A 115343-nucleotide genomic window follows, 5' to 3' on the forward strand; every position below is an offset into this window, starting at 1 on the left:
ATAGCCTTATCCCTATCCTCAATCGCATCAACCTCGAGGTGAGAGAGGAAAGAATCAGACGACGAGACAATCTGATTAAGGTAAAACTGTCGCGCATCAGAAGGGTCAGTCGACGGGTCCCAAATCTCGGTAATGATGCGCTCAATATCCACCCAGCCACCATTGTCCCGGGCAGAATCACCATAAGCATGCACCAGACCGCGGTAGAGCGAATCGTGGTCAGCTAAGTCAGTATCCGACGGGGCTTCACGATGGTCCACAAGAATCGTGCTGCGCTTCAACCGGCCCTGATTCTCTAACTCCACCGCCTGAAACGTCTTCTCCGCCACCGAGCCAGAGCCAGGACGGAAAGCATTCGGCGTCTCAATCGAATGCCCACCAACCTTACCAAGGTTACGACGCAAAGTATCCGCCAACGCTACGCCACCATTAGACTTCGTCCACGCCTCCGTCTGGTCCAGCGCCGCCCACACCGGCCGGCCACCTTCCTTCGATAGAGCACCAGAGGTGATGAACTCAATGCGGCCGCGGGGCAGTGCGATAAACGTCTCCATAGGGTCAATGTCGTAGTTATCTATGACCGGCCCATCGCGCAGCATCTCCAACAGCGGCCCATACGCGTTCTTTGACTGGTCCTCATTCACGGCGGCAAACTGTACGCGAGGAGTAACAAACTCCGACCACGGCACACCGACCGGCTGCCCCGCGGCATCCCACCCGCCGAAGCACACCGGCCCTAGAGCTTCGAGAGCACCAATTGCACCCATCAGTGGCGACTTACCGGAGCCTTTAGGGCGGGAGAAAATGCCACGTGTGTATAGGCGCTGCCCGGTCTCTGGGTCGAGTCGGTAGTAGTGGATGAGGAAGTTTGCTTGGTCAGGGGTGAGGATAAGCGGCTGGTATTCGGCGCAGTCTGGCTGGGCAAGGTTTTCTTCTATCCACGCCAGGCATTCCCAGCCGAGCGAGGGGAATTCTCCGGGCTCTCGGGGCTTGAATGGCATAGGGTTAGTCCACCGCCTTCAGGCTACGGTAGCGGCCGCGTACGTCTGCTGCAGCGCGGGAGGCGCGGCGCTTGTCTTCAGCTTCGTCTGCGGTTGCCATGGTGATGCGGTGGCGGGCAAGACTGTCAGGCGTAATGCCGTATTGGGCGAGCTGTAGGCGACGTTCTGGGCCTACTTTAGTGTCTCCGCGGTTGTAGGCATCGTCAAGAATCATGGTGCGTGCTAAATCGAGCCACTGAGTTTCTTGGAGGCCTTGAGTCTTCAATGGCGGGAATTCAGACAAGGTGTCCCAGAAGCGGAGAGTTTGGTTTGTCCAGGGCTCGTCTGTGGCCGGGTTGGTAGGACCGTAGATGTCGGTGAGTTTAGGCTGCGGTACGAAAGTGACAACGATTTCTCGTTGTTCGATGTTTTGTTGGTTCCTTCTCGCACGTGATTTTGGATTCTTCGGTGCGGGACCGCGTCCTGCCATTACTTCCCCCAAATTATTCGGCTATTTTTAGATGTCTAGTTCTATTATAGTGTGCTATACTTCTTGGTGGCAGCTGCCGTTCGGGGGAGATGACTCCGGGTCGATTTTCGGCTCGGAGCCATTTTTATGTCTTGGGGAAGTTACTGGTGGAAGCGGTTTTGACGTATTGTTTTGGGGGCAAAAACGGCCATGCAATTCCACGACATGCGGGACAGTAAACGACTGTAAACCACCGTATTCCACGGTATAGGCCAAAACGAAAAAACCCCCTCCCACCAGCATATTCGCCGGTAGAAGGGGGTTTCTCAAAAGTGCCCCCAGCAGGATTCGAACCCGCGACACATGGGGTAGAAACCCACTGCTCTAATCCACTGAGCTATGGGGGCTTATGACCCACTCATAGTAGCCCACGACGGCGGGGAAACCTAAGCCAGGGTGCGCTGCGGGGCGCGCAGGATGTCTACCAAGTCTTGGGCGGCAGCGGTCAGCTCGCGATCCGTGCGGTAGGCCACGATGGCGTAGTAGTGCGGCAGCTCATCGGAAATTGGGCGGTTGATAATGCCCTGTGGCTGCACAGCAGGTGCGCAATTGGGCACGATACTTACGCCTAGGCCGCTGGAGACCATGGGAATGGCGCTATTGAGGCTGGCTACCTCCTGGGTCCTTTCTGGCTTGAGGCCAGGGCGGCTATTCCACAGGTCGCTATAGAATTCTGCTAGCTCAGGAAGCTCGCGGCTGCGCGGCGGAATGAGCCAGGTTTCGCCGCGCAGGTCCGCGAGCGAGACGGGAGACTCAAGCCCTGCAAGGCGTTGGGGTAGGGCGACGGAGTAATCAAACGTGGCCACCTGGTGGATGGTGAGCTCGTGGGCGTAGCGGCGGAGGAAGGCTTTCGGGTCGGATGTCGGCAAAAGCGCTAGGTCTACCTGGCCATCCAGCAGGCGTTTGATGGCGGTGGCCGGCGCGGCGTCGTCCAGCGAGATAGTGGCAGTGGGGTAAATCCGCTTCAGTTCGGCCAGGGCGGAAGGGGTAAATTCCCAGTTCAAAATGGGGGCGGAGGCGAGGGAAACGGTGCTGGCCTTGTCGCCGGTGATTTCGCTGATATGGCGCTGGGTTTCGTTCAGTAAAGCGTCAACCTTGACGGCCGTTTCATAGACATAATCGCCGGCCTCCGTGGTGGAGACGCCGGAGCGCCCGCGCGAAAGGAGCTGGGCATTAAGTTCCTTTTCTAGCTTTCGTATGGAAAGGCTCAGGGACGGCTGGGTCATGTCGAGGGACTCGGCAGCGTGCGTGAAAGAGCCATTGTCTACAACGGCGCGAAAATAAAGAAGTTGACGGGTGTCCATAAGCTCCATCATGGCACATGTAAAGACAAAATGTGTGTTAGGTGGGGAACTAGGTTGCGCTATACAATGCGCACTATGGCAAATGAGCAGGTTAACAGTGTAAATAAGGCGGGGAAGAAACCTCGTTCTTCCTGGGGAATTTATGTCGCAGCGATGCTTATTGCTGGCTTGATCGCTGGTTTCATTTCCCTGTTCCTCCTCGCCGATTCCCTAGCGGCCCTGGGAATTCCAGACCCCGGCCGCATTACCACCTTTGGCCTGCCGCTCTTTCGCGGCTTGGCTTGGATACTCATGGCTTTGTCCATCGGCTCGTTCCTCGCCTCGTCGTTCCTCATTGCTCCGCGTGGAGACCACGCTGCGCTTATCGACGCCCCCTTGTCCGTCGACGGCCACATCGCCGCGCGCACAGGTACCTGGGCTTCCTTTGGTGTGGCGGCCGTGGGGCTAGTGGAAATTCCGCTCATTATGTCCGATCTCACCGGAGCGCCATTTTTTCAGGTATTTGAACCTTCCACTATGAAGATGGCGTTGACGGAAATTTCTACCACCATTGTGTGGGGAATCTCCGTACTCATCGCCCTTGTCGTGGGCGTTCTTGGCCTGTGCGGTCGCGGCTGGTCGATGCAGCCGGTGCTGCTTTTCTTGTCCATCTTGCAGGTTGTGCCCATCGGCATGGAAGGCCATTCCGCGGCTGGTGGTGACCACGACTATGGCACCAATTCGCTCTTGTGGCACTTGGTCTTTGTCATGCTGTGGGTAGGCGGGCTCATGGCGCTAATCGCCCATGGTCGGCGCCTTGGCCCCAATCTCGCCTTTGCGGTAAAGCGTTACTCTGGCATTGCCTTCATGGCCATTGTGGTGCTGGCAGTATCGGGCTTGATCAACACCCTCATCCGCATGAATATCTCCGATTTGGTGGATTCTGCCTACGGCATCATCTTGATCACTAAGTTCGTACTCACGATTTTGCTGGGAATCTTCGGCCTTGCTCACCGCGAGCTCACCATCCCGCAGCTGGGCAAGGATCCGCGCCTTTTTATCCGTATCGCCATTGTGGAAGTAGCGGTTATGGCCGGCACCATTGGCGTGGCCATTACGCTGGGGCGCACCGTGCCCCCAGCGCCGCGCGATCCGAACCTCAACTCGATGCAGATTTTGATGGGCTATGAGCTCTTTGAAAAGCCCACGGTGCTCAATGTGTGGACCATGTTCCGCTTTGACATCATGTTCGGCACCATTGGCCTGCTCTTGGCCGCGGCGTATGGCTACTGCGTCTACCGCGTGCATAAGCGTGGCCTGACGTGGAATAAGGGACGTACTGCATGGTTTATGAGCGGCGCGTTGGGTATGACCCTCGTGATGTCTACCGGCCTGGGACTTTATATGCCAGCGATGTACTCGATGCACATGTTGGTACATATGATTTTGTCGATGGCGGTACCGCTTCTGCTCGTCCTTGGTGCGCCACTGACCCTGCTTATGGAGGCCTTTGAGCCTGGGCCAAAGGGTCAGCCGAGCCTGCATGACTATGCGCTGGCGGCCACCCAATCTAAGGTCGTCGCGTTTATTACCAATCCGTTTGTCAATCTCGTGCAGTACCTATTTTTCCTGTACGTGTTGTATTTGTTCCCGAGCCTGTATCAATTTGCCATCTCGGAACACGCAGGCCACCTCATTATGAACTTTGCGTTCATCGTTTCTGGCTGCTTCTACTTTTGGGAAATCATCGGGCCGGACCCGCTTCCCAATCGTCGATCTACCCCATTCCGCTTGGCCGTGCTATTCCTTTCCATGCCGTTCCACCTTTTTGCTGGTGTATATCTCATGCAGCTGCAAAGCGTGCTGGGTGCCGACTTCTATCAGTATTTGGACCTGCCGTGGGATCAGGATCTGCTCCAAGATCAACGCGTGGGCGGCGGCATTGCGTGGGGCTTTGGCCAGTTCCCGCTGGTCATCGTCTTTGGCAAGCTCTTCCTGGATTGGCTGGGCGATGACCGTGCTACCGCCCGCCGCCATGATATGCAGGCGGATGCGGACGATGATGCCGAATTGGAACGCTATAACGCGATGCTGCAGGATATGGGACACGGCGATGAATCGAGCTTCCGCGGGCGCTAGCCTGTGGATAACCGTTTAAAAATCTCCCCAAACTCTGTCCTTCGTTGACGGATACAACAAGTTATTCACAGGGTTGGGGTCGCCGGCATGGTGTGGCTTGTGCGCGGGCATCAGGATGTGCAAACGAGCGAGGAAAACCACACTCGCCAACCCAACTATCCAGCAAAGGATTTTCTAGCACCATGTCCCAATACCCAATTACCTTGACCGGTCGCCTTACTCGCGACCCAATCTTGACCAAAACCTCCACTGGGGCCTATAAAGCCAAGCTGCGCGTCGCCTCCTCGCGCCGGATTCCGGACCGCCAAGCCGATGCCGGTATGGACAATACGGAAGGGCACAACACCAAGGCGCCGCAGTGGCGTGACGTGGATCATCTTTATATCGACGTCGAGATGTGGAATCAATTCGCCATCAACGTGCGCAAATCCCTGGCAAAAGGCATGCCTCTAGTCATCGTGGGGTCTCTCGTTACCGAACAATGGCGTGATGACCAGGGTGCCGATCATTTCCGCACGTATATTAAGGCGCAGTACGTGGGCCTGGACTTGAACCGTCACGTTATCGGTACAAAGCGCCTCGTCCCGCAGTACAACCAGGAAAATATCGCGGTCCCAGAGCTGGGGGACAATGCTATCGAACCAGACGTGGACCACAGCCTGCCGTCGCAGCAGGCGGGGCAGGGAGACACCGCTGCCGATACCGCAGCGGACCGCTACCTTGCCGAACGGGCCGCAGCTGCACGCGGTGGGGAAGAAGATGCCTTCGACGCCGAAGTGGAAGAGGAGGCTGCCGAGGCAGAATCCGCCCCAGTGAACGCTTAAGCGTTTCCTCCCTGGCTTGATCGCCTCGGGCGTACCTGACCCGAGGCACTCGAGCGGTGGTTCTGATGTAGTGTTTGTGTAGATAAATACGTCTCCCAAATTTTTGCAAAGGGGTAAAAGTGGGCGAATTCATCTACACGATGAAAAACGTGCGCAAGGCAATTGGCGATAAGGTCATCCTTGACGATGTAACAATGGCGTTCTACCCAGGTGCCAAGATTGGTGTGGTCGGCCCCAATGGTGCCGGTAAGTCCTCCATTTTGAAGATTATGGCCGGCTTGGACCAGCCTTCCAATGGCGAGGCCTTCCTAGATCCAGGCGCCACCGTGGGTATCCTGCAGCAGGAGCCGCCGCTCAACGACGAGAAGACCGTGCGCGGCAACGTCGAAGAGGGCTTGGGCGAAATCTTTGAAAAGAAGCAGCGCTTCGAGCAGATCGCCGAAGAGATGGCCACCAACTACAGCGATGAGCTCATGGAAGAAATGGGCAAGCTGCAAGAAGAGCTCGATGCCGCCGATGCATGGGAGGTTGACTCCAAGATCGAGCAGGCAATGGAAGCTTTGCGCTGCCCGCCTTCCGATGCCCCGGTGACCAACCTTTCTGGTGGTGAGCGCCGTCGCGTAGCGCTGGCTAAGCTCCTGCTTACCGAGCCGGACTTGTTGTTGCTCGATGAGCCTACGAACCACTTGGACGCCGAGTCTGTGCAGTGGCTGGAAAAGCACTTGGCTGATTATCCGGGCGCTGTCTTGGCCGTGACCCACGACCGCTACTTCCTCGACCACGTCGCGGGCTGGATTTGTGAGGTTGACCGCGGCAAGCTCTACCCATACGAGGGTAACTACTCCACCTACCTGGATAAGAAGCAGGAGCGTCTGGAGGTTGCCGGCAAGAAGGACGCGAAGCTGCGCAAGCGCTTGAAGGACGAGCTGGAGTGGGTACGCTCCGGTGCGAAGGCTCGCCAGGCCAAGAACAAGGCCCGTCTGGAGCGCTACGAGGAGATGGCTGCAGAAGCCGAGAAGTACAAGAAGCTCGACTTCGAAGAGATCCAGATTCCTACCCCGCCGCGCTTGGGTAATAAGGTCGTGGAGGTCAAGGATCTGCAGAAGGGCTTTGATGGCCGCACCTTGATTAAGGACCTCTCTTTCACCTTGCCGCGCAACGGCATCGTGGGCGTTATCGGCCCGAACGGCGTGGGTAAGACCACCCTGTTTAAGACCATCGTTGGCCTGGAGCAGCCGGACGCCGGTTCCGTCGAGGTGGGCGATACCGTCAAGCTGTCCTACGTGGACCAAAACCGTGAGAATATTGACCCCGAGGCAACCGTCTGGGAGGTCGTCTCCGGTGGCCTGGATTATATTCACGTGGGCCAAAACGAGATGCCTTCGCGTGCCTACCTATCGGCCTTCGGCTTCAAGGGCCCGGATCAGCAAAAGCCGTCCAAGGTGCTCTCCGGTGGTGAGCGCAACCGTTTGAACTTGGCGCTGACCCTGAAAGAGGGCGGTAACCTGATCCTCCTTGACGAGCCGACCAACGACTTGGATGTGGAAACCCTCGGCTCGCTGGAAAACGCGCTCGAGAAGTTCCCGGGCTGTGCCGTGGTCATTTCCCACGACCGCTGGTTCTTGGACCGCACCTGTACCCACATCTTGGCCTGGGAAGGCAATGTGGAAGAAGGTCAGTGGTTCTGGTTTGAGGGTAACTTCGGCGATTATGAGAAGAATAAGGTCGACCGCCTTGGTGAAGAGGCAGCCCGTCCTTCTCGCGTGACCCACCGCAAGCTGACCCGTTAAGTAGCTGAAGCCTTTACTGAGGAGAATGATGGCAACCCCAAGTGTGCACACGTATCGTATTCAAACCCGCTGGTCGGATTTTGATATGTACGGCCACATGATGAATGCAAACTACATCGAGCTCGCCCAGGAAGCGCGCTTGGCCTTTGCGAAGGAACATATCTATTCCAAAGGCCTTGACTTCATTGCGTTCGTGCGCCACCTCGATGTGGACTTCCTTCGCCCGATGGAGTTTAAGGACACCACTACGGTGGAGGTAGAAACTACCATTTCGCAGATTGGTACCACCTCGTTTACCACCACCCAGCAGGTCAAGGATGACCAGGGTGAAGTCGCGGCAACCGTGGAGTGCGTGCAGGTAGTCATTGATCGTCAGCAGCAGACTCCTCGTCCGCTGACGGAACAGGAAAAGGATATTCTGCAAAATACCGCGGCTAATTAACCGCGGAACAGAGCGAAGATGAGAAAGGCAGGGCCCGAAGGCATGGTCACCGAAACCCTAGAAATTGGAAGCGGTGGACCTGGCCTTCGAGCCCTTGTCACGCGCGCGGTTGGCTTGGATTCGGGTGCTTCGGTGCGGCTACGCCAGCTGACTGATGACGTCGTCGATGTCTTTGTCACCACACCTTTCGAGGTGGTTGCCTCCCGCCGCGTGCAGGGCGTCGTTTCCCGCGACGGGGCAGTGGTTTCTGCGGCTACCCTGGCCGAGCTGCTCAAGGAGCAAGAATCGAGCGGAACGCTAGATTTGGGACCTGCCCGCGATGCGTCGTGGCCGGGAGCGCTTCCGCCGGCCACTGGCTACAGCGTGGTCGATACCTTGCCGGTTACCGTGGTGCGCGAGCTCTCCGATAAGGGTCAACAACTGACCCGGCAATTTTCTGGCCCCATGGGCCCGCCATCCAGCTTGCTGAATCAGACCGTTGTCACGGTCGAGGGGGAAGGTGCCACGGTGGAAATCCCTATGCGCATGATTTTTGCCTGCACCAATTTGGGTTTGATCCCTGGTTTTTCCGCACCGATGGATGTGCCGAGGCACCTGCGGGTGGCTCAGCTAGGCAGGTGGGTGCGCCTCGACGCCCCCTTTGGCAGCATCTACCGTTCCACCCGCTTGTCGCTGTTCTAACTTCGCTCGCGAAAAACCGGCCTGCCACGTAGCGGTTCTGTTCAACAGAATCGGCGCGCACGCGCCCTGCTTTGGAGATTTTGTCCGAAAAGCGGTCCGTCTTAGGGGGAGGGGGACTCTGGCCAAGTGGGGTCATTACTCTTTTGAACTGCACATTTACAAGATGGCTTGCTGCGTTGCTACCCCCCGCTTTGTGAATTCATGAACATAGTGCCGCACGCAAACGTGTCCTGCGTTACCCTTACGTGGTCGATGTAATTTACTCCACCCGCAAGGAGATTGTGTAATGCGTATTGTCGTGCCTAAAGAAATCATGAATAACGAGAATCGCGTGGCTCTTACCCCGGGCGGCGCGCAGACCCTCGTTCACGACGGCCATGAGGTCCTCATTGAGACCGGTGCTGGTGAAGGCGCATCCTTCCCGGATTCCGAGTACGAGGCCGCCGGTGCCAGCATCGTTGGCACCGCGGAGGATACTTGGGCACAGGCGGAACTGCTGCTGAAGGTCAAGGAGCCGCTCGAGTCTGAGTACCAGTACCTGCGTCCGGACCTTACCGTCTTTACCTACCTGCACCTTGCCGCGGACCGCCCTTTGACTGAGGCGCTTGTTGACGCCAATACCACGGCCATTGCATATGAGACGGTTACTGACCGCCACGGTACCTTGCCACTTCTTACCCCGATGTCCCAGGTGGCAGGCCGCCTTGCCGCAATCGAGGGCACCCACCACCTGCTGTCCACGCAGGGCGGCCGCGGTCTGCTGGTTTCTGGTGTTCCAGGTACCCAGCCAGCACGCGTCGTCGTGATCGGCGGTGGCCAGGTTGGTGCGTCCGCCGTTGCCATGGCCCACGGTCTGCGTGCCGAGGTCACCGTACTGGACCTTGATCCGCACGTTTTGCAGCGCTTCGATGACCAGTACGCCGGCAGCGTGCGCACCTTGATTTCGGATCCGGCCACCATCGATAAGGAACTGCAGGAAGCTGACCTCGTCATTGGCGCGGTACTCATCCCAGGCGCCGCTGCACCAAAGCTGGTGCGTGAGGAGACCGTAAAGAAGATGAAGAAGGGTGCCGTCCTCGTGGACGTCGCCATCGACCAGGGTGGTTGCTTCGAGAACTCCAAGAAGACCTCCCACGATGACCCAACCTTCCAGGTCCATGACACCTTGTTCTACTGCGTGGCGAATATGCCGGGTGCGGTGGCCAATACCTCCACCCGTGCCTTGTCCTCCGCAACTCTGCCCTACATTCGCGCGGTGGCCAATGACAGCCTGGATGCCGCCATCAAGCGCTTCCCGGGCCTAGAGGGTGGCGTAATGACTCGTGGTGGCCGTTTGGTCTCCGAGCCTGTACGTAAGGCCTTTGACTGGGAAGACTAAGCATCAGGTCCCCATAGTGTGGGCTAGATAAACCACAAGCCCGGTTCCTCGCTAAATAGCGGGAGCCGGGCTTTGTCTCTTGGGTGGGGCAAGACGGTGCGATTATGGTGCCTTGTTGATCATCATGGCGGCCACGCGCTGCATATGATCCCAGATCATTTCGCGGTAGGCCGGTGGGATGGTTTCCTCGTCGATTTCCGCGAGGGAGTTACCCATTAGCTCTAGCCACCGGTCATGCGCGGTTATATCGATGGGGTAGGGGGCGTGGCGCATGCGAAGGCGCGGATGGCCGCGGTTTTCAGAGAAGAGCTGCGGGCCACCCCAATACTGCGCCAAGAACCAAGTGAGGCGCTGCTCGGCGCCTTCCCAGTCATTATCGGGGTACATCGGACCGATGACATTGTCCTCTTTGACCTGGGAATAAAAGCCGTGGACGAGGCGCTGAAAGGTCTCCATGCCGCCAATAGCCTCATAAACAGAATCCATTTACTCTTCTTCTTCCTTGCGGGGATCGGGAATGCCGATGCCGTGCGGGTAGGGGGTAGTAATGCCTTTAGTGTGCATGACATTGAGCACGCGGGATTGCAAGAAACGCTGGACGTCCCACTGCTTGCCCGGCAGGGTCTTTGTAGACACGCGGAAGGAAACATAATCCGGTTCGAAACCGGACATGCCATCCACACGAGGCGTGCTGAGGATGAGCTTGCGTACCTTATCGTCCTGCGCGGCTTCCTTCACTGCGTCCTCGATGACCTCGCCGGCGAGCTCTGGGTCATTAGAAAGGCCCACAGGAATCTGGATGCGGGCAACGGAGTACTCATCGGAGTGGTTAGCTACCTGGAGGATTTCGCCATTGCGCACGTACCACAGAGCACCGTCGATATCGCGGACCGTGGTGATGCGTAAGGAGATGGACTCGACATCGCCAAAGACGCCGTTGCCAAGGTCAACCACGTCGCCAATGCCGTATTGATCCTCAATGAGCATGAAGATGCCGGAAAGGAAATCCTTCACCAGTGCCTGGGCGCCAAAACCAAGGGCGACGCCAATAACACCGGCGGAGGCGATAAGCGGTGCCACGTTAACGTCTAGCTCATCCAAGATGGCAATAACGGCCCATACCCACACGAAGATAGCGGCGGCGGAACGGGCCACTCCGGCTAGCGTCTTAATGCGGGAGGCGCGCCGGGTTTCGCGGGTATGGCGCATGGCCTCTTCTTGCTGGGTCGGTTCGGGGCGGTTGGCTCGACCCTTGAATTTTCCGCGGAAACGCTGCTTATCCAGCCCGGAAGATTTGATGCTGTTTTCGGCCACCTTGTTGATAATGCGGTGGAGGAGCCAGTGGGCAATGACGGCCAGGATAAGGATAACGGCGATGCGAATCGGGCGCTCGATAAGCCAGCTTTGCACCTTCTCGTCATTCCAAAAACTAGAGACGGACTCGACGGCCGAGTCCTTGGTGGAAGCGGCTGAGGCTAAGAATTGCGTATTCATCATTCTTTCTTAGTCGTGGACAATGGGAACCGCGCCCATTGTAAAGGCCGAGCCTGAAAACGCGATGAGTGGTGGGTGGCTAGGTGGGTGAAAATAAATACCTATCTTTCCTTAGCAAGTGAACAGCTTGGTCTAGACTGTGTTGCTATGACAGAACGCAGCACGCAGAACCTCGCTCAAGGCTTTACGTCCCGTTCCATCCATGGCGGCTACCACCCAGACCCGCACATGGGCTCTATCAATGTGCCGATCTATGCGTCAACCACGTTTGCGCAAGATGGCTTAGCGCAGCTGCGCGGCGGGTTCGAATACGGACGCGTGGCAAACCCCACCGTGCGCTCGCTCGAACGCACTCTAGCGGCGCTAGAGGGCGCTGAGTATGCCCGCGTGTTCTCTTCCGGCATGGCCGCCGCCGATACGCTGATTCGGATCTTGGTGCGCCCAGGGGATCACGTCATTTTGGGTAATGATGCCTATGGTGGTTCCTACCGGCTACTGAATGATTTCACTGAGTGGGGCGTGGAGATGTCCATCGTTAATACCAGCGATACCGCCGCAGTAGCCGCGGCGGTCCAGGACAATACCAGGCTCATCTGGTTGGAAACGCCCACCAATCCGGCGTTGAATATCACCGATATCGCCGCGGTGGCCAAGATTAAGGGCAACGCGCAGGTCCTAGTGGACAATACTTTTGCTACGCCTTACCTGCAGAACCCATTGGAGCTCGGCGCGGACCATGTGTTGCACTCGACCACCAAGTACCTGGGTGGGCATTCCGATGTACTGGGCGGTGCGGTGGTTACTAATGATGCCCACGTGGACGAGCGCCTGCTCTACTTCCAAGGCAATGTGGGTGCGGTGAGCTCGCCTTTCGACGCCTACCTTACGGCTCGCGGAATCAAGACTCTTTCGGTGCGGATGGATCGCCACTGCGCCAATGCGCAAAAGGTGGCAGAGTTCCTGCAGGGCCGCCCCGAGGTAAAGCAGGTGCTGTACCCAGGGCTGAAAGAGCACCCAGGGCATAAGTTGGCAGCACAGCAGATGCGCGGATTTGGCGGCATGATGTCCGTGCGCTTTCATAGCGCGGAGCATGCCAAGCAGATCTGCCTCAATACGCGGCTTATCTGTCTAGCGGAATCGCTGGGTGGGGTGGAATCGCTCATCGAGCACCCGAAGAATATGACGCACGTATCCGCGGAAGGATCCGAGCTGGTGCCGCCAGATGATATGGTGCGCATCTCAATCGGAATCGAAGATATCGATGACCTGCTCGCGGACTTGAAGCAGGCCCTCGACGCGCTATAGGCCGCGGGACCGGGGCCAGGACCGGGACCGAGCCCTTAGCGCGGTGGTGGCTTAGGAGCGCACCACGGCGAGGAGGGAACCGGCGGTTTTATCGGTTTCCTGCAACATGAGTGGGTCGGTTCCCGGCATCGGAGAAATAGTGGTATCCGGCCACTGGGAATAGGTGGGGATGCCCACAATGTGCAGGCGCGCATCCAGCTCGCCGTTCGGGTGAACGGTGCGGCGGGTCGTCCCATCGGTTTCCGGCGAACCGGTGGGTTGTCCGTGATCGGGGAAGGGGCGAACGCGGCCGGAATCTACCAGGCAGCGGGTCATGGAATCGCCGGCGGTGCGGATATCGGGGCGGTGCATAAAGGCGTCGACAAGCGTGGGTGCAGAAGCCGAGCGTGGGCCGGAGGTTAGGGTGAAGTGATCTGCCTCGATGGCCAGGGTGGGGTGATCGCCTAGGAAGTGGGCCAAGCCGGCGTCAACAAGCGCGAGCAGCTGGCGCACGCGGAAGAGTGGCGGGCCGGAACCTATCATCTGGCCAAAGGACATTACTTGGGCATAGCGGCCGGTGCGGGACTCGCGGGTATAGCGGCCCTCCGCGCCAAGGATGGAGGCGGGCTTGCGCGATTGCGATAGCGACCATAGCGCGGCCTTGATGGGGGAGTCGTGGCCGGCGGCGGCTTCCCGGATATCGCTTTCCATGGACTGGGCAATATGCTCGGTGAGCTCATCTATGTCCCCGGTAAACCCGGCAATTTGGTACATGAGATCGTTCATGTCCCACGGCTCGGTAACCATGGGTGCAATAGCCGCGCCTAGCTCATCCGGGGCGGTGGCATCGATGACCTCGAGAATGTCAGCGCGCGGGCGCAGCAAGGAATCCGGGCGCACGCGCTCCAAAGTGGTGATATAGGCCTCGTAGCTATCGCGGGCGATAGCGGGCCAAACCTGGGCGTCAAAGTCGATGTCATGGGTGCCGTTGAGCTCCGCAATGACATTCTTCAGACGGCGGCGTGGCATGGTAGGCGGCAGCTCACCGTATTCGGACTTGGGGTGGTAGGGATAGCCGCGGCCGGAGGAAATGATGAAGTTGGGCTCGTCGCCGCAGGGCTCATAGCGCAGGCCGGAACGTGTGGAAGAATCCTCCACGAAGGTGCCGCCGCGCTCGATGGTGGTCAGCGCCATGATGTCATAAAAGCCCATGCCCAGCCCGCGTACCAGCACGTCTTCACCGCCGGGGATGGCGGCGTAGTCCTGCTCCACTGGGCTATCGGGAGCGATCCAGTTCAGGCCGGAAGCCGCCAGCTGCTTTTCCTGCTCGTTGTACTCCGGAACCATCCAGCCATAGGCCAGCACGGTGGCATCGGTGCGCACCTCGGAGCCATCGGCCAAGCGGAGCACGTCTACGTGGCCATCCTCGCTGAGGGTTTCCAAACGGCTGAAGTGGTTCACGGTGGAAATGCTCTTAGGTAGGCGAGCAATGACCACGTCATAGACCCAGCGCAGGTACTCGCCATACAGCGCGCGCGAGGGGTTGGATTCGGGGCGGGTAGCGGCAAGTTCTTCGCGGTAGTCCTGCGCAATATGTGCGGCCGGAGGATGCTGCTCAAAAAGCTCACGCTTGGCGGCGGAGACATTTTCGCCATCGCCGCGCAGGAGCTGAATCCACTCGTATTGGATGGGCCCCTCGAGCACGGGGGCGTCCACAGTGGAGCCGGGCTCGGTGAAAAGGGTGACGGCGCCGGCGCGAGTATTCATGCATAGGGTCTTGGTTTGATCCGTTTCCCAAATGCGGCCGGCACCATGCTGGGCATCATCGATGAGGTGGACGGTTATGGGGTCGCTGGAATCGTCCATGCGGGCGGAGAGGCGTTCCAGGATGGAAATGCCGCGGGGGCCCATGCCGACGATTGCGATTGCTGGAGTAGACATACTACCTATCGTGCCACATCCAGACCCTTCCACGAGCATCGGACCCGGCGGTGGTATTTAAGTAGACTAATCAGTCTATCCAAAAGTTTCTTTCCCCTCGTTATGGCAGGTAATAGGGTAGACCGTCCAGTCTTGTAATTGTGGGTATGGATATGCTCTAATGGGCGAGTACTACTTAAGAATTAAAGGAACTCGAGCTTTTATGAAGCAACTTTCTCGGCTCCTGAGACCAGTGGCCGCGGTCTTGGCCAGCGGTGCGCTAGCTCTCTCGCTAACCTCCTGCGCCTCTACTTCCCACGCCGCGGAAGATGGCATGGTCACCTACGTCGAGCCCAATATGTTCAATAACCTCTATCCCCCCTCCGGCGGCTATTACCCCAACGGTGGCGTGCTCAATAACATCACGGACCGCCTGCTGTGGCAGGACCCGGATACCCTCGAGCTGCACCCGTGGATTGCGGAGGAGATGCCTAAGGCGAACAAGGACAATACCGAGTTCACCTTTAGGATTCGCAAGGGCGTGACCTACTCTGATGGCTCCCGCCTGGATGCCGCGAACGTGAAGAAGAACTATGACCTCTACGCTTTAGGCGATGAGGACCGCATGCTCACCCCTTCGGAGCAGTTGCCCAACTATGAAAAATCCGAGGTTATTGATGATTACACGGTGAAGTTCTACTTCAGTGAGCCCTCCCCAGGCTTTCCTCAGTCCACCTCCGTGATGAACCAGGGCCTGCTTTCTAATGCCACGCTGGATTTAGATGACACCGGCTTCGCGCCGGGCAATGCCACCGCTATTTCTGGTTCGGGCCCCTTCGTCATCGAGGAAGAAGAGCTGGGAACCAAGCTGGTGCTCAAAAAGCGGGAGGACTATGACTGGGCACCGCCGGCCCGCAAGGACCACCAAGGGCCGGCCGATATTGAGGGCATCAATATTGTTCTCGCAGCCGAGGATTCCGTGCGCGTGGGATCGCTCGTGGCGGGGCAGTCCGATATTGCTCGCCAGATCGAAGCCCCCGATGAGAAGCACCTCAAGGATCAAAACCTGGAGATTTTCGCCGCGCCCACCCGTGGCGTAAACAATAGCTTCCACTTCCACTTCCGCCACCCACTCTTGGCGGATAAACGCGTGCGTCAGGCCATTATTCACGCCATCGACCGCGATAATATTCTGAACACCCTCTTTTCTGACTCCTATCCCAAAGGCACATCGATCCTGGCCAAGACGGCTATTGGCTATAAGGATCAAGCAGCGAATTATGCCTTCGATCCAGAGGAATCTAAGCGCTTGCTCGATGCAGCCGGTTGGCGCGAAGGAGAAGATGGCATCCGCGAGAAAGACGGCAAGCGCCTGTCCGTGACCTTCAATGAGGCAGTCCCGCAGCCGCGCTCTAAGGAGATGTTCACCAAGGCCCAAGAGATGCTCAAGAACGTCGGCATCGAGGCCAACCTCAACCCGGGCGACCGCTCCGCGCAGCAGAAGGCCATGAAGGACCAAGACACCGTGCAGGTACGCCACACCATGACCGGCCGTGCCAATGTGGATACCTTGGCCACGTGGCTAGATGGCACGGGCCGCAATTCTTTCCTCAACTATGACGAAAAGACCGATAGCTTCGGCGATAAGAAGCTGCAGAAATTGGTGGACGAGTACTTCGACCTCAGCAGCGAAAAGGACCGCCTGGCAATGACCGGCCGCATGCAGGACTACCTCTCTGAACAGGCCTATATCCTGCCCATGTTCGAAGAGCCGCAGGTATATGGTTTCCAGCCTTATATCGAGGGCTTTAGCACCGAGGCTATCGGCCGTCCATCGTTTTATGCGGTAGACATCAACACCGCAGAAGGGGAGGACTAATCCATGAGCCTGAAATCTATCGCCCTACGCATCGGCCAAGCCATGCTGGTTATCTGGGCAACCTTCACCCTTTCTTTCATTCTTCTGGCGGCGCTGCCCGGTGACGCCGTCGCGACCCGCTATGACAACCCGACCCTAGGGCTCAACGCCGAGCAGTTGGCCGCTATTCGCGAGGTTTATGGTGCCGATGAACCGCTCTTAAGCCGCTACGTCAGTGCGCTCGGTGGATTCCTCACCGGTGATTTCGGCTTTTCCGTCGCCACCGGCACTGCGGTATCGGAGATGTTGGCGGACGCCCTTCCTTCCACGCTGGCGCTGGCCGTCCTCGCCTTTCTCGTAGGCGTAGTCTTGGCCTTCGCGGTGGCCATCGCCTCCACCTTTGGTCCATTTTCCTGGCTGCGTAGCTTCTTCCGCAGCCTGCCTTCTGTGATGGTTTCCCTGCCCACCTTCTGGATCGGCATCATTTTGATCCAGATATTTTCCTTTGGCTTGGGATGGGTGCCAGTTATCGGCGCGAGCGACGCCCAAAGCCTTATCCTGCCGGTGATTACCTTGGCCATCTTCGTGGCCGCACCGCTGGCACAGGTGCTCCTGCGCTCCATCGATGAGGTAATGGATATGTCCTTCGTGCAGGTAGTGCGTGCCAAGGGTGCTAGCGGTGCCTGGTTGCTGTGGCGCAATGTTTTGCGCAATGCGTTGCTGCCGGCGCTGACCATGGCCGGCCTTACCTTTGGTGAGCTCGTTGGCGGCTCCGTGGTGACGGAAGCGGTCTTTGCCCGCCACGGCATTGGCGCGCTGACCGCGGATGCGGTGGCCAACCGCGATACCTCCGTATTGCTCGCCATCGTGGTGCTGGCCGCGGCCGTCTTTGTTCTTATCAATCTCATCGTGGACCTGCTCTACCCAGTGCTTGACGTGCGCCTGCGCGAGGGCAACCACGATAGCGCGCACAGCAACACCACCGCCACCGCTGATAATCCTGCAAAGAACGAGAAGAAGGTCCAAGCATGAAGCTTAAATCCACACGCCTGAAGCTCACCCCGGGCACCATCATCTCGCTTATTGTGCTGGGCCTGGCGGTGCTCTGCGCACTGTTCCCCCAACTATTTACCTCCCAGGATCCTAACCAGGGCGGTGACACCACAGCGCTGCTGCAGCCCAGTTTCCAACACTGGTTCGGCACCGATGCCGTGGGCCGTGATCTCTATACCCGCGTGGTCTATGGCGCGCGCCAATCCCTACTCGGCGCGCTATTGGCGGTACTTTTCGGCCTGATCGTTGGCACCGTCTTGGGCATTATCGCCGGAGTGCGCCGCGGCTGGGTAGATGCCGTCATCATGCGCATCGTGGATGTGCTGTTGTCTATTCCTGGCCTCTTGCTTTCCCTGTCCGTCATCATCGTGCTCGGACACGGCATCTTTAATGCTGCCATCGCCGTGGGCATTACCTCCGTGGCAACCTTTGCGCGCCTCGCGCGCTCCCAGGTGCTCAGTGTGGCAGGCTCCGATTTCGTCGAGGCCGCCTACGGCTCCGGCGGCTCTGCCTTCCAGGTGCTCGTGCGCCATATTCTTCCCAATTCACTCACCGCAGTCTTCGCCGTAGCCGCCTTGCAATTCGGCCTGGCCATTTTGCAGCTAGCCACCCTTGGCTTCCTTGGTTACGGCGCTCCGCCCCCAACACCGGAATGGGGCCTGCTCATTTCTGAATCACGCGACTATATTGCCACCGCCGGCTGGCTGACCATCGCCCCCGGCATCGTTATCGTCGCCGTGGTTCTTGCGGCCAACTACCTCAGCCAGACACTGCGAAAGGCGGCCTAATGTCCCTGCTTAGCATTAGTGATTTATCCATTACGTACCGCACCGCCCACGGCGAGATGGAAGCGGTCAGCGGCATTGAGCTAGAAGTGAACCCCGGGGAAATGACCGCCATCGTGGGCGAGTCAGGCTCCGGCAAGTCCACCTCCGCCATGGCCGCCATTGGCCTGCTGCCAGACAATGCCTCGATTGTCTCCGGCACCATTACTTTCGACGGCCACGATGTCACCCATTTCTCCCAAAAGCAGTGGCGCACCCTGCGTGGCCGCCGCATCGGGTTGATTCCGCAGGATCCCAATAACTCGCTCAATCCGCTCAAGACCATCGGAGCCTCGGTGGAAGAGGGCATGGCCATCCACCGGCAGGACGATAAGGAGTCCCGGAAGAAGCGTGCTCTGGAGTTGCTGGAGCGCGTGGGCATTGATGATCCACAGCGCCGTTATCATCAGTACCCGCATGAGCTTTCCGGCGGCATGAAGCAACGCGTGCTCATCGCTGCCGCTGTGGCACTGGAGCCAGAGCTCATCATCGCCGATGAGCCTACTTCCGCGCTGGATGTCACCGTGCAGAAAATCATCCTGGATCTCCTTGATGAAATGCGCGAAGAGCTCACCATGGGCATCCTTTTTATTACCCATGATCTGGCCGTGGCGGGTGACCGCGCCAATAATATTGTGGTGATGGAAAAGGGCGCCGTCCGCGAGTCGGGCGTAGCCGCCCGTGTCCTCACCGATCCCCAGCATGCCTACTCCAAGCGCCTGCTTGCCGACGCCCCCTCGCTCACCGCCCCTACTTCCTCCCAGACCGCATCTCCGGTGCGGAATAGTACGCCCGCCCAGCAGGAGACGTTGCTCGAAGTCGAGGGGCTCACCCAGCGCTTCGGGGATTTCACCGCGGTAGATGACATCAACTTTTCCGTAGCCCGTGGCACTACCCATGCCTTGGTGGGGGAGTCCGGTTCCGGAAAGACAACTACCGGCCGTGCCATATCTCTGTTGAGCACGCCTACCTCGGGAAGTATTCGCTTGGCGGGGGAAGATATCAGCACCGCCCGCGGTAAGCGCCGCCGGGAGCTGCGCCGCTCTATCCAGATGGTCTACCAAAATCCCTTTGGCTCGCTCGATCCACGATTGAGTATCGGCGATACCATCGCTGAGCCGGTGCGCAACTTTACCGGGGCCTCGAAACGCGATGCCCGCGCGAAAGCACAAAAGTTTCTTGATTTGGTGGCCTTGGACTCTTCCATGGCAGCCCGCCGTCCCCGTGAGCTCTCCGGCGGCCAGCGCCAGCGCGTGGCTATCGCCCGTGCCATGATCATTGAACCCGATCTTGTGGTGCTCGATGAGGCCGTTTCTGCGCTCGACGTCACCGTACAGGCACAGATCCTGCGCCTGCTCGATGAGCTGCAGCGCGAGTTGGAGCTTACCTATATCTTCATCTCTCACGACCTCGCGGTAGTCAACCAGATTTCCGATACCGTCTCCGTGCTCTCCCACGGCACACAAGTGGAATCCGGGCCCACGGCGCAGGTTTTTGCACACCCAGAAACCGAATACACCCGTCAGCTAATTGACGCCATCCCAGGCTCCCGCTACCGCGCTGGAGACCTAAACTTGGGGCTATAAACCGAGCCCTAGAAAGGTTGGACTGAGAATATGACCGACATTATTAACGAGCTCTCCCACGCCTCCGCCGAGGTGCAGCAACTGCGCCGCGCCCGCCAAGAGGCGCAGGACAATGCGCAGCTGAGCTTTAACGCTTTGCTTGAGCCTGCAGAGCCAGGTGAATTCACCTATGCAGAGCGCTATGCCGTCGCAGCTTTTAGCGCTGCGGTCTACCAGGCGGGGGAGGCAGCAGATTTCTACTTCGACCTGCTGGGGGATGAGGCCGATGTGGACCTTGTTGCCGCCGTGCGCGCCGCAAGCCAGCGTGGTGTGTCTACCGGCCCCTACTACCAGGGTGACTTCCTTATTTTTGGCGAAACTGCTGCGGAGGCAGCGCTCGGAAAGCGCCTAGCCGCTGCCTTTGACTGGGCGCACCTTTTGGCCTTCCACCCCAAGGACGCCTCCCCGCAGGCCATCGGTCACCTCGACGCCGCCGGGTGGTCGGCTACCGATATTGTCAGCCTGTCTCAGCTTGTGGCATTTTTGGCTTTCCAGCTGCGCGTGGTCCACGGTCTGCGGGTGCTCTCTGGCGAGGAGGGCGCCGCACGCCCCGCGGCCGAGCGTGCAGCCGGGGTAGCTGACCCAAGCTGGCAGGTTACCGCGAATACCCTGCAACCCGATACCGTGCTGCCGGACCACTTTGTCAACCACTCCCTGGGCTGGAAGCCTTGGGTAGAGGCACTGGCGAAAGAGGATTTCACCGCAGCGCATACCGACGCCCTCATCAAACCAGAGCGCATTGATTCCGAGTACTTCCGGTTGCTCGCCCGCGATCCCGCGGCTTTGAAGGCGCGTACGCTAACTGACTTGGACATCTTCTATAACACCGAAGGCGGCCTCTCCCGTGCAGACCGCGAGCTCGCTGCCACTGTGGCCTCGCGGTACAACGGTTGCGAGTACTGCGCTTCCGTGCACCAGGCACGGTGCGTCCAGGAAGGCGGCGACCGTGACAGCGTAGACCGCCTTTTGGACACAGGCATCGACGCCGACCTGGGTTCTAAAGAGTGGGACCTTATCCGTCGCGCAGCTGTGGCGTTGACCGAAACTCCCTTCGCCTTCGATGCGCAGCTATGCACCGACCTTCGCAACGCCGGTTTCGATGATCAGTCCATTCTGGACCTCATCTACGCATCGTCCTTCTTTAACTGGGCCAATCGCTTGATGCTTACCTTGGGGCAGCCGGATGTGCCCAAGCGCTTTCGACAATAGGTGGTGATTGGGTTGGTGCGGCAACCTCAGCGGAGGATCCCTATGATGGAGCGGCATGACTGATACTAAGAATCTCACCGCACCAGCACACTCAGAGGCCGCAGCCCCGCGCAAGGTGGCCGTCGTCACCGGCGCCACCGGTGGCATGGGCCGCGAAATCATCGCCGACTTGGCTGGTGACTACCACGTGTACGCACTGGGACGGAGCGCGGCGGACCTGCCTAAATCGGAATCCATCACGCCGATCGCCATCGACCTAGTAGCCGGCCTCGATGAAGGCATGGCGCTGCCGGAGCTGGATCGCGTAGATGTGCTCGTGCACGCCGCCGCACGGGCTACCAAGTACTCCGTGGAGGAAGCCACTCCAGAAAATTGGCGCGCGCACATGGACCTCAACGTGCACGCCCCCGCAGAGGTGACCCGTGTTTTGCTGCCGCAGCTGCGTAAAGTCGAAGGCACAGTGGTCTTTATTAACTCTGGTGCTGGCCGCCACAGCTATGGCGATAACGTCGTCTACGCGGCCACGAAGCACGCGTTGTATGCGCTGGCCGACGGGTTGCGTATCTCCGAGCCGGGAATCCGCGTTTCCACCGTAGCGCCCGGGCCTACCGATACTCCGATGCTGCAGGGCCTGCAGGACTATGATCCCTCCCAGGTCATTGCACCGGTTGAGGTGGCGCGTGCCATTCGTACCGTAGTAGAGGCTGGGCCCACCACGCAGTTGACGGAAATCCAAGTCAGGCCGCGAATCGAATTATCTCTGCGCAAGTAGTAAATCAAGTGTTATTAAGGTCATCATGCAGTGATGGGGGGGTTGGTTTCGGCCCGCCCGTTACACTCGAGGGCTGTGACTTCCCAAAGCCGAAAACGGCCCGCCTATCTCCTTATCTCAGATGCCCTACGTGACAAGATCGAGCGCAATGAATTAGAGCCTGGTCAGCGTTTTCCTACCGAACGCGAATTGGTCCGAGAATTTCATGTTGCGCGCATGACCGTGCGCCATGCATTAGACATTTTGGAAGATGAAGGCCTTATTGATCGCCGCCGTGGGCGCAGCGGCGGCACCTACGTGCGCACGGTTCCCCCTACACTGAGCCTGACCAAAAAGGACAGCATCGCCACTCAACTGCGCGAGCGTGGGCACGAAATCACCGTGCGGGTGGTCTCCGTGAATAAAACCCATGTGCCCAAACATGTGGCAGCGGCCCTGGGCGTGAACGATGCCACCTATGCGTGGGATATTAAACGCCTTTTTATCGTCGATGGTAAGCCCGTCATCGTCTCGCGCTACACCATCCCAGTGGACATGGCTCCCGAGCTCAATCAGCACGACCTGCGCGAGCCCATCCTAGACATACTGGCAGGCTATGGCCTCCAGCCGGTCTTCAAACGCGAGAGTATGAGCGCCGCTACCGCTCGCACAGAAGAACAGAAACTCTTGGGCGTGAGCCGATCGCACCCGCTTTTGCGGTTCGTACGGCTGCTGAAGAATGAGACCGGCGTGGTCTTTGCCTATATCGAAGAGTCGCTGCGCTCTGATATCGCCAATGTAGAAGTGGTCTTGGGCGAGGATCCTGCGCCACAACCCGTACAAACCCGGGACGGCGGCGCAGGAAAGCCGGCCTAGCCAGCGTCCACCTGGCGGTTGCGTAGCGCGCGGGCCACGCGGTCGCGCTGCTCGGTGACTGTACGACGCAGACCACCGGGCAGGTCCTTCTGCAAGAAGGCATCGGCTCTGTCCAAGCCCTTGCGGGTGATGTCCCAGGAAGGGAAGAGGCCGGTAACTGTGGTCAGAGCCACCTCGGAGGATTGGGAAGCCCACACCTTTTCCGCGATATCGAAGAACTCCGCGGTGGGAAGGAACGCATCGCCATGCGGATAGAGCAATCCTTCAAGTTTGGAAGTCAGCTCGCGGTTGGTGAGATTACCAGCCACGATTTCTTCCCATACCGCGCGCTTGTTTTCCGCAGTTGCCACTGCGGCGCGAGCGCGCAGCGAAGAGTAGTAGTCGGTGGCGGAATTATCCCGCTCCAGTTGCGCATCCGCGGCAGCGGGGACGTCCTCTATCGCGCCGTCGGCGGCAAGTGCCGCGAGCGCGGACCAACGCAGCCCTGCATCCTCGGAGGATTCGAGCACGCCGCGCAGGTAGTCACGCGCGCTATCGTGCAGGCGAATTTTCACCAGCGCCTGGGTGCAGATGATGGAGCGCTGGGCATCGGAACTGCGGGCGCCGTCGAGGAGGGCGTCGGCAAGCAGGGTGCTCTGGGCGGCCCACCGTGGATCGGCATAGTTCTTCAACGCGCTGGAGGCCTGCAAAACAATGCGCTCGAGGACGGCAAGCTCGGTCTCGGCCTGCATACCGCGGGCCACGAGTTGGATGAAATCGCGGGCGCGCATAGTCCCGGCGCGGGTCATCTCCCAGGCGGTGGACCAGCACAGGGTGCGGGCCATAGGATCAGCAAACTTATCGATATTATCCAGCAGGAATTGCAGGGAACCCGCGTCCAATTCGATGAGGCAGTAGGTCAGGTCATCGTCATTGGGCAGCAGGAAGTCAATGTCTGCTAGCTGGCGGCCGATGAGCTCTGGAATCTCGGTGGAGGAGCCATCGACATCCATCTCGATGCGATCGGTGCGCACCACCTGACCGTCCTGCAGGTTATACAGGCCCACCGCCACGCGGTGGGTGCGCAGCGTATCGCCGTGCTGGGAGAAGTAGGCATGGGTAATCGTGCCTGATTCATCCGCGTTGAGTGCCACGCTCAGCGTGTTGATGCCGGAAGTCTTAAGCCACTGCTGCGCCCAGAAGGAAAGATCGCGGCCGGAGGCCTGTTCCAGGTGGCCAAGCAGATCATCAAAGGTGGCATTGCCCCAGGCATGGGCGGCGAAGTGGCGGCGCACGCCGGCCAGGAAGTTTTCGCGGCCGACATAAGCCTGTAGCTGCTTCAGCACCGAAGCACCCTTGGCGTAGGTAATGCCATCAAAGTTTTGCTCCACGGTTTCGATATCGCTGGCATCGGTAGAAATCGGGTGGGTGGTAGGCAGCTGATCCTGCTGGTAGGCCCAGGACTTTTCTACGTTGGCAAAGGTTACCCACGCGGTATCGTATTCGGTCTCTTCCGCTTGGGAAATGGCCGCTGACCAGGTGGCGAAGGACTCATTGAGCCACAAATCGTCCCACCACTGCATGGTGACGAGATCGCCGAACCACATATGGGCCAATTCGTGCAGAATGGTATCGGCTCGGCGTTCGTATTTATAGTGCGTGGCCTGGGAGGTAAAGACGTACTCATCGCGGATGGTAACGCAGCCGGCATTTTCCATCGCACCCGCGTTGAACTCCGGCACGAAAATCTGGTCATACTTGCCAAAGGGGTAGGGGAAACCGAAATTGCGGTGATAGAAATCAAAGCCCTGCTTGGTCTCCGTAAATAAGCGCTCAGCATCTAAAGCATGGGCGAGCGAAGCACGGCAGTAGATGCCCAGCGGTACTTCGAGCTTTTGGGCCGGCTTGCCCTCTGGGTGTGCGGTCAGCTCGCCGCGCCAGGTATCGGTGACCTCGTGGTAGGGACCGGCGCACAGGGCTACCAGGTATGTCGATAGTGGGTAGTCGATAGCAGTGCTGGCCACGTCTCCTTCCCAGCTAACTGGTCCATTGCTAATGACGGTCCAATCCTCCGGCGCCTTGAAATGCAGCGCGTAGGTGGCCTTCATATCCGGCTGGTCAAAGCAAGCAAAGATCCGCTTGGCATCGGCGGTTTCAAATTGGGTATAGAGGTAGACCTTTTCATCGGCGGGATCGACAAAACGGTGCAGGCCCTCGCCGGTGCGCGAATACGGGATCTTCGCGGTGACTTCTAGCGTGTAGTCGGCCACTTGGAGGCCGGAAAGCGGAATGCCGTAGGCGGGGTTATAAGAATTCGTGGGCAGCGGATTGTCGTTGAGGCGCACCTCGTGGATTTCCTCGGCGCGCAGATCGATGAAGGTGGAGCCAATCTCGCGCGAGGTGAAGCTCACCTTCGTAGTGGAAAGGAAATGGGTATCTGAATACTTGAGGTCTAAAGTGACATCATAATGGCCCACCTCAATCATTCGGGAGCGCTCGACCGCTTCCGTGCGAGTCAGGTTTACGGAGGTCATAGCCTATATTCTCCTTCGGTTCCGAAAATAGTTCTGCATCCACAGTAGTCGCGCGCCTAGGCTGGTGGGGCAAACTTTTATCAATCAAAGGAGCAATCATGGCTGACGCAGTAAAGTTCTGGTTCGACGTATCTTGTCCCTTCGCTTGGGCCACCTCGCGGTGGATCAAGGAAGTAGAAAAGGTACGCGATATTGAGGTCGAGTTCGAGCCGATGTCCCTGTCCGTGCTGAACGATGGCCGTGATCTAGACCCCACTTACATGGACATGATGAAGGCTAACTGGGGCCCAGCCCGCGTCTTTGCCAAGGTTAAGGCCGAGCGTCCAGAAAAGGTAGATGAGCTTTATACCGCTATGGGCACCCTGGTCCACGCCAAGGGCAACGGCGGACGAACTGGCTTTGGTGCTTATGATGACATCATCGCGCAGGCGCTTGCAGAAGTGGAGCTTCCGGCCGAGTTCGCCGAGGTAGCCAATACCGAAGACTATGACGAGAAGCTCCGCGAATACCACCACAATGGCATCTCTTCCGTGGGTGATGAGGTGGGCACCCCGGTTATCAAGCTGGGGGAGACCGCGTTCTTCGGCCCGGTCATTACCCGCGTCCCTACCGGGGAAGAAGCAGGCGAGCTTTTCGACGCCTCCTTGCGCCTTGCCCAGTTCCCTTACTTCTTCGAACTCAAGCGCTCCCGCACCGAGATGCCGCAGGTAGAGGAGAACTAAGCGCTTTTCTGTCGGCGGCGCAGCTCAACTGCGGCGCCGACGCACAGCGCGATGGTCAGCGGGGTCAAGATGAATGCCGGAAGGCCCGCAATATTAATAGCGGGCAGCGCCATGCCGGCTCGAAAGTCTTCCCACGCAACAAGTACCCAGGAAGCCCATGAGGCGCCGGCAAGAAGCGCGATAATGCCGGCCGCAATAGCGCCCCCATTTGCCCGCGGATTCCCGCGCACCTTCTGGGCAATCCACCATACGCCTAAGCCCACGTGAGCCAATGTTGCGAGGGTGCTGGCGATAAGCGGCAAGAGGAAGCCTCCGCTGCCGGATACCATAACGCCTAGCATAATGAGGCAGGCTAGAAGGGCCCCGCCGTATAGCGTGAGGACCGGTTTGGTTATAGGCATGGCTTTCCTCCTTTATAGTGATAGCAACCGACCGCGAGCCTATCAGGAATTTGTAATGCGAAACAGGGCGGGCACTAAGCCTCCTCAAGGCGCGCCGGGCCGGTAGGATGTGGGCCATGCGCGTATATCTAGGAGCAGACCACGCAGGTTTTGAAACCAAGAACCTGATCGCTGAACACCTCACTAAACAGGGCCACGAAGTCATTGACTGCGGCGCCCACACCTATGATGCTGAGGACGACTACCCGGCATTTTGCATCGAAGCGGCACAACGCACCGTCAATGATCCGGGTTCCTTGGGCATTGTGCTTGGCGGATCCGGCAATGGCGAGCAGATTGCAGCCAATAAGGTCAAGGGAGCCCGCTGTGCACTGGCCTGGTCCGCCGAGACCGCCCGCCTTGCCCGCGAGCACAACAACGCCCAGCTCATCGGCATCGGCGGCCGCATGCACACCGAGCAGCAGGCACTGGAAATCGTAGACGCCTTCCTGGATCAAGAATGGTCCCGTGCGGAGCGCCACCAGCGCCGTATCGACATCTTGGCGCAGTACGAGCGCACCGGCATCGCCCCAGAGCTGCCCGAGGCCTAAGCCTTGAGAAAATAAACGCCGCGGAACAAAGTTGGTTCCGCGGCGTTTCTTTGTGTTTCGGCCAGGCATAGCTAGGGCGCTAAGACTTAGGCATCATTCATGTCATTCGGGTGCGGGCCGCCGCGTCCCTCTTCGCCTTCGTCCAAGGCGGTGATGGCAGCCATCTCCTCCTCGGTTAGTTCAAAGCCGAAGACATCAAAGTTTTCCGCAATGCGTGAGGGCGTCGCAGACTTGGGGAAGAGGATGACGCCATTTTGTAGGTGCCAACGAATGATGACTTGCGCTGGGCTGACATCGTGCGCTGCAGCGGCGTCGGTGACCTCAGGGGCATCCAGGATATCGCTCTTTCCCTGCCCCAGCGGGCCCCATGCCTCGATAGCCACGGTGTGGGCGCGGAAGGCGTCCAGCTCCCGCCAGCGCTGCAGATAAGGATGAAGCTCGACTTGGTTGACCGCAGGCTTTATATCGGTCTTGAGCTCCAGCTGTTCCAGGTGCTCCAGCTCGAAATTGGAGACGCCGATGGACTTTGTTTTGCCCTGCTTCTGCAAATCAATGAGTTGCTGCCAAGCCTCAACATAGGTGCCCTTTGCCGGTGTAGGCCAGTGGATGAGGTAAAGATCCACATACTCCAAGCCGAGCTTTTCCAAGGACTCATCGAGCGCTGCAGCAGCATCGGTCTGGCGGTCATTCCACAGCTTGGTGGTGATAAAAAGCTCCTCGCGGGGAATGCCAGACTTGGCAATAGCCCGTCCTACGCCTTCCTCATTGCCGTAGATAGCGGCGGTATCAATATGGCGATAACCCACGCGCAGGGCTTCAGCTACCAGATCTTCGGTCTGCTCCGGATCCATCTGGAACACGCCAAAGCCCAGCTGCGGGATGGTATTGCCGTCATTAAGGGTGATTTTAGGTACGCTCATGCGCCCCAGACTACCTATCTATTGCAGCGGGCCGAGAGTGATGAATTTATTCCACGTCTCCCACTCATCCTGCAGGCGGGCACGCTCATGGGGCGGGGTAGCGGTGTCGTCGATAAGCGAGGCATCAATCATGCGCACTCCATTGTCAAAGAACAACGCTGCGTGCCCCGAGGCGCCATGCCGCAGCACCGGCACCAAGTTCAATCCATCAAAGGACAGTTGTGCATTAGGGCGCACGTCGAGGCCGGCAATGGCAGCGAGCGTAGGCGCTAAGTCAATAGGGGAGACCAACTCATTATTCTCCCCGCTTTCGGCTACACCTGGCCACAACACCGACATAGGTGAATTTCCACCTAGTAGCGAGCAGACGGCGATGACGCCATTGACGTCGTTGAGTTCTTCTAGGCTGGGCTGCTCTAGCAAGCGAAAGACATCGCTACCGGCCGGCTGCGTATCCTCGCGCACCTCATAACCGACGCCCGCAAAAACCTCGCTAATGCGCGTGGTGGCTTGGCGCTGCGGATACTGCCCAGTCAGCGTGCCGCGGCGGGAATCAGCGTACGTCTCCGACGGCACCCACGTGTTATTGAAGCGTACGCCCCGCAGTGCAGTCTCAGGCGCATGGTCAAAGGTCGCAAGAGTGATATCCATAGCCATAATTCTAGGCTTGCCGAGGCGATTCAACGATTTCGTCCCCACAGATCGCCGGTCTCGTCGACGGTTGCGGTGGTTTAGATGGACGAAATCGTTGAAAGTAGCTTCCTGATGGGGCGGGGGCTAATCGAGGTCGAGGCCATCGATGCCGTGAACTGTCACGGTTTCCGAAAGTGGCGCGCGGCCTGGATTCGTTTTAAAGACCGGGCTCGATTCATCAGCTTTACCAAAGGTAATGGCGGTGACCAGCTTGTAGTCCTCGTCTACGCCGAGGAATTCACGCGCGGTTGGCGCAATCAAGGAAATCATCCCCTGTGGGATGCCGTGGTAGCCGTGTGCTTCCAAAGAAAGCAGGAAGTTTTCGGTATAGGTTCCTTGGTCAAAGGCGGCGCGAATGCGGTCACCCATCGGCGGGATAAAGAGAAGTACCGCATGGGGTGCGCCAAAGAAGCGCAAGTTTTCGCGGATGAATTCCACGCGACCTGCTTTGTCCTCGCGCTCAATGCCCAGGAGGCCGTACATTTTGGCGGCTAGCTCTTGGGAGCGCTTGGGATGGATACCCTCACCATAATCGGTGGTGAAGTCTGGGCTGAGCCCGTTCGTGTCGAATTCCTTAATAAGCGCGGCGCTTAGTTCCTTGAGCTTTTCTCCGCCCACCAAATGCACGTCCCACGGTTGGGTATTGGAGTTGGACGGTGCGGATTGAGCATCCAGCAAAACCTGCTTGATGTCTTCTACCGGCATGGGTTCTGGCAGGAACGCTCTGGGCGAATGGCGGCTGCGAATAAACTCAGAATACTTATTGGTTAAAGTCATGCGCGCCACCCTACACTTCGTCGCATGTGTTCGCTGTATACCGTGAACATCCAATGATGATGGGTGGAAAACGAAAAATCGCCCACCTAGAGGTGGGCGACAACTGGAGGGAATGACGGGAATCGAACCCGCGTCTTCAGCTTGGAAGGCTGAGGTATTAGCCACTATACGACATTCCCACAACGCGCTATCTCAACGCTGGGCCATACTTTAGCGCAACCGCGGCCAAAAAAGAAAATAGGGAACTAGGCTGGCGCCCGAGCCGTTGTTATAAGAGGAACGGACCTATCTATAGAAAGCGATGATCATAGTGGGAATTTTGCTCGTTGCGCTGGCAATTGGTGGAGGCGCCTGGTTTATTTCCTCCCGTAGCTCTCACAAACGTCGGGAAGAACGTGAGGCACAGCAATTGGCCGATGCACAGGCTGATGCACGTCGGTGGATTGAACGGCTAGGTGGCCAAGTAATGCAGATTTCTGGCACGGATTCTGCCTCCCAGCAAGCGATGGCTGATGCTTCTGAACGGTTCACTGCAGCTAACGCGGCGATTTCGCGTGCTACTACCGCCAAGCAGGCGAATTTGGCGCGTGAGTCGGCCCTGGAAGGCATGCATTATGTGAATGCCGCGCGCGAAATTATGGGCATGAACCCAGGCCCAGAACTCCCGCCGCTGGAGGGGCAGCGTGCGGCTGGCAAGGTGACGGAAGAGCGTACGGTCGAAGCGAATGGCCAAGAGATTACGGCCTCACCATATGCTTCTGCGAATACTCCCAACTACTACCCGGGTGGAATCGTGGCAGGGCGTCCGGTTCCGGCAGGTTGGTACTCCCGTCCATGGTGGGCCGATGCGCTGCAAACCGGCGTGTGGATGGTGGGCTACTCCATGATGTTTAATGCCCTATTCTCTGGCATGTCGGGCATTGGCTACTCTGCGGCTGCTGCAGAAAGCGGCGATTGGGGCGGTCCCGACGGCATTGGCGATGCTGGCGACTTTGGTGGCGACGCCGGTGATGCTGGCGACGTTGGTGGCGGCGATGATGGCGGCGGTTTCTTCGATGGTCTAACTGACGGCGACGGTGACGGATTCTTTGATGGAATGTTTGATTTCGATTTCTAGCTGAAGCACTGTCAAAATCGGCCGCTGGGCTGCGTGGATGCCTTTAAGTGGGGGTCCGTTTAGGAGATTTAAAACGGACACGGTACACTGTCTCAGGTATGCAACGCAGCCAAGGCAACTTGGTGGCCTACATACGGGGCGTGGCGCAGTTTGGTAGCGCACCTGCTTTGGGAGCAGGGGGTCGCAGGTTCAAATCCTGTCGCCCCGACGTATGGGGGTCTGGAAATGCCCTAATAAGGATTTCCGGACCCCCTTTAAGTTTATGTACGTAAAACAATGAAGCCAGGGAGATTCACTCGTGAAGACCACCGTAGACAAGCTGAGCGATACCCGCGTTAAGCTCACCGTCAACGTTCCGTTTGCGGAGCTGGACCAGGAAATCGATCAAGCTTACGCGGCAATCGCGCAGCAGGTTTCTATTCCAGGTTTCCGTAAGGGCAAGGCACCGCGCCAGCTTATTGACGCTCGCTTCGGCCGCGGCCCCATCCTGGAGCAGGTCGTCAATGACATGCTGCCTTCCCGTTACGAGCAGGCAGTCAAGGAAAACGATCTGAAGGTTATCGGCCAGCCGGACGTTGACATTTCCAAGATCGAGGACAAGGACTTTGTGGAGTTCACCGCAGAGGTTGATATCCGCCCTGAGTTCGAGATTCCGGACTTTTCCAAGATCTCCGTTACCGTCCCAGCCCTCAAGGCTGACGAAGAGGACGTCGACAAGGCTCTGGAGGAGCTGGCAGAGCGCTTCGGTGAGCTCAAGGATACCAAGCGCAAGATGAAGACCGGCGACTACGCAATCATCGACATCACCGCTGAGATTGACGGTGAGAAGATCGAGGACGCTTCCACCGAGGGCCTGTCCTACCGCATCGGTGACGATGACCTCATCAAGGGCTTGGACACCGCCCTGCGTGGTATGAAGACCGGTGAGGATAACGAGTTCACTTCCACCATCCAGTCTGGCGAGCACAAGGACGAAGAGGCCACCATCAAGGTTCACGTCCAGCAGTCCAAGGAGCGCAAGCTGCCGGCTATGGACGATGAGTTCGCTCAGATGGCTTCCGAGTTCGACACCATGGATGAACTGCGCGAATCCACCAAGACCCAGGTGGAGGAGACCAAGAAGGCTGAGCAGGCTGCCCAGATTCGCGATGAGGTCCTGAAGTCCGCGCTCTCCGAGGTCGAATTCGAACTGCCGCAGTCCGTAGTGGACGAGCAGGCTCACTCCCAACTGCACCAGATTCTGGGCCAGCTGGCTCACGATGAGAAGGCACTGGCTCAGTTGCTTGAGGCACAGGGCACTTCTCGCGAGGAGTTTGATAAGCAGACTCGTGAGCAGGCAGAAGAGTCCGTCCGCACTCAGCTGTTCCTCGACGCCGTAGCAGAAAAGGAAGAGCCGGAAGTTTCCCAACAGGAGCTTACCGACCACATCCTGTTCACCGCTCAGTCCTACGGCATGGACCCGAACCAGTTCATCCAGCAGCTGCAGTCCAACGGCCAGATCGCAAACCTCTTCTCTGACGTGCGCCGTGGCAAGGCACTGGCTGCCGCTATCTGCCGCACCACCGTCAAGGATGAAGAGGGCAATAAGGTTGACGTTGACCAGTACTTCGGTGAAATCGAAGAAGAGGACGCTGCAGAAGCTTCCGAGGAGAAGTAATCTCCCGCTTGTAACGCGCTGCTGCCACATGTGTGGTGGCGAGCGCGCATGAAACCCCGGATTCAGGTAACTCAAGGATGAGCCTGAATCCGGGGTTTGTGTCATTGTGAACGCCCTCTAGGAGTCTTTGAGTACTTCGAAGAGGGCGTGATGTGTGTTGGCTGGGGATACCGCTAGCCGTTCTTGGCTCTAAAGGCCTCGTCGGTCAACTGCAGGAAGCGCATAACGTAATCCTTGACAAAGTCTGCGGTACGTTGATTGAGATGTCCGGACTCTTCGAAAAGGGTGGGGGATTGGCCCAGAAATACTTCGGGTTGACCAGGGAGCGGCATGTCGAAGTAGGACAGAGCGAGGCGAAGGTTCTTCTGTGAACTGTAGCCGCCCATGCGGCCTACAGAGTGGCTAATGATACCTGCGGGAAGGTTCTTCCACGCCACATCTGAGTTGGGTTTAGAGCCGATGTCCACTGCGTTTTTGAGGCAGGCAGGGATAGTGCGGTTGTTCTCTGGCGTAATGAAGAGGATCCCGCTCGAGTTCTTGATGGTCTCGCGAAAGGTGGTGTACTCAGCCGGAGTGGGCTTGTCCGTGACGGCGGGGTCATCGTAGTCGAAGTCATAGAGCGGCAAGTCACGGATTTCCACGATGTTTGCCTCGTAGCCTTCAGGGATCATCGTGAGCACCTCGTGTGCAATCTTGCGTGCAAATGACTCTCGGCGCAGGCTGCCGACGATAACGCTGATACGTGGGGTGGTCATGGTAAACCTTCTTTCTTAGTTGGGTGTAGGGAGACGTGGTCAAGGGAGAAAAGGCTTGCAGCCAAAGGCCGGTGGTGGGCCGGCAGCGTGGGCGGCGGTGAGGAAGCCATCTACTTTGTCTCCTTCTTCATGGCGGAAGTACAGTTCGATGAGTCCTAGAAGCCCCCCGAGGACGGCCTCTCGTGCGGCGGATGTATTCAACAGCCGCATGGCTGCGGGTTGGTTTCCTTCGCGGATGGCTTCAAACAGCGCGATGGTCTCAAGCCAGCTTCCTTGGTCCGGTCGCGGAAAAGGTTTAGAAATCCCAGTCATCATCACTCGTTTCTTCAGCAGTACCAATGACATAGGAGGAACCAGATCCGGAGAAGAAGTCATGGTTCTCATCTGCTCCGGGGGCTAGGGCCGCGAGGATTTCTGGGTTCACTTCCGTTTCTTCGGGCGGGAAATAATCCGGGTAGCCCAAATTCATGAGTGCCTTATTGGCGTTATAGCGAACGAACACGGCTACATCATCCATGAGTCCCAAAGGCTCATATAGCTCGCCGGAATAGTCCAGCTCTAGTGCATAAAGCTCTTCGAGCAAAGAAATGGTGAAATCATGCATCTCCTTCTGCCGTAGCGGGGTCGTGGATTCCAGACCGCGCTGATATTTGTAACCCGAGTAGTAGCCGTGCACTGCCTTGTCACGCAGAATGAGGCGGATCATGTCTGCCGTATTTGTCAGGGTGGCGTGGACAGAAAAGTGCAAGGGAAGATAGAAACCCGCGTAGAGAAGCAGCGAGGAAAGCAACGTCGATGACACCTTGCGTTTGAGTGGATCCGGCCCAAAATAGTGCGCGAGAACTTTCTTGGCGCGTGCCTGGAGAAGGTCGTTATTCACCGCCCAGCGGTATGCTTCATCAATTTCCTTTGTACTGCTCAGGGTAGAAAACACTGAAGAGTATGAACGGGCATGGACTGACTGCATGAAGGCGATGTTGGTATACACGGCCTCCTCGTGTTCGGTGCGGGCATCTTGAATCTGACAGATTTCACCCACGGTGGCCTGGACAGTATCCAGGGTGGTGAGTCCCGTGAACACCCGCATGGTGAGGTTGCGTTCCTCGGGTGTCATCTTCTGCCACGCCGGGAGATCATTAGAAAGCGGGACCTTCTCTGGCAACCAAAAGTTGGCGGTTAGACGGTTCCACACTTCAAGATCCTTGTCATCGCTCACCCGGTTCCAATTGATGGCGCGGATGCGGGCTGAAGGATCATGCCGGTAGCTCGGCGGAGTAACTGAAATGCTGGTTAGTTCAGCACTATTCGATGTTGACGACATAGCTTCTTTCTTTCTGAGTGAATGGTTGTAGACAAGGGGGAGGACCGTGCTCCTACAAAGCACAGGAGACGCAGCCTTCGACCTCGGTTCCTTGGAGCGCGGATTGGCGTAAACGGATGTAGTAGAGGGTCTTGATTCCGGCTTTCCAGGCATAGATTTGTGCCTTGTTGATGTCCCGCGTGGTGGTATCAGCGGTAAAGAACAAGGTCAGGGAAAGCCCTTGGTCCACGTGTTGGGTGGCCATGGCGTAGGTGTCGATGATTTTTTCGTATCCCACTGCGTAGGAGTCATCGAAATACTCCAGGTTGTCGTTGGTCATTTCCGGCGCGGGGTAGTACACGCGCCCCAAGCGGCCTTCCTTGCGTATTTCAATTTTGGAGGCAATTGGGTGGATGGACGCGGTGGAGTCATTGATGTAGGAAATTGATCCAGTGGGTGGAACTGCCTGCAAGTAGGCGTTGTAGATGCCGTCTTGCATCACTTGATTCTTGAGCCGTAGCCAATCCTCGCGTTGAGGGATCTGCACGCCTGCTTCGTGGAAGAGCTGTTTTACGTGTTCAGTGGCTGGCGCCCAGTCTTGGTCGATGTATTTGTCAAAGTAGGCGCCAGTGGCATAGGTGGATTCTTCGAAGCCTGTGAATCGTTGACCTTTTTCAACCGCGAGTGCGTGGGATGCGCGGAGCGCATGGTAGGTCACCGTGAGGAAATAGATATTTGTAAAGTCCAGTGCCTCGGCGCAGCCATAAGGAATACGCTGTGAAGCAAGGAAGCCGTGGAGATTCATTTGGCCCAGACCAATGGCATGCATGGAAGCATTTCCGTGAGCGATGGAGGGAACAGCTTCGATATTCGTCAGGTCTGAAACCTTCGTGAGGGCACGCACTGCGGTTTCGACGGTCTCCCCGAAGTCCGGCGATTCAAAAGCCTTCGCAATGTTGAGCGAACCTAGATTGCAGGAAATATCCTGGCCAACGGTGGTGTAGTCACCCGAAGCTCCGTAGGTCGATGGCGTGTTGACCTGGAGGATTTCGCTACACAGGTTGGACATATTGATATGTCCTTTGAGGGGATTAGCGCGGTTGACCGTATCCTCAAAGAGGATGTAGGGGTATCCGGATTCAAACTGAAGCTCAGCCAGCGTGGTGAAAAACTCGCGGGCCTTAATGGTCGTGTGAGAGATTCGCGGATTGGCAACCAGCTCGTCGTAGTACTCGGTGATGGACATGTCAGACATGGCTACGCCGTACTCGCGAGCGATGTCATACGGGCTAAAAAGATGCATGTCCTTGTTCTCTTTGGCCAGACGGAAGGTTATATCTGGAATAACAACCCCCAGCGAAAGAGTCTTGATGCGGACTTTCTCATCGGCATTTTCCCGCTTGGTATCCAGGAAGCGAAGAATATCTGGATGGTGCGCATGCAGGTAGACGGCTCCAGCGCCCTGCCGGGAGCCCAATTGGTTGGCATAGCTGAAGCTATCTTCGAGAATCTTCATGACTGGGACTACGCCGGAAGCCTGGTTCTCAATCTTTTTGATCGGGGCTCCGGATTCGCGCAGATTGCTCAGCAACAGGGCCACTCCACCACCGCGCTTTGATAGTTGCAGTGCAGAGTTCACGCAGCGGCCAATGCTCTCCAAATTGTCTTCGATTCGCAGGAGGAAGCAGGAGACCATTTCGCCGCGCTGGGCTTTGCCTGCGTTGAGAAAAGTAGGGGTGGCGGGCTGGAAGCGTCCGGTCATGATGTCATCCACCAGCTTTTCTGCGAGCTCTTCGTCGCCCTGTGCAAGGTATAAAGCTGTGGTGGCGACGCGTTCTTCGTAGCCTTCTAGGAATCGGGAGCCATCAAAGGTTTTCAGTGCATATGAAGTGAAGAACTTAAATGCGCCGAGGAAGGTGCGGAACTGATGCTTAACTCGATGTGCTCTGTCGTACATGGCGCACAGAAAGGCGTCATCATAAAGCTCAAGGAAATCCCGCTCGTAGTACTCGTTATCAACCAACCATTCCAAGCGTTGCTTGGTGGAATCGAACTGATGCATGCGGGGAGCGACATGGTGCGTGACATAGTCTTGTGCTGCCTGAATGTCCTTGTCAAACTGGATTTTTCCAGAAGCGTCGAACAAGTTCAGCTGCGCGTTGAGTGCGTGGTAGCTCTTGCGCTTGCCGACACCGCCGGCATTGTCTGCTGAAGCGGTGCGGGGCGTAGCGCCAATAGTCTGTGTGGGGGTGGCATCAAGAGGCCACATTGTGTTTTCCAATCTGTGTGATGCGGATGTGTTCTTCATCTTGTGGGGGATTAATGGGGCGTCTTCGTTAGCTGCTTTTGCTGCTTCCAAAACTTCTGAAGGCCCTGCTTTACGGCGGCGATGTCCTTCTGGGTGCCGAGAAGCTCGAAGTGATACAGCTCCGGTACGTGGCACTTGGCGGAAATGATGCGTCCGGCGACGCAGTAAGCACTTCCGAAGTTGGTATTCCCTGAGGTAATAACGCCCCGGATAAAGGAGCGGTTGATTGGGTCATTGAGGAAGTCGATGACCTGTTTGGGGACTGCGCGTTTGAGCGAGCCGCCGCCGTAGGTGGGAACGATGAGTACGTACGGGTGTGAAACCTGGATCATCCCGGTTTTCTTGGGGCGCAGTGGAATGCGCACCGCGGGTCTATCTAAGCGTTCGACGAATCTTTTCGTGTTCTCTGAAACGCTGGAAAAGTACACCAAATCTGGTGAGTCTGACATGGCAATCCTGCTCATCCTGGCCTTAGCCATAAGTGGGGTAGGTGATATTCGAAAAGACTAACTACGCAATGCCGTAGTTGCAACTACGGTATAACGTAGTTTTGAAAAGGGCAGGTGAGAGCAGGATTAATGCAAAGGGGAATGTCTAAAGGTTGTGGTGTGCTACAAACACTGCGTCGGTAGCTGGGCGTCCAAGTACTACCCACTGAGTGCCGCCGGCCACCTGTATTTCGAGAGAATCTGAAAAGGGCGCTCCCTCGCGCGTGCTAAGAACAGCCCCAGTGACAATGCCGCGCTCTTCAAGGAACTTCAGTAGTTGTGGGTCGGAATCAGAAATGCGTTCCACGGTCACCTGCGATTGTGCACCGCTGTCGGTGAGGCGATGCCCACTGGGGATGGTGATCTGTCCATCAACCGTAGGGATAGGATCGCCGTGCGGATCCCTAGTGGGGTAATCAAGGAACTTATCCACACGTTCTATGAGCATGTCAGACACCGCGTGTTCGAGATTTTCGGCTTCATTATGGACTTCGTCCCAGGTGTAGCCCAATGCTTGAACCAAAAAAGACTCAAGCAATCGGTGACGGCGCACCATGACCAATGCGTACTGCCTGCCAAGTTCGGTTAACTCCACAGAGCCATAGGGCGTGTGTGACACGAGCCCTTGCTTCGCCATTTTGCGCACTGCATCGGAAACCGAGGAGAGCTTGAGTCCCAGCTGTTTCGCTATAAGCGTGGCGGTAACGGGCTCGGATGACCATTCCTTTAGCCCCCAGATAGCTTTCAAATAGTTCTGGGTACTGGTGGACAGCTCGGAAACAGACATGAGTAAATGTTAACCCAGCTTCCGTGTGCGCCTTTGGCGCTGTGGCCCAACGCTCATAGCGAACAGAGGCCAAGTTTGAGAGGAATGCCGGTAAGGTGGGGCCAGTTAAAGCATTCTTCACTTGAAGGAGAACCACTAATGTCTGAGAAGATTTCAATGAACTCGTCGTCTACGGGTATGAATCTGAGCGATAGCGTGTACGAGCGCCTGTTGCGCGAGCGCATTATCTTCCTGGGAACCCAGGTCGATGATGAGATTGCGAACAAGCTGTGCGCCCAGATCCTCCTGCTGTCCGCCGAGGACCCCACTCGCGACATTTCGCTCTACATCAACTCCCCGGGTGGCTCTGTCACTGCGGGCATGGCTATTTATGACACCATGAAGTACTCGCCGTGCGATATTGCCACGTACGGCATGGGCCTGGCTGCCTCCATGGGTCAGTTCCTGCTTTCCGGCGGCACCAAGGGCAAGCGCTACGCTCTGCCGCACGCGCGCATTATGATGCACCAGCCTTCCGCTGGTGTCGGTGGTACCGCTGCGGACATCGCCATCCAGGCTGAGCAATTTGCTCAGACCAAGCGGGAGATGGCGGAGCTCATTGCCGAGCACACCGGCCAGACCTTTGAGCAGATCACCAAGGACTCCGACCGTGACCGTTGGATGACCGCCCAACAGGCCAAGGACTACGGCATTGTTGACCACGTCATTGCGTCCGTTAACGGCCCGCTGAGCAACTAGGGAATAAGGAGAAAATCACTATGAATCAGTCCCAGATGCCAAGTTCCCGCTACGTTCTGCCGTCCTTCATTGAGCAGTCCGCACAGGGCACTAAGGAAACCAACCCGTACTCCAAGCTGTTTGAGGAGCGCATCATCTTCCTGGGCACCCAGGTCGATGACACCTCCGCTAACGACATCATGGCGCAGCTGCTGGTCCTGGAGTCCCAGGACCCAGACCGCGATATTACGATGTACATCAACTCCCCGGGCGGCTCCTTTACCGCGCTGATGGCCATCTATGACACCATGCGCTACGTCCGCCCGGACGTGCAGACCGTGTGCTTGGGCCAGGCCGCTTCGGCGGCAGCTGTGCTGCTTGCCGCCGGTGCGCCGGGCAAGCGTGCAGCTTTGCCGAACTCCCGCGTGCTCATTCACCAGCCGGCAACTCAGGGTACTCAGGGTCAGGTTTCTGATCTAGAGATCCAGGCCGCCGAGATTGAGCGCATGCGCAAGCTGATGGAAACCACCCTGTCTGAGCACACCGGTCGTACCGCTGAGCAGATCCGCATTGATACGGATCGCGATAAGATTCTGACCGCTCAGGAAGCCGTTGAATACGGCATCATCGATACGGTCTTTGATTACCGCAAGCTCAACGCTTAATTTGGAATAACTCATTCTAGGTAGCCCCTGCCGCTCAACCGAGTTCCGGTTGTGAGGCAGGGGCTTTCAGCATTGTGGGGCAGGGAAGGGGCAATGCCCGGTAATTCTTGCTGCACCCGAATGGGGTAAGTCTCTCTCGCAATATCTGCAGGTCGTTAGGTTTATTTCTATCGTGCGACACTAAACTTATAATGGTCGATTTGTGATTTAGACCTCTAAGTGGTCATATATTTTTATGGAGAAACACACATCCGACGCGGCGGCTCAGGCCGCTGCGCCCACGCCGCAGAGCGGCGAACGCACATTCTTTGGGCACCCTTGGGGATTGGCCAACCTCTTCGGCGTGGAAATGTGGGAGCGCTTTAGCTTCTATGGCATGCAAGCCCTTGTCTTGCTGTACATGTATTACGCCACTACCGATGGTGGCCTTGGCCTGGACCGAGCGGACGCGACGTCTATCGTGGGTGCCTACGGCGGCTTGGTCTACATGGCCTGCTTGTTGGCTTCTCTTGTTGCTGACCGTGTCTTAGGCGCAGAACGCACACTGTTTTACTCGGCTAGCATGGTGATGCTTGGCCACATTGCTTTGGCGTTTATTCCCGCAATAACTGGTTTGGCCATTGGCCTCGTTCTTATCGCCATCGGCTCCGGCGGTGTTAAGACCACCGCGCAGGTTGTGCTTGGTGCCATGTACAGTCGCGATGATCCGCGCCGCGATGGTGGCTTCTCCATCTTCTATATGGGCGTTAATATCGGCGCTCTCGTTGGTCCACTGCTCACCACTGCCCTGTGGGGCTGGCAGGGTTTCCACTGGGGCTTTGGTATCGCAGCAATCGGCATGGCGCTCGGCCTGATTCAATATTCGCTCATGCGCAAGACCACTATCAAAGACGCGGGGCATGAGGTTCCAAACCCAGCGAGCTTCAAGCAATTGCTTATGGGTGTGTTGGCAGTAGCGGCCATCATTGTGGTTATGGTTGTAGCACTGGCAACCGGCGCTATTCAGGTTGATTGGCTTTCCAATATTGTTACCGCGGTGGCACTTCTGGCTGCAGTTTATCTGTGGGTTCAGATGTATACCTCGAAGTTGGTGACTCGCGAAGAAAAGAACCGCCTGCTGGGCTTTATCCCGATGTTCATTTCCGGTGTTTTGTTCTTCGGCATCTTCCAGCAGCAGTTCACCGTGATGACGATTTATTCGGATGTGCGCTTGGACCGCCACGTATTTGGTTGGGAAATCCCTCCATCGCTCGTCCAGTCCATTAATCCAATCTTCATTGTTATTTTCTCCGCGGTCTTTGCAACGATGTGGACGAAGCTAGGGGATAGGCAGTGGTCCACCCCGGTAAAGTTTGGCGCTGCTAATATCGTCATCGGCATTTCCTTGTTCTTCTTCCTTCCTTTCTCGGGTGCGGAAGCGAACTCCACCCCGATGTATGTCATCATTTTCATTCTCTTCCTTTTTACCATGGCGGAGCTCCTCCTTTCGCCGGTGGGCAATTCTCTAGCTACCAAGGTGGCGCCAGAGGCATTCCCATCCCGCATGATGGCGGTATGGATGATGGCAGTGGCAATGGGCACATCCCTGGCTGGTTCTTTGGCTAGTTTCTACAACCCAGATGATGCAGGCGCGGAGAATACCTTCTTTATCTCCCTTGGCGTTGTATCTATCGTGTTGGGCGGCATCTTGCTTGTCCTCAGCCGCTGGGTAGTAAAGAAGTTCTCTAGCTTCCGCTAAAGGGTGTTAAAAGAGCCCGAAATGGGAGGTGTGTCGATTCAACTGCGACATCCCTCCCTTAGTGGTTTTTATCACTCAAGCTAAGCGGTGGGGGTAAAAGAATATAAGTATTCTAAGCAGGGCATTTCTAAGCCGGTGGAAACCCCAAAAGGCACGGTTCTATGCTGCGGTAGGTTAACTAAAGGTTAACCAAAGAAAACGTTAAAGAAAAGCAATTGTCTATGGTTCGGGGCTGGAGTATTCTGCATTTCGTCCGCGACGCGTGAAGGCGCCGTAGATACGTACCGTGTTCATCTTTTTCTTTCCAAGGGGCCAACGCTGTGACAGCGACTCTGATCATCCTCGGCATTGTGGTGGTTACCGCCCTTGCCTTTGACTTTACGAACGGATTTCATGACACTGCCAACGCGATGGCTACGTCCATTGCCACCGGTGCTTTGAAGCCATTTACTGCGGTGGCAATCTCCGCAGTCCTTAACATGGTTGGTGCCTTCCTTTCGGTCAATGTTGCTGCGACCGTAGCGAAAGGCATTGTTAACCTCGATTCATATGATTTGTCCGGCGCCGCAGCAGACACTGACGGCCAGGCGCTGCTGATGGTGGTCTTTACTGGCCTTATCGGCGGCATTATTTGGAACCTTTTTACTTGGTTGCTGGGCATGCCATCGAGTTCTTCCCACGCGCTGTTTGGCGGCCTTATTGGTGCCGCCTTCGCCGCCATGGGTACGGCTGGCGTTGAGTGGTCTTCTATCGCTGGCAAGATCGTTATCCCGGCCGTTGCCTCGCCGATTATTGCGGCCCTAGTTTCCGCGTGTGCCACCTTCCTTATCTACTGGGTTACCAACACCATTCCGAATAAGGCTAAGAACGAGCACTTCCGCCATGGCCAGATTGTCACCGCTTGCTTGGTGTCGCTGGCACACGGTGCTGGCGATGCGCAGAAGACCATGGGCGTTATCTTCCTGGCGCTGGTTGCTTCCGGGCATGCGGTTGCTGACTCCCGCATCCCTACCTGGGTTATCGTCTGCTGTGCCGTAGCAATCGCAGCCGGCACCATGTCCGGTGGCTGGCGCGTTATCCGCACCCTGGGTAAGGGACTGGTGGAGATTGAGTCCCCGCAGGGTATGGCCGCTGAAGCTACCTCCGCGGCAATCATTTTGACCTCCGCTACCGGTGGTATGGCGCTGTCCACCACTCACGTGTCCACCGGTTCCATCTTGGGTACCGGCCTGGGACGTCGCGGTGCCGAGGTTCGCTGGGGTGTTGCGATGCGTATGGTTTCCGCGTGGCTTATCACCCTGCCCTGCGCTGCGTTTGTTGGCTTTGCTACGTGGTGGTTGGCACACGGTGTCTCCTCCTTTACTAACGTGGCAACTGGCGCCATCGTTGACTTTGTCTTGCTGCTGGCCATGGCCGGACTTATCGTCATCCGCTCCCGCATGAACCCAGTGGATGCCTCCAACGTGAACAACGATTGGGATCCAAACTCCGAGTCCGTGGATTCCTCCATGGGAGCTGAGTCCAACCGTCAGGAGCCGGTTGCTGCCGGCGCCGCCCCAGTTGCTGCAACCCAGGCGGAGGACACCTCCGCGCCGTCTACTGCTCAAGAGGAGCGCTAAACCATGACTGCTGCAGAAATCTTCCAGTCTCTTCTCCATGTTGCCGGCCTGGCATTGGTATTTGGCGCTGGCATTCCGCTCCTTTTCTCCCTGGGTATGCGTTGTATGACCGGTGACCCCATTCGTGATGACAACGGTGTTGTCGTAGGGGATACTCCGGCAAGCACTCAGATGAAGGTGCTTGGTTGGACCGTTTACGCAGTGCTAGCCGTAGTTATCCTCGTGGCCATCATGTGGATTGCTCGCGATACGCTGGACCATTACTTCGGCTTCGCGCCGTTCGGTGACCTCTAAGTTATTCCTCCCTTCCTGAGGGGGAAGTCAACCTTCCAAGTGATGCGTGGCACATTCTCCGAAAGTTAACAAAAGGTTAACTTTAAGCGACCTATGGGTTGCCTAACGGGGCTGTGTCACGTATATTCTTCTGTATCAGACAGAGAGAAAGCCACATGGAGGTGTGAGAAATGAACAAGATGCGTTCTTTGATGGACGGCATTGCTGATGCGTTCAAGGGCTCCACCACTGGTACCGGCCTGGACACCATTTCGGAAGCTCCGGTCCGTGCTTTGGTGGCAGAAACCCTGCTTGACGCTGATAAGACTCCTGCTACGACTAAAGACGTAGCAGAAGCGCTAGAAGCCGTCACCGGTCATGCACCGGATGAAGTTGAGATGCTCGACGCAGAACTCTTCCTGCTCGACTTCGACTGGCTGCAGTAAGCAGCTACTGAATGAAATCCCCACGAGGCCCCTTGCCGCATACTGTGCAGCAAGGGGCCTCGTGCTTTGCCGGACTCGGTGGACTTCGGTAAGCGCGGCTAATCGCGCGGCGGCAAGATGGCCTCCGGGGTTTCGGGCAGGAGTTGGCCGCCATCAATAATTAGGGTCTGGCCGGTAATAAAGCCTGCCTCTTCTGAGGCAAGGAAAGCCGCCGCATTGCCGATATCGCGTGGAGTGCCGAGACGATGCAATGGCACCGATCGCGTCATCTGATCGAGATACTCTTGGCCTTGGGCCTTGAGACCGTCAGTGAGGATATTGCCGGGAAGAACACTGTTGATGGTGATGCCATCGCGAGCGACTTCGAGCGCAGCTGAGCGCATAAATCCTTGTTGGGCGGATTTGAGGCGCCGTAGTGGGCCCAGCCAGGAAAGCCCGTGTGCGAGCCGGTGATGGACGTGGTAATTACGATGCGTCCATAGCGGCGTTCCTGGAGTTAGGGGAGTGCTTCCTGGACCACCTTAAAGGTGCCGTGGGTATTGATGGCAAACATGGCCTCCCACTGCTCATCGGTCATTTCTGCTAATGGGCAATTGGGAAAGACGCCGGCATTGGAACAGACGATGTCGAACCCGCCATGCGTGGCAACAACATGGCGGTACATTTCCTGTACAGAAGTACGGTCGGTGACATCCACATGAATCGCACTGGCACCTAGCTCTTTTGCGGTAGCGGTGGCGTGCTCTAGATTGACATCGGCAATGATGACAGAGGCGCCGGCCTCGCTAAGTGAAGCGGCAATGCCGCGGCCAATGCCGGAAGCACCGCCGGTGACAACGGCTACGTGGTCTGTGAGATAGAACATAATTCTCCTGTTCCTAACGGGGCGGAATGAAGGTCGTTTCACCTTTTAGCTTAGGTCGCAGGAGCAAGGAAAGTCGGGGAAATTCGCCACGCGGAAGGGAATGAATGAAGGGCCTGTCGGGTTGATTTACTAAGGTAGAAATAGATGAAGATTAAGCCGCTCGGAAGGGTAGAATCATCCTTCCATTTGTGGATAGCGGTACGAAAAGCGAGTGTGAAAGAACTTAATGGCACGTATGCAAGAAAGCGCTGACCTGCTCAAGTGCTCCTTTTGTGGCAAGAGTCAGAAACAGGTGAAAAAACTCATCGCCGGCGGCGGTGTCTACATCTGTGACGAGTGCATCGAGCTATGCAATGAAATCATCGAAGAGGAACTGGGCCAAGAACAGGCGCAGGAATCCTCCGACGCGGAGGTGCGCCTGCCTCGGCCCTCGCAGATTTCTGCCTTCCTGGATAAATACGTCATTGGCCAAGACAAAGCCAAGCGCGTGCTATCTGTGGCGGTCTACAACCACTACAAGCGCATCAAGGCGGAAGAGTCTGCCGCGTTGGAAGCACGGCGCAAAAAGGCCGAGGGCGATGAGGTGGAGATCTCTAAGTCCAATATCTTGATGTTGGGACCTACTGGTTCCGGAAAGACCTACTTGGCACAGACCTTGGCCCGGCTTCTCGACGTCCCCTTTGCCATCGCCGATGCCACTAGCCTCACCGAGGCCGGCTACGTGGGTGAAGACGTGGAAAATATCCTGTTAAAGCTGCTGCAAGCCGCAGACTTTGATGTGGAGCGTGCCCAGCGCGGCATCATTTACGTCGACGAAGTGGACAAGATTTCCCGCAAGTCCGAGAATCCGTCCATCACCCGCGATGTCTCCGGTGAGGGTGTTCAGCAGGCCTTGCTGAAGATCCTGGAAGGTACCGTGGCGGCCATTCCACCGCAGGGTGGGCGCAAGCACCCGAATCAGGAGTTCATCCAGCTAGACACCTCGAATATCTTGTTCATCGTTGCCGGCGCATTCGCTGGGCTCGACCAGGTTATTGCGGATCGAGTGGGCAAAAAGGGCGTGGGCTTTGGCGCCAACTTGGATACCAAGGATGAGCGCGAAAAGGTCGACCTCTTTTCCCAGGTACGCCCTGAGGACCTTGTGAAGTTTGGCCTGATTCCAGAATTCATCGGGCGCCTGCCCGTCGTGGCCACGGTGGATAACTTGGACCGTGAATCCTTGGTCAAAGTGCTTACCGAGCCAAAGAACTCCTTGGTCAAGCAGTACAGTCGCCTATTTGAGATGGATGACTGCGAATTGGAATTCGAGCCGGCGGCGTTGGATGCCATCGCAGAGCTTGCCTTGGAGCGTAAGACAGGTGCACGTGGCCTGCGCGCCATCATGGAAGAGCTGCTGGTGCCAGTTATGTATGATCTGCCGGACCGCGAGGATATCGCCGCGGTACATATCACCCCAGAGTGCGTGACAGAGGGCGCGGAGCCGCAGTTTAGCTATAAGGACGAGGCGAAGGAATCTGCCTAAGCGCCTGCCGGCGCGACTACTCCTCGCTGTAAATATCCTGTGGTGAGGCCTCGTCTCCCTCTTTCGTATCGAACGAGGATGAGGTGAGGTAGGACTCGTGGCCCGAGTCCGGAATATTGGCGGTCAAAAACGCCAGCACAGCATCGACGGTAAGCCTATGCATACCATCGATATTTTCTTGGGTATTGAAGTTCACGCCCAGCATGTTTTCCACCATCACCTGGTTGGTTACGCGGTAGACGGTCAACGAGGAAATCAGGGTGAAAATGTCATTGGCGGAAATACCTGGGCGGAAAGCACCGGCGTCTTGGCCCAAGAGCAGCAGGCGGTCGAGGTGGAGGGCGACTCCGGCGACGTCGGCAATAGCTTGCTGAGCTGGATCCACAATCTGCTGATTGCTCTCCCATACCAGCATGCGAATAGCATCCGGGTTGGCCACGCGTTCGCGGAAGAGCCAATCCACCAACTTGCGCACGCCCTCGACCGGAACCGCGGTATCGATTTCCAGAGCGTCCTGCGGCGGATTAAGGCGCTGCGCGGCCGTGCTGAGTGCACGTAGGTACAAGCCCTTTTTATCGCCAAAGTGGTAGTGGATCATGCGCTTGGACATGCCCGATTCTTGGGCGATGGTCTCCAGCTTGGTTTCTGCGAAACCACTGCGGGAAAAGTGCTTGATCGCTACGTCCACCACGGAGTCAATGCTGACGGATTCCGCGTGGGCAGCGTGAGGAGAATCCGCCTGGCCTGCATCCTGCAGTGCATCAGTATTCTCAGTGCTCATGGCGTAAGTCCTTAATCCTTGCGGCGCAGCGGTGGCGCGGTCAACTGATATCTAATAGTGCGGGAGTAGATAGGCCCCATGCAATCTGTGTGCGTGGCGTGGGGGAGAGCCCCGCTTTTCCTTTTCCCATCATGCCCGATTAGACACCCGTTGCGGGAGCTTCTTACCCATTGGGGGCGTTAATTTGGAGGTAAATGGGGGTAATTTAGCGCAACCTCAGCGAATATCCCCTCCAAAAGAGGGGGCCAGATTCACAGCGCGAGAGGCGGCGGTGGGGCTAAGCTCGGGGATGGGTACATTCCGTGGCGGTGCGAGCAGCCTGGCTCGCGTGTGCCGCCCTTGACGCAGCCATTGAGGAGGCTTTTAACCATGACTCAGCCCGTCAAAATCACTGTCACCGGTGCCGCTGGCAATATCGCTTATTCGCTGCTGTGGCGCATCGCTGCCGGCGATGTTTATGGCAAGGACACCCCGGTAGATCTGGCGCTGCTGGAAATCCCCGCCGCGGTGGGCAAGGCTCAGGGCGTGGCCATGGAGCTCAATGACTCCGCCCTGCCGTTGGTCAACTCGATTACGGTAACTGATGACCTAAAGGAGGCCTTTGAAAACACCTCTGCTGCCTTCCTCGTAGGCGCGCGCCCGCGCAGCAAGGGTATGGAGCGTGCGGATCTGCTGGAAGCCAATGGTGCCATCTTCACCAAGCAAGGCAAGGCCATCAATGACTATGCCGCGCGCGATGTCCGCGTGCTTGTGGTGGGCAACCCAGCAAATACCAATGCTCTCATCGCTGCGAAAAATGCCCCGGATGTGGACGATTCTCAGTTCAATGCTCTGATGCGCTTGGATCACAACCGCACCTTGAGCCAGCTAGCGCTGAAAAGCAGCAAGTCCACCAATGATTTCACCAAGGTGGCAGTCTGGGGCAATCACTCTGCAAGCCAGTTCCCGGACATCACCTTTTCCAATGCCGAGGTGGACCAGGATTGGTACCGCGAAGAGATGATCCCCAAGGTAGCGAAGCGCGGTGCCGAGATTATTGAGGTGCGTGGCAGCTCCTCGGCCGCATCGGCGGCGTCGGCAGCTGTGGACCACATGCATGACTGGATTCATGGCACTGAGGATTGGCGCACCGCGGCGGTGCCCTCGGACGGTTCCTACGGCGTCGACAAGGGCCTTATCTGTGGATTCCCCACCATCTGCCGTGATGGAAAGTGGGAAATCGTGCAGGGCCTGGAGCTCAGCGAGTTCCAAAAGGAGCGCATTGCAGCGTCTGTGGCTGAGCTGCGTGAGGAGCGCGAAGCCGTAGCAGACCTGCTCTAAAACCCACTCGGTGCGCACCACATGCTCGGTGCGCACCCTGCCTAGATGAGCCGGTTGACGTGCAAGGTAGAATCGGCCAGGTGACTGAGCAAAATAATGAGCAATTAGTTGGTACCAACCGCGCTGATGCGCTGCCTAAGTCTTGGGAGCCGCAGGCCGTAGAAAAGGACCTCTATGAGGGCTGGGTAGAAAAGGGCTACTTCACCCCGGATGCACATTCGGAGGCCGAGCCTTACTCGATCGTGCTGCCGCCGCCGAATGTGACCGGTCAGCTGCATATGGGCCACGCTTTGGACCACACGCTGATTGATTCCATTATCCGACGCAAGCGTATGCAGGGCTATGCCACGCTATGGTTGCCAGGCGCCGATCACGCCGGCATTGCTACCCAGACCAAGGTCGAGGCCAAGCTCAAGGAAACCGAGGGCAAAAAGCGCTGGGACTACGAGCGCGAAGAGTTCATTGACAAGGTCTGGGAGTGGAAAGAACAGTACGGTGGCACCATCCAGAACCAGATGCGTGCCATTGGTGACTCCGTAGATTGGTCTCGCGAGCGTTTCACCTTGGACGATGGCCTCTCGCGCGCTGTGCAGACCATTTTTAAGAACCTTTATGATGAGGGCATGATTTACCAGGCTAACCGTCTGGTCAACTGGTCGCCGGTGCTGGAGACCGCCGTCTCTGATATCGAGGTTGTCTACAAGGACGTCGAGGGCGAGCTGGTTTCCATTCGCTATGGCTCGCTTAATGATGATGAACCGCACCTCATCGTGGCCACCACCCGTGTAGAGACCATGCTGGGTGACGTTGCCATTGCCGTTCACCCAGACGATGAGCGCTATGCTGATCTTGTGGGCAAGGAGCTGCCGCACCCATTCCGCGATGACCTCAAGCTCAAGATCATCGCTGACGATTACGTCGATATGGAGTTTGGTACCGGCGCGGTGAAAATCACCCCGGCACACGATCCGAATGACTACGCGATGGGCACCCGCCACAACTTGGACATGCCTACCGTCATGGATACCACTGGCCACATTGCCAATACTGGCACCCGCTTCGACGGCCTGACCCGCGAAGAAGCCCGTGTGGAAATCCGCGAGGCGCTGCGTGAGCAGGGCCGTATTGTCAAGGAAATCCGTCCTTATGTTCACTCCGTGGGACACTCCGAGCGCTCTGGGGAACCCATCGAGCCGCGCCTGTCCCTGCAGTGGTTCGTAGACGTATCAAAGATGGCCAAGGACTCTGGTGCTGCTGTGCGCGAGGGAGATACCACCTTACATCCGCAGTCGCTGGAGCCGCGCTACTTTGAGTGGGTCGATGATATGCACGATTGGTGCATCTCTCGGCAGCTGTGGTGGGGTCACCGCATTCCTATTTGGTACGGGCCGGAAGGCGAAGATGGCCAGCGAGACATCGTCTGCGTCGGCCCCGATGAAGAGCCCCCAGCAGGCTACGAGCAGGATCCTGATGTGCTGGATACGTGGTTCTCCTCCGCGCTGTGGCCATTTTCCACCCTCGGCTGGCCGGAAAAGACCCCGGATCTGGAGAAGTTCTATCCTACCAACGTGCTGGTCACCGCCTATGACATTTTGTTCTTCTGGGTAGCCCGCATGATGATGTTCGGTACTTTCGCTGGCGCTCATACCCCAGAGCTTTTGGGGGAGGGCACCGATGGTCGACCGCAGGTTCCATTTAAGGATCTTTACCTGCACGGCTTGGTTCGCGATGAGCAGGGCCGCAAGATGTCTAAGTCTTTGGGCAACGGCATTGACCCGATGGATTGGGTGCGTGACTACGGCGCAGACGCCCTGCGCTTTACCCTTGCTCGCGGTGCCAACCCGGGTGTGGACCTGCCTTTGGGCTCTGATGCTGCAGCGGCCGCCCGTAACTTCGCCACCAAGCTTTTCAACGCCACCAAGTTTGCCCTCATGAATGGCGCCGGCGTAGCAACGTTGCCCAACCGCGACGAGCTTAGCGACGCCGACCGGTGGATCCTCGACCGCGCCGAAGAGGTCCGCGCCAAGGTGGATGCATACCTGGATGATTACCAGTTCGCTAAGGCAAACGAGCTGCTCTACCACTTCACTTGGGACGAGCTGTGTGACTGGTACCTGGAGATTGCAAAGACCCAGATCCCGCGGGATGGTGTCAGTGAACAGGGCCGCAATACCCAGATTGTCCTGGGACGCGTCCTAGACGTTGTCCTGCGCCTGCTGCACCCAACCATGCCTTTCGTGACCGAGGTGCTTTGGAAGGCTTTGACCGGCGGCGAGTCTATCGTCGTGGCACCGTGGCCCACCGTTGCCGATACCAATGGTGGCGCTACCAAGGATGAGGTGGCCGCCCGTCGCATTGCAGACGCGGATAAGCTCATTACCGAGCTGCGCCGCTTCCGCTCTGACCAGGGTGTCAAGCCTTCTCAGAAGGTCCCGGGCCGCCTCGACTTTGCCGCTGCTGACTTGTCGAACCAGGAAGAGCTGGTGCGCAACCTGGCTAATACCACCGCTCCGGCCGAAGACTTCGATCCTTCCGCCTCCATTGAGGTACGCCTTTCCCAGGCCACCGTGGAAGTCACCCTAGATACCCACGGCGCTGTAGACGTGGAGGCTGAGCGCAAGCGCCTAGAGAAGGACTTGGCCAAAGCCAATAAGGAATTGGAGCAAACCGGCAAGAAGCTTGGCAATGAGAACTTCCTGTCCAAGGCGCCGGAAGAAGTGGTTAATAAAATTAAGCAGCGCCAGCAGATCGCTCGCGAAGAGGTTGAACGCATTACCAGCCGTTTGGAAGGCCTGAAGTAGTGGCGGAAAAGGACAAGGGCACAGAGGATTTTGAGATCGTCGATGCCCTCAAAGAAGGAACCGACGGCGGTCCGGTGGAAATCACCGAGTCCGGCCTGACGCTCAATCTGGGCATGGGCGGCGAGGATGAGTACAACGAGGCCGCCCCACAGGAGGTTTCCGCCGCGGAGCTACGCGCCCTCGCGGAGGTTGAAGAAGAACTCAATGAGCGGTGGCCCGAAACCAAGATTGAGCCTTCCCTCGATCGCATCGAGCTGCTTATGGATCTGCTCGGTCACCCGGAGCGTTCTTTTGATGTCATCCACATCGCTGGCACCAATGGTAAGTCCTCTACCGCACGCATGGTTGATTCGCTCCTGCGTGCCTTCCACCGCCGAGTGGGCTTGGTAACTAGCCCACACCTGCAGCGCGTTACTGAGCGCATCGGCATCGATGGCCAGCCCATTCACCCGCGCGATTATGTGCGTATTTGGCACGAGATCAAGCCGTTTGTGGAAATGGTCGATGCCCAATCGGACGTGCCTATGTCTAAGTTCGAGGTCCTTGTCGGCCTGTCCTATACTGCGTTTGCCGACGCCCCCGTAGATGTCGCTGTCGTCGAAGTCGGACTCGGCGGACGTTGGGACGCCACCAATGTGGTCACTGCAGACGTCTCCGTCATCACCCCAGTGGGCATGGACCATACGGATTATTTGGGCGATACGATCACCGAAATCGCAGGTGAAAAAGCTGGCATTATTAAGCCGCGCGAGGATGCCGATGATCCGTTGACCCCGAATGAAAATATTGTGGTTATCGCGGAGCAGGACCCAGAAGCCATGCGCGTCATCTTGCAGCAGGCCGTCGATGTCGAGGCGGGCGTGGCCCGCTCCGGTTCCGAATTTGCGGCCCTCGAATCCCGCATTGCCGTTGGCGGCCAGCAGGTGAATATCCAAGGCCTCGGCGGCCTGTATGAGGACATTTTCCTTCCCCTCCATGGCGAGCACCAAGCCAAGAATGCTGCCGTGGCCCTTGCAGCGGTGGAGGCCTTCTTTGGGGCTTCGGCCGGCCACCCATTGGACGTTGCTACCGTGCGCAATGGCTTCGCCCAGGCGATTTCGCCCGGCCGCCTCGAGCGCGTACGTACCTCCCCCACGACGTTTATTGATGCCGCGCATAACCCCCACGGTGCCAAGGCTTTAGGCGCAGCGTTGGACCGCGATTTCGACTTCGCCCGCCTCATCGGTGTGTTGTCCATCTTTGCGGATAAGGACGCAACTGGCATTCTCACCGCGTTGGAGCCGTATCTGACCGAGGTAGTCATTACCCAAAACTCCTCGCCGCGGGCTCTCGACGCTTATGAATTGGCCGAGACTGCTCGCGATATTTACGGCGAGGAACGCGTCCACGTTGCCGAGGATCTTCCCGGCGCTTATGCCCAAGCCGTTGAACTTGCTGAAGACGCGGAGGTGCAATCCGGCTCCGGCATTATCATTACCGGCTCGGTCGTCACTGCCGGTGACGCCCGCGCGATGTTTGGAAAGGAACCTGCATGAGCCGCGACAATCACCACCCAGGCGGAGAGCGCCAACCCCGCCCGCCCCGCAGCAGCCGTGCCCGCGGCCGCGAGGAACATATCCCTGAAAGCGAGATCGGACCCCTAGGCATGGGCCAAGCCCCAGTCAAGGACCCACTTAAAAGCTTCAACGGGATGGTCATTGCCAGCTCCCTGACCATGGAGGCGCTCGCCCTATCCTTCGCACTGCCGATGCTGTACAAGCTGTATGACGGCACCCTGTGGACGCCTTTTAACTATTGCTTTGTCCTTGCCGCCATTGTCTTTCACCTAGTGATGATCGCGTTCATGAATAAGAAGTGGGCGCTAACCGTCATCGTGTGGGTGCAGCTGCTGTGCGTCATCTTGGGCTTTATGGTCCACTGGGCCGTAGCCGCCATCTTCATCATCTTCGGCTTGGAGTGGCTCCTGGCCGTTTACCTGCGCAGTAACCTCATCGCCCGCATGAAGCGTGGCTACCTCACCACGCAGCACCTCAACGAGAAATAGCACGGTAGCCTTGACGGCCTTCGGCGAGTGGCCAAGACGCGATAGACTGGCGGCCATGCGCACTCTCTATCTCGTCCTTGCCGCACTCGCTTGTGTTGCCGCGGTGGTAGCCCGTGCCGCTACGGGAACGCCGTGGCTACCGCTAGTCGCCCTCATTATTGGCGGCGTTTTTCTGGTTTTGGCCCTGCGGAGCAACTTCGAACCGGCCAAAGAAGCCACCTTCGAGGATTTGGATAAGGAACAGCGAGCGGAGCTGCAACGCCTGTTGGCTAATGGACAGTTTGGCGCCGCAGTAGGCCAGGTACGCCTGTGGTTCAGGGGGACTTCGCAGGGGCGCGCCGAAGAGATAGTTAAACAACTCACATAGCCCTGGACCCCACACTTTTACCCCAAAGGAATACCCCAGCGCGCGACGCAGTCGGGTGGTTTCGGTACAGTGTGGGGCATGACTGAACGTACACTGATTCTCATCAAGCCGGACGGCGTAAAGAACGGCCACGTAGGCGAAATCATCTCCCGAATCGAGCGCAAGGGCCTGAAGCTGGCCGAACTCGATCTGCGCGTTGCTGACCGCGAGACCGCGGAGAAGCACTACGAGGAGCACAAGGATAAGCCATTCTTCGGTGACCTCGTCGAGTTCATCACCTCCGCACCGCTTATCGCTGGTGTTGTCGAGGGCGAGCGTGCCATCGAGGCATGGCGTCAGCTGGCCGGTGGCACCGACCCAGTTTCCAAGGCCACCCCGGGCACCATCCGCGGCGACTTCGCTCTGACCGTTGGCGAGAACATCGTGCACGGCTCTGACTCCCCAGAGTCCGCAGAGCGCGAAATCGCTATCTGGTTCCCGAACCTTTAAAGCCTTTATAGCGTTTCGTACGCACTTAAGCCCGAACCACCGGCTCGGGCTTTATTCATAGCGTCACCTGGTCCCTCGTTATATGGGCAGCGAGCAGGAGCACAACACGCCTACACTGGTGCGGCTAAGAACTATTTTCAACAAGACGTAGGGAGGCGCATATGCGCGGCTACGCGGTCGTAGACATTGAGACCACCGGATTTTCCTATAAGCACGGGCACCGCATCGTTGAAATTGGCGTCGTGGAGCTATCGCCGGAAGGAGCAGTGCAGGATTCCTGGGAAACGCTCATTAACCCGCAACGCCATATCGCGGCCACGGAAATTCATGGCATTTCCGCCTCTGATGTTCTAGGCGCGCCCACCTTTGCGCAAGTAGCGGACAAGCTGGCTAATTCTCTCGAAGACCGCATATTCGTTGCTCACAATGCGGGATTCGATCGGACCTTTATTCAGTCCGAGCTGCTGGCTTGTCGCGCCTGTTCTGAAGAGGCGTTGCCGGCGATCGATACGGCCGTATTGGCACGCAGGTATCTTGGTCTTCCCAAGGTGAAGCTGGGGGATTGCTGCGCCCATCTGGGAATTCATAATGAGTTGGCACACTCCGCATTGGCGGATGCGATGGCCACGGCGCAACTATTCCAGCATTTCCTGGCCAATACCCCGGCAGCCCAAGAGAACTATATGAGTGAGCGCTTGGCTGAGCAACAGCTGTATCGCAGCCTGGCACCCCACCCGGGTTGGGTGGAGCCGGCACTTCTCAGCCGCGCAGCTGCGGAATCCGCCAAGCAAGCGGCACAGTACGGCGGCTGGTTCGCCGGGCTCGTCGCACAACGTGAGACGCCATCGAATACGGCTGCGGAAGACTATTTCAAGCTTCTCGATGCCGCCTTGCTCGACCGCCGCCTCTCCGCCACCGAGCAAACCCAATTGCTGGCCTTTGCTCAAGCACATGGGCTCGATGAACATGGTCTGCGCGAGCTGCATGAAGCCTATATCACGCTGCTGATTGAAGAAGCCTGGGCTGATGGTGTTGTCACGGCTGAGGAACGCGACATCCTGGCTTCTGTCGGCCGCGCCTTGGGCATCCCGGCTTCTGATATCGAGGCTGCCGTAGACCCCGACACCGCTCCACAGGCAGAAGGTCGGCATGGTGCCCCTAGTGAAGAGGCGCCGCAAGGTTCTGAAAAGGCCGGCAGTATTGGCGGACTCGCCAGCATGGGCGGCATTGTGGTGAGCGCTGGCGAGCGAGTAACCATTACCGGAGCTAAGGCCTACTCGACTGCGGAATGGGAAGAGTATTTTGCCGCGCACGGCGTGGAGATTGGCGGCCTAGCCAAAAAGACCAAGGTGCTCATCGCCGGTGACCCGGACTCGCAATCGGGCAAAGCCAAGAAAGCGAAGCAGTATGGCATTCCCATCGTTGCGGAAGACGTCGCCCGTGAGGTCATTCACTTCGCAGACTAGGACTGGAGCTCTCCTAATCGAAGGAGAGTAATTGGCGCAGCGTGCTGAAGGCTTCCCTTTGTACTCGATGGGTAACGGTCCGGCCCGATTGCTGCTTGATTAAAAGGCCGGATTCCCTCAACTTGCCGAGGTGATGGGATACCGTCGGCTGGCTAAGGCCGGAAAGCACGGTCAACTCCGTCACACTCATCGGGCCGCAGCCCTCATCGCACAAAATGGATAATAGGCGCAGGCGGGCTGGGTCAGCAAGGACTTTAAATTGCTGGGAAAAGCGCAAGGAATCGCTCTGGCTGAGCGGGCCACTGCTCAGGGAGCAGCACTGCCCGTCGGGGGTGTTATCAGCATTGCTAGGGGAGGAGTCCATGCACACAGTATAAGGAGGCTGCTTCCTACTCCGTTATATTGACGAGTATCAATATGGGTGATTAAAGTACTGCCTTGAAATGTGAATTCCTCATCGCGCAAGGAGAGCTATGGCCATTCCGCAACGCCCAAAATTGTCATTTCTCGATAGATTCCTGCCCGTCTGGATCATCATGGCCATGGCTGTGGGGCTATTGATCGGACACTTCCTGCCAGGTATTGGAGAAGCACTATCTGCCCTAGAGGTTGGCGGTATTTCTCTTCCGATAGCACTAGGACTGCTAGTTATGATGTATCCGCCCCTAGCGAAAGTCCGCTATGAAAAGACTCGAGACATCGCCGCAGATGGCCGCTTGATGGTGGTTTCAATCGTGTTGAACTGGCTGGTGGGACCTGCATTGATGTTCACCCTGGCGTGGATATTTCTTGCCGACCAGCCCGAGCTGCGAACCGGCCTGATTATTGTTGGGTTAGCCCGCTGTATCGCAATGGTCCTGGTGTGGTCCGATCTCTCCTGCGCCGACCGCGAGGCCACCGCTGTTCTCGTGGCTATTAATTCCGTTTTCCAAGTAGCTATGTTTGGCGTTATGGGCTGGTTTTACCTGCAGGTTCTTCCTGGTTGGCTAGGCCTGGATACCACCTCTGCTGATTTTTCTTTCTGGTCCATCGTCACGGCGGTTCTCGTATTTTTGGGAGTGCCACTGCTGCTTGGTGTCCTCTCACGGGTCTGGGGGGAGAAAGCCAAAGGCCGCGAATGGTTTGAAAACCGCTTCCTTCCGGCAGTATCTCCCTTGGCGATGATCGGCTTGCTATATACCATTGTGTTGCTATTCTCCCTCCAGGGAGAACAGTTGGTAGCGCAGCCCACGGCGGTGATCAAGGTTGCGATTCCGTTGGTCATTTACTTCGTTGGAATGTTTTTCCTAGCTTTGGGTGTGGCAAAGGTCGTGGGAATGAACTACGCGCAATCCGCTTCCGTTGCGTTTACCGCAGCTGGTAATAATTTCGAACTAGCCATCGCGGTTTCCATTGGCACTTTTGGAGCGGCGTCTGCACAGGCGCTCGCCGGCACCATCGGACCTCTCATTGAGATTCCCGTGCTCGTGGGACTCGTGTACGTCATGCTCTGGATAGGGCCGAAGCTATTTCCAGGAGACGAAAGCTTGCCGCGTTAACGCTTGCCCAATTGGTAGAGGCAACGAACCCCGGTCGGTGTGACGGTGTTTTTCCAGTCCTTGGGCGCAGAGCGCAGGGCGATGCGGTCAAGTTTCACTAGGCCCGCCTGTGCCAATTCATCAAGATGCTCACATACTAGGTCTAGATCGACCTGCATGAATCTGGACAGGGCCCTTGCGGAGACCGTATTTCCTTGCACCGCGCCGGCGGCTATGAGGGCGGTGAGGGTGTCCACGTGGGCGTCGGCAAGCTCTAGGCGATCCTCGGTTACTCCTTCAAGCGGATCCTTTTCCAGGATCTTGTTAATGCGCCGCCGGCCAATCCGAAAGGATTGAGAAAACATTGCCCACAGCCCCAAAGGCAAGCCGCACGCCCACCACGCCCCTGACAGGACACCGGCAATGGGCGGGGCAAGTTCTACCTCCGGCACCAGCCCGGCTGCACTTAGTGGGGCCATGGCCAGCGGCGCGGCGATGGGGATAAGCGGGGCGATATAGGCAATGGTGGGATAGTCGCCCTCGCGATACTCCTCCCGCGCGGCGTTGATGCCGCGTGGGTAGTTGCGGATGAGGTGCACTAACCCCAGCACCGCACAGATGGCAAAAATACCGGCTCCTACCAGCATATAATCCACGCCGGTGTTGGCGAATCCAATGGCAAAGCCGGCCGGTACGCCGAAGTAAAGCGCCGAGCGTGCGGGAATTTCATTGCGCTGCCGATACTGCGCCAGCTCGCGGGCGGGGATTCGTGCTAGTTCTGCCACCCTGTCAACATAACACCGCCTGCCAGCCTGGCTGCGTTTCTGTGACACAATGGTAATTAGCGCGTACGAGACGCGTAATAACTTAATACCCACAAACTTTTATAGCGCGCTAAATGCCTCGCGCGGCGGCGGTACAGTCCATGGCTGTGCCTGCGCCCGAGGTAGCGCCTGAAACAGACGATGTACAGGAGTAAGCCCGAACATGGTGGCACAGAACTCTCAAGAAACAACTGAAAACCTTAAGGCGGCGGCGTCTTTGGCCCAGAACTTGGATCGTGGCCAGCTCAAAGACAAGGTCCGCGTTTATGCCCTTGCCAAGCAGCTGGGGCTTGCCTCGCGCGATCTGGTGGCGCAGCTGAAAGAGATGGGGCTAAAAAAGAGCGCGCAAAGCTCCCTTACCCGTGAGGAAGCAGGCCAGGTGCTCGATGCTGTGGCTAAAGCCGCGGCGCTTGGCGATGCCTCCTCTGGCGATACCAGCGAAGCCTCCACCGCCGCACCGGACACGGAGTCCGCAGACAATGCTGCTGTACCGCAGGAAGATAATTCAGGCAAGCAACCTGAGAAGAAGCCGGCGAAGAAGCGCGCCAAGCGCGCACGCAAGGCCACTCGCAAATCCGCAGCCCCAGTGTCCGAAGAGTCGGCCGAGACCGACGCAGCGGGGGAGCAGCCCACAGAAGACGAAGAACGCCTACGCCACCGCGTGCGCAAGAACGTGGATAATGAGATCTCCCAAATCGAAGACAAGGTAGAAGCGTCACTCGCCAAGGCCGCAGCCGATACCGGCTCAGCTGCCGAAGACGCCGCAGCGGCGGAATCCGCGGATGAGGTGGAAGAAGCGCCGGCGAGTGCACTCGATACCGGCACAGTTGATGCGGCGAAGCTGCACGAAGCGCTTGCGGAGGCCGGCGAGGATTTCGAGGATGACTACTACGCCCCGCACATTGTCCCGCGCGCTGAATCTGAGGAAGAATCCGGGCACTATGACTTTGCGCCGATCTTCATGGCCCCACAGCAAGATGATGCAGCGGCCTTCGCACTAGTTGCAGACGCTGCGGAGGAAGATTTCTCCGGCGATGACTCCGAAAGCGACGATGCTGCCGAGGAAGTGAGTGAGCAGCCGGACTCCGGCCGTGGTTCTGGTAAATCCGAGGCTCGTCGTCGAGGTCGCCGCGGCGCCTCCCGCGGACGCGGCGCTAGCTCGAACCGTGAGGATCAGGCTACCGAGCCCGAATACATTGACGAACCGAAGGCCATCCGTGGCTCCACGCGCATCGAGGCCCAAAAGCGCCGCCGCGCGGAACTGCGCGCAAAGGGCCGCACCCGCCAGCACATTGTTTCCCAGGCAGAGTTTCTTGCCCGCCGCGAAGCCGTGGAGCGCACCATGGTGGTGCGCGATAAGGAGCGCGAGGATGGTGCCGGAATCATCACGCAGGTGGGCGTGCTAGAAGATGACCTGCTGGTCGAGCACTTCGTTACCACCGAGTCCCAGGCTTCGCTGATTGGCAATATTTACCTAGGACGCGTCCAAAACGTCCTGCCGTCGATGGAGGCGGCCTTCGTAGATATCGGACAGGGCCGAAATGGCGTGCTCTACGCCGGTGAAATCGATTGGCGCAAGACCAAGCTGCATGGGCGCGCCCGCAAGGTAGAAAATGCTCTGAGGTCCGGCGATCAGGTATTGGTTCAGGTGGCCAAGGACCCAATTGGTCACAAGGGCGCGCGCCTGACCACCCAGATTTCCCTTGCCGGCCGCTACCTGGTCTATGTGCCAGGCGGCCGCAGCGCGGGCATTTCCCGCAAGTTGCCCGCCCCAGAGCGCAAGCGCTTGAAGGATATCCTGGGCCGCGTGGTGCCGGGCGATGGGGGAGCGATTATCCGCACCGCTGCCGAAAATGTCTCGGAAGAGGCGATCGCTACCGACGTCAACCGCCTGCACAGCCGGTGGGAGGACATCATCGCCCACGCCAAGAAAGAAAAGTCCTCCAAGGGCGCCAAGCCGGTGACCATGTACGAAGAGCCAAATATGCTCATCAAGGTGGTCCGCGATCTCTTTAACGAAGACTTCACCGAGCTCATCGTTGATGGCAAGCGTTCGTTCAATACCGTCCGCGCCTACGTCGATTCCATGGCGCCGGACCTTGCGGATCGCGTGGTGCGCTTTCGCGCCAAGGACCACGGCGGGCAGGATGCCTTTGAGGCCCACCGCATTGACGAGCAGCTGCATAAGGCCCTCTCGCGCAAGGTATGGCTGCCCTCCGGCGGCACGCTGGTGATTGACCGCACCGAAGCCATGACCGTCATCGACGTCAATACCGGCAAGTTCACCGGTTCTGGCGGCAACCTAGAGGAAACGGTAACCCGCAATAACCTCGAGGCAGCCGAAGAAATCGTGCGCCAGATGCGCCTGCGCGATTTGGGCGGCATGATCGTGGTGGACTTTATCGATATGGTCCTGCCAGAAAACCAGGATTTGGTCCTGCGCCGCTTGAAGGAGGCCTTAGGCCGCGACCGCACCCGCCACCAGGTTTCTGAGGTTACCTCTCTGGGCTTGGTGCAGATGACCCGTAAGCGCCTGGGCACCGGGCTGGTGGAGACCTTCTCTACCGAGTGCGAGTGCTGCCATGGCCGCGGGATCATTATTCACCAGTACCCGGTGGACGAGGCTGAGGACGATTCGCGCGCGAAGCACTCTGGGCGCAAGTCCAAGTCGCACAAAAAGCAGACTCATGATCCGCAGCAGCACCCGGCTGCGGTGGCGATGCATAAGCACGAGCTTGATGACGCCCCTGAAAGCGATTCCAAGCCCAAACGCTTTAAGAAGACCCAGGCGCCGGTCTACGGCATCGAGAGCGAAGACGCCGCACGGGAATCCGCAAAGACGTCGCTGGAGGAGCTCGTAGCTAACGTCGTTGTGGATGAGCGCGGTGCGGACGAGCCGCACGCTGATCAGAACACGCACAGCGGAGACCGAGACAGCGCTAAGGAGCGCGGACGCGGCCGTGGGCGCCGACGGGCTCGCAAGCACACCCAGACTGAAGTATCCGATATCGAGGCCATCGCATACGCTGCGGCGGATAATGCTGCGGAAAGCGACGAGGTACAGGAATTTAATTCCTACGTCCCCGATGCGGATACGGACGCGGACTCGGGTGCCATCGCTAAGGCCCACCCAGATGCTGGGGCGGGCCCCAAACGTGGCAAGAAGCCGCGCCGGGCGACGCGCCGCGCTAAGGCCACACGCGCTGGCGCAGGCAGCGAGCAGAAAGCCCCGGAGTCTGCAGCAGGCAAGACCTATGAGGAAGCCGTAGCTGAGTTTGAAGCTTCCCCGCGCCGCAAGCGCCGCACACGCGGCAATTCGCGTTCTGATAGGCGTCCACAGCCGCAGGAATTCGCAGTTGCCGGTGAACAGGAGTCTGCCGTACCCAAGGCCGATCACGCGGTACCCGCATCCGATGGCGGTAACGCAAGCGAGGCCGCAGCACAACAGGGGCAGAAGGACTCGCGCGGGGAGCGAAAGGGCCGCCGGCGTGGTCGCCGTCGCACGGTGCGCACTCAACAAGCCCAAAGCCGTGTTTCCTCGCGCCTGCCACACGAGGTAAAGGAGAAGACGCAGGAGCACGAGCAGGCGGGCGGCTCGGCCGAGCAGCGTCATGAAAAGGCCGTTGGCACCACACGTGCGGGGCGCACCGGTGGCAAGGGCCGCGGGCGTCGCCGTGCCGTGCGTCAGGCTGCCCCTAAGAAAGCCGTAGCAGAGAACCCGAAGGCAACGAAGGCCGAGTCGGGCCGTTCTACGCGACAGGAAGGCTCGCCGGAGCGCACCGGTTCTGGGAACCGGGCGGGCTCGAGCGATTCCAAGGTCTTGCGCCGTGGCAAGAAGAGGGCGGTGCGCAAGAAGAGGACGTCGGCAAGAGCGAGGGCCCCAAAAGCACAGGGTAACGACGAGCAGAAGCAGCCTGCGGCGAGCGGAGTCCACCCAGAAAAAGCCTCAGCTAAATCTGGGCGCGGGCGGCGCCGCGTAGCACGGCGAAGCAAGTCTTAGGGCTACGCCACGCGGGCACGAAAAGCGTGGTTTGTATTTTGTGCCCGCTACGGGGTAGTCTTTGACAGTCGCTGTTTAGTACTCACAGCGCTGGATCAGTCCGACACTCACTCAGTGAGTTGTACGGGCATGTTCGCGCGGGAACTAAACGCAATATGTAAGTGTCCATTCGGAACGCGGCCTCCCCGGTTGCTTCCGAGCGAGTTTAGATAAGGGGTAACCCTCTATGTACGCGATCGTCAAGACCGGCGGCAAGCAGTACAAGGTTGCTGAAGGTGACCTCGTCAAGGTCGAGAAGATCGAGGGTGAGCCAGGCTCTGCCGTAGCTCTCACCCCGGTTCTGCTCGTCGATGGCGCCGATGTTAAGTCCAAGGCTTCCGACTTGGAGAAGGTTTCTGTTTCCGCAGAAATCGTTGAGCAGGGTAAGGGCCCGAAGGTCGATATCCTGAAGTACAAGAACAAGACTGGTTACAAGAAGCGTCAGGGCCACCGTCAGCCTGTGACCACCTTGAAGATCACCGGTATCAAGTAAGCCTTAACCGGCTGTAATTAACCCTGAAGGAGGGAAAACCACATGGCACACAAGAAGGGTGCTTCCAGCTCCAGCAACGGTCGCGATTCCGAGTCTAAGCGTCTCGGCGTCAAGCGCTTCGGTGGTCAGCAGGTTAATGCCGGCGAGATCATCGTGCGTCAGCGCGGTACCAAGTTCCACCCAGGTGAGAACGTAGGCCGCGGCGGCGACGATACCCTGTTTGCGCTTGCAGCTGGCTCCGTTGAGTTCGGTATCAAGCGTGGCCGTCGTATGGTCAACATCGTCCCGGCTGAAGAGGTTGCTGCAGAAGCGACTGCCTAACTTCAGGCCGATTAGGCTAATCCTCGAGTCCGTCCCACACCAGTGTGAAGGGCTTGGGGATTTTCTGTTGTAAAAGGGCTCTCGGATTCTGCTTCTCGGGGAACACCTGTTGTCGGTGGGGTTATTGTATGGAGTCGAATTGGGTCCAGTTTCTCCTATTATGTCGCCGTTTGCAGCGTTGATCAGGTTGGTGGTTCATTCTGAGTGGCTGCTGGTGTGGATGGTTTAGCAAAGTCTGTGGCTTATCGGCCTGCTGGTGAGTTGGACTTGCCGCGCAATCATCGCAGGCGTACTAGCTGTGTGACAGTCAGGCGATAGCCTGATTGCGGCTTGAAGGTGTGACACCGATTCATTTTGCGAGTCCGCTTTCTATAAGCTCTAGTCCGGTTTATGGGACTGGTAATGAGCTTGGGTTGTGGAAGCGCAATCCGCATGCTCGCGAAGATGCGCAACTACTCGCCGGTGTGGTTATATGCAGCTGCGTGAATGTGTAGGTCTCAAAGATGTAGCTTTAGATTGTGGAATTCATCCGCGTGATGTTGCTGATATGGACCAGGCGTTATTAAAATTTCCACTGGGCATGTGCTTTTGTCCCGGCTGGCCCGGATTTGGCGCTGTATAACAAGCTTATGTAGGTAATCCCGTATGTCGTTGGCCGCCAAGCAGTCCTTGGCCCGGCTATTCCACAAGAGCGTATTGATAGGCGTATTTCTTCGCGTTACCTGTCGGTAGAAGGCGTGAGCTCATCTTTGATCTTGACCGGCAGGGTAAAAGCGTGTGTGAGACAGCTCGGCGTTTTCAGTACTCTGCTAGCACTATCAGCAAGAAGCTTTAGCGTAACCGGGACGAGTTTGGGGTGTATCTTCCCACATATGCGCACCGTAAATCGGCGTCGAGTACGTTTACGCCGGAAGCGCAGGATTGATGCCAATCCACGTTTGCGTGAGACGGTCTGGGCGATGGTGAAAGATAGGTACTCGCCGCAGCAGATGTGCGGGTGGTTGCGTAGTTGCTATCCCGGTGATGAGGCTACGTACGTGTGTCCTGAAAGGATCTATCAACCTTTGTTTTCCCAGGCTAAATACGAGTCGAAAAAGAAGTCGCTGCTGCACTACGTCGAGATCACGCGCAACGTCGACCTCGTGGCACGCGAAGCGCGCCCGCAAGCGGTATGTCGATCCTACGGTCATGATTTCCGACTGGGCGGTACCAGGTCTTTGTGTAGCTGATCTCATCCTAGGTGTTGATAACCAGTCTGCAAATGGGCGCTCAAGTAGAGCGAACCATACGCTATGTAGTGCCTCCGAAGTAAACAAAGGGTTTACTAAAACAATTGCTATCTTGAGTTCAGAAGATTATTGCACCACCTTGTTGTAGGACAGCGTTGTTGTAGCTGGGGTAGCTCGTTCCCTTTGACGTCTGAGTCAGATGGTAGCGGTCTGAAGGAGGTTAGCAAGAGAGACTTGCGGTATATGTGGCCGCTAGATCTCGTAACATACTCTTATATTTCTGTGTAGGCTGTTGGCATATAAGTAGGATCTTAACGGGGAGCGATGCTCATGACGTGCAGTGCATGGTAGGTATGGAGCAGCTGCCGTGTAGGTGGCGCCAATGCAGACTTGGTGAAGGATGTGGTCTACACCTGACGGGTTGTAGGCCAGCAGATGGAATCAAATAAAAATATCCCTACGTATAGTGTGTCGCAAGGGAAACCCTTGTTGTCTTAAGGGATCTCCACTGATTTCTGTAGAGAGCGGTCGCTCAGTTGGGGATTTGCGGCACGTCAGAAAGGATAAAAAGCTGATTTGCCAACGTGTAAAAGGCCCGCAGGAACATAATCGGAAGAGAAGCTATTAAGAAGAGCCAACTGTTCAGTGGAATAAAGCGTACAGATTAACCCCCTATAAGGGGGGGTATTAGGGGTGCCTGGGCGCTAGGTAAAAATAAAGACTTTTAAATTAGAACGCGGATAGTTAACCTACGCGTTTATCTCTTTTAACCTATCCTTCAATTTAATTGAAAGGCGGGCTACATAATCGCTGTTGAATTCCCAAAAGATGAGTATAGGCTTAACTGAGGCTGGGTTAGCATTATGATTTCCTAGTTGAAAGGGGGTGCAATTAGTTTGTGGAGCAGAATTTCTGTTGCGGAATTGTCACCTTATGGCAGAATACCTTTAGTGGGACGTGAGAGCGGTCCTGCAATCGAACCCTATCTGGGCTGAAAGTTCTCCAGAGGATACCGAGGAGTATGAGTATGAACTTTGACCTGTCGACCATCCAGGATTACCTATCCACCATCCAGCTTCACTTGGACAACTTCGTCAACACCCAAGAAGGTTGGTACAAGATTCTGTCCGGCGTGACCGAGATCTTCTCTGGCAAGAATCTTGAAAATGCTGTTGATGTGATCAACCCGCTGTCCGAGTCCGAATAAAATAATTCAAGTATCCTAATTCCTGAAGGAGTCAAAATGTCCGAGCTATCCAGCGTTGTGTCCGAGCTATCCAGCGTTTCCAATACAGTCGTAGAGGTTGTTAAGGCTATTGTTGAGCCGTTTGTAAATATTGCTGACGGCGCTTCCCAGCTCATTGGTATGTTCGTTTAAGAACCTGCCAAAGTAGACCGCAGGTGTCAAAAGGATACTTGGTCTACTGCGTATTTACCCCATTTGCCTGACTAGCAATGTTGCTTAGGGCAAGTGGGGTAAATTTTTCGGTACTGAAGTGGCCCGAGTTTTGTTCCTGGCTTTTGCCTTGGGGTTTTATTATTTCCTGTGGTGGGTTCTGGTTTGGATAATTCGGTTTCCGTCTCGGCTGGGTCTGGGTGTCTTAAATTTTTCGTGGAGCTTGGTTTTGTTCCATCACGACACCATTTGGGTTTTGGAGGTTCCGCATCGGCAGCATTATCACATACTGTGAGTATGGATGAGTTCATGGTTGTAGGAACCATTAAAATTTTTCGGCTAGAGCATTGTCGTAAGAGTTCCCGACAGTTCCGGTGGAAGGAGTGATTCCTTGCCGGGGAAGCTGTTTGTTGTAGACAACGTAGTCTTACAGCAAGCCGGGGTAGGAATGGTGCACCGAACCTGTTTTTCTTTGGCGGATAAGATCACTGGGTTGAAAGCATGCAGCGGCAATGCTTCGGTGCGCATGGATTTTGATTACGACGATCCGGCAATGTGTTGAGTAAACGTATAAGTGACAATCGCGGTGTACACAAAGCCTTTCTTTGTGCGCGCGGTTGTTATGTCGGTCATCCACAGTTTGTAGGGGCATTGGGGTTTAAACTCATGGTTGGCTAGGTTTGGCGCAAATTTGGCGCGTTGGGCTTGCGCGTTGTTATAGGTGAGCGTCCTTTGCCTTGCCAGAATTGTCGGCCAAGCGCATCAGCCGGGAGGTTTGTTCACGCTCGAGTATGCCCCGCTGGTCTAAAGCTCGGCGGAAACACCGATTTCCTTAGCCACATAAGATACCGGGCGCTCTTACTCGAATACTAGGTTCGTGGCTTTGCGCCGATATTCCGGCGTGTACTTCTTGCGCTGTTAGCTCACAATGATCATTTTCTCCTACGGGCACAAAATCCGTACGAATAGGGTCCACTAAACGAGTGGTAATCTCATAGGGATATCAATGTGGCTGGGCTGTAGTTACTGTCCGCTGTCTTTGTACGGCTCGTTGCGGTAATTGTCGGTTTCGGCGGCAGTTTTAGTCTCTGGTCATTGCGGTTTGTAACGTGCGTCGAACTAGGTTATTGGCAGCCGTGGTTGCTGTTTTAGGTGTCAATGTGTTTCGCAATTTTTGGGTTGGCAAGAAGTTTCTTATCAATTGCATGAGTCGTGGTCTTATAAGCTTAGATCTGGTCGTGCCGCAGTAGTCATTCTGGTCTGTCTCTTCATGCAGGTTGGGAATCTGCCTACAAACCATCAGACACTCTCTATTGCCCACATGTCTCTTTACTCAAAAGAATTTGCAGCCTTTTGCAAAATATCTTGTTGTTCGTGCAACTCTATGATTTTCTACCTGGCGGATTCGCTCGAAATTGGCCCTCACCCATAGGCAATATCGCGCAAAGCTCTAGTGCCGGAACGTTTGCTGGTGCCGTGTTAGTGGGCCTGAAAATAAAGGCGGGAACGTTTTCAACAAACCTCGCTGAAGCTGAAGGAAGCGGGCGACTTCAATGCACTCTGAGCGGACCATAGCACCACGTTTGAGTTGTTCGGAGTATTTAGGCATGGTGGTACAGTTCATTTCTTCTCCACCAAGCGGGGTACTAGGTGTCTACCTAGCAAAATCCAAGTCCTCCTAATAAGAATATTCAATATTCACATTATGTTAAACGGTTGGAGTCCAGCCCAAGATACGCATTACACTGAGTAGGACAACTATTCAATGCACGGAGGATTTGACCATGGCACGTTTTATTGACCGCGTTGTCCTGCACCTGCAAGCAGGTGACGGTGGACACGGCTGTGTGTCTGTCCACCGCGAGAAGTTTAAGCCATTGGGTGGCCCGGATGGTGGCAATGGTGGTCACGGCGGTGACATCCTCCTCGAGGTCTCTGAACAAATCCATACGCTTATGGATTTCCATTACCGCCCGCATATTAAGGCGCAACGCGGCGGCAATGGAGCCGGCGATATGCGTAATGGTGCTCGCGGCGAGGACCTGATTTTGGAGGTCCCGGCGGGCACGGTGGTCCGCACTGAAAAGGGCGAAACCTTGGCGGACCTTACCGTTCCGGGAACGCGGTTTGTGGCCGCAGAAGGCGGCTTCGGCGGACTAGGCAATGCGGCATTGGCCTCAAAGAACCGCAAGGCACCGGGTTTTGCTCTCCAGGGTGAGCCGGGCCAGGCCCATGATCTTATCCTCGAGCTGAAGTCCATGGCGGATGTAGGGCTGGTGGGCTTTCCATCGGCTGGTAAGTCCTCGCTTATCTCGGTTTTGTCGGCCGCGAAGCCCAAGATCGGTGATTACCCCTTTACTACGCTGCAGCCGAACCTGGGCGTGGTGGATATGGGAGATAGCTCCTTTACTATCGCGGACGTGCCGGGGCTTATCCCAGGCGCGGCCGATGGCAAAGGCCTAGGCCTGGATTTCTTGCGCCACATTGAACGCACGGCGGTGCTTGCCCATGTGGTCGATACTGCCACCATTGAGCCCGGCCGTGATCCCGTTTCCGATATTGAGGCGATGGAAAGTGAGCTGGCAAAATACCAAGGGGCTTTGCAGGAAGATACTGGTTTAGGGGATCTGCGTGAGCGCCCCCGCGTCATCATCTTGAATAAAGCAGATGTGCCTGAGGCCGAAGAGCTGGCGGAATTTGTCAAGTATGATCTGGAAGAGAAGTTTGGCTGGCCTGTCTTTATTATTTCGGCCGTCGCTCGCAAGGGCCTGGATCCGCTGAAGTTCCGGCTCATGGATATGGTGACCGAGCATCGCAAGGCCCAGCCATTGCCAAAGAAGGATAAGAACCACACCGTTATCCATCCCAAGGCCCAGGGCCATAAGAAGCATACCGGTGTATTTGCTGATTTCACCGTGAAGGCCGACCCTGAGGTCGAGGGTGGCTTCATTGTTGAGGGCAAGAAGATTGATCGCTGGATTACCCAAACTGATTTTGAAAATGATGAGGCAGTGGGCTTCTTGGCGGACCGCTTGGCCAAGGCCGGCGTGGAGGAAGAGCTGCGCGAGCAGGGCGCTGTGGAAGGCTGTCCGGTGACGATCGGCGGCATTACCTTCGAGTGGGAGCCGATGACTGGCGGTGATCCGACGATGGCCAGCCGCGGCGAGGACGCCCGTTTGAAGGGCACTAGCCGCGTTTCCGCCGCCGAGCGCAAGCGTGCCTCTCAGGCACGCCGTGGTCTTATCGATGAATACGATTACGGCACCGACGAAGAGGTCACTCGCGAGGGTGCTAATCGGGATAGGTGGCAAGGCTAGCTCGGTAGGCCCCCTCTTCTTGGGGTGTATAAGAGGGGGCGCTTTGTAGACTCGGTTGGCATGTCTTCTGATCAACAGAAAGAGCCCATCCTTCCACTTCCGGTAGAGCCTTTTGACGGGCCTACCGCCGATACTCCCTTTCCAGAACCGCTCGATGAGAACCCGGTAGCGTCCGGTTTTGAATCTGAACTTCGCCACGAGATCGCGCACGCCAAGCGCGTCGTGGTCAAGATTGGTTCCTCTTCTCTCACGGATGAAAATTTCCGTGTTTCACAGGAAAAGATTGATCACATCGTCGATGCCGTTCATGCGCGCATGGGCCGCTCCGATGTCATTATCGTTTCTTCTGGTGCGGTCGCCGCCGGCATGGGGCCGCTCGGGCTGCACCAGCGTCCCACCGATCTGGCTACCAAGCAGGCCTCCGCTTCTGTAGGCCAGGTGCACTTGGCCTATGTGTGGGGCCAGTCCTTTGCTCGCTATCAGCGCACCATCGGCCAGGTTTTGTTGACTGCGTCAGATACTGGTCACCGCGATCGCGCCCGCAACGCGCAGCGCACCATTGATCGCCTGCGCCAGCTGCGTACCATTCCTATCGTCAACGAGAACGACGCCGTGGCTACCTCGGAGATGCACTTTGGCGATAACGATCGCCTCTCCGCGCTGGTGGCCAACCTGGTGGGTGCTGATGCGCTCTTCCTCTTCTCCGATGTGGATGGCCTGTATGACAAGAACCCGGCCGAGCCGGACGCTAAGTTCATCGATGAAGTGCGCACCGGCAAGGACTTGAAGGGCGTTGTAGCTGGCGATGGCGGCAAGGTGGGCACCGGTGGTATGGCCACCAAGGTCTCTGCAGCCCGCCTGGCAACCCGCGGCGGCATTCCGGTGCTGTTGACCTCCACGGATAATATTGGCCCCGCGCTTGCCGACGCCTCTGTGGGCACCGTCTTCCACACCCGCGAGGAACGCCAGCTTTCCGCCTGGAAGTTCTGGGCACTTTACTGCGCAGATACCGGCGGAGCCGTCCGCCTCGATGAAGGCGCTAAACAAGCCGTGACCGAGGGCGGTAATTCACTGCTGGCCGTGGGCATTACCGATGTGCAAGGCGAGTTCACCAAGGGCGAAATCATCGATATCCTCGGTCCGAATGGCGAGGTCATCGGACGCGGCGAAGTCCGTTTCGACTCCGAGGAACTGCACGGTATTAAGGGAAAGAAGATGGAAGAACTTCCTGAGGAGCAGCGCCGCTCAGTTGTTCACGCCGATTACCTCTCCAACTTCGCCTCCCGTATTTAAACCCAAGTCCCTGATTCCCCGTATGGTTGGGGCATGAAATATTTCATGGGTCCGGACGCCTGGCAGCCGATGGTAGAAGATATCGAGGCTGCCGGGCACGAACGCGTAAATAGCCTTGAAGATGCCGAGGTCTACATCAACAATGCGCCCAACCCGCGCCGCATCCCCGAGATGCCGGAGAACATCGGTTGGGTGCAGCATTGTTTTACCGGCGTAAATCAGCTCATTGATGCCGGGGTCATCACCCCAGACGGCGTGCCATGGTGCAACTCCGCTGGCGCTTTTGCCCAGCCGGTAGCCGAATCTGCACTTGGCCTGGCCCTGTCACAGGCGCACCACCACAAAGCTTTCGCCCAGGCCGCTTCGTGGTCGGTAGCACAGGAGCTGGACGAGTCCCAGGCGTGGCTTTATAACCAGCGAGGGCCGAAGAGGGTAGCCATCTTCGGCGCTGGGGGCATCGGCAAGCAGCTTATTAAGCTGCTGAAACCGTTTGGCGTGCACATTACCGCGGTCAATCGCTCCGGCCGCTCGGTGGAAGGCGCCGATGAGGTCGTGCCCATGGATAAGGCCGATCACGTGTGGGGCGAGGCCGATTTCATTTTCTGTATCCTGCCTGCGACCTCGGACACCGAGGGGCTCATTGATGCCGCCACTTTCCGCGCGATGAAATCCTCCGCCATCTTTATCAACGTCGGCCGTGGCAGCACCGTAGTAACCGACGATCTAGTGGCGGCCCTGCGCGATGGTGAGATCGCCGGCGCCGGGCTGGAAGTTATGGATCCCGAGCCACTGCCTGATGGGCATCCGCTATACGACCTGCCTAATTGCACCATGACGCCGCACATGGCTGCTTCCGCGCACGTGGCGCAGTACCACCTGGGCGCTATCTTCAACGCCAATGCCGCGGCGTGGGAGAGGGGAGAGGCGATGCCTACCCGCGTCGATGTGGAGGCGGGCTACTAATGAAGTACGCGATGCTACCCACCCCGTGGGAGGAAACCCTGCAGGCACTCGATGCAGCGGGTCACGAGCGCGCCCCACTGGAAGATGCCGAGGTTCTCATCTTCAACGGCGGCCCAGATGATTTCCCACGGCCCCTGCCACCGAGCGTGGGCCTGGTGCAGGTCCCCTTCGCTGGGGTGGATCACCTGCTCGACGTCATGCGTGATACCACCGCCCGCTGGTCTAATGCCGCCGGCCTGTATGACGCCACCGTGGCGGAATCTACCATTGCGCTCCTGCTCGCCCACTTGCATGCGCATAAGCGCGTGGGGACTAGCTGGTCTAACCGCGATGAGGTTGAGGCTCATACCAGCTTCCTTTTTGAAGATAAGACGGTAGCGGTGGTGGGCGCCGGGGGCATCGGCAAGCGGCTTATTCGTATGCTGGAAGGCTTCGGACCACGCATAATCGCGGTCAATCGCTCCGGCAACCCAGTCGAGGGTGCCGATGAAACCTTCGCCACCGCCGATATTGAGCGCGTCTGGCCAGCCGCCGATTATTTCGTGGCGCTTGCGCCGCTAACGGACGAGACCCACCGGCTTTTTAATGCCGCTGCCTTCCGTGCCATGCCCGATCACGCCGTGATTATTAACGTTGGCCGCGGACCACTGGTGGACACCGATGCTTTAGTCGAAGCCTTGCGGGCAGGAGACATCGCCGGCGCTGGCTTGGATGTCACCGACCCTGAGCCGCTGCCCGATGGGCACCCACTGTGGGACATGCCTAACGTGGTCATCACCCCGCACCTGGCCAACCCTCCCTATTCGGTGCGCCGGCGCATCGGCTCGCATACAGTACAGGTCATGGAGCGCTACTCCGCAGGTGAAGCAATCCCCACGGAAGTCGATATTCAGGCGGGTTATTAATGGACAACGCCGCCTCACAAGACGGTTCTTATCAAGGGAGCTCTTTTAATCCCACCGAAGCCGAGGTCGCGGATATGAAGGAGCGCCGGAAGAAGGTACAGGCGGTCGATTATGCTGCCTGGGCGGCCACCATCCTTTCCGTTGTGCTCGGCTATTTCTTCTTCCACTGGTCCTATTTTTGGGTTATCCCGATTATCTGTTTTATATGCTCGGCCGGAGCCCGCCACGTTTATAACTTGAGCTATTACGAAGAGGAATACCTCATGTTCGAGCGGAAGGACGAGAAGCGCCGCCGCCGGGCATCCGACAAGCGGAGCCGCGAGCTCGGCCAATAAGGACACCACCGTGCGGGTGCTTGCCGCCCAACTGGCTGAAAAGCGCGCGGCCTTTCGTTAGGCTGGTATGACATGAGCAACACTGAACGCGAAGAAGTTCTGTCCAAAGCCCGTGCTGCCAAGGAAGTCGCGCCCGTTGTGGCGCAGCTGTCCACGCCGCGCAAGAATGAGATCTTGCAGCGCGCAGCCGACAACCTCATTGCCCACACCGAAGCCATTCTCGCCGCCAATAAGCAGGATATCGATGCCGGCCGCGAACGCGGCATGTCCGAGTCCCTTATTGACCGCCTGTCTCTCGACGCCGCGCGCGTGGAAGGCATTGCCGGCGGCCTGCGCCAGGTAGCTGGCCTGCAGGACCCGGTAGGGGAGATCCTGCAGGGGCGCACCATGGATAACGGAATCCAGATGAAGCAGGTGCGCGTGCCGCTCGGTGTCATGGGCATGGTCTATGAGGCCCGCCCGAACGTCACCGTGGACGCCTTCGGTTTGGCCATCAAGTCCGGCAATGTGCCGCTATTGCGTGGCTCCAAATCCGCCCGCAACTCCAACACCAAGCTGGTAGAAATCTTGCAGGATACCCTCGTTGAGTTTGACCTGCCGCGCGAGGCCGTGCAGCTTTTGCCGTGCGAGACGCACGATTCCGTCCAGGACCTCATTACCGCCCGTGGTCTGGTGGACCTGGTTATTCCGCGTGGTGGCGCAAAGCTTATTGAGGCCGTCGTTACCGGCGCCACCGTCCCCGCCATTGAGACCGGCACCGGCAATTGCCACTTCTACGTGGATGCCTCTGCAGACATTGATAAGGCCATCGACATGGTCATCAACGGCAAGACCCGCCGCACCTCCGTGTGCAACTCCACGGAGTGCGTGCTTATCGACGCCGCTTTGGATGACTCCGTCAAGCTCCGCATCATCGCCGCGCTGCAGGATGCTGGCGTGACCATCCACGGCGACGTCGCCGAGCTCGAGGCCTTCGGCGTCAAGGATGCCGTGCAGGCCACCGATGAAGACTGGCGCGAGGAGTCACTATCTATGGATATCTGCGCCAAGGTGGTCGACGGCGTAGATGGCGCCATCGCGCATATCACCGAGTTCACCACTGGCCACACCGAGGCCATCGCCGCGCAAGACGCCGATGTCCTAGTGAAATTCGGCAACGAGGTGGATGCCGCCGCGGTGATGCTCAATGCCTCTACCGCCTTCACCGACGGCGAGGTCTACGGCATGGGCGCCGAAATCGGCATTTCCACCCAGAAGCTGCACGCCCGTGGCCCAATGGCGCTGCCGGAGCTCACCTCTTCTAAGTGGATCCTGCAGGGTACAGGTCAGACCCGTCCATAATTCTCCCCGCCATGATTCGATCTGCTTTCTTCCGTGCCGCCGTCGCCCTAAGCGCCTCGGCGGCGCTTGCCGTTTCTATAGCCCCCGCCGCCGCCACCGCGAATGCTGCCCCGGTCGTGCCCCAGGCAGCAGCACAATCCGCCCCATCGCCGCAGCCTGCTGGGTGTCCCGAGTTCGTTGTTTTGGCTGCTCGTGGCTCCGACCAGAATGAGGAATACGGCGAGTATTTCGGACCGCAGCAGTATTCGCCGCATGCCGCGCCGTCGAATGGCTATGAAGGGGCAAACCTCTCCGCGCTTTTTCATCTAGTGGAAAAACGCCATCCCGGCACGATGGATAAAGTCCATGTCCTCGCCCTTGACCCCCAGGCATACCCGGCGTCAATGAACCTGCCGCCGCTGGCGCAGGAAGGTGAGCAGTTGAATCCGCTCCAGCTTATTCGCCGCCTCGGTGGGGTAGTGATGGAGCATCCGTTGCACGAGCTGGCGTATTCGGTCACCGTTGGTTTTGTACATAGTTTGCGCACCGGCATGGCCAACGCTCCGCGCGTGGTGGAAAAGTATGAGCGCGAAACAGGCTGCCAGCCGCGCTATATTACGGCTGGCTACTCCCAAGGCGCCATTGTCGCTACCAGCGCGGAGCGCTACCTTGCACAACGAGGCAAGCTCGCGGGGGCAGTTTACCTGGGCAATCCCCTCAGCCGTCCCCACGGTATGGCGGGCTGGCTACCGCAGCGTTTGCTCTTACAACCTGCGGCATTGCCGGACTCGCGCCGGCTTAACTATTGCCTGGACGGAGACTTCGTTTGCGACCTGAACCTCGCCTCCGCCCACGACGCGTTGGCTACCAAGGCGGCTCGCCATGCTTCTTATTTTGTAGAGCCCTCGCTTGGCGACGCCGCTTTTGCCGACTCCCTCGCCACCTTGCTTACTCCCTCCTCGGCCGGGGACTATAATCACCACCCATGACTAGCCCACAGCGCATTGGCATCATGGGTGGCACCTTTGACCCCATCCACAACGGTCACTTGGTAGCCGCCAGTGAGGCCGCGCATCGCTTTGCCCTCGATAGCGTCATCTTTGTGCCCACAGGTCAGCCTTGGCAGAAGTCTCACCGCGAGGTCACTGCGGCCGAGCACCGCTACTTGATGACGATGGTGGCAACCGCATCCAATCCGCGTTTTACCGTCTCGCGGGTAGATATTGACCGCGAGGGGCCTACCTATACCATCGATACGCTGCGGGATCTGCGTAAGCTTTTCCCAGAAGCGGAGTTCTATTTCATTACCGGCGCCGATTCTCTGGCCTCCATTATGAGCTGGCATAACTGGGAAGAGATGCTGGAGATGGCGCACTTCGTGGGGGTTACCCGCCCAGGATACGAATTAAGCGCTGATATGCTGCCTGCCGATGCGCAAGAGGATATTGACCTCATCGATATCCCCGCCATGGCCATTTCCTCCACCGCGTGCCGCGAGCGCTCTGCCCAAGGCCAGCCCGTGTGGTACCTCGTACCGGATGGAGTGGTGCAGTACATCACCAAAAACAATCTCTACGGTCCCAACCCGGACAAGCCCCTGTAGAAACTTTCACGGCCTTTCCCAGATTTTGGGCACGGGCCTGCTAAACGTGCAAGAATAGATTCTCACTAGAGATAGTTCATTTCGAATGCACTCAGACGCGAAAAGGGAATTTATACACATTGTCTACTTCTGATCTCGCCCGCAGCATGGCAGAAACCGCGGCACACGCGGCGCAAGAAAAGTTAGCCACCAATATCGCGGCCATTGATGTCTCCGATGTCCTCGCAATTACTGAGGTCTTCGTGCTGGCTTCTGCAGATAACGAGCGCCAGGTGGGCTCCATTGTGGATGAAGTCGAAGATGAGATGACCAAGCAGGGCTTTGAACCGCAGCGCCGTGAAGGCAACCGCGAAAATCGCTGGGTGCTGCTGGATTACGGCAATATCGTCGTCCATGTCCAGCGCAATGACCAGCGCGAGTTCTACGGCTTGGACCGCCTTTACCATGATTGCCCGGCACTTGAGATTGAGGGCATCGAAGCCCCGGAGCGTCCGGGCGAATGGACCAATGGCGTCAACCCGCGTGAGGTAGATTCCATCGACGAGCTCCCACTGGCCGATAAGGTCCCAGGTGAGGACGAGGAGCTTTAAACCCATATGAGTCGCCGCCTGATCCTGATCCGCCACGGACAAACTACCTATAACGCCACCGGCCGCATGCAAGGCCACTTGGATACCGAGCTGTCCGAGCTGGGCTATGAGCAGGCCCGCGCCGCCGCGCGCCTGCTGCAGGATCAGGGCGTCTCTAAAATCGTGGCCTCCGATCTCATCCGCGCGCGGGAAACCGCCCGCGTTGTCGCTGAAACTCTTGGCGTGGACTTCACCACGGATGCCCGCCTGCGCGAGACCCACTTAGGTCAGTGGCAGGGCAGAACCTCTGCTGAGGTAGATGCGGAGTTTCCAGGAGCGCGCGCCATTTGGCGCCACGATCCCACCTGGGCCCCGCCGGAGGGGGAATCTCGCGTGGACGTGGCTGAGCGTGCCCGCCCTGTCATCGATGAGCTCATGGAAGACTTTGCCGGCTGGGACGCCGGCCCCGTCCTCATCGTGGCCCATGGCGGGGCCATCTCGGCGCTTACCTGCCACCTGTTGGGCCTTGACCACGCGCAGTACGGGATCCTTTCGGGGTTGAAGAATACCCACTGGTCGCAGCTGACCGCTCGCCCAGACTTCAACCCGGAAACGCCGCTGTCTTCGCTGGAATTCACCCGCGACAACGTGGGCCGCGCCCAGTGGTACTTCGACGGTTGGAATATGGGCGGCGAGGTCACCGGGGACGGCGGGGCGGATATCTAGTGGCGGTTCGCGTCATTACGGATTCCGCTGCAGGCCTGCCCCGGGAGCTGGCGGAGCAGCTATCCATCACCGTCATTGACCTCCACCTCATGGAACGCCACGGCAAGGATGGCTTGGAGCAATCTACTTCGGGATTAAGCGCGCTGGAGCTGGCAGCCGCCTATGGCCGCGAAATGGAGCGCTCTCAGGATGATGGGGTGGTGGCCATACACCTATCCAAAGAGCTTTCTTCCACCTATTCCGCCGCAGTGACTGCTTCGGGCGTTTTCCCGCACACGGTGCGGGTGATTGATTCCGGGTCGGCCGGCATGGCGATGGGTGCGGCCGCCATGTCCGCAGCCAAGCTCGCCTCCCGCGGAGCCGGCTTGGAGGAGTGCTACGCTGCGGCTATGGACACCCTCAAGCGCGCGGCTACCTGGGTGTACCTGCATTCCACGGAGGATCTGCGCCGCTCCGGCCGCCTTTCGCCGGCCACAGCCGTGTTATCTACGGCGCTTTTGGCCACCAAGCCGATCATGTCGATTAACCGCGGCAAGCTGGAGCTGGTGGGAAAAACCCGCACCCAGACCAAGGCTTTTACCAAGCTAGTAGACCTCATTGCCTCCCGCGCCAACGGGGAACCGGCCTTCGTCGCCATCCAGCACAACCACACCGAAGACGCGGCCGCCAAGCTGGAGGCGCTCCTTGAAGCGGCCTTGCCGCAGGGCTCGTCCTTCATCTGCACCCCGCTTAATGATGTCCTTTCGGTCCACACCGGCCCCTCCGCCATTGGTGTATCCGCCGTGTTTAGCTCCGAGCCGCCCGCTGAACCGGCGCATCTTCACACGCGTGGTCGACCCCGCGCCTTCCCACCGCGCCGTTCTGTGGATAACTAACCCCGCAGCGCCGGGTTCTTTGACGCCTACAACAAGTTATCCACAGCCAGACTTCGCACTACCTACCGCCTGTGTGGGCCTGCGCTTAGTCTCAGCGCCATGGCGGCACCCAAGATTAGCGAACGACTCCGCGAATTTACCCAACCCACCGGTGAGGAAGAGCTCCTCGCCGTCGATTATCCTCGCCCGCGTCTGCGCATTAGCCCGTGGCAAGCCTGCGCCGTGGCGGTCATTCTCGTCGTCGGCGTGGTGGCGTGGCTTGGCATCAACGCCCGCTCCGATGAATCCTCGGGCATGCCCGAGCCTGCGGCAATAAGCGGTGATTCTGGCACTGCACCCAGTGCAGAGCACAGTGAAATCATCGTCTCTGTCATTGGCGAGGTGGCCGAGCCCGGCTTGCAGACCCTCGAGCCCGGCGCGCGCGTCGCCGATGCCCTCGACGCCGCTCAACCCCTTCCCGGTGCAGACACAATCGCGCTCAACCATGCCCAGCGGCTTTCCGACGGCCAGCAGCTCCACATCCTTCCCTCCGGCGCCGCCCCACCTCCCGCACCCGGCGAACCAGCCCCATCCGGCGGCAACGGCATCAGTACCGGCGGCGTGAGCCTGAATAACGCCACCGCGGAGGAACTTACAGAACTCAAGGGCGTTGGCGAGGTCACCGCGCAAGCTATCGTGGCGTACCGCGAGGAACATGGCGGCTTCCAAGATATTGAGGAATTACTCGAGGTCACCGGCATCGGACCGGCGAAGCTAGCGCAGCTTAAAGACCAGGTCCAGCTCTAAGCTGAGTACAAGTGCGCCATGCGAGAACTGCGGCTCGTCCCCGGCGCGGCCACCGCCTGGCTGGCTGTCATCGCTGTGCTGCTAGGCGGCCGTGGCTGGGCAATCTTTATCATTGCGGCGGTCGTCGGGTGCTGCCTGATCGCCCGCCAATGGGGCCAAGCGCTATTTTCCGGAATGGTCGCGACAGCCGCGGCGCTGGTTGCCGCGGTGCGCCAGGCCCGTGCCGCTGTGTTCGACCTCGGCACCGAGGTTACCGGCCGCCTGACCACCGCGCCGACGCAGACTAGCACGGGCGGCTGGCTGCTCAAGCTCAAGGTGCCAGGGTATCCGACTCAACTGCCGGTCTTTAGCTCGGAACCGGTCCCGGCCGCTGCGGGCGCCGACCTCACGGCCAGGGTGGAGGTGAGGGAGTCGGATAGGGCGGGCGTCGGAAAGCTCAGCGCCACTGCCACAGACGTGCAGGTTACCGGTGAGCCCGAAGGCCTAGCCGGCTGGGCGGCCCACGTGTCCGACACATTTCGCGCGCTGGTTGTAGATACCGTCGGTCCTTCCAGCCAGGGCCTGATTCCTGGCATGGTGCTCGGCGATACTAGCCTGCAAAGCTCTTCAGAGCGCGACCTGTATATCATCACCGGCCTTTCGCACTTAAGCGCAGTTTCCGGTGCAAATGTCGCCATCGTGTGCTCCGCCGCAGCCATGGTCTGCGCTGCCTTCGCGCTGGGGCCATGCGCCCGCGTGGCTGCCTCGCTGTGTGCCTTGGCCACCTATGTTGTGCTCGTTGGGTTTGAACCCTCCGTCCAGCGCGCGGCCGTCGCCGGGGTAGTGGGCCTGCTCGCCGTGCTTAATTCCACGCGCATGGAGCCGATTCATGCCTTAAGCCTCGGCATCATTGCCCTGCTCTTCGTGGATTCCGACCTCGCCGTGCACTTTGGTTTCGCACTTTCTTGCGCGGCGACGCTCGGCATCGTGGCGCTTAGCCCGCTCATTTATAAACACTTGGCCACAACCGGCTGGCCTGCCATCTTTCTGCGCGTGGTCGCTGTGGCCATTGCCGCCGATATCGTTACCCTGCCGCTGGTGGCGCTTATGTCTGGCGAGGTCTCCGTGGTCTCCGTGTTGGCCAATATCCTGGTTGAGCCCGCCACCGTGCCGATTACCATCGTGGGGCTTATCGCCGCCGTCTTCGCCCAGCTCGGTCCGCTCGATGTACTAGGTGCGGGCCTGTTGCGCCTTATAGAACCCTTTTCGTGGTGGATTAATACCATCGCCCACGGCGTGGCCCACCTGCCGGTGGTCACCATCCTCGCCAGCCCGCTTTTTACGCTGCTTGCCTACGCCTGGATCATTGCCGGACTCCTCTATCACCGCCCTTGGCTGACTCTGGCGTTGACGCTAGCGGGCATCGCCTGGCTCGGTGTGGCGGCAGGTTAGAATGGCGGGCATGCCTCCAGTACACCTCATCCTCGGCGACGATGAATTCCTCACCGAACGCGCCCGCCTGCAGATTCAGCGTGCCGCAGCCGAGGAGAGCGGCCCAACCGGTGCTCGTCCCGAGCTGACCAAGCTTAAAGCTTCCGAAGTCTCCGAGGGCGAAATCCTCGAGGCCACTAGCCCCTCTCTTTTTGGAGATAGCCGCGTTATCGTCATCAGTGACTGCGAGCGAGCCGGCAAGGAAGTAGTCGATATCATCCTGCGTGCCTGCGTGAACCCCGCGCCGGGCATGACCATGGTCATCATTTACTCCGTGACGGCCAAGACCCTAAAGAAAAAGAAGAAGCAACCTGAACTGGTGGCCAAGCTGCGCAAGATTGCCGAGGTTCACGAAGTCTTCTCGCTCTATCCCAATGAGCTGGGGCAGTGGGCCACCCGCGAATTCTCCTCCCACGGTGTGCGCCCGACCCCGGACGTCATCCATGCCGTGCTCGAAGGCGTGGGCTCTGACCTACGCGAGCTGGCCTCTGCCATCTCCCAGTTGGTGTCCGATACCGGCGGCAACGTCACCCGCGAGGCCGTGCAGAACTACTACGTCGGCGTGGCCGAGGTTGCCAATTGGGATATTGCCGATGCCGCCGTTGCCGGCCGCGTCGAAGCCGCCGTGTCCACCTGCCGCCGCGCCCTGCAGCTTGGCGCCAGCCCCGTGGCGATTGCCGCAGCGCTAGCCAATAAGGTCGGAGCCGTAGCCCGCCTGTATTCCGCCCGCGGGGACCAGTATTCTTTAGCTAGCCAAACCGGCCTAGCACCCTACGTGGTCAAGATGACCCAGCCGGTGGCTCGCCGCTGGTCCGCCGATAATGTCACCAAGGCCGTCATCCTCGTCTCGGAACTCGATGCCGCCGTCAAAGGCCAAGGCGGTGAGCCCGAATTCGCCATAGAGGCGGCCGTCAAACGAGTCGCGGAACTGGCGCGATAAGCTAGAAGCTATGTCTGAGACGCAAGTGCAGGAATTCGCCGGTCGGCTCTTTGACATGGCACGCGAGGGCAGCTTGGACCTCCTGGCCTATATCGACCACGGCGTAAATATTGACCTCGTGAACCAGGACGGTCAGTCCTTCCTCATGCTCGCGGCCTATCACGGCCACGCCGAGCTGGTTACCGCACTTGCTCGCGCCGGCGCGGACGTTAATCTGCTCAATGACCGCGGCCAATCGCCCCTGGCCGGAGCCATCTTCAAGAAGGAAGACGCGGTCATCGACGCCCTCCTAGCTGCCCACGCCGATCCCACCGCCGGTCAGCCCTCCGCGCTGGATTCCGCCTGCATCTTTGGCCGAGAGGACCTTCTCCCGCGCCTGGGAAGCGAGGCAGGGGAGTGACCTGGACATCCTTTTTTACCCTCCTTCTTATGAATTTGGTGGGCGTTGCCTCACCCGGACCGGACATCATCTTGGTGACCCGTTACGCCACCCGATCGCGCCGCCACGCTGTCGCTGCGGCTGCAGGCATCCAAATCGGCGTGCTTTTTTGGTGCGCCGCCACCGTTTTCGGCGCCGCCGCGCTGCTGACGGCTTTTCCGGAAATTTTGGGAGCGGTTCAGGCCGTTGGCGGCTGCTTCCTGGTGTTTATGGGCTCGCGCGCGCTGCGCAGCGGTATCGCCCAACGCGCTAACCCGCCGGTTGATCTGGAAGACGCCGCCGCCCAGCTGGGCCGCCTGCGCACCGCTTTCAAAGTCGGCCTAGCCACGAATATGTCCAACCCGAAAATCGTGCTCTTCCTCGCCGCGATGATTGCCCCGCTGCTGCCGGCCAGCCCGCCCATCTGGTTGGCCATCGGGTTGACGCTGTCCTTATCGCTTTCGGCCTTCCTCTTTTTCCTCGTCGTTGCCACGGTAATTTCTACCAACGCCGTGCGCCGCAAGCTCATCGCCGCTGGTCCGTGGATCGATATCGGCTCGGGCCTGTTTTTCATTATCGCCGGCATCGTCCTTATTGTCTCCGGTGCGCAGAACCTCCTGCACTAAAACAGCCGCGGCATTCCCTCCGCCACCGTGTCGAGCACCCACTGGGTCCAGCGGGCGACGGTGGAGGCGCGCCGCCGGGACGTCGCCAAGCTCAGCCCCAATTCCTCCATCGCCGCAATAATCTCCGCGGTGCTGGCGACCGCGCCGCGAGCCAAGCTGAGTTCGAGCACCTCGCGAAATACCCGTCGCGCCGCCAACGTCCGTATGAGCGCCGCATTTCGGGCATCGCGCTGCGGCTGTTCGATAATTCGCCTCCCGAGCTCGGTGGGCTCCCAGGCCTCATCCACCGGCACCGCCAACCCCAGGTAGCGCGCGGCGTTGGCATAATAGTCCGCCTGCCGCGGATCGAAATCATAGCGCTGAGTAATCTCTGCCTTACTCAGCGGCTGCAGCGCCATGAGCTCCAAGAGGTTGACCACCCGCTCAAAGTTATTGGCCTGCGGAAAGGGCACCTCCGGCTCGACGTCGGGCTCCACCGCCCGAACGATATCCAGCGCTGCCTGCGCATCCAGGTGCGAGGCCGATAGTGCGTAGCGGGCGCTATCGACCAGCGCAATGCTGCGAAAATCGGCCGGATCCCTAAATTCATAGCGGTATAGGTGGAAAATGCCATTGGAATACACCAGGTAAACCGGTACCACTTCCTTTGCCAGGCGCTGTTGGAAGCGCCGGTAGGGAAAATAGAGCTGCCGGATATTGAAATCATCCGAGAGGTGATTTTTCGCCTCCACCAGCACTAGATGCTCGAGCGATTCAAAACCGCCGTCGATTTCCATCTGTGCGCGGTCCACCGCGACCTCCACGCCCAGGTCCGGCAGCCGCACCTGCATCTCGCGCGTGGACATGCGGCCTGCCACCGTAGCTTGCAAAGGCCCGCAGGCCAGAAAGTCTTCTAGCATCCCGCTTGCCGACGCCCCATTTAACGCCACCGCCTCCGAGCTCACCCTCTCCAACGAGAGGGTATCTAGACCCGCTGGCAGCTGCAGCGTACGTACCTCCCCGCGCTGTGCCTGCGGAAACTTCTCGTAGAGGTTGAACCGGCCCACCAAGTATTCGCTGCGGCTTACCGGCACGATGCCGAGCTGCAGGCGCTGAAAGATCCAAGGCCGCGAGGTGGAAAAATCATGCTTGGCCATCAACCGTGGCTGCCGAGCAGAGATTTTCTCCACTTCCCGCGCGCTGATGAAAAAATACCCGCGCCGTTCCAATTCTTCGCCGTAGCCAGCCGCCAAGATGCGCAGCCAACCCCAGTCATTAACGCCTAGCTTCACCGACTCCGGAACGCCAAAACGTGCCCGCAGCTCCTCCTGCAGCTCCCGCCCCGCGTGCGCCTTCGGCCCGCTAGTCACCGCTGACCTCATAATTGCGCACCAGTACCTCATCGACCTTGCCGCGCTTCGAAGCGACGGAATTGATCGCCCGCGTTGCCCCCACGATGCCTACCTCATAATCCGCATAGAGCTCTCGGATGAACTCGGTGGCTGAATTCGACAGCAGAAACTTTGCCCCGCGTTTGTCCAACTCATCGCAGACCTCTTTGAGCCGTTCTTGCTCCGCGCGGTCAAAGCCGCCCTTTTGATAGCCGGTAAACGAGCTCGTCACATTGACTGGGTCATAGGGCGGGTCGAAATAGACAAAATCGCCTTCGCCTGCTTCTGCCACCGCTGCGGCGAAATCGCCTTGGGAAAAGATCACCTCATTTTCCGCAAAATAGCGGTGCACCGCACGCAGCGTGTCTTCATCGCAAATGGTGGGATTCTTATAGCGCCCGAACGGCGCATTAAATTGACCTGCCGTATTCACGCGATACAGGCCGTTATAGCAGGTGCGGTTGAGATACAGCGTTCGTGCAGCACGCTCGACAGGGGAGAGGGCGGCAAACCGCTTCGCATCCCTGTCCACTGCGCGCAGCGCATAGAAAAACTCCGCCTCATTGGGATAGCTCACGAGCTCTGCAATGAGCTCGTCGACGCCGCCGCGTACCACCTCATATAGGTTGATGAGCTCAGCATTGAGATCATTGACCCGTGCGCCGGCTGGTTGGAGAGAGAAAAGCACCGCGCCGCCACCGATGAAGGGCTCATAAAACCGCCGCGGGTTATCCGCCGGTAGGGCGGCGTGGATATGTGGTAAGAGCTGGCGCTTCCCGCCCGCCCATTTCACCAGTGGCTTAACGTTTTTCATCGTTGACTCATCTTAGCGGCCCTACCCGACACGAGCACCATTGGGCTTTCGAACGTGCGGGCGGATAACTGGAGCGGATGGCTGGCCGCACAGATACTTTGGTTGTCTAACATCACAGCTTTGTTAAATAGTTCTATGACGGGCCTAAACGTACGGCCGGCCGGTAGTAAATTCTTCCCGTGCGCACGGCTGTTTCCATAGTCGAATATTAGGTAATAAAATCACCCCAAACGCCTTAGTTTGTAGGGAAATACCATTTTCACCTAAAGATTTAAGGGTTTAGAAAACGAAAGTAAGGCCCTTAGAGCGTCGGGACAGAAAGGGGCATTTATGCCGCGTATATCACAAATCCGAGTCGCTGCGCTCAACCTCGTCATCGAAGCCGGATACGGCGGGTTTACTATGGAGGAACTCGCCCAAAAGGTAGGCGTTTCCCGCCGTACCCTTTTTAATTACATAAAAGACAAAGAATCGGCAGTTTTAGGTCCCGAATTTTCGGAGGAACTAGAGCACCAATTTCAGAATTTCGCCGCCGGGCTGCCCACCGGAAGCCTGCGCGAAGATTCTGAAATCGTGGCCAAAGCCGTATTTGACCGCGCCGTGGGTGATGAGTTCTTCCCCGAAATTTCCCAGCTGACGGCCCAGGCGCTAGCTAAGGATACGAAGCTGCGTGCCCTGTATTACCAGCGCAATAGCCGCACCATTGAGCGCCTCCGCCAAGCCGTGCAGGCCCGTGAGGGCTGGAAATCCTCCGATTCGCGCCTCACGCCGACCGTCAACATCATCCACACCCAGTTCCTGACCGCCTTCGAGATTTTTGTGGAAACCCGTGGTGGAACTTCGCTTAGTGAAGCCTTCCGCAACGCCGGTGCCATCTTCGAAGATTACTTCAACGACGAACTGGCCTAAGCCTCCCCGCTCGGGTCTAGGCTAAGAAAATCCCCCGGTGCGCTCCGTAGAGTGCGACCGGGGGGATTGTCAGCGCAATGGCTCTTAGTCCATCTTGTTGAACGCGGAAGCCATGCCGGACTTCTTGTTGGCTGCAGTGTTGCGGTGGAAGACACCCTTGGACACGGACTTGTCCAGGGCGCGGGATGCCACGCGCAGCTGCTTTTCAGCAGCAGCCTTGTCGCCAGCGGTAACGGCCTCGCGGAACTTGCGGATCTCGGTACGGACGGCGGAGCGAACGCTCTTGTTGCGCTGGCGTGCCTTCTCGTTGGTGATAACGCGCTTCTGCTTGGACTTGATATTTGCCATGAAAAATACCTCTTAGTAATCGAAAGTGATTGACGTAGGAACCGACCTACTCGGACTACTCCCGCGGCCAGCAATCGCTGGCACGCTCGGCGCTGGTATTCGAAGAGCGAACCCAAGGTCCTGCCCGCCCCGACCAACGCGCCCGGCAAGTAAGTAACCAACATACAATAGCAGTACCGAACCCGACCTGCCAAAACTCTCAGCATGGCCGCCGTCTGTGCGACTGGTTAGGCCCAGTGGTAGCGCGCGCGTAACCTATTCGCGATTCTTTCGAACCGGCGTTCGGGAAAAAGTGTGCCTTGTCGGCGCACCTGTTCTTCGGAAACCTCCAGCAAGCGGTCGAGGCGCACCCAGCAATCGCACCCGGATTCGTCCCACTCGCCGGCGCCGATTTCCAGCCAGGCGTCGTCAAGCGCATGCTTCGGGTTGGGGGAGATAAGCAAACCCATCACCGTGGTGCGCGTGCGGCCGACAACCAGGATGGCGCGCTCACGCGGCGGGGCCTGCTTGCCTTCGGCCGGGGCCCATACCCAGACCACCTCGCCGGAATCAGCCTGGCCATCCATATCGGGGGAGAAAAATATGGAGCGGGGGTGAGAGGCGGTGGCCTCGACCCGGATATCAGCGGCCTTGCGCGGCTCGTGGAACTCGTCCGACCTATCCAGCCCCAACCGGGAATTAATGCGGGTCAGGCCGGTGTCTATGGGCTCGCGCTCGCTGATTCCCAGCGCTTGGCGCAGTCGGGTGAGCATGGCGCTTTTCATGTCGACTATTGTAGACGTATGTCTGAAAACTTTGCGGCCACGACGTTTACGGATCCCGCCCGAATCCGAAACTTCTGCATTATTGCTCACATCGACCACGGCAAGTCGACGCTGGCGGACCGCATCCTGCAGCTATCCAAGGTGGTTGCGGAGCGCGATATGCGTGACCAGTTCCTCGATAATATGGACATCGAACGCGAACGCGGTATCACCATTAAGGCGCAGAACGTACGCCTGCCCTGGGTACCCCAGTCCGGTCCGGACGAAGGGGAGCAGATCGTCCTCCAGATGATCGATACCCCCGGCCACGTGGACTTTACCTACGAGGTCTCCCGCGCCCTCGAGGCGTGTGAGGGTGCCATCTTGCTTGTCGACGCCGCCCAGGGCATCGAAGCCCAAACCCTTGCCAACCTGTACCTGGCGATGGAAAACGACCTGGAAATCATCCCGGTCCTCAATAAAATCGACCTGCCGGCCGCCGACCCGGAAAAGTACGCGCTGGAAATCGCCAATATCATCGGCTGCGAGCCAGAAGAGGTCCTGCGCGTATCCGGCAAGACCGGCGAGGGTGTGGTCGAGCTGCTGGACAAGGTCTGCGAGTTGGTGCCGCCGCCGTCCTCCGAGTTCGACGCGGATGCGCCGGCCCGCGCCATGATTTTTGACTCCGTCTATGACACCTACCGCGGCGTTGTCACCTATATCCGCATGGTCGATGGCAAGCTCACCCCGCGCCAGAAGGTCACCATGATGTCGACCAACGCTAACCACGAGCTGCTCGAAATCGGCATCGTGTCCCCCACGATGCAAAAGTGTGAAGGCTTGGGCCCCGGCGAGGTGGGCTACCTCATTACCGGCGTAAAGGACGTGCGCGAGACCAAGGTGGGCGATACCGTCACTTGGTCCAACGGCGGCGCCGAAACTCCGCTCAAGGGCTATAAGGACCCGGACCCAATGGTCTATTCCGGCCTTTTCCCCATCTCCCAGGCTGATTTCCCAGACTTGCGCGATGCTTTGGAAAAGCTGCAGCTTAACGACGCCTCCCTTACCTTCGAGCCCGAAACCTCCGTCGCCCTCGGCTTTGGTTTCCGCTGCGGGTTCTTGGGCCTATTGCATATGGAAATTACCCGCGACCGCTTGGAGCGCGAGTTCGGCCTCGATCTGATTTCCACCGCGCCGTCGGTGACCTACCGCGTGGTGGCCGAAGACGGCGAAGAAAAGTGGGTTCACAACCCGTCGGACTGGCCGGAAGGAAAGCTTAACGAGGTCTACGAGCCGGTGGTGAAGATGACCGTCATCGTGCCCGAGCAATTCGTCGGCCCCACCATGGAGCTCTGCCAGTCCAAGCGCGGCCAGATGGGCGGCATGGATTACCTTTCCGAGGACCGCGTGGAACTGCGCTACACCATGCCGCTTGGTGAAATCATCTTCGACTTCTTCGATATGCTCAAGTCCCGCACCAAGGGCTACGCCTCGTTGAACTATGAAGAGGCCGGCGAGCAGCTCGCGGACTTGGTCAAGGTCGATATCCTGCTCAACGGCGACCCGGTCGACGCCTTCTCCGCCATCGTCCACCGCGATTCCGCCCAGTGGTACGGCAATAAGATGACCAAGAAGCTTAAAGAGCTCATCCCGCGCCAGCAGTTCGAGGTGCCGGTGCAAGCGGCCATTGGTTCGAAGATCATTGCCCGCGAGAACATCCGGGCCATGCGCAAGGACGTGCTGGCCAAGTGCTACGGCGGCGATATCTCCCGTAAGCGCAAGCTGCTGGAGAAGCAGAAGGCCGGTAAGAAGCGCATGAAGACGCTGGGCTCCGTCTCGGTGCCGCAAGAGGCTTTCGTGGCTGCGCTGTCTACCGACGCCGACGATTAACCCCGTACCCCCTATTGGCAAAGTGGAGCCGAATAGATTCTTAACATTTCGTTAACGGCTCCCGGGGTGCGGCCGGCAAAAGTTCAAAGTGAGCTGCTTCTATAGGGCGTCCCCACGGCCGGGGACGCCCTTTTAATCTAGTTGCAGTCGGTGTTTTGGCGGCGTTAAATTTCGATTCGAAAGCGACCGATGACTCGCCTGGTGAGCCACAGCCACTTTCGACCTGCCCCGCAAATTCTTGACCAAGGTTGGATTTTTAATGAAGCTTCGCTCTCGCGCTGTGGCCCTTTGCGCCGCCGCAGCCGCCACTACGTCCCTTGTCCCCGGCGTTGCCCAGGCAGCCACCACGACCCCAATTGAACACGTCGTTGTCATTTACTCGGAGAATATTTCCTTCGACCACTACTTTGGCACCTACCCAAACGCCCTGAATAAGGACGGCGAAAAGCTGCAGGGCAGCGACAAGGACGCCCCAAAATTTACCGCCAAGAAAGACACCCCCAAGGCGAAAAACCTCGAAAATGATGGCGTAATGGGGAACAAGAACCCCAACTCCGTCAAGCCTTTCCGCATCGGGCCAGACCATGCAGTGACTACGGACCAGAACCACCACTACGGCGATGAGCAGGCCGCATACAACGGCGGCAAGATGGACAAGTTCCCGGAGACTGTATCCACCGACATCGATAAGTCTTCCAACGGCTATTATGCCGTTCCAGGCATGACTATGGGCTATTACGACGGCAATACCGTCACCGGAATGTGGAACTACGCGCAAAACTTTGCGATGAACGACAATAGTTACTCCACTATCTTTGGCCCATCCACCCCAGGCGCGCTGAATCTAATTTCCGGAACCGTGGCCGGCGGGACCATGCATGACCCAGCCACGGGCGAGCAGAAGAAGATCGAACCTGGCAAGAACCACGCCCTCGCTGGGGTATCCGAAGATGGCAAGACCGCCACTGTTGTCGGCGACCCAGATCCGCTTTACGACGACTGCTCGAATAACTCTTCCGCTGGCACCAACCAGGTCACCGCGATGCACTCCAAGAACATCGGTGACCAGCTCAATGACAAGGACGTCACTTGGGGCTGGTTCCAAGGCGGCTTCCGGCCAACCGAGGAAGCTACAGACGACGCTCGCGCACGCTGCGGCGCCTCCCACACCACGCTGACCGGCCAGAACCAGACGGACTATAACCCGCACCACCAGCCGTTCCAGTACTACGCTTCCACCGCGAATCCGCACCACTTGGCGCCGTCGAGCGATGACATGATCGGCAAGACTGACCGCGCCAACCACCAGTACGATCTGCAGGACTTCGATACCGCTCTGGAGCAGGGCAACCTGCCGGCCGTGTCCTTCCTGAAGGCTGCCAACTACCAAGACGGACACGCCGGTTACTCCAACCCGCTAGACGAGCAGGCCTTCATCACCCATTACATCAATGAGCTGCAAAATTCCCCAGAGTGGGATTCCACTGCGGTCGTTATCGCCTACGATGACTCCGATGGCTGGTACGACCACAAGGCCCCAGAAATCCGCAATGGTTCCAATGACCCGCATCAGGACAAGGAAATCTGCACCGCCGCCGCAGCAAAGGTAGGCGTTGCCGGCGGAAAGGACGGCCAGTGCGGGCCGGGTACCCGCCAGCCTTTGCTGGTTATCTCGCCATACGCGAAGACTAACCACATCGACTCCACCTACACCGAGCAGACTTCCGTCACCAAGTTCATTCAGGACAATTGGGGACTCGGCCGTCTAGGGGGCATTGCCTTTGACGAGCGCGCCGGCGAGCTCAACAACATGTTTGACTTCAACGCCGCCCACAAGGCCCCGAAGCTTTTCTTGAACGAGACCGACGGTACCGTGGCCAAGGACTACGCCTCCATTGAAAAGGTGGATAACTCCTCCCGCGCCGGCACCAACCTCAAGGACGTCGTCGAGGGCATGGACGACCCCAAGGTCACCGAACAGGGCGTTCCCAATATCACCAAGCTGCACCAAGATGCGAAGCCACAGCCAGGTGCGAATAAGCCCGATGATTCGAGCTCCAGTTCTTCCGCTGGTTCTTCTAAGGGCGGTATCATTGCGGCTATCCTTACGGCTCTGGGCGTCGGCGCAGGGGTTGTCGCTTGGTACATGAATGGCCACCCCGGCCTAGACCTGAAGAAGCTGCAAGATTTTAAGCTCCCGCCATTGCCCAACCTCCCGTTTTAATCAATGAAAACCTTCCATTTTGCCACCGCCGCGGTGCTTGCCATCGCGGCCATAGGTCCTACTGCCGTCGCCCAAAGCTCCTTGAGCTCTCTCGGTTCTAGCTCGTCTAGCTCGCGAGACTCGCGGCCGGCGGCGTCGACAAGCACAAGCGCGAAGCCGAAAGAACCACAGCTGAATGTGCGCGACGTGTATTCATGTCCTACGCCGGAGAAGGTACAGGGGCAGGCATCGTGGAAGATCTATAACACCTCGGGGCTTGCGCTCACCGTCTACGTGGCAGATGATGCGGGCAACGCCTACCAGGTCCTCGAGCGCGTGGGCACCCCAGCCAAGCGCGCCTGGGCCCCGAAACTGCAGGACGGCACATACCACCTCGCCTGCGTTTTCCACAATGATTCGGCCGTGAAATCTGATGATTTTGCGGTCACCGGTTCCACCATCACCGATGCTCCCAAGATGGTCCCCATTACTGACCGTGAGGTCGCGGCCGTGGCCATTCAGCAAGCGGCCAGGCAGAAAAAGCGTGTGCCCGAGCTACAGAAGAAAGCCCACGCTCTTGCTGAAGCCACCTCGAAAGATCGCCGCGCTGCCCAAGCGGCCTACCTTGACTACCTCGAGACCTACCGATCCTTCGACGATTCCAGTGAGATGTGGCCGGGGCCCGGCTTGGAGGGGTACAGGGACGTCGAAAAGCTGCTGTGGTCCAGGCGCCCCGTCAAGGATGCGGCGAAGCCTGCCCGCGCGCTTGCCGACGCCGTCGATAAAACCGCCCGCGCCCTCGATACCTCCCATTTCGCCATTCCCGCCCCCGACTACGGGCTGCGCACCCATGAAGTAATGGAGGAATTCGAGCGCTTCGATATGCGCGGCGAACGCGATTTCGGCGCCCATGCCCTGCCCACCGCGCTGCGGGGCGACGTTATTTCAACCCGGCTGACGCTGGATGCCGTCCGCTCCCTTGTCGAGGGCCGTGGGCTCGATACCTCGCCCATCTATGAGCAGCTGGATGACCTCGACAAGCTCGCCGCAGAATTCGATGAAAAATATGACACTGCTTTTGATAAGTGGTCCCAGAAGGACCGGATGCGTGTGCAGTCCGCCGTCGCGCGTGCCAATGAACTGCTTGCCCCTGTCGCCACGATGACCGTAGTCAGAAGGATGGATTAGTGCCCTGCCCGTTTAATTTTTCCCGCCGCTCGTTCCTCTCTGGGCTCGCGGCCACCGCCGCGCTTTCTGGCTCGGCAGCAGCTGCCAATGCGCAGTCCAGCCTCGCGGGCTCTTCCTTTGGTTCCTCTAAGCGAAGCGAAGGCGCTGCTGACCATGCTTCTCCATCGCCGCGCACCGAGGCGGACGCTCCGCTCGAACTTCCTTTCCACGGCGAGCACCAGCAGGGGATCGTGACCCCAGCCCAAAAGTATTCCGAGGTCGTCGCCCTCGATGTACAGTTCACCGAGAAATCGCGCTTAGAGAAGTTGCTTCGCACCATGACCGAGCGTGCCCGCATTCTCACCTCCGGCGGCGCTACTGCGGCCGATGGCATTGCCTATCCCGCCGGCGATTCCGGGGAGCTAGGACCGCAGCTTCCCACCGATAGTTTGTCCATTACCCTCGCCGTGGGCAATTCGCTTTTCGACGACCGCTTCGGTCTTAAACCCCACAAACCCGCCCACCTAAGTTCCATGCAGGCTTTCGCCGATGACACGTTGGAGGAGGAGCTATGCCACGGCGACCTCGCTCTGCAGATTTGCGCCGACCAGCACGATACCGTCATTCACGCGCTGCGCGATATCTTGCGGCACACCCGTGGAGATGTGGCCGTGCGCTGGCGCCAAAACGGTTATATGAATGAACCGCGGCCGTCTGGCACCCAGCGCAACCACCTTGGGTTTAAAGACGGCATCGTCAATCCAGCCGAAAAGGACCAGGACAAGCTGGTGTGGGCCGGTACAGACGAGCCGGACTGGGCCGCCGGCGGCAGCTATATGGTGGTTCGACTAATCGCTATGTATACGGAATTTTGGGATCGCATCTCCATTGCTGAGCAGGAGCAAATCTTCGGCCGCGACCGTGCAACCGGTGGCCCGCTTTCCGGTGGCGACGAATATGCCGAGCCCAACTACCTCGACGATGCCACCGGTGATGTCATCCCCACCGACGCGCATATTCGTTTGGCGAATCCGCGCACGCCAGAAACCGCGGACCAGCTCATGCTGCGCCGCGCCTATAACTACGACAATGGCGTGCGCGATAACGGCACCCTCGATGTCGGCCTCGTCTTTATCTGCTTCCAGCAGGACTTGGAGCGTCAGTTCATTACGGTGCAAAAGCGCCTCGAAGGTGAACCCCTAGCGGACTATATTCGCCCCTATGGTGGTGGCTATTTTTATGCTTTGCCCGGCGTCGCTGATGACTCCGACTTTTTCGGCCGCTCCCTCCTCCAAGCCTAGAAATGCTTCACCGACTCGCACTGTGCGGGAAAGCCGTGTGATCTGGGAAGCGTCCGCCCAAAAAATGAGGGCAGGGTCTTCAGCTTGAATTGGCCCACGGCGGGACCCAGACTATTCGGCCCCGCCGCCGCGCTAACCGGCCGCGCACCGGCGGGGCGTTCGGGTCATCGTCATTGACGCCGTTGTGGTACGGACACGCCACACTGAGATTCGCCATATTGGTCTCACCTCCGTGTTTCCACGCCTGCAGATGATGAATCTGGCACTTATCAGCCGGATAATTGCACTCGGCCCACGGGCACGTGGGGTTTTCCGCGCTCGCCATCAGCCGCTGCTTGTCCGAGGCATGCCGCGAGGTGCGATACAGGTTCACCGGTCCCTCATAGGGATGGACGAGCGTGACAAGTCCGCAGTCGGCAAGGCTCTTTTCCACCAGTTTGGCACCGCTGATTTCGGCCCCATTGGTCAACCGCAGCGTAATTTCCTCGCCTCCACCGTCGAGGATTTCATCTAATTCATCGAGCTGGATGATGATATTCGTCATCGCGGCAGGGCGCGCCGTGGCCCCGCCGCGGAAGAAAATATTCTCCACGGAATCCAAGGGGTTCTTTTCGCCGATGCTGGCGTGCAGGTCAGCGATGAAATCGGAATCACCGGTAATCGAAAGCGTCGACGGCCCGCCCTTGCGCCGCGTCATTTGCACGCCCTTTTCCGGCTGCCGTGGCGGGTACATCTCTTTCAATCGCGTGCGCGCGAGCCGCTCTACATCCTGGTTTGTCGCGCACAATTCAGTGCGCAGCGCCCACGCGTCCCGCTTGGATTTCGTGCGGGAGACGTATTTTTCAATGAGTTTCAACGTGGCCAGGCAATGCGTGGTGGCCCGGCACGAGCGCTGCCGGCGGGTGAAGGAGGTGGGGCCAAAGTAGACGTCGGCAAGCGCGAGCAGGCTACGAGCTTCCTGCCGGGGCAGGCCCAGCCGACGCAAATCCGCCTCGCGCACGCCGGAGACCTCGCCGAGAAGCTCCATCGGCGAGGCAAGTTGGCGGGCGTAGTCCTGCAAGCGGGTCATGCCCGTGAGCATAAGACACCCCGCAGGACCGGGGTAGCCCACCCGCGCCAGCCTGTGGATAACTCGCCTCTCCCGTCACACCGCCCCCGAACCCACCCGGCAGCCTGTGGATAACCTGCGGTACCCTCGAATGCGAAAGCGAGAAAAGGAGCCCACCATGACTGACCCGACCAAGCGAATCCGTCCCACCAACCCCGGACGCCTGGCTGCCCCACGCCAGGCCCAGCAGCTGCCGCCCCTGCCGGTGACACGGGCGCGCATTGGCGAGCGGATGGCCACCGAGGTTTTCCAGGAAATGGGCGAGGGGATGCTCGAGGAGTTGCAGAACTTCCGCCGCGATCTGCACCGCAACCCGGAAATCGGCCTGGATCTGCCGCGCACGCAGAAGAAGGTTTTGGAAGCGCTCGAGGGCCTGCCGCTGGAGATTCACGTGGGCCAGGACTTGAGTTCAGTGGTGGCCGTGCTGCGCGGCGGCCAGCGCGGCGAGCGGCCGGTGTCGGTGCTTTTGCGCGCGGACATGGACGCCCTCGAGGTACGCGAGCAGACCGGCAGCCCGTTTGCCTCGACGAATGGGTATATGCACGCCTGCGGGCACGACCTGCATACCGCCGGACTGGTGGGCGCGGCGCGGATTCTGTGTGAGCATCGGGAGGAGCTGCACGGCGATGTCACGTTTATGTTCCAGCCCGGCGAGGAGGGGCCGGGCGGCGCGTTGCCGATGATTGAAGAGGGCGTGCTCGACGCCGCTGGCCGACGCCCCATTGCCGCCTACGGCCTCCACGTTGGCCCGCAGGACCGCGGTACCTTCCACTATGTGCCAGGCCCGATGATGGCTAGCTCTTCCAACCTGACCATTACGGTGCTGGGCAAGGGCGGGCATGGCTCCCGCCCGCACGATGCTATTGACCCGGTAGCGGCGCTGGCGGAGATTCAAATGTCTTTGCAGACCGCACTGACCCGCCGCTTCGATGCGCTCGAGCCCATCGTTATTACCGTGACTAACCTATGGGCGGGCGATGGCGCGTATAACGCCATCCCGGAACGCGCGGCCTTGGGGGCGACGGTGCGCGTGCTACGCGATGAGAAGATCGACGCCGTGCGGCAGATGATTACGGAGGTCTCCAGCTCCGTCGCTGCTTCGCACCGGTGCACCGCACAGGTGGATTTCGAGGTCTTGTACCCCACCACCAAGACGAATCCGCGGGAAAATCAGTTCGCTGCTACCTTGTGGAGCCAGATGTTTGGCACCGAAAACGTCCAGCCATTCGATGCCCCGATGATGGCCTCCGAAGACTTCGGCTACGTCCTCGCGCAAGTGCCGGGCACGTTTATGTGGATGGGCACGGCCAATCCAGACAAGCCCGAAAATGAGCGCGAGTGGAACCACTCGCCGATGATGCGTTTCGATGACTCGGTGCTGGGAATGCAGTCCGCGGCACTGGCGGCCGTCGCATTTGAGCGCTTGGCCACCGAAAACGAGCACCCGTCCGCGCAGACGAAGGCCATGCGCGATGCGGCCGGGGTGCAAAAATAATTCATCCCTAGGGATTATGGCCGCTGGCTTAAGCTTTAGGCCATGATCAGAACGAAGTGGAGCACGGCCGGTATCGTTGCCGCTTGTGCGGTGGCGAATTGGCTTATCGGCGTAGTACTGATGAGCATGGATATCGAGGAGTATTCGCCGTCGTTTGAGGAGTACGGGCCCTATATCTGTACCGGTTTTGCGGTGGGCGTGGTGACGATTATCGCCCTGCCCTTTGCGTTAGAGCACCAGCCACGCGAGCTTTCCGACGTCGACTATAGCGGCTCCACCCGTAGCTTCATCGCTGGCTGTATCGTGCTGCTGGGGTCGAGCTCCTATTTTGGTGCGGCTAGTGGAGTCGTGGCTTTCATTTCCATGGTCTCGCGCCGCTCGACTTCGCGCTCGGTGGCCGCAGTGGCGTGCTTCGTGGCGGCGTTTGCGATTGATGCGTTCTTCAACCCCTATATGGCCTGGGACGATATCGGATGGGTTGGTGCCATCTTCGTTGTGGTCGTGATAGTCGCGGGGTTATTGGTAGGCCAAAAGCGCGCCAATCTGCGTGAAAAGCGGTGGCGGGTGGAGCAGCAAGCCCGGATGAATCGCGAAGAGATGCGTGCCAAGGTAGAACGCGCGCGGCGAGAGGAGCGCGAGAATATCGCGCGGGACATGCACGATACGCTCTCGCATCGGCTGAGCCTTGTGGCCATTCATGCGGGTGCGCTGAGCTATCCGCGCGAGGGCGTGCCCGACGAGTTCACAAACGCGGCGCGCACCATCCGCACGGAGGCCCAGAACGCGGTAGAAGATTTGCGCACCGTCCTAAGCGCTCTACGTGAAGATCTTTCCCAGGATCCGCGCACCACCTTAGAAGAGCTAGTCGCGGCCGCGCAGGAGGCCGGCACGCAGGTGACCGTGACCTACGCGGACGGTGCCAGCCCGGATGTTTTTACTGGGCTATCCACGATGGCGCAGCACGCCGTGCACCGCGCAGTACAGGAGGGCCTGACCAATGCGCGCAAGCATGCCGCAGGCCAGCCGGTGAGCATCACGGTGTGTGAGGTGGGCGTCGAGATGCGCAACCCGCTCCCAGTGGCTAAGGCCGAGGAGCGCGCAGGTAGCGGCGTCGGCGGCTACGGGCTGGTGGGACTGCGCGAGCGTGTGGAGCTATCCGGCGGGCGCATGAATGTCCACGTCGGCGAAGAAGGCGAGGAATTTGGATGGAGTATCCGTTTACCGCTAGCGCGCCAGGAGGCCACGCAATGAGCGAAATGAGTTGGCAGTTGCGCCATCCCGATTACGGGCTCATGCGCATTGACCTAGAAGAAACCACGACCCGCGAGGGATGGACAGGAAAGTACTTAGACTCTAAGCGCAGTCTTTTTACCTCTATGGTCGACGGAACTTCGCGCAAGCTCAGCTATACCGATACCGATGCTTCGGCCTATAGCGTGGAATTCCTGCGCGGAAATAGCGATGATAATGCGCCCGAAGACGCAGATCGCATCGAGCTGGTGGAGCGCCGTGGCTATATCGTGCCACAGTTTCGCGGGCAAGGAGCGAGAGTGATGTTTGCGGCGGTGGGGGAGCCGGGCGTCGATAAGCGGCTGCATCGGGTGAACCTGTGGGCGTTGCTCTTGCAGACGGCGCTGACATTCATTGCGGCCACACTAGTCATCGAATTTTTCCCGAAATTCTTCGAAAAGATAAACGAGATTCTCGTGCCCTCGTTCCTCAACGGCGTAGTGGCAGGCCACGCCACTATAGTGCCGGTAGCGCTGGCGAGTCTTGTGGTGCTTACAGTGGCGTATACGCCCGTCGCGTCGAAGTTCTGGCGCGCGCGGTGGAATCAACCAGTGGGAAAGGAAGCATGATGGCAGATACCCTGCGCGTGGTGCTGGTTGATGACGAGGCTCTAGTCCGCAGCGGCCTGCGCCTGCTGCTATCCAACGCGCCCGATATCGAGGTCGTGGCCGAGGCGAGCAATGGCCGAGACGCGGTGGCTACCGTGCTCGACGCGCAGCCCGATGTGGTGTTAATGGATATTCGCATGCCGGTCATGGATGGCATCGCGGCCGTGGAGAAGATTCTATCGGTCCACGCCATGCCGATAATCATGCTTACGGCCTTTGATACCGATTCCTTCATCCTGCGGGCCCTGCGCGCCGGGGCGGCCGGGTTCTTGTTGAAGTCGACGCCGCCGGAATCGCTCATGGCGGCCGTGCGTGCGGCCGCGGCGGGGCAGCCGTTGTTGAGCCCGCAGGTCGTCGACAAGCTGGTGGGCATGCAAAGCCCCGCGCTTTCCGACGCCCATTCACACCACACCCGCACCGCTCGCACCCGGCTTTCCACTTTGAGCTCGCGCGAGCGGGAAATAGCCGGGCTGGTGGCCCAGGGCTTGAATAATCAAGAAATCGCCGAGCAACTGGTGGTGTCCATGGCGACGGTGAAGTCGCATATGCAGCATATTTTGAAAAAGATCGGCGGTACCAGCCGCGTGCACATCGCAATTATGGTCCTAGAGGCGCGTGGCTAATGCCGGAGAATCCTCCCTGCGGGGGATACCGCGCTGGCGGTGGGTCGGCTTAGACTGGTGCGCGTTATGAAGTTGTTCCGAAAATCCGACGAGATGCTCCAGCGCCCGCTGTGGCAGAAAATTCTCATCGCAGTAATCGCTGTCGTCGGCGACCTGTTGGTCTCGTTGATCAGAGTTGGGGAAAGTGATCCCTCAGAGAATCGGATCCTTGTTGGAGCCGCGGTGTTGGTCGGTACCTGGGCGCTTTTGCCTTTGGCTTTGCGCCATGCCGTTGGGGAGCGTGACCCGCGCAGCACGCAGCCCGGCCCGCGCAGTGCGTTGGTAGCCGCAACCATTATTTCGGCGACGGTGACGATTGCTGAGTACCGTCCTTCGGTAATGATAGCGGCGTTTTCTGCGGCCTCGCGCCGCAGCCGGTTGTGGATCGCGCTGGTATGCACGGCCATGGTGGCCTCGAAACTAGTCGACACTGATTTTTCCGGTGCTAAAGGTGCAAATATTCCGTTTCAGATGGGTTATTACGGCAGCGCGCTTATCCCGGCGCTGGTCGTACTGGTTGTTGGGCTGGTTCGCTCGAACCAAAAAGAGCGCACGATTGCGCTGCAGGCGCAGGCGGAGCTCACACACGAGGAAATGACCACGCGGGAGAACTTTGCGCGGCAGGAAGAGCGCGACCGCATCGCGCGGGATATGCACGATACGCTCTCGCACCGGCTGAGCATGATTGCGGTCTATGCCGGCGGGTTGGCCTACCGCAAGGATCTAGATCCGGAAGAGACGCGGCAATCCGCGCGCACGATTCGCGATGAAGCCGAGGCTGCCGTGGGGGATTTGCGTGAGGCGTTGCACTCGCTGCGCAGCGAGGGGCGCATCGATCCGCGCGAGGGCGTGGAATCGCTGGTGGAGCGTTCCCGCCAGGCGGGCATGGACGTGGAAGTGCGCTACCAGGCGGGCGCGGGGCCGCAATCGCTGGAGGAGCTGAGCACCATGGCCGGCCACGCGCTCAACCGCGTGGTCCAGGAGGGCCTGACCAACGCACGCAAGCACGCACCGGGGCAGCCGGTTACCATCACCATCGCCACGCTTGCCGACGCCCTGTCTATCACCATGTCTAACCCCACCGCCCAGACTGGGGAAAAGGCAGGCGTGCACAGTGGTGGGTACGGGATCGTCGGCATGCGCGAGCGCGCTAGCGTGGTGGGCGGATCATTACAGGTACAGGACGGGGAAGAAAGCTTCTCGTGGACGCTGCGCCTGCCAAGGAAGGAAGAAAAGTGAGTGAAATTCGGGTGGTGCTTGTCGACGATGAGCCGCTGCTGCGCCACGGCCTGCGCATGATCTTGGAAGGCGCGCCGGGTATTAGCGTCATTGGCGAGGCCGGCAATGGCAAGGAAGGCATCGAACTTATCCTGGCCGAGGAACCTGATGTGGTGCTGATGGATATCCGCATGCCGGTTATGGACGGCATCGAGGCGACGGCGCAGCTGCACTCGCTCGCCGGCGCGCGCGATATCCCGGTGGTGATGCTCACTGCCTTTGATACCGACGAGTTTATCCTGCATGCCTTGCGTGCTGGGGCGGTGGGATTCTTGTTGAAGACGACGGCGCCGGAGGCGCTGGTGGCGTCGGTAAGAGCAGCGGCCCAAGGCCAGCAACAGTTAAGCCCGAAGGTGCTAGAAAACCTGGTGGGGCTGGCGGCTACGCCGCCGCAGCCGGAGCAGGAGATGATTCAATCCAGTGGGCTAGATGAGCTTAGCGAGCGCGAACATGAAATTGCCCAGCTGGTAGCCCAAGGGCTGAGCAATGCCGAGATTGCCGAGCAGCTTTTCATCTCGCTGACCACGGTCAAAACGCACATGAAGCACATCCTGGCCAAGATCGATGGTACCAATCGGGTGCACATCGCCATTGCAGTGCTTGGCGGCTAGCTCCTGCTGGGGGCGGGACCGACTAGGGCCGACGGAAAATGGCGGAGACTAGCCCGATAAGCGCAATGGCGCCGACGATGATGGAGGCTGCCGGCCAGTATTGCGGGAAGTACTTGAGCGTGTAGCCAAAGACTTGGCCGTCATCGAAGTGCTGCCACAGTGCTACGGGCATCCACCACAGCTTGGTTAGAGCGAGCAGCGCGCCCACGAGGCCGGCGGCAACGCGGCTGCCCCCGCGCAAGAAGAAGCTGGCCGCAACCAGCACAATGCCGACGATGGTAAGAGCAAAAAGCAAGGGAGTTTCGGTGCCCAGCGGAGAGCCGCGCAGCAGGAACTCGTGGTCAATTTCGTGTTGTTCGATGAGGGTATATCCATCGAGTACTACGTCATCTGGGATTCCCATAGGTTAATTCTCCTTAGTTGTGCCCGGAGCGGCTGGGGCGCCTGAGGTGGCATAGGGAAGGCCGACGGAAACGCGGAAATCTGCCACCCTAGAACCGGGTTGTACGTCAATTATAGACAAATCTGTCTTAGAGGGCGTAGTCTGAGGCCCTTGACTCGATACAAGGAGACAGTGTGATTATTACCGGACTTCTCACCGGCATCGTCTTCGGTGCTGTGCTGCAGCGCGGGCGCTTCTGCGTGACCGGCATGCTGCGCGATATTTTCCTCAATAAGACCTGGCGCGGTTTTACCGCTCTGCTCATTTTGATCTCGGTCCATGCCTTTGGCCTTACCCTGTTGGCCGGCGCTGACGTGCTCTCTCCGGAGATTGCTGATTTCAAACCGGTAGCCGTTATTGTGGGTGGTTTCATCTTTGGCCTTGGCATCATCTTGTCTGGCGGCTGCGCCTCCGGAACGTGGTACCGATCCGCTGAGGGCCTAGTCGGCTCGTGGATTGCGCTGCTGTTTTATGGGCTGTCAGCCGCCGCGATGAAATCGGGCCCGTTGGCCGGGGCGAATGATTGGTTCAAGCAGTGGAGCCTGCCGGTAACCACCATCCACGACGCGCTGCATATCTCGCCGTGGATTCTCGTGGCTGTGCTGTGGGGCGTGACCTTTATGCTGTGTCGCCACTACCGCGCCAAGGATGCCGGGCGCCCGAAGGTGGACTTGGGCCAGCCGTGGTACGCCAAGCCGTTGAATATGAATATCGCGGCGGTTGCTGTTGGCATCATCGGCACGGTGGGTTTCGTGCTCTCTGCCGACGCCGGCCGCAATGGTGGGCTCGGCATTACCACGCCGACTGCGGATATCGTGCGCTGGGCCGCCACCGGTGATTCCGTGCGCATGAATTGGGGCACCCTGTTGGTCATCGGCCTTCTGGTGGGTGCTTTCATTGCCGCGAAGTCCGCCGGCGAGTTCCGCGTGCGCGTTCCGGATGCACAGACTGCAACCCGCGCTATTTGGGGTGGCATCATGATGGGTGTGGGTGCTTCGCTGGCTGGCGGTTGCACCGTGGGCAACGGCATGGTGGAAACCTCCTTGTTTAGCTTCCAGGGCTGGGTATCGTTGTTCTTTATGGCACTCGGCGTGGGTGCGGGCGCACGTCTATGGCTCAAGCCGAAGAAGGCGCAGGGCCACCAGTCACGGCAGCCGCAGACCTACTCCACCGAGGAGTCCGTGGATAACTCGGCGGTCTCCGCCGAGGAGAAGGTGCTGCCGAGCTTTGCCTCTGCCACCGGGGCAGTGGCGCTCAAGACCAAACCACAGGCCAAGGAAAAGGCCCGTGCTCTAGGCGGTGGGCGCTACGCGCTGGATACCCTCGGTGCAGTCTGCCCGTTCCCCTTGATTGAGGCCAAGCAGGTCATGGCGGAGCTAGAGCCTGGTGAGGCGCTGGTCATTGATTTTGACTGCACCCAGGCCACCGACTCGATTCCGCAGTGGGCGGCCGATGAAGGCCATGAGATTCGTGATTTCCATCGCGCGGGCGATGCCGGCTGGCAGGTCACGGTAGTCAAAGGCGGCTAATTACATCATTGTCAGCTACTATGTGGAGGCAGAAGAATCGCGCGTGATTCTTCTGCCTCCTTTGTGGTTTGAAAGAAGTTATCTCATGCCCGAGTTTGATGATAATTCCACCGCCGTTGCGGATATTTTGCATGCCTTCGCCGTCTTTGAACGCGAGGAAGAACACGTGCTAGACGCGGAGCTGCGCCTTAACGTGTATGCCAGCTAGACCATGATTCGCGTCTTTTCCGCGCTGCTGCCTTCTGCCGCCGCGCGCGAGCATATGGTACATACGCTTAGGCCCATCCATGCGGCAACCACCAACGAGTTGCGCTGGACGGATCCGGATAATTGGCATGTGACCATGGCCTTTTATGGCGACCAGCCCAATGATGCCGCGGCTGTGCGCGAGCACCTCGCCCACGCGGTGGCTGGGCGCTCGGCGTTGGATGTGCATGTGAGCGGAGCGGGAAGTTTTGAGCAGCGCACCCTGTGGTTGGGCGTCGGTGGCCAGGCGCGGGGTGTGCGGGAGTTGATGGCGGATTGCCAGCTTGCCGATGTCCCCTTTAATCACCACCGCCCCCACCTCACCGTCGCGCGTGCCGGCCGGCGTACCCGTGATCCGTGGGTACTGGGGGATGTCGTGCGTGCGTTATCGGTGTACCGAGGACCGGACTTTTGCGTGGACCGGGTATGCCTTATGCAATCGCACCTAGGCGAGGGCCGCGGCGGCGGGCCGCGCTACGAAGTAATTGAGGAATACCCCCTGGTCTAGGCGGTGCGGGCGGCACGGATTTCCCGCACGAGGGCATCGAGCTCTTCGCGGGTGGCGGTGCGATCCGGGTGAGTGGTGCAAAAATCCAAAAGGAAGTAGCCGGCGTGCTGCAGCGTGATGTGGCGGGCCCAGAATTGGCGCACGGCTTCTGGGTTATCGGCGGCGAGGGATTGGATGGCGCGGCGCTCGGAAAGCAGCTCGTACTGTAGGTCACGGCGTGCGGACAATACGGAATCTGGGGTATTGACAAAGAGCAGTCCGAGCAGGGTAGCCATGGACTCCATCGCACGGACCTGCAGGCGGGCCTGATTGCGTACTGGGGCGCTGCGCTGCCATAGCCACAGCACCGCGGTGGCTATGAGGATGGACAAGAGGATCTCGCCGCAGCGAGCTTGAATAGTGGGCAACAGAGGACGGGTGGCCGAGTTGCCCATGAGAAGAGCGAGCGGGGTGGAGAAGATAACGCAGATGGCGTAGTTCTTCGCCACGAAGATTTCGGCACAGAATTGGCAGGCAGCCAACGCCAGCAGCAACGTCCAGCCATTAATACCGAAGTAGTGAAGGATGGAAAATAGCAGCACGCCCACTACAGAGCCGAGCATGCGGTGGATGCCGCGGACGGTGCCCGGCACATGGTCGGGTCCCCATTGCAGCATGAGGAAGGCAGAGACCACGCCCCAGTCCGGCCGGTCGAAGCCGAGGCTAAGGCCCACGAGCACGGTAATGATCGCCGAAAGAACCACCTTTTGGGTAGTGACCATGGCATGCGAATCCTGCACCGCGGCGCGGTAAAGCCGGTACCGGCCCGTGGGCCGGGTATGGGGGATAGCGGTGCGATTCGGGTCGACGTCGGTGACATGATCGGTAAGCTGGTCCGAATCGGAGCCGAGGTCAAGGGCGCGGTTATGTGCCACGATGGTGTGCTGGGCTGCAAGGGTGCGCTCTACTAGGTGGGCTCCTTGGGAGTCGATGATGCGGCCACCGCGGATAATGTGGGCGTCGGAAAGCGCCTGCCATGCAGCAAAAAGTGCGGTTTGTGCTTGGTGGTGGCGGGCGAGTGAATCATCCTGTCCGGCCTGGAAGGCAGACGCGGCCTTTTCCAGGCTGGCTACGGCGCGGCGCTCAGGGCCGTGCGGGTCAAAAAGGGCCGGGGCCATGCCGAGGATCAAGCTGGCCACCATGCCCGTCAGCGCCCAAAAGAGCAGCTGGCCCACGGTGACATCGGTGCGGGCGAGCATGACCGAGCCGCCGCCGACCATGACGAGGAAGAAGGTGCCCGGTGGCGGCAGGCGCAGCGCATTTTGGGCAAAGCCACAACCGGCGGCCAATGCCGTGGAGTAGAGGCCTGCGAGTAGGAGCCACCAATGGCCGTGGCCGGGCGCAAAGATAAGATGGCCTACCAACACGCCGACGGCGGCGACGGTAATGAGCGCGGTGCCGGCGGTGAGCATGACGCGCGGGCGGGTGCGATAGGGCTGTCCCTCGCCAAAGATGACGGTAAACGCGCCGGTGGAAATGAGCAGGATAGCGTAGTCGTGGCCGGTAAGCAGCGCAATGGCGCCGGGCAGGAGAATCGCCAATCCCGCGCGCAGTGCACCAGGCCAGCGCACCGAGGCGCTATTAAATGCGGTGAGTAGCTGGGTGGTGCTAGGGCGCTGCGGGATGGGATAGTCAAGCTGGGCGGCCACGGAGCAGCAGGATCCTTTCTAAGTGGAGTTATCTGACCCGACTACCTTACGCCCACCAACACCCGCTTTACATCTCGGCGGCCGCGATAAGCCGACGCGTGTAGTCCGTGCTGGGGGAGGACCATACGGCCTCGGTAGGGCCGTGCTCGATGAGCCGGCCGTGGTCGAGAACGGCGACGCTATCGCAGAGGTGGCGCACCACCGCAAGGTCGTGGGTGACAAAGAGTAAGGTGAGCTCTCGCTTGTCGATGATCTCTGCCAGTAGCTCCAAAACCTGCGCGCGCACGGACATATCGAGGGCCGAGACTGCTTCATCGGCCAGCAGGATATCTGGCTCGCCACACAGCGCGCGGGCAATGGAAATGCGCTGGCGCTGGCCACCTGAAAACTCGTGCGGGAAGCGGTCGAGGCTATCGGTCGGAAGCCCGACCTCCTCGAGCGCGGCCGCGGCGCGGGACCGCTTTTCGGCCTTGTTTGGGTTGCCCGGCATAGCCTCTGCGATGGATTTCCAGATCTTTAGCCGGGGATTGAGAGAGCCCTGCGGGTCTTGGAAGACCATCTGCACCCGGCCACGGACGGTGACCTCGCCGCTTGTGGGCTGGTCGAGTCCGGCAATGAGCTTGAGCAGGCTGGTCTTTCCCGATCCGGAGCCACCCACAATGCCGAGGCGCTCGCCGTGGTGCACGCGCAAGTCGATGCCGTCGAGTGCGGCGTGAGTGCCGTGCACCTTGCTAGCCCCTTCGAGCGTGACCAGGGAATCTTCCGCTGCGGCCGGGGCAAGGCTCATCTCTGGTGGCTGTGAGGAGGCGATAAGCTCGCGGGTGTAGGGATGCTCGGGCTGGGCAAGAATCCGCTCGGTAGGGCCAGACTCCACCACTGCGCCGTGGTGCATTACCACAACGCGGGGACACATGCGGCGGATGACTCCCAAGTCATGGGTGATGAAGATCAGCGCGATGCCGCGAGCCTTGGTCACGCGCTCGATGACGCGCAATACGCCATCTTGCGTGGTGGCATCCAGCGCGGTGGTCGGTTCATCGCAGATGAGCAGATCGGGGTGGCCGGCCATGGCCATGGCAATGAGCACGCGCTGGCGCTGGCCTCCGGAGAGCTGGTGTGGGAATCGGGTGGCGATATCGGCGGCCAGGTCCACCTCTTCGAGAGCGGTTGCGGCATCGCGCACCCCGGCGTGGGCCAGCTGTTTGCCCACGCGCATAAGCGGGTCCAGCGCGCTCATCGGTTCTTGGAAGACCATGGCCATGGTCTTCCCGCGCAATGGGCGGATGCGGGCATCGCGTGTGCCGACTACCTCGTGGCCATCTACTGTGACGGAGCCGCTCGCGCGCACCCCATCGGGCAAAAGCCCCATGATGGACAGCGCAGTGAGCGATTTTCCGGAGCCGGATTCACCAATAATGCCGAGCTTTTCGCCGGCCGCGAGCTCGAAGTTAAGCGGCCCCAGAAGAGCAGTGCTGGACCCAGCAGCGGTGACCGCCAGGTTATCTACTTTGAGCAGGCTCATCGCGCGGATCCTTTCAGGCGGGGATCGAGGAGGTCACGGAGGGCGTCGCCTAGCAGGTTAAAGCCCAGCACTGTCGCCGCAATGGCCAGGCCGGGCCAGAAGGCCTGCAGGGGAGCGGTGCCCAGAAGCGACTGGGAATCTTGCAGCATCCGGCCCCACGAGGCAGCCGGTGGGGCGGTGCCTAAGCCCAGATAGGACAGGCCGGCCTCGGCCAGGATGGCAAGCGCGAAATATACCGAGGCCTGCACGATGAGCAGACCGGCAAGATTAGGCAAAATATGGCGCCCCGCCACCTTCCAGCCTGGCACTGCGGAGATGCGCGCGGAGGAAATATAGTCCTGCGTGATGACCTGCAGCGTGCCCGAGCGCGCTACGCGGGCAAAGGAGGGAATGCCGGCGATGCCGATGGCAATCATGGCCGTCAGCGTTGAGGGGCCCCATACCGCGCCGGCAATGATCGCCAACAGTAGCGCGGGGAAGGCAAGCAACAAATCTGCACCCCGCATCACTAACGCATCGGCCCACGTGCCGCGGCGCATGCCAGCGAGGATGCCGAGCGGCACGCCGACCACGGCAGCAATTCCCACCGCCACTAGGCCGACGAAGACCGTAATCTGGGCACCTGCCATGATGCGGGAAGCGGTATCGCGGCCGAAGCGGTCCGTACCGAGGAGATGCTCGGCGCTGGGGCCGGCAAGGCTCACATCCGGGTGCGCGAGAGTAGGGTCATACGGCGTCCACACCAGCGAAATCACTGCCACCAGCACCGTGGCGGCGACGAGGATGGCTCCCAGCCAACCAGAAAAACGCAGCTTCATTATTTATCACCTGCCGTGATGCGCGGATCGATGAATCGGTAGGCCACATCCGTGAGGGCATTGACCACCAAGGCGAAGGCGACGAGGAGCATGACCAAGGTCTGCACCGTGGTCAGATCGCGCACCGCCACCGCATCTAGCAGCATCGAACCTATGCCGGGGATGACAAAGACGGACTCAATTACTACGGCGCCCACGACCATCGTGGTTAGCTGTACGCCGGCCACGGTAAGCACGGGCAGCGTCGCATTGCGCAGGCCGTGGCGCTTTAGCGCCTGCCACGGGGACTGGCCCAGTGCACGGGCGGTACGGATATAGTCCTGATGCAGTACATCGAGCACAGCCGAGCGCACATAGCGTGTCAGCATCGCACCTTGCACCACGGCCAGCGCAATGACCGGCAAGATGAGGTGGCGAATAAACTCGCCTGCGCCCTGGTTTGGCGGCACCCAACCATTGGCCGGCAGCCAGCCTAGGTGAACGGCAAAGATGGCCACCAAGATGATGCCGAGCAGGAAGCTGGGCACCGCAATGCCCAGCTGCGTACCGGCAGAAACCACATCCGCGCCGCGGGTACGGTTGCGCAGTGCCAACCACATTCCCACCGGGATTGCCCCGGCCAGCGCGAGCAGCATCGCTAAACCAATCAGGATGAGCGTGACCTGGGCGCGGTCTAGTACCAGCGGCGTAATATCTTGTTGCGAGGACAATGACTGCCCAAAGCTGCCGGTAAATAGGCCTTTTATCCACTCCCAATATTGCGTGAGCAGCGGGCGATCCAGGCCCAGCTCAGAGCTGAGCTTGCCGACGGCCTCTTCGGTCGCATTCACTCCCAGCGCCACCCGCGCCGGGTTGCCTGGCACCGCGCGCATGAGCGCGAAGATGATGATGGAGGCGGCAAAGAGCGTTAATGCAAAGCGCAGCAGCGGGCGCACGATGGCGCGCCCAGTAAGGCGAAGGGAAGTCATCGTGCCTCCTTTTCGGTGGTCACTGCGGAGCTGAGATCGCGCAAGATCAGCGCGTCCGTGACCTGATCAGGGTGCAGCCCGCGCACGCCTGTGCGGGTGAGCACGATATTTGGCATATTCATCAAGGTCAGCGCGCCGGCATCAGCCATGATCTGATCCACGGCTTGTGCCATGAGCTGGGGATAGTCCTGCTCGGGCGCGGAGTCGGCTTGGGCCAAAAGCTCGCGGGTGCGCGGCGAATCGTAGTTGAGGTAATAGTCCGGATCGCCGAATAGGGTTGGCACATCGCGCGGTTCTACGTGGGAGATGAGCGACATTTGATAGTCTTTGGCGCCCATGACCTGGCCCAACCATACGGCTGGGAACTCGGCGGATTCCAGCTTCACCTTAAAGCCAACTTCGGTGAGTTGCGAGTACAGCAGCTCGGCGACGGTCTGGGCATAGGGCAGCGTCGGTGTAGTCAGCGTGATTTCGGCCCCTTCTGCGCCGGCCTCTTCGAGCAACTGGCGGGCCTTATCCGGATTGTAGTCGTAGTAGCGCTTGCCTTGGAACCATGGATCTGTAGGTGGGATTGGTGCACCACCGGTGTCTTTGGCTAGGCCATTCCACAAAATGTCATTGGCCGCCTTGCGGTCGACGGCATAGGCGACTGCCTGGCGCACGCGCGGATCATCAAAGGGAGCCCGGGCATTATTCATGGATAGCAACACCTCACCATTGGTGGTGCCGACCTCGGTAGCGATGCCGTCCTTGACGTCGTCGAGAAGCTCCGGGTTTTGCACACCCCAGACCACATCCACGCCGCCGGCCTGCAGGGCATTGACCGAGGAGATGGTGTCTGGGAAATAGCGAACGGTGACATCGTGCGCGGCGGGCTTTCCCCAATAATTTTTGCGGACCTTGAGCTCCACAAATTCCGAAGGCGCAAAGCGGGACACCTCAAAGGGCCCGGTACCCACCGGTTGGGCGGCGAGGTTATCCATGCCATTAGGCGTCATCATCGCGCCGGTGGCCGTGCCCATGGACCAGAGCCAGCCATTCGACGGCTGTTTCAGGCGCACCTTTAGTGTGTGTTCATCGGTGGCCGTGGCTTTTTCTACCGGATCCATGGCTGCTGAGATGCCATTGGTCCATTTCTCGCGAACGTAATCAATGGAAAAGGCCGCGGTCTCGGCGGTAAAAGCATCGCCATTGGAAAAGGTGACACCTTTGCGCAGATGGAAGGTATAGCTGCGGGCATCGTCGCTGATCTCCCACGAGGTGGCGAGCCCTGGGGTGATAGAACCATCCTCATCGATGCGCACGAGAGTTTCGTAGACATTGTCCATGAGTACGGCGGGGATGGCAGCACCACCGGTAGTGGTGAAATCTAGGGAAGTGGCCGCCGAGGTGGAGGCTACGGTAAGGGAAGCAGAAGCGGAGTCGCTATCTGCTTGGGAGGTATCAACCACCGCGGTATGGCCTGCCGAGCACGCTGATACGGTTCCGACAGCGGCCGCCATGGCGAGGCTACCCAGCGCCCTGCCGGCGCGAAATCTTCTCATAGGAAGCAGGGTAGCCGGTGGGGATAGCTGCCGTGAAACTTATGCAAAATTTCCTGGAGTGGGGATAACTTCTAGGGGTGAAACGCCCCCGCGTACGTTGTTCATAGCCAGCTTCATGCGGTCCGCGCGATAGAGGTATACCGCCAATTCCACCGGTTCGCCGGAGTGGTTGGATATTTCCATCTGGAGCCGCCACAGTGGGGTGCCAGTGGCTACTTCAAGTGCCTCGGCATCCTCGGCCGTGGCTTCCTCCAACGTGAGTTCGCGGCGCACATTATCAAAGTCCACGCCGCATTCGTGCAGGTGCGCATGAATAGAGCCGGCATCCGCGTCGAAGTCCAAGATGTGCTTTCCCACCACCATGGGGAAATACATGCGCTCAATGGCAATGGGGTGGTCCTCGGTATAGCGCACGCGGTGGACAAAGACCACATTTTGTTCTGGGTCCACACGCAGAAAACGAGTGATTTCCCGCGGCGCACGGCGGCGAGCCAGCCACAGGGTGTGCTGTTGGGGATCCGCGTCATATTCGCTGAGCCAGCTGGAGATGGAATAGATGGATTCAAAAAGCTCTGCCTGGGTAGAGGCTAAAACGGTGGAGCGTCGCCCGCGGCCGGAGGAAACCAGCCCTTCGGCGCGCAAAGCCGCAACCGCTTGGCGCACGGGTCCGCGGGAAGAAGAAAACTTCTCGCATAAATCTGCTTCGCTAGGTAGAAAATGGCCTGGTTGCAGCACGCCAGAGCGGATCTGTTCTCGCAGGTAGTCCGCGATCTTTTTATGTTGCTGTTTATCGCGTGGGCTCATTCAACCTTTGTCCTTAGTCTCTCCGGGGCTTTTCGCAGCGGAGCGAAACACGTCAATGTTATTCCATTTTGCTAGGGTGCGCTAACGCAACAGCGTCACTAAGAAACTACGCGCTATTTGAGTGAAAAGGCACTAAATAAAATCACGCGCCGCTCTATCAGCGCTAGGTGGGTGGGAAGCACGCTAGGCTAAGTCTTCGTGAACGAGAGCACCGAAACTATTGAAGTACGCGAAGCCGGCGGTACCGCGCGCCTGGGCAAGGCAGTGACGATGGCTGTCATTATCGCCGTCGCGCTGCTGCTAATCGGTGGAGTGCTTATTTACTCGGCGCTGCAGGAGCCGGCCGACACACGCTTGCATACCGTTTACCTCATTGCCGCGCTCATGCCCTTAGGCGGGGCGCTGTGCGCGATGCTGGCGGTGGTAGCCTCCGCGCGGCGCCGAGCTCGTGCGCTGCTGCGCATTGGCGAGGATATTTCCTTGCCACTCCAGCGGACTAGGTATCCGGCCGCTGAGCTAGACCGCATGCAGTTCTATTCGCTCGAGCCGGGCCAAAATTTCCTGGCCCTGATTCCGCGTGGGGTACGCGTTTCTACCTTGGACGAAGCGCAGCAGTATTCGGTGCGATTGCCGGAGCAGGCGAACCTGGGACCGCGGGAGCTTGAGGGAAAACTCCGGGAACGGTTCCCCGAGGTCCCCATTGACCACCTAGGCCACGTAAGGGCCGAAGGCTAGCTCGGGGTGCCGGCTACGCGTGCCGGATCGAGCTGCCAGCCCTGTGCGAGCAGTTGCATATTCTTGATGACTTCCTCGTGCGAGCTGGACTGCAAGGAAACCATCAGCTCATCGGCCTTAGCGTGCTTCTGGAAGGTCTCGAGGTAGTTTGCCACCTCATCGGCGGTGCCCACGGCGGAGTACTTCAGCATGTCTAGGATCTGCTGGCCCTGGTAAGAGCCGATAATCTGCTCCACCTGCTCATCGGTGAGGTGCTTGCCGCGGCCGGCGAAGGCCTTGACGCGGTTGAAACACACGCGCTCGTATTCCTCCTGCGCCTGTTGGGTGGTCTCGGCGGCGGTGACGTTGACTCCGGCGATGAGGTAGGGCTTGCTGAAGCGCTCGGAAGGCTGGAAGTTCTCGCGGTAGTAGGTGGTAGCCTGCTCGAGGTGCTGCGGGGCAAAGTGAGAAGCAAAGGCATAAGGCAGGCCGAGCTTGGCGGCTAGCGAGGCGCCGAACATGGACGAGCCCAAAATATAGATCGGCACGTTGGTATTGGCACCTGGAACGGCGCTGACCCCCGGGATATAAGACTTGCCCTCGAGATAGGAGTTGAGCTCTTTGACGTCTTCGGGGAAGCGTTCGGCAGAGTGGGCGTCGCGGCGCAGGGCGCGGCCCAGGGTATTCATATCCGTGCCGGGTGCGCGGCCTACGCCTAAGTCGATGCGCTTGGGATACATCTCCTCCAAAGTGCCGAATTGCTCGGCGATGACATAAGGGGAGTGGTTAGGCAGCATCACTCCGCCGGAACCCAAGCGAATGCGCTCGGTCTTCGCACCAATGTGGGCGATGAGCACGGCCGGAGAAGAAGACATGATGGACTTCATATTGTGGTGCTCGGTGTACCACATGCGAGAATAGCCCAGCTTTTCTGCTTCCTGTGCCAACTGCACGGAGCGGGCGATGGATTGTGCTGGGGTCTCGCCCTCATAAATGGTGCAGAAGTCCAAGACGGAAAGATGCGCGCGTTCGGTCACGGGGAGAGCCTTCCTTTTGCTTTCGGTAAATCCTGTCTAAGTTCTCTTCTTCCAACGGTACGCGCCGCCTGACTATTCCGGGCGGGGCTATACCGCATCGCCGCAGGGGCCTGTTGACATAAAAATCCCCTCCGCCTCGGCACCGTGGTGAGGTGTGGAGTGGGAGGGGGAGGTAGGAAGGAGAGACTAAGCCTCAGCGAGGGCGTCGGCCTCCGCCGGCTCTGTTGCCGGTGGGTTGGCGGCCTCGTGCTTCTCGCCTGCCTTGGTGGCGATATCGACAACGAGGCCGATGACTGCCGCGATGGCGGTAGGGACGATCCAGCCGAGGTCTACGGACTGGCCAGGAGCCAAGCTCAAGAGGGGATCGAGTGCGTCGGTTCCCCAGCCCTGATCTGCGATAACGGACAAGGCCGACCACAGCACCGATACCCACAGTGCCAAACGGTAGGTCCAATAAAAGACCACGGACTTTTTCACCACTGGTTGGATCAGGGTGAGGAAGATAAGGGAAATAGCTGGTGGATACAGGAAAGTAATGAAGGGCACTGCAATGGACAGCACCGTCTCCAGCCCCTGGAAGGCGAAGAGAATGGACAGTGCGGTAAAGAGGCAGGCCCAGACGTGGTACTTCACCTTAGGCACAAGCATTTCGAAGAAGGCGGAGGTGGAGGTGATAAGGCCCACCGCGGTGGTCATGCAGGCCAGGATGACGATGGCGGAGAAGACGACCTGGCCGATGGTGCCCATGGTGAGATTTGCGGCGTCGGCAAGCAGGGGCGCTCCTGACTCATAGGACTGGCCATTGGGAATGGTTTGGCCTACCCACGCCAAGCCCAGATAGATAGCGGCCAGCAAAGCGCCAGCAACCAGAGCGGCAGTAATGGTGCCGTTAACCAGGGACTTCTTGGTCTTAAAACCCTTGGAACGCAAAGCGCCGACAATGACGATGGAAAAGGCCAGACCCGCAATGGCATCCATCGTGTTATAGCCCTCAAAAAGGCCGGTGACCATGGGGGAAGAAGTATAGTCCGCAGTAGGTGCTTGGGGATCGCGGGGATTGTTGAAAGCTGCCAAGGCGATGAGGACAACCAACAACGCCACCAAAGCCGGGGTGAGGAACTTACCCAAGGTATCGATAATGGAATTTGGCTTCCAAGACAGTGCTAGGGCGATAAGGAAAAAGACCACATTGAAGATGCCATTGGCCATGGTTCCCTCCCAGCCCAGCAGCGGGGTGATGGCGGTTTCCATGGAAACGGCGCCGGTGCGCGGCAGGGCGTAGAAGGCGCCGATGGCAAGGTAGGCCATTACAGAAAAGACGAGGCCGAAAAGCGCGCCACCGTTGGAGCTCAGGTCGCGCACGGAGCGGCCCGAAATGGAGACGGCAACAATGGCTAGGACCGGAAGGAGCACGCCGGCGGCGAGGAAGCCGAGGACGGCGGGCCAAAAATTGGTGCCGGCCGAAACTCCCACCATGGGTGGGAAGATGAGGTTGCCGGCGCCGAAGAACATCGAAAACAGCATCAACGACGCAATTACGATGGTGGCGACGGGCTTTGCAGTGCTTGACGCGACTGGGGTAGCCATGGTGGCTCCTTAATTTTCCATGTACAGCTAGAATGTGAGGAAGCTTTCCTTATTCCGCCGAGGGGTGATGGCGGGGTGGGGTGCGTCTCCGCGGTCCGAGGTGGCGGGTCACGCCTGTTCGTGTAATGAGACATTACCGCCCACATGGTGAGAAATCAAAGTGTGGGGGTGACGCAGAATACATGGTTGACCCAGCCGGGCCGACCTAATCGAGTGCGGCGAAGGCACGCTCCATGCGGTCGAGTGCCTCCTCCAAAATCTCGCGCGAGGTAGAGAAATTCAACCGCGCATGGCCCGGACCGCCGGTGCCAAAGGTATCGCCCTCATTGAGCGCGACCTTCGCATTCTCCCGCAACCACTTGGCCGGCTGCGGATTGCCGCCGATAGCGGTATCAGCAAAATCCAACCACAGCAGGTAGGTGGCCTCCGGCTTGCTGGTCTTTAAACCACGGATGCGCTGCGGCAGCTCCTCCACCAACCAATCGCGGGTCTGCCGCAGGTACGCTATTTCTTCATCGAGGAAGTCGCCGTACTCGCGGTAGGCAGTCTCCGCAGCAAGCACGCCCAAGGTGCCCGTGCCATCCTTGGCCACCCCAGTAAGGTCATTCCACGTGTGTACATCGGACGTATTGGAGAAAATAATCTGCGCGCACTTTAGCCCGGCAGTATTAAAAGCCTTGGAGGTAGCGGTTACCGTGATGGTGCGCTCGGCAGCCGCCGCGCTCAGCGACGCCACCGGGATATGCCGCCCCTCATAGACCAGTGGGGCATGGATTTCATCGGCCAGGATGCGCGCATCATATTTTTCCGCCAGTTCTACCAAGCCGGTGAGGTAGTCCTCGTCCAAGACACGGCCGAGCGGGTTATAAGGGTTGGCTAGCAAAATAGAGCCAGCGCCCTGCTGGAAGGCGCGCTCAATATCATCGAGCTCCAAGCTGGTCTCGATCTTTTCGCGGCCAGCGGTGCGCGGCAGCTCCAGCAGCGGAGGGTAGGAAGGCACTGGCACGATGACCGGGGAACCTTCGCGGGTAAAGTACTGCACTCCTAGCAAAAGACCCCGCACTACATCCCCAATCCAGAAAATATGCTCCGGGATAGGGCGCCAGCCATAGCGTGTGTCATAGAAATTAGCCACAGCCTCGCGCAGTCCTGAGGCCTTGGGTGCTGGGGTATAGCCGAAGGTTTCCCTATCCACCATCTCTTCCAACGCCTTCTTGATAGCGGGCGCGGTGGGGAAGTCGGACTCCGCAATCCACAGTGGCAACACATCTTCTTCGAAGACGGTCCACTTGCGGGTTCCGCGGGCTTGCAATTCTTCTAGGCTAGGAAACTCCATGGCTACAACCTTAACGCGAAGCCCGCGGCCACCCCAGCGCATTTATGCGCTTTTATTCAACTGGCTTATCTTCCCGCGACGGTGCAGGCTCCTAGACATCTGCCTCCTCTTCCTCCTCGGATTCGGAGGCGTGGCCGGAGACAAAGCCATATTTTTTCAACCTGCGGCGGTCTGCGGCCGAGGTGGATTGAGTGAGTTTGAGCAGTTCGGCATAAATGCCACCGGATTGAGCCAGCTCGGCCGGCGAGCCCATCTCATCGATGCGGCCGCGGTCCAAGGTGATGATGGTATCGACGTCCGCAATGGTGGACAACCGGTGGGCAATAATAAGCGTGGTCCGGTCCTTCATCAGCTCATCCAAACCGGCCTGCACGGCGCGCTCGGACTTGGTATCAAGCGCCGAGGTGGCCTCGTCCAATACCAAAATGGGGGCGTCTTTAAGCATGGCGCGGGCAACGGAGACGCGCTGCTTTTGTCCACCGGAAAGCTTAAGGCCGCGCTCACCAATAACGGTGTCATAGCCATCCGGGAAGGCCCGGATAAACTCATGGGCATTGGCGCGCTTGGCGACGTCCACGATTTCTTCCTCCGTGGCACCCGGCTTGCCGTAGGCGATATTTTCGCGAATGGTGCCGGAGAAAAGATAAGACTCCTGGAAGACTACGCCCACCGAGGCGCGCAGGCGCGAGGCAGTGAGATCGTCTACCCGGTGGCCTAGCACATCGAGGTGCCCCGCTGAGGGGTGGTAAAGGCCCAAAAGCAGGTTCACCAAGGTCGATTTGCCGCCGCCGGACTCGCCCACGAGTGCTACCTTATGGCCCTCAGCGGCCGCGAAGGAAATATCCTCCACCACGGGCTTGCCCTCCTCATAGGCGAAGGAAACGTGCTGAAAGGAAAACACCGGCGCGCCGGGTGTGGGCTCGAGCGGGCGAACCGGCGTGAGATCCAGCTGCGGGGTATGCGAACCGGTGGTGGCGGCCACCAGTTCGCGCGGGGCGGTGGGCTCGAGCTCTTCTTCCATTACCTTGAAGTAGTCCTTCGAACCGGCTATTGCGCGCTGGGCGGTATCGACAATCCAGCTCATCATAAAGACCGGCTGCTTCGCACTGGAGACCATCTGCAGCAACATGACCATATCGCCCAAGGAAAAATGCCCCTCCAGCGTGCGCCAGAAGATAACGCCGTAGATACCTAGGAAGATAAACGCCATGGCCAGACCGCGGAAGGTATCCATCATGTGCCACCAGCGCGATTGCGGCTTAGTGGTATCCACCACGGTGCGGTAGCGCGTAGCAAAGTGGAAAAGCTCGCGGGTCTCGCTCACAAAGGACTTGGCCACCTTGACCTGGCCTATGACCTCCGCAAAGCGGCCATTAGCCTGGTCAATATTCTCATTTTTAATGGCCTCAAATTTCTGCCAGCGCTTCGAGGTCAGCGCGGTAAGCCACATATATACCGGGAAGAGGAGAGCCAGCAGGATGGCCAGCGGCCAGTAGAACCACGCGGTAATGGCTAATACCGCGAGGGTTTGAATGATCATCGTGAAGAAGTTATTGGCAAAGGACTGCACGAACTGCGTGATATTGGCAATCGAGCGATCCAGCCGGGCGATGATCGTGCCGGTGACCTGGTTATCGTAATAGCCCTGCGGGAGCGCGAGCAGCTTGGCAAAGTAGCGGGTAGACAAAATCTCGCGCAGGCGCGAGACCATGACATCGCCGATGTAGCCACCAATATTGCGGAAGAGGGCATTGGCG

At 58.7% G+C, this 115343-nt stretch carries 105 protein-coding genes, 3 tRNA genes and 2 pseudogenes (1 of these 110 running past the window's edge); 71 read left to right on the top strand and 39 right to left on the bottom strand.

What is annotated here, in order from left to right; all coding sequences use genetic code 11:
• From QP990_RS06035 to QP990_RS06050, 4 genes and pseudogenes are all read right to left on the bottom strand, one after another.
• Nucleotides 1-1001 (bottom strand): annotated as a pseudogene (locus tag QP990_RS06035) (hypothetical protein); the annotation flags it as partial.
• A gap of 4 nt (nt 1002-1005) precedes the next feature.
• Entirely contained in the window at nt 1006-1470 is a 465-nt protein-coding gene (locus tag QP990_RS06040) for a hypothetical protein (protein ID WP_284798710.1), read from the bottom strand.
• Nucleotides 1471-1782: 312 nt separating this feature from the next.
• Nucleotides 1783-1856: transfer RNA gene (locus QP990_RS06045), tRNA-Arg, on the bottom strand.
• A 39-nt stretch (nt 1857-1895) separates the two neighbouring features.
• A complete protein-coding gene (locus QP990_RS06050) occupies nt 1896-2813 on the bottom strand; it encodes a LysR family transcriptional regulator (RefSeq protein WP_023020890.1) in 918 nt (305 codons plus the stop codon).
• 66 nt (nt 2814-2879) lie between these two features.
• Between QP990_RS06050 and QP990_RS06055 the strand changes: the two genes are divergently transcribed.
• The 6 genes from QP990_RS06055 to ald all read left to right on the top strand — a co-directional run bounded on the left by QP990_RS06055 (nt 2880) and on the right by ald (nt 10046).
• The gene (locus QP990_RS06055; protein WP_284798711.1) at nt 2880-4931 is read left to right on the top strand and encodes a cytochrome c oxidase assembly protein; all 2052 of its coding nucleotides are present in this window, start codon (nt 2880-2882) and stop codon (nt 4929-4931) included.
• A 182-nt stretch (nt 4932-5113) separates the two neighbouring features.
• Nucleotides 5114-5755, top strand: coding sequence for a single-stranded DNA-binding protein (locus QP990_RS06060; protein ID WP_023020892.1), 642 nt, complete (start codon nt 5114-5116; stop codon nt 5753-5755).
• Nucleotides 5756-5874: 119 nt separating this feature from the next.
• The gene (gene ettA / locus QP990_RS06065; protein WP_023020893.1) at nt 5875-7545 is read left to right on the top strand and encodes an energy-dependent translational throttle protein EttA; all 1671 of its coding nucleotides are present in this window, start codon (nt 5875-5877) and stop codon (nt 7543-7545) included.
• Nucleotides 7546-7570: 25 nt separating this feature from the next.
• Nucleotides 7571-7987 (top strand): thioesterase family protein, encoded by a 417-nt coding sequence (locus QP990_RS06070; protein ID WP_034660154.1) that lies wholly within the window; start codon nt 7571-7573, stop codon nt 7985-7987.
• Nucleotides 7988-8029: 42 nt separating this feature from the next.
• Nucleotides 8030-8668 carry a hypothetical protein gene (locus QP990_RS06075; RefSeq protein WP_200289015.1) on the top strand — a complete coding sequence of 213 codons (639 nt, stop codon included), beginning with the start codon at nt 8030-8032 and terminating at the stop codon, nt 8666-8668.
• Nucleotides 8669-8954: 286 nt separating this feature from the next.
• Nucleotides 8955-10046, top strand: a complete 1092-nt coding sequence (gene ald / locus QP990_RS06080) for an alanine dehydrogenase (RefSeq protein WP_200288711.1) — start codon at nt 8955-8957, stop codon at nt 10044-10046.
• Between the two features lie 102 nt (nt 10047-10148).
• Here ald and QP990_RS06085 read toward each other — a convergent pair whose 3' ends face one another.
• Complete coding sequence (locus QP990_RS06085; RefSeq protein WP_248099439.1) at nt 10149-10532, bottom strand: globin; 384 nt, start codon at nt 10530-10532, stop codon at nt 10149-10151.
• Nucleotides 10533-11543, bottom strand: a complete 1011-nt coding sequence (locus QP990_RS06090) for a mechanosensitive ion channel family protein (protein WP_200288713.1) — start codon at nt 11541-11543, stop codon at nt 10533-10535.
• 144 nt (nt 11544-11687) lie between these two features.
• Here QP990_RS06090 and QP990_RS06095 point away from each other — a divergent pair, with 144 nt between their 5' ends.
• Entirely contained in the window at nt 11688-12845 is a 1158-nt protein-coding gene (locus QP990_RS06095) for a cystathionine gamma-synthase (RefSeq protein WP_284798712.1), read from the top strand.
• Nucleotides 12846-12896: 51 nt separating this feature from the next.
• On the opposite strand, the gene QP990_RS06100 is transcribed toward QP990_RS06095, so the two are convergent.
• Complete coding sequence (locus tag QP990_RS06100) at nt 12897-14765, bottom strand: FAD/NAD(P)-binding protein (RefSeq protein ID WP_284798713.1); 1869 nt, start codon at nt 14763-14765, stop codon at nt 12897-12899.
• A 202-nt stretch (nt 14766-14967) separates the two neighbouring features.
• Between QP990_RS06100 and QP990_RS06105 the strand changes: the two genes are divergently transcribed.
• The 7 genes from QP990_RS06105 (at nt 14968) to QP990_RS06135 (ending at nt 22940) form a co-directional block, all read left to right on the top strand.
• Nucleotides 14968-16623: a TIGR04028 family ABC transporter substrate-binding protein gene (locus tag QP990_RS06105; RefSeq protein WP_284798714.1), complete on the top strand. Its 1656-nt coding sequence runs from the start codon at nt 14968-14970 to the stop codon at nt 16621-16623.
• Between the two features lie 3 nt (nt 16624-16626).
• Nucleotides 16627-17634, top strand: coding sequence for an ABC transporter permease (locus tag QP990_RS06110; RefSeq protein WP_284798715.1), 1008 nt, complete (start codon nt 16627-16629; stop codon nt 17632-17634).
• Nucleotides 17631-18443, top strand: coding sequence for an ABC transporter permease (locus QP990_RS06115; protein ID WP_200288718.1), 813 nt, complete (start codon nt 17631-17633; stop codon nt 18441-18443). Before QP990_RS06110 ends, QP990_RS06115 begins: the two co-directional genes overlap by 4 nt.
• Nucleotides 18443-20065, top strand: a complete 1623-nt coding sequence (locus QP990_RS06120; protein WP_023020904.1) for an ABC transporter ATP-binding protein — start codon at nt 18443-18445, stop codon at nt 20063-20065. The genes QP990_RS06115 and QP990_RS06120 overlap by 1 nt, the downstream gene beginning before the upstream one ends.
• Nucleotides 20066-20095: 30 nt before the next feature.
• On the top strand, nt 20096-21313 hold the full coding sequence (locus QP990_RS06125) for an alkylhydroperoxidase domain protein (protein ID WP_200288719.1): 1218 nt from the start codon (nt 20096-20098) through the stop codon (nt 21311-21313).
• A gap of 55 nt (nt 21314-21368) precedes the next feature.
• The gene (locus tag QP990_RS06130; protein ID WP_200288720.1) at nt 21369-22085 is read left to right on the top strand and encodes an SDR family oxidoreductase; all 717 of its coding nucleotides are present in this window, start codon (nt 21369-21371) and stop codon (nt 22083-22085) included.
• A 75-nt stretch (nt 22086-22160) separates the two neighbouring features.
• Nucleotides 22161-22940, top strand: a complete 780-nt coding sequence (locus tag QP990_RS06135) for a GntR family transcriptional regulator (protein ID WP_200288721.1) — start codon at nt 22161-22163, stop codon at nt 22938-22940.
• Here QP990_RS06135 and pepN read toward each other — a convergent pair.
• The gene (gene pepN, locus QP990_RS06140; protein WP_284798716.1) at nt 22937-25453 is read right to left on the bottom strand and encodes an aminopeptidase N; all 2517 of its coding nucleotides are present in this window, start codon (nt 25451-25453) and stop codon (nt 22937-22939) included. The two genes, QP990_RS06135 and pepN, sit on opposite strands and share 4 nt — an antisense overlap.
• Before the next feature lie 98 nt (nt 25454-25551).
• Here pepN and QP990_RS06145 point away from each other — a divergent pair, with 98 nt between their 5' ends.
• Nucleotides 25552-26175, top strand: coding sequence for a DSBA oxidoreductase (locus tag QP990_RS06145; RefSeq protein ID WP_049361657.1), 624 nt, complete (start codon nt 25552-25554; stop codon nt 26173-26175).
• On the opposite strand, the gene QP990_RS06150 is transcribed toward QP990_RS06145, so the two are convergent.
• On the bottom strand, nt 26172-26576 hold the full coding sequence (locus QP990_RS06150; protein ID WP_284798717.1) for an MFS transporter: 405 nt from the start codon (nt 26574-26576) through the stop codon (nt 26172-26174). The genes QP990_RS06145 and QP990_RS06150 overlap by 4 nt on opposite strands.
• 116 nt (nt 26577-26692) lie before the next feature.
• Here QP990_RS06150 and QP990_RS06155 point away from each other — a divergent pair, with 116 nt between their 5' ends.
• Entirely contained in the window at nt 26693-27166 is a 474-nt protein-coding gene (locus QP990_RS06155) for a ribose-5-phosphate isomerase (protein WP_023020911.1), read from the top strand.
• Nucleotides 27167-27252: 86 nt separating this feature from the next.
• On the opposite strand, the gene QP990_RS06160 is transcribed toward QP990_RS06155, so the two are convergent.
• The 4 genes from QP990_RS06160 to QP990_RS06175 form a co-directional block, all read right to left on the bottom strand.
• On the bottom strand, nt 27253-28086 hold the full coding sequence (locus QP990_RS06160) for an aldo/keto reductase (protein ID WP_023020912.1): 834 nt from the start codon (nt 28084-28086) through the stop codon (nt 27253-27255).
• An 18-nt stretch (nt 28087-28104) separates the two neighbouring features.
• Nucleotides 28105-28737: a hypothetical protein gene (locus QP990_RS06165; RefSeq protein WP_259825362.1), complete on the bottom strand. Its 633-nt coding sequence runs from the start codon at nt 28735-28737 to the stop codon at nt 28105-28107.
• A 126-nt stretch (nt 28738-28863) separates the two neighbouring features.
• The gene (locus tag QP990_RS06170; RefSeq protein WP_239207925.1) at nt 28864-29556 is read right to left on the bottom strand and encodes a nitroreductase family protein; all 693 of its coding nucleotides are present in this window, start codon (nt 29554-29556) and stop codon (nt 28864-28866) included.
• Between the two features lie 104 nt (nt 29557-29660).
• Nucleotides 29661-29735 (bottom strand) — tRNA-Gly (locus QP990_RS06175).
• A gap of 122 nt (nt 29736-29857) precedes the next feature.
• On the opposite strand from QP990_RS06175, the gene QP990_RS06180 reads away from it, so the two are divergent.
• The 3 genes from QP990_RS06180 to tig all read left to right on the top strand — a co-directional run bounded on the left by QP990_RS06180 (nt 29858) and on the right by tig (nt 32330).
• A complete protein-coding gene (locus QP990_RS06180) occupies nt 29858-30673 on the top strand; it encodes a DUF1542 domain-containing protein (RefSeq protein ID WP_284798718.1) in 816 nt (271 codons plus the stop codon).
• A 134-nt stretch (nt 30674-30807) separates the two neighbouring features.
• Nucleotides 30808-30881, top strand: a tRNA-Pro gene (locus QP990_RS06185).
• Between the two features lie 90 nt (nt 30882-30971).
• Nucleotides 30972-32330: a trigger factor gene (tig, locus tag QP990_RS06190; protein WP_284798719.1), complete on the top strand. Its 1359-nt coding sequence runs from the start codon at nt 30972-30974 to the stop codon at nt 32328-32330.
• 173 nt (nt 32331-32503) lie between these two features.
• Here the strand turns inward: tig and QP990_RS06195 are convergent, their stop codons facing one another.
• The 6 genes from QP990_RS06195 to QP990_RS06220 form a co-directional block, all read right to left on the bottom strand.
• Nucleotides 32504-33085 carry an NADPH-dependent FMN reductase gene (locus tag QP990_RS06195; RefSeq protein ID WP_005324045.1) on the bottom strand — a complete coding sequence of 194 codons (582 nt, stop codon included), beginning with the start codon at nt 33083-33085 and terminating at the stop codon, nt 32504-32506.
• Between the two features lie 39 nt (nt 33086-33124).
• Nucleotides 33125-33295 carry a hypothetical protein gene (locus QP990_RS06200; RefSeq protein ID WP_005329175.1) on the bottom strand — a complete coding sequence of 57 codons (171 nt, stop codon included), beginning with the start codon at nt 33293-33295 and terminating at the stop codon, nt 33125-33127.
• Between the two features lie 85 nt (nt 33296-33380).
• Nucleotides 33381-34406, bottom strand: coding sequence for a class 1b ribonucleoside-diphosphate reductase subunit beta (gene nrdF / locus QP990_RS06205; protein ID WP_023020918.1), 1026 nt, complete (start codon nt 34404-34406; stop codon nt 33381-33383).
• A 52-nt stretch (nt 34407-34458) separates the two neighbouring features.
• A complete protein-coding gene (gene nrdE / locus QP990_RS06210) occupies nt 34459-36654 on the bottom strand; it encodes a class 1b ribonucleoside-diphosphate reductase subunit alpha (RefSeq protein ID WP_005324048.1) in 2196 nt (731 codons plus the stop codon).
• Between the two features lie 50 nt (nt 36655-36704).
• On the bottom strand, nt 36705-37172 hold the full coding sequence (gene nrdI, locus QP990_RS06215) for a class Ib ribonucleoside-diphosphate reductase assembly flavoprotein NrdI (protein ID WP_284798720.1): 468 nt from the start codon (nt 37170-37172) through the stop codon (nt 36705-36707).
• Nucleotides 37173-37287: 115 nt separating this feature from the next.
• Nucleotides 37288-37968 (bottom strand): metal-dependent transcriptional regulator, encoded by a 681-nt coding sequence (locus tag QP990_RS06220; protein ID WP_284798721.1) that lies wholly within the window; start codon nt 37966-37968, stop codon nt 37288-37290.
• A 138-nt stretch (nt 37969-38106) separates the two neighbouring features.
• On the opposite strand from QP990_RS06220, the gene QP990_RS06225 reads away from it, so the two are divergent.
• From QP990_RS06225 to QP990_RS06250, 6 genes are all read left to right on the top strand, one after another.
• Nucleotides 38107-38706: an ATP-dependent Clp protease proteolytic subunit gene (locus tag QP990_RS06225; RefSeq protein ID WP_284798722.1), complete on the top strand. Its 600-nt coding sequence runs from the start codon at nt 38107-38109 to the stop codon at nt 38704-38706.
• Nucleotides 38707-38726: 20 nt separating this feature from the next.
• A complete protein-coding gene (locus tag QP990_RS06230) occupies nt 38727-39350 on the top strand; it encodes an ATP-dependent Clp protease proteolytic subunit (protein WP_005324052.1) in 624 nt (207 codons plus the stop codon).
• A gap of 235 nt (nt 39351-39585) precedes the next feature.
• Nucleotides 39586-41088 carry a peptide MFS transporter gene (locus tag QP990_RS06235; RefSeq protein ID WP_239204986.1) on the top strand — a complete coding sequence of 501 codons (1503 nt, stop codon included), beginning with the start codon at nt 39586-39588 and terminating at the stop codon, nt 41086-41088.
• Nucleotides 41089-41408: 320 nt separating this feature from the next.
• On the top strand, nt 41409-42707 hold the full coding sequence (locus tag QP990_RS06240; RefSeq protein WP_284798723.1) for an inorganic phosphate transporter: 1299 nt from the start codon (nt 41409-41411) through the stop codon (nt 42705-42707).
• 3 nt (nt 42708-42710) lie between these two features.
• Complete coding sequence (locus QP990_RS06245; protein ID WP_023020922.1) at nt 42711-43001, top strand: hypothetical protein; 291 nt, start codon at nt 42711-42713, stop codon at nt 42999-43001.
• Nucleotides 43002-43171: 170 nt separating this feature from the next.
• Nucleotides 43172-43426, top strand: coding sequence for a hypothetical protein (locus QP990_RS06250; protein WP_023020923.1), 255 nt, complete (start codon nt 43172-43174; stop codon nt 43424-43426).
• Between the two features lie 98 nt (nt 43427-43524).
• Here the strand turns inward: QP990_RS06250 and fabG are convergent.
• Nucleotides 43525-44291 (bottom strand): annotated as a pseudogene (fabG, locus tag QP990_RS06255) (3-oxoacyl-ACP reductase FabG).
• Nucleotides 44292-44517: 226 nt separating this feature from the next.
• Between fabG and clpX the strand changes: the two are divergent.
• Entirely contained in the window at nt 44518-45813 is a 1296-nt protein-coding gene (gene clpX / locus QP990_RS06260) for an ATP-dependent Clp protease ATP-binding subunit ClpX (protein WP_023020925.1), read from the top strand.
• 16 nt (nt 45814-45829) lie between these two features.
• Here the strand turns inward: clpX and QP990_RS06265 are convergent, their stop codons facing one another.
• On the bottom strand, nt 45830-46594 hold the full coding sequence (locus QP990_RS06265) for a TetR/AcrR family transcriptional regulator (protein ID WP_239204995.1): 765 nt from the start codon (nt 46592-46594) through the stop codon (nt 45830-45832).
• A 369-nt stretch (nt 46595-46963) separates the two neighbouring features.
• Here QP990_RS06265 and QP990_RS06270 point away from each other — a divergent pair, with 369 nt between their 5' ends.
• The 7 genes from QP990_RS06270 (at nt 46964) to QP990_RS06300 (ending at nt 55081) form a co-directional block, all read left to right on the top strand.
• The gene (locus tag QP990_RS06270) at nt 46964-47914 is read left to right on the top strand and encodes a malate dehydrogenase (RefSeq protein ID WP_239207920.1); all 951 of its coding nucleotides are present in this window, start codon (nt 46964-46966) and stop codon (nt 47912-47914) included.
• Between the two features lie 80 nt (nt 47915-47994).
• Nucleotides 47995-50715 carry a valine--tRNA ligase gene (locus tag QP990_RS06275; protein WP_239204999.1) on the top strand — a complete coding sequence of 907 codons (2721 nt, stop codon included), beginning with the start codon at nt 47995-47997 and terminating at the stop codon, nt 50713-50715.
• Nucleotides 50715-52250, top strand: a complete 1536-nt coding sequence (locus QP990_RS06280) for a folylpolyglutamate synthase/dihydrofolate synthase family protein (RefSeq protein ID WP_284798724.1) — start codon at nt 50715-50717, stop codon at nt 52248-52250. Before QP990_RS06275 ends, QP990_RS06280 begins: the two co-directional genes overlap by 1 nt.
• A complete protein-coding gene (locus QP990_RS06285; protein ID WP_023020930.1) occupies nt 52247-52759 on the top strand; it encodes a DUF4233 domain-containing protein in 513 nt (170 codons plus the stop codon). The genes QP990_RS06280 and QP990_RS06285 overlap by 4 nt, the downstream gene beginning before the upstream one ends.
• Before the next feature lie 55 nt (nt 52760-52814).
• Nucleotides 52815-53126: a hypothetical protein gene (locus QP990_RS06290; protein WP_284798725.1), complete on the top strand. Its 312-nt coding sequence runs from the start codon at nt 52815-52817 to the stop codon at nt 53124-53126.
• A gap of 78 nt (nt 53127-53204) precedes the next feature.
• Nucleotides 53205-53615: a nucleoside-diphosphate kinase gene (gene ndk / locus QP990_RS06295; protein WP_005324068.1), complete on the top strand. Its 411-nt coding sequence runs from the start codon at nt 53205-53207 to the stop codon at nt 53613-53615.
• 161 nt (nt 53616-53776) lie between these two features.
• Nucleotides 53777-55081, top strand: coding sequence for an exonuclease domain-containing protein (locus QP990_RS06300; protein ID WP_239205003.1), 1305 nt, complete (start codon nt 53777-53779; stop codon nt 55079-55081).
• 13 nt (nt 55082-55094) lie between these two features.
• Here the strand turns inward: QP990_RS06300 and QP990_RS06305 are convergent, their stop codons facing one another.
• Nucleotides 55095-55445, bottom strand: coding sequence for a metalloregulator ArsR/SmtB family transcription factor (locus QP990_RS06305; protein ID WP_284798726.1), 351 nt, complete (start codon nt 55443-55445; stop codon nt 55095-55097).
• Nucleotides 55446-55554: 109 nt separating this feature from the next.
• On the opposite strand from QP990_RS06305, the gene arsB reads away from it, so the two are divergent.
• Entirely contained in the window at nt 55555-56619 is a 1065-nt protein-coding gene (gene arsB, locus QP990_RS06310; protein ID WP_023020934.1) for an ACR3 family arsenite efflux transporter, read from the top strand.
• Here arsB and QP990_RS06315 read toward each other — a convergent pair.
• Nucleotides 56616-57383 carry a hypothetical protein gene (locus QP990_RS06315; RefSeq protein WP_284798727.1) on the bottom strand — a complete coding sequence of 256 codons (768 nt, stop codon included), beginning with the start codon at nt 57381-57383 and terminating at the stop codon, nt 56616-56618. The two genes, arsB and QP990_RS06315, sit on opposite strands and share 4 nt — an antisense overlap.
• Nucleotides 57384-57585: 202 nt before the next feature.
• Here QP990_RS06315 and QP990_RS06320 point away from each other — a divergent pair, with 202 nt between their 5' ends.
• From QP990_RS06320 to QP990_RS06425, 22 genes are all read left to right on the top strand, one after another.
• Nucleotides 57586-61422, top strand: a complete 3837-nt coding sequence (locus QP990_RS06320; RefSeq protein ID WP_284798728.1) for a translation initiation factor IF-2 N-terminal domain-containing protein — start codon at nt 57586-57588, stop codon at nt 61420-61422.
• A 226-nt stretch (nt 61423-61648) separates the two neighbouring features.
• Complete coding sequence (gene rplU, locus QP990_RS06325; RefSeq protein ID WP_005324077.1) at nt 61649-61954, top strand: 50S ribosomal protein L21; 306 nt, start codon at nt 61649-61651, stop codon at nt 61952-61954.
• Between the two features lie 42 nt (nt 61955-61996).
• Nucleotides 61997-62275 (top strand): 50S ribosomal protein L27, encoded by a 279-nt coding sequence (gene rpmA / locus QP990_RS06330; protein WP_005324079.1) that lies wholly within the window; start codon nt 61997-61999, stop codon nt 62273-62275.
• Nucleotides 62276-63050: 775 nt separating this feature from the next.
• Nucleotides 63051-63110 carry a hypothetical protein gene (locus QP990_RS06335; protein WP_232212622.1) on the top strand — a complete coding sequence of 20 codons (60 nt, stop codon included), beginning with the start codon at nt 63051-63053 and terminating at the stop codon, nt 63108-63110.
• Between the two features lie 1421 nt (nt 63111-64531).
• Nucleotides 64532-64711 carry a hypothetical protein gene (locus QP990_RS06340; RefSeq protein WP_023020937.1) on the top strand — a complete coding sequence of 60 codons (180 nt, stop codon included), beginning with the start codon at nt 64532-64534 and terminating at the stop codon, nt 64709-64711.
• A gap of 36 nt (nt 64712-64747) precedes the next feature.
• Nucleotides 64748-64882 (top strand): hypothetical protein, encoded by a 135-nt coding sequence (locus QP990_RS06345; RefSeq protein ID WP_023020938.1) that lies wholly within the window; start codon nt 64748-64750, stop codon nt 64880-64882.
• Nucleotides 64883-66684: 1802 nt separating this feature from the next.
• Nucleotides 66685-68217 carry a GTPase ObgE gene (gene obgE / locus QP990_RS06350; RefSeq protein WP_284798729.1) on the top strand — a complete coding sequence of 511 codons (1533 nt, stop codon included), beginning with the start codon at nt 66685-66687 and terminating at the stop codon, nt 68215-68217.
• Between the two features lie 60 nt (nt 68218-68277).
• Nucleotides 68278-69510, top strand: coding sequence for a glutamate 5-kinase (gene proB, locus QP990_RS06355; RefSeq protein WP_034660157.1), 1233 nt, complete (start codon nt 68278-68280; stop codon nt 69508-69510).
• A gap of 33 nt (nt 69511-69543) precedes the next feature.
• Nucleotides 69544-70473 (top strand): D-isomer specific 2-hydroxyacid dehydrogenase family protein, encoded by a 930-nt coding sequence (locus tag QP990_RS06360; RefSeq protein WP_023020941.1) that lies wholly within the window; start codon nt 69544-69546, stop codon nt 70471-70473.
• Nucleotides 70473-71378, top strand: coding sequence for a D-isomer specific 2-hydroxyacid dehydrogenase family protein (locus QP990_RS06365; protein ID WP_023020942.1), 906 nt, complete (start codon nt 70473-70475; stop codon nt 71376-71378). The genes QP990_RS06360 and QP990_RS06365 overlap by 1 nt, the downstream gene beginning before the upstream one ends.
• Nucleotides 71378-71713, top strand: a complete 336-nt coding sequence (locus QP990_RS06370; protein ID WP_023020943.1) for a hypothetical protein — start codon at nt 71378-71380, stop codon at nt 71711-71713. Before QP990_RS06365 ends, QP990_RS06370 begins: the two co-directional genes overlap by 1 nt.
• Before the next feature lie 72 nt (nt 71714-71785).
• A complete protein-coding gene (locus tag QP990_RS06375) occupies nt 71786-73054 on the top strand; it encodes a glutamate-5-semialdehyde dehydrogenase (protein WP_200288741.1) in 1269 nt (422 codons plus the stop codon).
• An 11-nt stretch (nt 73055-73065) separates the two neighbouring features.
• Nucleotides 73066-74022 carry a cutinase family protein gene (locus tag QP990_RS06380; RefSeq protein ID WP_200288742.1) on the top strand — a complete coding sequence of 319 codons (957 nt, stop codon included), beginning with the start codon at nt 73066-73068 and terminating at the stop codon, nt 74020-74022.
• Nucleotides 74019-74636 (top strand): nicotinate-nucleotide adenylyltransferase, encoded by a 618-nt coding sequence (gene nadD, locus QP990_RS06385; RefSeq protein ID WP_023020946.1) that lies wholly within the window; start codon nt 74019-74021, stop codon nt 74634-74636. The genes QP990_RS06380 and nadD overlap by 4 nt, the downstream gene beginning before the upstream one ends.
• Before the next feature lie 146 nt (nt 74637-74782).
• On the top strand, nt 74783-75226 hold the full coding sequence (gene rsfS / locus QP990_RS06390; RefSeq protein ID WP_179387589.1) for a ribosome silencing factor: 444 nt from the start codon (nt 74783-74785) through the stop codon (nt 75224-75226).
• A 6-nt stretch (nt 75227-75232) separates the two neighbouring features.
• A complete protein-coding gene (locus tag QP990_RS06395) occupies nt 75233-75931 on the top strand; it encodes a histidine phosphatase family protein (RefSeq protein ID WP_284798730.1) in 699 nt (232 codons plus the stop codon).
• Nucleotides 75931-76806, top strand: coding sequence for a DegV family protein (locus tag QP990_RS06400; RefSeq protein WP_284798731.1), 876 nt, complete (start codon nt 75931-75933; stop codon nt 76804-76806). Before QP990_RS06395 ends, QP990_RS06400 begins: the two co-directional genes overlap by 1 nt.
• 99 nt (nt 76807-76905) lie before the next feature.
• Nucleotides 76906-77592, top strand: coding sequence for a ComEA family DNA-binding protein (locus tag QP990_RS06405; RefSeq protein WP_284798732.1), 687 nt, complete (start codon nt 76906-76908; stop codon nt 77590-77592).
• Nucleotides 77593-77610: 18 nt separating this feature from the next.
• Nucleotides 77611-79023 carry a ComEC/Rec2 family competence protein gene (locus QP990_RS06410; protein ID WP_284798733.1) on the top strand — a complete coding sequence of 471 codons (1413 nt, stop codon included), beginning with the start codon at nt 77611-77613 and terminating at the stop codon, nt 79021-79023.
• Nucleotide 79024: 1 nt separating this feature from the next.
• Complete coding sequence (gene holA / locus QP990_RS06415; RefSeq protein WP_284798734.1) at nt 79025-80002, top strand: DNA polymerase III subunit delta; 978 nt, start codon at nt 79025-79027, stop codon at nt 80000-80002.
• Between the two features lie 10 nt (nt 80003-80012).
• On the top strand, nt 80013-80402 hold the full coding sequence (locus tag QP990_RS06420) for an ankyrin repeat domain-containing protein (protein ID WP_284798735.1): 390 nt from the start codon (nt 80013-80015) through the stop codon (nt 80400-80402).
• Nucleotides 80399-81046: a LysE family translocator gene (locus tag QP990_RS06425; protein WP_284798736.1), complete on the top strand. Its 648-nt coding sequence runs from the start codon at nt 80399-80401 to the stop codon at nt 81044-81046. The genes QP990_RS06420 and QP990_RS06425 overlap by 4 nt, the downstream gene beginning before the upstream one ends.
• Here QP990_RS06425 and QP990_RS06430 read toward each other — a convergent pair.
• Entirely contained in the window at nt 81043-82395 is a 1353-nt protein-coding gene (locus QP990_RS06430) for a type II restriction enzyme (protein WP_284798737.1), read from the bottom strand. The two genes, QP990_RS06425 and QP990_RS06430, sit on opposite strands and share 4 nt — an antisense overlap.
• The gene (locus QP990_RS06435) at nt 82388-83230 is read right to left on the bottom strand and encodes a DNA adenine methylase (protein WP_284798738.1); all 843 of its coding nucleotides are present in this window, start codon (nt 83228-83230) and stop codon (nt 82388-82390) included. The genes QP990_RS06430 and QP990_RS06435 overlap by 8 nt, the downstream gene beginning before the upstream one ends.
• A gap of 330 nt (nt 83231-83560) precedes the next feature.
• On the opposite strand from QP990_RS06435, the gene QP990_RS06440 reads away from it, so the two are divergent.
• A complete protein-coding gene (locus QP990_RS06440) occupies nt 83561-84139 on the top strand; it encodes a TetR/AcrR family transcriptional regulator (protein ID WP_086588296.1) in 579 nt (192 codons plus the stop codon).
• 84 nt (nt 84140-84223) lie between these two features.
• Here QP990_RS06440 and rpsT read toward each other — a convergent pair whose 3' ends face one another.
• Nucleotides 84224-84487, bottom strand: a complete 264-nt coding sequence (gene rpsT / locus QP990_RS06445) for a 30S ribosomal protein S20 (protein WP_049361613.1) — start codon at nt 84485-84487, stop codon at nt 84224-84226.
• A gap of 227 nt (nt 84488-84714) precedes the next feature.
• Nucleotides 84715-85251, bottom strand: a complete 537-nt coding sequence (locus tag QP990_RS06450) for a type II toxin-antitoxin system PemK/MazF family toxin (RefSeq protein WP_023031165.1) — start codon at nt 85249-85251, stop codon at nt 84715-84717.
• A gap of 18 nt (nt 85252-85269) precedes the next feature.
• Here QP990_RS06450 and lepA point away from each other — a divergent pair, with 18 nt between their 5' ends.
• From lepA to efeB, 4 genes are all read left to right on the top strand, one after another.
• A complete protein-coding gene (gene lepA, locus QP990_RS06455; protein ID WP_023020960.1) occupies nt 85270-87120 on the top strand; it encodes a translation elongation factor 4 in 1851 nt (616 codons plus the stop codon).
• Nucleotides 87121-87379: 259 nt separating this feature from the next.
• Entirely contained in the window at nt 87380-89344 is a 1965-nt protein-coding gene (locus QP990_RS06460) for an alkaline phosphatase family protein (RefSeq protein WP_284798739.1), read from the top strand.
• 3 nt (nt 89345-89347) lie between these two features.
• The gene (locus QP990_RS06465; protein ID WP_284798740.1) at nt 89348-90511 is read left to right on the top strand and encodes an EfeM/EfeO family lipoprotein; all 1164 of its coding nucleotides are present in this window, start codon (nt 89348-89350) and stop codon (nt 90509-90511) included.
• Complete coding sequence (gene efeB, locus QP990_RS06470) at nt 90511-91791, top strand: iron uptake transporter deferrochelatase/peroxidase subunit (protein WP_284798741.1); 1281 nt, start codon at nt 90511-90513, stop codon at nt 91789-91791. The genes QP990_RS06465 and efeB overlap by 1 nt, the downstream gene beginning before the upstream one ends.
• 79 nt (nt 91792-91870) lie before the next feature.
• On the opposite strand, the gene QP990_RS06475 is transcribed toward efeB, so the two are convergent.
• Nucleotides 91871-92860, bottom strand: coding sequence for an HNH endonuclease signature motif containing protein (locus tag QP990_RS06475; RefSeq protein ID WP_284798742.1), 990 nt, complete (start codon nt 92858-92860; stop codon nt 91871-91873).
• A 157-nt stretch (nt 92861-93017) separates the two neighbouring features.
• Here QP990_RS06475 and QP990_RS06480 point away from each other — a divergent pair, with 157 nt between their 5' ends.
• The 6 genes from QP990_RS06480 to QP990_RS06505 all read left to right on the top strand — a co-directional run bounded on the left by QP990_RS06480 (nt 93018) and on the right by QP990_RS06505 (nt 98843).
• Nucleotides 93018-94394 carry a M20 family metallopeptidase gene (locus QP990_RS06480; RefSeq protein ID WP_284798743.1) on the top strand — a complete coding sequence of 459 codons (1377 nt, stop codon included), beginning with the start codon at nt 93018-93020 and terminating at the stop codon, nt 94392-94394.
• Nucleotides 94395-94436: 42 nt separating this feature from the next.
• Entirely contained in the window at nt 94437-95645 is a 1209-nt protein-coding gene (locus QP990_RS06485) for a sensor histidine kinase (RefSeq protein WP_284798744.1), read from the top strand.
• Complete coding sequence (locus QP990_RS06490; protein ID WP_200288751.1) at nt 95642-96253, top strand: hypothetical protein; 612 nt, start codon at nt 95642-95644, stop codon at nt 96251-96253. The genes QP990_RS06485 and QP990_RS06490 overlap by 4 nt, the downstream gene beginning before the upstream one ends.
• Complete coding sequence (locus tag QP990_RS06495) at nt 96250-96915, top strand: response regulator transcription factor (RefSeq protein WP_200288752.1); 666 nt, start codon at nt 96250-96252, stop codon at nt 96913-96915. The genes QP990_RS06490 and QP990_RS06495 overlap by 4 nt, the downstream gene beginning before the upstream one ends.
• A 66-nt stretch (nt 96916-96981) precedes the next feature.
• Nucleotides 96982-98193 (top strand): sensor histidine kinase, encoded by a 1212-nt coding sequence (locus QP990_RS06500; RefSeq protein WP_239207896.1) that lies wholly within the window; start codon nt 96982-96984, stop codon nt 98191-98193.
• Nucleotides 98190-98843, top strand: a complete 654-nt coding sequence (locus tag QP990_RS06505; protein WP_239207895.1) for a response regulator transcription factor — start codon at nt 98190-98192, stop codon at nt 98841-98843. The genes QP990_RS06500 and QP990_RS06505 overlap by 4 nt, the downstream gene beginning before the upstream one ends.
• Nucleotides 98844-98865: 22 nt before the next feature.
• Here the strand turns inward: QP990_RS06505 and QP990_RS06510 are convergent, their stop codons facing one another.
• On the bottom strand, nt 98866-99246 hold the full coding sequence (locus QP990_RS06510) for a hypothetical protein (protein ID WP_239207894.1): 381 nt from the start codon (nt 99244-99246) through the stop codon (nt 98866-98868).
• A 173-nt stretch (nt 99247-99419) separates the two neighbouring features.
• On the opposite strand from QP990_RS06510, the gene QP990_RS06515 reads away from it, so the two are divergent.
• The 3 genes from QP990_RS06515 (at nt 99420) to thpR (ending at nt 101568) form a co-directional block, all read left to right on the top strand.
• Complete coding sequence (locus tag QP990_RS06515) at nt 99420-100814, top strand: YeeE/YedE thiosulfate transporter family protein (RefSeq protein WP_239207893.1); 1395 nt, start codon at nt 99420-99422, stop codon at nt 100812-100814.
• An 85-nt stretch (nt 100815-100899) separates the two neighbouring features.
• A complete protein-coding gene (locus QP990_RS06520) occupies nt 100900-101022 on the top strand; it encodes a hypothetical protein (protein ID WP_005324145.1) in 123 nt (40 codons plus the stop codon).
• Between the two features lie 3 nt (nt 101023-101025).
• Nucleotides 101026-101568: an RNA 2',3'-cyclic phosphodiesterase gene (gene thpR / locus QP990_RS06525; RefSeq protein WP_284798745.1), complete on the top strand. Its 543-nt coding sequence runs from the start codon at nt 101026-101028 to the stop codon at nt 101566-101568.
• Here thpR and QP990_RS06530 read toward each other — a convergent pair.
• The 6 genes from QP990_RS06530 to QP990_RS06555 all read right to left on the bottom strand — a co-directional run bounded on the left by QP990_RS06530 (nt 101565) and on the right by QP990_RS06555 (nt 108912).
• A complete protein-coding gene (locus QP990_RS06530) occupies nt 101565-103256 on the bottom strand; it encodes an FUSC family protein (RefSeq protein ID WP_239207891.1) in 1692 nt (563 codons plus the stop codon). The genes thpR and QP990_RS06530 overlap by 4 nt on opposite strands.
• Nucleotides 103257-103323: 67 nt before the next feature.
• Nucleotides 103324-104778, bottom strand: coding sequence for an ABC transporter ATP-binding protein (locus tag QP990_RS06535; RefSeq protein ID WP_284798746.1), 1455 nt, complete (start codon nt 104776-104778; stop codon nt 103324-103326).
• The gene (locus QP990_RS06540; protein WP_239207889.1) at nt 104775-105596 is read right to left on the bottom strand and encodes an ABC transporter permease; all 822 of its coding nucleotides are present in this window, start codon (nt 105594-105596) and stop codon (nt 104775-104777) included. Before QP990_RS06540 ends, QP990_RS06535 begins: the two co-directional genes overlap by 4 nt.
• Nucleotides 105596-106564, bottom strand: coding sequence for an ABC transporter permease (locus QP990_RS06545; protein ID WP_239207888.1), 969 nt, complete (start codon nt 106562-106564; stop codon nt 105596-105598). Before QP990_RS06545 ends, QP990_RS06540 begins: the two co-directional genes overlap by 1 nt.
• A complete protein-coding gene (locus QP990_RS06550; RefSeq protein ID WP_259825563.1) occupies nt 106561-108108 on the bottom strand; it encodes an ABC transporter substrate-binding protein in 1548 nt (515 codons plus the stop codon). The genes QP990_RS06545 and QP990_RS06550 overlap by 4 nt, the downstream gene beginning before the upstream one ends.
• Before the next feature lie 39 nt (nt 108109-108147).
• On the bottom strand, nt 108148-108912 hold the full coding sequence (locus tag QP990_RS06555; RefSeq protein WP_086588313.1) for a GntR family transcriptional regulator: 765 nt from the start codon (nt 108910-108912) through the stop codon (nt 108148-108150).
• Nucleotides 108913-109110: 198 nt separating this feature from the next.
• On the opposite strand from QP990_RS06555, the gene QP990_RS06560 reads away from it, so the two are divergent.
• Entirely contained in the window at nt 109111-109647 is a 537-nt protein-coding gene (locus QP990_RS06560; protein ID WP_239207886.1) for a hypothetical protein, read from the top strand.
• Here QP990_RS06560 and QP990_RS06565 read toward each other — a convergent pair.
• The 4 genes from QP990_RS06565 to QP990_RS06580 all read right to left on the bottom strand — a co-directional run.
• On the bottom strand, nt 109644-110663 hold the full coding sequence (locus QP990_RS06565) for an LLM class flavin-dependent oxidoreductase (protein WP_200288764.1): 1020 nt from the start codon (nt 110661-110663) through the stop codon (nt 109644-109646). The two genes, QP990_RS06560 and QP990_RS06565, sit on opposite strands and share 4 nt — an antisense overlap.
• A gap of 186 nt (nt 110664-110849) precedes the next feature.
• Complete coding sequence (gene brnQ, locus QP990_RS06570) at nt 110850-112250, bottom strand: branched-chain amino acid transport system II carrier protein (protein ID WP_200288765.1); 1401 nt, start codon at nt 112248-112250, stop codon at nt 110850-110852.
• 205 nt (nt 112251-112455) lie between these two features.
• Nucleotides 112456-113586 (bottom strand): MalY/PatB family protein, encoded by a 1131-nt coding sequence (locus tag QP990_RS06575; RefSeq protein WP_284798747.1) that lies wholly within the window; start codon nt 113584-113586, stop codon nt 112456-112458.
• A 91-nt stretch (nt 113587-113677) separates the two neighbouring features.
• Nucleotides 113678-115343: the 3' portion of an ABC transporter ATP-binding protein gene (locus QP990_RS06580; RefSeq protein WP_284798748.1), read on the bottom strand. It continues 224 nt past the right edge of the window; the window shows 1666 of its 1890 coding nt (coding positions 225-1890); its start codon lies beyond the right edge, outside the window; it ends in the stop codon at nt 113678-113680.

It is taken from the genome of Corynebacterium sp. MSK071 (assembly GCF_030232125.1).
Classification (GTDB): Bacteria; Actinomycetota; Actinomycetes; order Mycobacteriales; family Mycobacteriaceae; genus Corynebacterium; species Corynebacterium kefirresidentii.

Excerpts from the sequence above, each read along its gene's own strand:
- QP990_RS06040 (WP_284798710.1), bottom strand. The coding sequence starts at position 1,470 with ATGGCAGGACGCGGTCCCGCACCGAAGAATCCAAAATCACGTGCGAGA.
- QP990_RS06050 (WP_023020890.1), bottom strand. The coding sequence starts at position 2,813 with ATGGACACCCGTCAACTTCTTTATTTTCGCGCCGTTGTAGACAATGGC.
- QP990_RS06055 (WP_284798711.1), top strand. The coding sequence starts at position 2,880 with ATGCGCACTATGGCAAATGAGCAGGTTAACAGTGTAAATAAGGCGGGG.
- QP990_RS06060 (WP_023020892.1), top strand. The coding sequence starts at position 5,114 with ATGTCCCAATACCCAATTACCTTGACCGGTCGCCTTACTCGCGACCCA.
- QP990_RS06070 (WP_034660154.1), top strand. The coding sequence starts at position 7,571 with ATGATGGCAACCCCAAGTGTGCACACGTATCGTATTCAAACCCGCTGG.
- QP990_RS06075 (WP_200289015.1), top strand. The coding sequence starts at position 8,030 with ATGGTCACCGAAACCCTAGAAATTGGAAGCGGTGGACCTGGCCTTCGA.
- ald (WP_200288711.1), top strand. The coding sequence starts at position 8,955 with ATGCGTATTGTCGTGCCTAAAGAAATCATGAATAACGAGAATCGCGTG.
- QP990_RS06085 (WP_248099439.1), bottom strand. The coding sequence starts at position 10,532 with ATGGATTCTGTTTATGAGGCTATTGGCGGCATGGAGACCTTTCAGCGC.
- QP990_RS06090 (WP_200288713.1), bottom strand. The coding sequence starts at position 11,543 with ATGATGAATACGCAATTCTTAGCCTCAGCCGCTTCCACCAAGGACTCG.
- QP990_RS06095 (WP_284798712.1), top strand. The coding sequence starts at position 11,688 with ATGACAGAACGCAGCACGCAGAACCTCGCTCAAGGCTTTACGTCCCGT.
- QP990_RS06100 (WP_284798713.1), bottom strand. The coding sequence starts at position 14,765 with ATGTCTACTCCAGCAATCGCAATCGTCGGCATGGGCCCCCGCGGCATT.
- QP990_RS06105 (WP_284798714.1), top strand. The coding sequence starts at position 14,968 with ATGAAGCAACTTTCTCGGCTCCTGAGACCAGTGGCCGCGGTCTTGGCC.
- QP990_RS06110 (WP_284798715.1), top strand. The coding sequence starts at position 16,627 with ATGAGCCTGAAATCTATCGCCCTACGCATCGGCCAAGCCATGCTGGTT.
- QP990_RS06115 (WP_200288718.1), top strand. The coding sequence starts at position 17,631 with ATGAAGCTTAAATCCACACGCCTGAAGCTCACCCCGGGCACCATCATC.
- QP990_RS06120 (WP_023020904.1), top strand. The coding sequence starts at position 18,443 with ATGTCCCTGCTTAGCATTAGTGATTTATCCATTACGTACCGCACCGCC.
- QP990_RS06125 (WP_200288719.1), top strand. The coding sequence starts at position 20,096 with ATGACCGACATTATTAACGAGCTCTCCCACGCCTCCGCCGAGGTGCAG.
- QP990_RS06130 (WP_200288720.1), top strand. The coding sequence starts at position 21,369 with ATGACTGATACTAAGAATCTCACCGCACCAGCACACTCAGAGGCCGCA.
- pepN (WP_284798716.1), bottom strand. The coding sequence starts at position 25,453 with ATGACCTCCGTAAACCTGACTCGCACGGAAGCGGTCGAGCGCTCCCGA.
- QP990_RS06145 (WP_049361657.1), top strand. The coding sequence starts at position 25,552 with ATGGCTGACGCAGTAAAGTTCTGGTTCGACGTATCTTGTCCCTTCGCT.
- QP990_RS06150 (WP_284798717.1), bottom strand. The coding sequence starts at position 26,576 with ATGCCTATAACCAAACCGGTCCTCACGCTATACGGCGGGGCCCTTCTA.
- QP990_RS06155 (WP_023020911.1), top strand. The coding sequence starts at position 26,693 with ATGCGCGTATATCTAGGAGCAGACCACGCAGGTTTTGAAACCAAGAAC.
- QP990_RS06160 (WP_023020912.1), bottom strand. The coding sequence starts at position 28,086 with ATGAGCGTACCTAAAATCACCCTTAATGACGGCAATACCATCCCGCAG.
- QP990_RS06165 (WP_259825362.1), bottom strand. The coding sequence starts at position 28,737 with ATGGATATCACTCTTGCGACCTTTGACCATGCGCCTGAGACTGCACTG.
- QP990_RS06170 (WP_239207925.1), bottom strand. The coding sequence starts at position 29,556 with ATGACTTTAACCAATAAGTATTCTGAGTTTATTCGCAGCCGCCATTCG.
- QP990_RS06180 (WP_284798718.1), top strand. The coding sequence starts at position 29,858 with ATGATCATAGTGGGAATTTTGCTCGTTGCGCTGGCAATTGGTGGAGGC.
- QP990_RS06195 (WP_005324045.1), bottom strand. The coding sequence starts at position 33,085 with ATGACCACCCCACGTATCAGCGTTATCGTCGGCAGCCTGCGCCGAGAG.
- QP990_RS06200 (WP_005329175.1), bottom strand. The coding sequence starts at position 33,295 with ATGCGGCTGTTGAATACATCCGCCGCACGAGAGGCCGTCCTCGGGGGG.
- nrdF (WP_023020918.1), bottom strand. The coding sequence starts at position 34,406 with ATGTCGTCAACATCGAATAGTGCTGAACTAACCAGCATTTCAGTTACT.
- nrdE (WP_005324048.1), bottom strand. The coding sequence starts at position 36,654 with ATGTGGCCTCTTGATGCCACCCCCACACAGACTATTGGCGCTACGCCC.
- nrdI (WP_284798720.1), bottom strand. The coding sequence starts at position 37,172 with ATGGCTAAGGCCAGGATGAGCAGGATTGCCATGTCAGACTCACCAGAT.
- QP990_RS06220 (WP_284798721.1), bottom strand. The coding sequence starts at position 37,968 with ATGTCTGTTTCCGAGCTGTCCACCAGTACCCAGAACTATTTGAAAGCT.
- QP990_RS06225 (WP_284798722.1), top strand. The coding sequence starts at position 38,107 with ATGTCTGAGAAGATTTCAATGAACTCGTCGTCTACGGGTATGAATCTG.
- QP990_RS06230 (WP_005324052.1), top strand. The coding sequence starts at position 38,727 with ATGAATCAGTCCCAGATGCCAAGTTCCCGCTACGTTCTGCCGTCCTTC.
- QP990_RS06235 (WP_239204986.1), top strand. The coding sequence starts at position 39,586 with ATGGAGAAACACACATCCGACGCGGCGGCTCAGGCCGCTGCGCCCACG.
- QP990_RS06245 (WP_023020922.1), top strand. The coding sequence starts at position 42,711 with ATGACTGCTGCAGAAATCTTCCAGTCTCTTCTCCATGTTGCCGGCCTG.
- QP990_RS06250 (WP_023020923.1), top strand. The coding sequence starts at position 43,172 with ATGAACAAGATGCGTTCTTTGATGGACGGCATTGCTGATGCGTTCAAG.
- clpX (WP_023020925.1), top strand. The coding sequence starts at position 44,518 with ATGGCACGTATGCAAGAAAGCGCTGACCTGCTCAAGTGCTCCTTTTGT.
- QP990_RS06265 (WP_239204995.1), bottom strand. The coding sequence starts at position 46,594 with ATGAGCACTGAGAATACTGATGCACTGCAGGATGCAGGCCAGGCGGAT.
- QP990_RS06270 (WP_239207920.1), top strand. The coding sequence starts at position 46,964 with ATGACTCAGCCCGTCAAAATCACTGTCACCGGTGCCGCTGGCAATATC.
- QP990_RS06285 (WP_023020930.1), top strand. The coding sequence starts at position 52,247 with ATGAGCCGCGACAATCACCACCCAGGCGGAGAGCGCCAACCCCGCCCG.
- QP990_RS06290 (WP_284798725.1), top strand. The coding sequence starts at position 52,815 with ATGCGCACTCTCTATCTCGTCCTTGCCGCACTCGCTTGTGTTGCCGCG.
- ndk (WP_005324068.1), top strand. The coding sequence starts at position 53,205 with ATGACTGAACGTACACTGATTCTCATCAAGCCGGACGGCGTAAAGAAC.
- QP990_RS06300 (WP_239205003.1), top strand. The coding sequence starts at position 53,777 with ATGCGCGGCTACGCGGTCGTAGACATTGAGACCACCGGATTTTCCTAT.
- QP990_RS06305 (WP_284798726.1), bottom strand. The coding sequence starts at position 55,445 with ATGGACTCCTCCCCTAGCAATGCTGATAACACCCCCGACGGGCAGTGC.
- arsB (WP_023020934.1), top strand. The coding sequence starts at position 55,555 with ATGGCCATTCCGCAACGCCCAAAATTGTCATTTCTCGATAGATTCCTG.
- QP990_RS06320 (WP_284798728.1), top strand. The coding sequence starts at position 57,586 with ATGGTGGCACAGAACTCTCAAGAAACAACTGAAAACCTTAAGGCGGCG.
- rplU (WP_005324077.1), top strand. The coding sequence starts at position 61,649 with ATGTACGCGATCGTCAAGACCGGCGGCAAGCAGTACAAGGTTGCTGAA.
- rpmA (WP_005324079.1), top strand. The coding sequence starts at position 61,997 with ATGGCACACAAGAAGGGTGCTTCCAGCTCCAGCAACGGTCGCGATTCC.
- QP990_RS06340 (WP_023020937.1), top strand. The coding sequence starts at position 64,532 with ATGAACTTTGACCTGTCGACCATCCAGGATTACCTATCCACCATCCAG.
- QP990_RS06345 (WP_023020938.1), top strand. The coding sequence starts at position 64,748 with ATGTCCGAGCTATCCAGCGTTGTGTCCGAGCTATCCAGCGTTTCCAAT.
- obgE (WP_284798729.1), top strand. The coding sequence starts at position 66,685 with ATGGCACGTTTTATTGACCGCGTTGTCCTGCACCTGCAAGCAGGTGAC.
- proB (WP_034660157.1), top strand. The coding sequence starts at position 68,278 with ATGTCTTCTGATCAACAGAAAGAGCCCATCCTTCCACTTCCGGTAGAG.
- QP990_RS06360 (WP_023020941.1), top strand. The coding sequence starts at position 69,544 with ATGAAATATTTCATGGGTCCGGACGCCTGGCAGCCGATGGTAGAAGAT.
- QP990_RS06365 (WP_023020942.1), top strand. The coding sequence starts at position 70,473 with ATGAAGTACGCGATGCTACCCACCCCGTGGGAGGAAACCCTGCAGGCA.
- QP990_RS06370 (WP_023020943.1), top strand. The coding sequence starts at position 71,378 with ATGGACAACGCCGCCTCACAAGACGGTTCTTATCAAGGGAGCTCTTTT.
- QP990_RS06375 (WP_200288741.1), top strand. The coding sequence starts at position 71,786 with ATGAGCAACACTGAACGCGAAGAAGTTCTGTCCAAAGCCCGTGCTGCC.
- QP990_RS06380 (WP_200288742.1), top strand. The coding sequence starts at position 73,066 with ATGATTCGATCTGCTTTCTTCCGTGCCGCCGTCGCCCTAAGCGCCTCG.
- nadD (WP_023020946.1), top strand. The coding sequence starts at position 74,019 with ATGACTAGCCCACAGCGCATTGGCATCATGGGTGGCACCTTTGACCCC.
- rsfS (WP_179387589.1), top strand. The coding sequence starts at position 74,783 with ATGGCAGAAACCGCGGCACACGCGGCGCAAGAAAAGTTAGCCACCAAT.
- QP990_RS06395 (WP_284798730.1), top strand. The coding sequence starts at position 75,233 with ATGAGTCGCCGCCTGATCCTGATCCGCCACGGACAAACTACCTATAAC.
- QP990_RS06405 (WP_284798732.1), top strand. The coding sequence starts at position 76,906 with ATGGCGGCACCCAAGATTAGCGAACGACTCCGCGAATTTACCCAACCC.
- QP990_RS06410 (WP_284798733.1), top strand. The coding sequence starts at position 77,611 with ATGCGAGAACTGCGGCTCGTCCCCGGCGCGGCCACCGCCTGGCTGGCT.
- holA (WP_284798734.1), top strand. The coding sequence starts at position 79,025 with ATGGCGGGCATGCCTCCAGTACACCTCATCCTCGGCGACGATGAATTC.
- QP990_RS06420 (WP_284798735.1), top strand. The coding sequence starts at position 80,013 with ATGTCTGAGACGCAAGTGCAGGAATTCGCCGGTCGGCTCTTTGACATG.
- QP990_RS06435 (WP_284798738.1), bottom strand. The coding sequence starts at position 83,230 with ATGAAAAACGTTAAGCCACTGGTGAAATGGGCGGGCGGGAAGCGCCAG.
- QP990_RS06440 (WP_086588296.1), top strand. The coding sequence starts at position 83,561 with ATGCCGCGTATATCACAAATCCGAGTCGCTGCGCTCAACCTCGTCATC.
- rpsT (WP_049361613.1), bottom strand. The coding sequence starts at position 84,487 with ATGGCAAATATCAAGTCCAAGCAGAAGCGCGTTATCACCAACGAGAAG.
- QP990_RS06450 (WP_023031165.1), bottom strand. The coding sequence starts at position 85,251 with ATGAAAAGCGCCATGCTCACCCGACTGCGCCAAGCGCTGGGAATCAGC.
- lepA (WP_023020960.1), top strand. The coding sequence starts at position 85,270 with ATGTCTGAAAACTTTGCGGCCACGACGTTTACGGATCCCGCCCGAATC.
- QP990_RS06460 (WP_284798739.1), top strand. The coding sequence starts at position 87,380 with ATGAAGCTTCGCTCTCGCGCTGTGGCCCTTTGCGCCGCCGCAGCCGCC.
- QP990_RS06465 (WP_284798740.1), top strand. The coding sequence starts at position 89,348 with ATGAAAACCTTCCATTTTGCCACCGCCGCGGTGCTTGCCATCGCGGCC.
- QP990_RS06475 (WP_284798742.1), bottom strand. The coding sequence starts at position 92,860 with ATGACCCGCTTGCAGGACTACGCCCGCCAACTTGCCTCGCCGATGGAG.
- QP990_RS06480 (WP_284798743.1), top strand. The coding sequence starts at position 93,018 with ATGACTGACCCGACCAAGCGAATCCGTCCCACCAACCCCGGACGCCTG.
- QP990_RS06485 (WP_284798744.1), top strand. The coding sequence starts at position 94,437 with ATGATCAGAACGAAGTGGAGCACGGCCGGTATCGTTGCCGCTTGTGCG.
- QP990_RS06490 (WP_200288751.1), top strand. The coding sequence starts at position 95,642 with ATGAGCGAAATGAGTTGGCAGTTGCGCCATCCCGATTACGGGCTCATG.
- QP990_RS06495 (WP_200288752.1), top strand. The coding sequence starts at position 96,250 with ATGATGGCAGATACCCTGCGCGTGGTGCTGGTTGATGACGAGGCTCTA.
- QP990_RS06500 (WP_239207896.1), top strand. The coding sequence starts at position 96,982 with ATGAAGTTGTTCCGAAAATCCGACGAGATGCTCCAGCGCCCGCTGTGG.
- QP990_RS06510 (WP_239207894.1), bottom strand. The coding sequence starts at position 99,246 with ATGGGAATCCCAGATGACGTAGTACTCGATGGATATACCCTCATCGAA.
- QP990_RS06520 (WP_005324145.1), top strand. The coding sequence starts at position 100,900 with ATGCCCGAGTTTGATGATAATTCCACCGCCGTTGCGGATATTTTGCAT.
- thpR (WP_284798745.1), top strand. The coding sequence starts at position 101,026 with ATGATTCGCGTCTTTTCCGCGCTGCTGCCTTCTGCCGCCGCGCGCGAG.
- QP990_RS06535 (WP_284798746.1), bottom strand. The coding sequence starts at position 104,778 with ATGAGCCTGCTCAAAGTAGATAACCTGGCGGTCACCGCTGCTGGGTCC.
- QP990_RS06540 (WP_239207889.1), bottom strand. The coding sequence starts at position 105,596 with ATGAAGCTGCGTTTTTCTGGTTGGCTGGGAGCCATCCTCGTCGCCGCC.
- QP990_RS06545 (WP_239207888.1), bottom strand. The coding sequence starts at position 106,564 with ATGACTTCCCTTCGCCTTACTGGGCGCGCCATCGTGCGCCCGCTGCTG.
- QP990_RS06550 (WP_259825563.1), bottom strand. The coding sequence starts at position 108,108 with ATGAGAAGATTTCGCGCCGGCAGGGCGCTGGGTAGCCTCGCCATGGCG.
- QP990_RS06555 (WP_086588313.1), bottom strand. The coding sequence starts at position 108,912 with ATGAGCCCACGCGATAAACAGCAACATAAAAAGATCGCGGACTACCTG.
- brnQ (WP_200288765.1), bottom strand. The coding sequence starts at position 112,250 with ATGGCTACCCCAGTCGCGTCAAGCACTGCAAAGCCCGTCGCCACCATC.
- QP990_RS06575 (WP_284798747.1), bottom strand. The coding sequence starts at position 113,586 with ATGGAGTTTCCTAGCCTAGAAGAATTGCAAGCCCGCGGAACCCGCAAG.